The sequence below is a fragment of the Streptomyces cinnabarinus genome (genome assembly GCF_027270315.1).
Taxonomy (GTDB): Bacteria; Actinomycetota; Actinomycetes; order Streptomycetales; family Streptomycetaceae; genus Streptomyces; species Streptomyces cinnabarinus.
Genome location: NZ_CP114413.1, coordinates 2,900,607 through 3,015,949, shown reverse-complemented (window position 1 = coordinate 3,015,949; position 115,343 = coordinate 2,900,607). Strand labels below are relative to the sequence as shown.

Below are 115,343 nucleotides of genomic sequence, written 5' to 3'. Positions count from 1 at the left end.
CGCGAGCAGCCGCCGGATCCTGGACGTCGGCCCCGACGACACCATGGTCAACTGGCTCCCGGTCGACCACAGTGGGGCGTTCCTGCTCTACCACCTGCTCGCCGTCTTCACCGGCTGCACCAACGTCCACGCGCCGACCGAGCGGGTGCTGGCCGACCCGCTGCGCTGGCTGGACCTGATGCACGAGCACCGGGCGCGGCACGGCTGGGCGCCGACCTTCGCGTATCGGCTGGTCGCGGACGCGCTGAAGGGGGAATCGCCCGACCGGACATGGGACTTGGGCTGTCTGAAGTCCCTCGTCTGCGGCGGCGAGCAGATCACGCTGCCCGTCATGCGCGACTTCCTCGACGCGACCTCGGGCTACGGCGTCCGCGAGGGGCACATCGTCCCGGCCTGGGGCATGGCGGAGACCGTCACCGGCGTCACCTACGGCCGACTCGACCGGCCCGGGACCGTGCAGCGGCTGCTCAAGAGCAGCCTCGGCGGCGACCTCCTGCGCGCCGACGACTCGACCCCGGACGAGGAGACCGTCACCTTCGTCGCCGCCGGGGCGCCCGCGCACGGTGTCACCCTGCGCATCGTCGACGACCACGGCGACCTCGCCCCCGACGGCCGCGTCGGCCGCCTCCAGGTCCGCTCGCCCGCCCGCCTCACCCCGGGCTACGTCGACAACCCGGAGGCCGACGCCGCGGCCTTCCCCGCCGGACGGGACTGGCTGGACACCGGCGACCTGGCCTTCCTCGACGCCGGTCAGGTCATCGTCACCGGCCGCCGCAAGGACCTGATCATCCTCAACGGCCACAACGTCCACGCCCATGAGGTGGAGGAGGCCGCCGGAGCCGTCCCCGGGATCCGGCCGGGCGAGGTGGCCGCCTGCGGCATCCCGCACCCAGTGCGCGGGACCGAGGAACTGGCGGTGTTCTTCGTCAGCCGGGGTGGTGAGGAGGACGTCCGGATCGGGCGTGAGGTGCGGGCCGCCCTGTACACGCGGCTACGGCTCACCGCCGCCCATGTGGTGCCCGTCCCGGCGCGGGACTTCCCGAGGACGCCCGCGGGGAAGGTGCGGCGGGCGGAGCTGCGGGAACGGCTCATCGCGGGGGAGGCGACCGTCCCACGGGTCGATACGGGCGCCGTCGCGCGCGTCGTACGGGAGGAACTCGCCGCCCTCCTCGACCGCCCGGCCGACGCGCATACGCCGTTCTACGAACTCGGCCTGACCTCCGTCCTCGTCGTACGGCTGCGGGCGCGGCTGGAGGAGCGGCTCGGGGTGGAGATCCCGCAGACGGCCTTCTTCGAGCATCCGACGGCCGCCGCGCTGGCGGCACATCTCGGGGCGGCCCCCGGGACGGACGTACGCCCGGAGACGCCACGGGAGTCCGCTGCCGCTGACGACCGCCGTGTCGCCGTCATCGGGATGGCCCTGCGCTTTCCCGGCGCGGACACGGTCGACGGGTTCTGGGCGAACCTGCGCGACGGAGTCGACAGCGTCCGGGTCTTCGGGGAGGCCGGGCCCGAACGGGTGCCGGTCGCCGGGGTCCTGGACGGGGTCGAGGAGTTCGACGCCGAGTTCTTCGGGATGAGCCCCAAGGAGACCCGGCTCACCCATCCCGCGCACCGGCTGTTCCTGGAGTGCTGCCACCGGGCGCTGGAGGACGGCGGGCACGCGGCGGCCGAACCCGGGACCAGGATCGGCGTGTTCGCGGGTTCCGGCATGAACCTCTACGACCACCAGCAGGTCACCGAGGCGGCTTCGGCCGTGGACCCCGCGACCGGTATGCAGAGCGCCATCGGTACCCGGCCCGACTTCCTCGCCACCCGGGTCGCCTACCGGCTCGGGCTCACCGGACCGGCGATCGGCGTGCAGACCGCCTGCTCCACCTCACTGGTCGCCGTCCACCTCGCCGTCCAGGCCCTGCTGAACGGGGAGACCGAGCTGGCGCTCGCCGGGGCCGCGGCCGTGCATCTGCCGCAGCAAAGCGGCTACCGCACCCACCCCGGCTCCATCCTGTCGCCCAGCGGCCGCTGCCGGGCCTTCGACGCGGACGCCGACGGCACGGTCGGCGGCAACGGCGTCGCCGCCGTCCTGCTCAAACGCCTCGACCGGGCCCTCGCCGACGGCGACACCGTGCACGCGGTCATCCTCGGCTCGGCCGTCAACAACGACGGCGCGGGCAAGGTCGGCTTCACCGCCCCCGGCGTCACCGGGCAGGTGGAGGTCGTACGGCAGGCCCTCAGCAGGGCGGACGTCGCCGCGGAGACGATCTCCTACGTCGAGGCCCACGGCACCGGCACCCGGCTCGGCGACCCCGTGGAGTTCGCGGCGCTCGGCCGGGCCCTCGGCGAGGGCACCCGGCGCACCGGCTTCTGCGCCGTCGGCTCGGTCAAGCCGAACATCGGGCACCTGGACAGTTGCGCGGGCATGGCGGGGCTGATCAAGACGGTGCTCATGCTCCGGCACCGGACGCTGGTCCCCACACTGAACCTGACCCGGCCCAATCCTGAACTGCGTCTCGATAACGGTCCGTTGAGCCTCGCGACCGAGTTGCGGGCCTGGTCCGTCCCGGAAGGCGCTCCCCGCCGGGCGGGCGTCAGTGCCCTCGGGGTCGGTGGCACCAACGCGCATGTCGTCCTGGAGGAGGCACCAGCGCGGGCGCCGGGTCCCGCCCGTGAACTCCCGGTCCTGGTACCGGTGTCGGCGACCGACGAGAAGGCGCTCGCCGAGTTCACCGACTCGGTCGCCGACCACCTGCGTCGGCGGCCGGAGCTCGCGGCCACCGAAGTGGCGGCGACCCTGGCCCTCGGCCGCCCGCACCGCGCCTTCCGGGCGGCCGCAGTGGGCCGTACGGCGGCGGAGCTCGCGCGATCGCTGACCGAACGGGCGCCGGAGCGGGGCGCGTCGGGCTCTGTCGGCGGCCCGGTCGGCTTCACCTTCGCCTTCGCCGGGCAGGGCAGCGCGCGCCGGGGCATGGCGAGCGGGCTGTACGCCACCCACCCCGTCGCCCGGCGGGTCCTCGACCAGTGCCCGGACGACCTGCTGTCCCTCCTGCTGGAGGAGAAGCCCACCGACCAGGTCTGGCCCACCGACACGGCCCAGGCCGCCCTCTTCGCCCACCAGGTGGCGCTCGCCGAGGTGTGGCGGGCCGCCGGGGTCGAGCCCGCGCTGCTGTTCGGGCACAGCGTGGGCGAGTACGCGGCGCTGTGTGTGGCCGGGGCGCTCGACGTGGCGGACGGACTGCGGCTCACCGCTCTGCGCGGGCGGCTGATGCACACGCTCAGCCCGGTGGGCGGCATGCTCGCCGTGCGGGCGGAGCGCGCGGAGGCGGAGCGGGTGGCGCTGGCGGCCGGAGCGGAACTCGCCGCCGTCAACGGACCGCGCTCGCAGGTGATCTCGGGGTCGCCGCAGGCCCTGGAGGCGGTGGCCCGGCTGCTGGACGCGGAGGGGCTGCGCTGGCGGGCGCTGTCGGTGGACCGGGCCTTTCACTCCGCCGCCGTGGACGAGGCGCTGCGGGAGTTCCGGTCGGAGGCCGAGCGGGTGACGTACCGTCCGCTGCGCACCGCGCTGGTCACCACCGCCGACGGTGCGTGGCGGCCCGAGGGACGGACCGTCGGCGTCGACTATCTGCTCCGCCAGGCCCGGCGGCCGGTCCGGTTCGACCTCGCCATGGCCACGGCCGTCGAACGCGGTCACCTCGACTTCGTCGAGATCGGCGCCGGGGACACGCTCACCGGTCTGGGTCTGCACTGCGTTCCGAACAGCCGTTGGCTGAGCGGACAGGGCGGGGGAGCGGGCGCCGTGGAGCAGGCCGGCGGGGTGCTGGCGGGGCTGGGGGCGGCGTACGAGCGGGGTGCGGAGCTCGACTGGCGGGCGGTCACGGCGGACAGCGGGCGGATCCCGCTGCCGGGGCATCCGCTGCGGGCGAGCCGGGTCGTGGCGGAGCCCGTCGTTGCCGCCGCTGCCGAGGCTTCCGGTGAAGTGCTCAATGGCGTACGGGAGTTGGCCGCCGAAGCACTCGGCACTCCGGTCGCCGACGTCACTCCCGACCGCTCCTTCTTCGAACTGGGCGCGGACTCCCTCGCGTTGATGGGGATGACGACCCAGTTGGAGAAGCGGTACGGCGTGCGCGTGCCGGTGCGTGAGCTGTTCGACTCCGCCGATACGCCGAGGAAGCTGGCGGAGCGGATCGGAGGAGGGGAGGCTTCGGCACCGCAGCCGGAGCCGCAGCCCGAGCCGCAGCCCGTTCCCGAGGAGCCGCCTTCTGATCTGCGTGACCTCTTCGGCGAGCAGCTGGAGCTGGCCCGGAAACTGGCCGACCAGGTCACCGGAGTGATCAACCGTCAGCTGGACATACTGGCCGCCCCGCGGGCACCGGAACCGCAGCCCGTGAAAGCGGTGACCGGGCAAACGGTGACCGAGCAGACCCCGTTCACCCCCACCACCGGCCCCGACTTCAGCCTCTACTTCTTCGGCGACTACCCCGAGGACACCGCCCACGACAAGTACGGCCTCATCATGGACGCGGCCGAGTTCGCGGACCGTCAGGGCTTCCACGGGCTCTGGTTCCCCGAGCGGCACTTCAACTCCTTCGGCGCGCTGTTCCCCAACCCCTCCGTGCTGGCCGCCGCGCTCGCCGCGCGGACCAGCAGAATCCGGCTGAACGCCGGTTCGGTGGTGCTGCCGCTGCACCATCCCGTGCGGGTCGCCGAGGAGTGGTCGGTCGTCGACAACATCTCCGGCGGCCGGGCGGGCCTGTGCGTGGCGAGCGGCTGGCACGCCGCCGACTTCGCGCTCGCGCCGGAGAACTACGGTCGGCACCGCGAGGTGATGTACGAACGGCTGCAGACGGTACGGGAGTTGTGGTCGGGCCGGGCGGTCCCGGTGATCGCGGGCGACGGCGCCCAGGTCGACGTACGGCTGCACCCGCGCCCGATCCAGGCCGAACTGCCCCTGTACGCGGCTGTGGTGGGCAACCCGGACAGCTATCGCCGGGCCGCCGCCGAGGGGCTCGGGGTGGTCACCAACCTGATGACGCAGACCGTCGAGCGGCTCGCCGAGAACATCGCGCTGTACCGGCGTACCCGCCACGAGCACGGGCTCGATCCGGCGGCCGGGCGAGTCGTGGTGCTGGTGCACACCTACCTCGACGAGGACGGCGAGCGGGCCCGGGCGGAGGCGTACCGGCCGTTCGTGTCGTATCTGCGCTCCTCGCTCGCCCTGTTCGACCAGGTCACCAACAGCCTGGGCTTCGACGTCGACCTGGCGAACACCCCCGAGGAGGATGTGGAGTTCCTGCTCGGGCGGGCCTATGAGCGCTACTGCGACTCCCGCGCGCTGATCGGCGACGAGCGCACGGCCGCCGAGGCGGTGGGCCGGCTGGTGGCGGCCGGTGCCGATGAGATCGCCTGCTTCGTGGACTTCGGGGTGCCGAGGGAGAAGGTGCTGGCCGGGCTGCCGGTGCTGGACCGGGTCCGGCGGCACACGTACGCCTCGGAGGCGGCGGCCCCGGCGCGTCGTCGCCGTACGCCCCTGTCTCCCGCCCAGCGCCGCATCTGGTTCCTCGAACGGCTGCACCCGGGCACCACCATGTATTGCGAGCCGAAGGCGATCCGCCTCGACGGGCCGCTCGACCTGCCCGCCCTGCGCGAGGCGCTGCACCGGGTGGCCGACCGGCACCCCGCGCTGCGCACGGTGTTCGGGGAGGCGGACGGCGTGCCCTACCAGGAGATACGCCCCGACGTCCGGCTGGACTGCCCGGTCGACGACCACAGCGGGGCGAGCGAGGAGGAGGCGCTGCGGGCCGTTCTCGCCACCCATGCCCACGGCATGGATCTCGCCGAAGGCCCGCTCGTCACCGCCCGGCTGCTGCGGCTCTCGCCGGAGCGGCATCTGCTCTTCCTGCTGGCCCACCACATCGTCTTCGACTCCTCCTCCACCGCCGTCCTCGCCCGCGACCTCGCCGCCCACTACCGCGGTGAGGAGCCCCCGCCGCTGTCCGAGCCGCCCACCCCCGAGAGCCCTGATCCGGCCGAACTCGCCGCCTCCCTGGACTTCTGGCGCCGCGAACTGGCCGACGCCCCCGAGCTCACCCTGCCCACGGACCGCCCCCGCCCCTCCGTCCGGACCGGCGCGGGCGCGAGCCTGACCCACTCCCTGGACGCCCGACTCGTCGACGGACTGCGGACGTTCGCCGCCGGGCACCGGGCCACCCTCTTCATGGCGCTGACCGGTGCCATCGGCGCGGTCCTCGGCCGGTACGCCGGACAGCGCGAGGTGGTGCTCGGCACCGCGGTCGCCGCCCGGCCGCCGGGCGCCGAGGACCAGGTCGGGCTCTTCCTCGACACCGTCCCGCTCCGTGTCGACCTCGGCGGCGAACCGGACTTCCCGACGCTGCTGCGCCGGGTGCGCGACGGCAGCACGACGGCGTACGAGCACCGGCGCGTCCCCTTCGACGAACTGGTCGGCGCGCTCAACCCGCACCGCGACCCGGGCCGCAATCCACTCTTCCAGGTCATGGTCGAGTACGAGAACGAAGGCGGCGTCGACTTCGACCCGCCCCGGCTCACCGCCACCCTGCTCGACGTGCCCAGCGAGCGCGCCCCCTTCGACCTCAGCGTCTATCTGACCCACCACGCGGACGGACTGCGCTTCATGGTCGAGTACGACACGGCGCTCTTCGACGAGCCGACCGTGCGGCGCCTGGTGGACCACGTCGAGCGGGTGCTGCGCCGCGCCCTGGACACCCCCACCGCCCCGCTGACCGACCTCACGGACCCCGACCGGACCCTCCTCGCCCGGCTCGGGCACCTGGACGAGCCCGCCCCGGCCACCGGGGACACCCTGCACGGCCTGGTCGAGGGCCGGGCACCGGCTGCCGTGGCCCTCGTGACGGACGAACAACGTGTCACCTACGGCGAGTTGGCGGCGTCCGCCAACCGGCTCGCCCACCTCCTGCGCGGCCGGGGTGCCGGACGCGGGAAGCGGGTGGCGGTGCTGCTGCCGCGGGGACCGGAGCTGATCACGGCGCTGCTGGCGGTCCTGAAGAGCGGTGCCGCCTATCTCCCGCTCGACCCGTCCGCGCCCACCCCGCGACTGGCCGCCCTGCTGGCCGACGCGGACCCGGTCCTCCTGCTGACCTCGGGGGATCTGCGGGCCCGGCACCCCGGTCTCGGCACCGGGACGCACCTCGTCGAGGACACGGACCCCGCGCTGCCCACCGACCCGCCGGACGTAGAGGTCCGCCCCGAGGACCCGGCGTACTGCATCTACACCTCGGGCTCGACCGGCCGCCCCAAGGGAGTCGTCGTCCCGCACCGGGGCCCCGCCAACCTGGTCCGCGCCCACCTCGCCGCGCATCCGCCGCTGCGCACGCTCCAGTGGACCTCGCCCTCCTTCGACGTGAGCGTGCAGGAGATCTTCACGACGCTGGCCTCCGGGGCGGAACTGGTCCTGATCGACGACGAGTCGCGGTACGACCCGGCGGCCGTCGCGGAGTCGGCGCGGCGGCACGAGGTGCAGCGGATGTTCATGCCGTGCACCCCGCTCCGGTATCTGATGGAGACCGGGCCCCGGCTGCCCGCGCTGCGCGAGCTGTTCTCGGCGGGCGAGGCGCTCCAGCTCACCGACGCCTTCCGCCGCTTTCTCGCCGGGCACCCCGAGTGCGCGCTGTACAACCAGTACGGGCCGACGGAGACGTCCGTCATCGTCACCTCGCATCGCGTGGACCCCAGGGGCGAGACCCTGCCGCCCATCGGCAGGCCGGTCCCCGGCGCGCGCATACTGCTGCGGGATCCGGCCGGGCGGGCGGTGCCGGCGGGGGCCGTCGGCGAGATCCACGTAGGGGGAGTCCCGGTCGCCGCCGGCTATCTGAACCGGCCCGGGGAGACGGCCGCGGCCTTCGTGGACGGCGGCACGCTGTACCGGACCGGGGACCTGGCGCGCTGGCGGACCGACGGCGCCCTCCAGTACTGCGGGCGCGTCGACGACCAGGTCAAGATACGCGGGCATCGGGTCGAACCGGCCGAGGTGCAGGCGGCGTTGGCCGCACTGCCCGGGGTGCGGGACGCGGCGGTCGTACCGCGTCGGGACCGGCACGGGGAGAGCGAGCTGGTCGCCTATGTCGTCGGGGCGGATCCGGCGCCGCTGCGGGCCGCCCTCGCCGCCGAGGTGCCTGAGCATCTGGTGCCCGGGCGGTGGGTGGCCGTGGAGCGGCTGCCGGTGAACGCCGCCGGGAAGCTGGACCGGGCCCGGCTGCCCGAGCCCACCGGAGCGGCGACGGCCGAGGCGGAGCCCGGCACCCCGTTGGAGAAGGCGCTGCACGAGCTGTGGTGCGAGGAGCTGGGTGTGGCGCGGGTGCCGGTGACCCGCCCGTTCTTCGAGCTGGGCGGCCACTCGCTCGGCGCGATCCGGTTGCTGCACCGGATGGCGGCGGAGCTGGCCGTCGAGGTGACGATGGCCGACTTCTTCCGGGCGCCGACGATCAGGGGCGTCGCCTCCCGGGCCGCGGCCGGGCGCGTGACGGCGACCGTGCCGCTGACCTCGACCCTGCGCAGGCTCTGGCGCCGGCACCACGAGCGCACCGACCCTTCCGTCTACAACGTCGCCCACCGCATCGACCTGCACGGGGAGTTGGACGTAGAGCGGCTGCGCGGCGCGCTGACCGAGCTGGTGCGGCGGCACGACGCCTTGCGCGCCAGGTGCACCGAGCGGGTGCTGGAGGTGCTGGCGGAGGTTCCGGTCGAGGTTCCGGTGGCGGAGGTCGCCGACGCCGACCGGTGGTGCGAGGAACACGCCCGGGTGCCCTTCGCCCTGGACCGCGCCCCGCTGTTCCGCTTCCGCCTGGCCCGGCTCGCCGAGGGCCGCTGGATCCTGCTGACGGTGTTCCACCACGCGGTCTGCGACGGCTGGTCGCTGGGCGTCCTCAGGGAGGAGCTGGGCGCGCTGTACGCGGGTGCCGAACTCCCGCCCGTCGCGGACCAGTTCACCGACTTCGCCCGCGACGAGCAGGAGCTGTCCCCGGCACGCGGGGCCGAGCTGGAGCGCTACTGGCGGACCGAACTCACCGGCGTCCCCCTGCGGTTGCCGCTGCCCTGTGACCACCCCCGCCCGGCCGCCCTCTCCGGCCGGGGCGCGCTGCACACCTGGACCGTCGGCGGCGAGACCCCGGACCGGATCGCCGCCACGGCCGCCCGTCTCGGCGTGACGCCGTACGCCGTGCTGGCCTCGGCGTTCGCGCTGTGGGCGGGCCGGCTGTGCGGGAACACCCAGGACGTCGTACTCGCCGCGTCCAGCGCGAACCGCACCCGGCGCGAGCGGGCCGGCACCGTCGGGCTGCTCGGGGACGCGGTGCTGATACGAGCACGCCGGACCGAGAACTTCGAAGACCTGGTGACCCAGCTGGCCGAGAGCCTGTTCACCGCCCTCGACCACCAGGAGCTGCCGCTGACCGAGGTCGTGGAGCTGGTGGAGCCGGGCCCGGAGCTGTTCCCGACCGTCCTGTTCACGGTGGTCACGACCCCGCCCCCGGTCCTCGAACTGCCCCCGCTGCGGACGCGTGTGACGGGCCTGCCCATGCCGGGCGTGGCACGCAACGAGCTGTACGTGGTGCTGGTGCCCGGGAAGGAGGGGATCGAGGTCACCTTCGAGTACTCGACGGACCTGTTCACCGCGGCGACCGTCGAAGGCTGGGCGCGAAGCTTCACGGCCCTGCTGGAAGAGCTAGCGTGAGAAGGTGCGCGTGCTGGTCGTCGAGGACGAGGAGCGGTTCGCGGCCGGGCTCAGGGACGGGCTGGAGGCCGAGGGCTTCGCCGTCGATGTCGCGCTCGACGGCGTCGACGGGCTGTGGCTGGCCCGCGAGCACGCCTACGACGCCATCGTCCTCGACATCATGCTGCCGCGCCTCAACGGCTACCGCGTCTGCCGGGAGCTGCGCGGCGCCGGGGACTGGACCCCGATCCTCATGCTCACCGCCAAGGAGGGCGAGTGGGACGAGATCGAGGGCCTGGACACCGGCGCCGACGACTATCTGACCAAGCCGGTCTCCTACGGCGTGCTCCTGGCCCGGCTGCGCGCCCTGCTGCGCCGCGACGCCCACCAGCGGCCCGCCGTGCTCACCGCCGGTGACCTGCGGCTCGACCCGGCGACCCGGACGGTCAGCCGGGCCGGACGGGACATCGAGGTGACGGCGCGGGAGCTGGCGGTCCTGGAGTTCCTGCTGCGCCGGGCGGGCGAGGCGGTCGCCAAGCGGACCATCCTCGACCAGGTGTGGGGCGACGACTTCGAGGGCGACCCGAACATCGTCGAGGTGTATGTGCGGCGGCTGCGCAACAAGGTCGACCGGCCCTTCGGCCGGCGGTCGCTGGTGACGGTCCGGGGGCATGGCTACCGGCTGGTGCGAGATGACCCCGGGGACCGGTGAGCAGGCCCGGCGGCAGCTGCGGGCCGTGCGGGTGCGGGCCACGGTCATCGCCGTGCTGGCGGTGGCGCTCGCGCTGGTCGCCGGGGGTGTCGCCCTGGTCCTGGGGCTGCGCACCGAGCTGAGCAACGACGTCCGGGACGCGGCCCGGGACCGGGCCGGTGAGGTGGCCCGGGTGATCGAGGCGGGCCGCGGTGTGCCCACGCTGGCGGTGTCCGCCGACGACGAGGAGTTCCTCCAGGTCGTGGCCGCGGACGGGACGGTGGTGGCGTCCAGCGACAACATCGAGGGCCGCCCGCCGCTGGCCCGGCTGGCGCCCGGCGGCACCACGACGGTGGAGACCGGACTGGACGAGGACGCGTTCCTGGTCGTCGCGGTCGGCGCGCGGGACGGCGACCGCGCGCTGACGGTGCTGGACGGCCGGGCGCCCGCGGGGGTGGCCGAGGCGACGGGGACCGTGACCCGGCTGCTGCTGATCGGCGTTCCGGTGCTGCTGGTGCTCGCGGCCGCCGCGACCTGGGCGGCCGTAGGCCGGGCGCTCGGGCGGGTGGCCCGTGCCGAGGCCGCGCAGCGCCGGTTCGTCTCGGACGCCTCCCACGAGCTGCGCTCTCCGGTCGCGACGGTCCGCCAGCACGCCGAGGTGGCGCTCGCGCACCCCGCGCGGGCGGACGCGGCGGCGCTGGCCGGGACGGTGCGGGAGGAGGCCGTACGGATGCAGCGGCTGGTCGACGATCTGCTGCTCCTCGCCCGCGCCGACGAGAGCGCCCTCGCCACGACCCGGCGCCCCGTGGACCTCGACGACCTGGTCCTGGAGGAGGTACGGCGGCTGCGCGCGAAGGCCACGGACCTGACCGTCGACAGCACCGGCGTGGGCGCGGCCCGGGTCACCGGCGACTCCGACGCGCTGCGGCGCCTGGTCGGCAACCTCGGTGAGAACGCGGCCCGCCACGCCCGCACACGCGTGACGATCGCGCTGACGGACACCGGCGACGGGCAGGTGCGGCTGGCGGTGGAGGACGACGGCCCGGGTGTGCCGCCCGCCGACCGGAAGCGGATCTTCGAACGTTTCGTCCGGCTCGACGAGTCCCGGGTGCGCGCGGCGGGCGGCGCCGGTCTCGGCCTCGCGATCGTCGCGGAGGTGGCGGCGGCGCACCGGGGCCGCGCGGAGGCGGGGGAGAGCGCCTCGGGCGGGGCGAGATTCCTGGTGACGCTGCCGTCGGCGGGGGAGTGAGCGCCCGCCCGCCCGGTGATCTGCTCACCCACGGTTTCTGACAGCGCGTTCAGGGGCGTTCAGGGTTCGTTCAGCGGGTGTGCGGGAGGGTCTGTCGTACGGGGCCCGAGGTGAGGAGGCCGCCATGAACGATCGGCGGAGGCTGCTGTGGCCGGGGGCGGTGGCGGGGATCGCGGTGCTGCTGGCCGGGGCCTGTTCCGGGGACGCGGGGGCCGGGGAGTGCGTGCGGGTCGTCGACGAGGACACGGGGGAGACGGGCAAGGAGTGCCTGCCGCTGGCGCCTCGCGGCGACCGGGTGGATCTGGCCGAGCCGGTCTTCACCCACCCGACGCGGATCACCAACCCCCTGCACCCGACGGCGTTGGTGGACCAGGTGATCATGGGCGGCCAGACGGACGGGGAGGTGTTCCGGACGGAGGTGAGCGTGCTGCCGGGCAGCAAGACCATCACCTGGGACGGCACCTCGGTATCCGCCCTGACCTCGCAGTACGCCGCCTACTCCGACGGCCGGATCCACGAGGTCGCCCTCGACTGGTACGCCCAGGCGGACGACGGGTCGGTCTGGTACCTCGGGGAGGACGTCTTCAACTACGAGGACGGTGTCGTCGAGAACACGGACGGCACCTGGCAGGCGGGCCGGGACCGGGCCCCGGCGGCGATGATCATGCCGTCGGATCCGGCGGAGGGGGATGTGTACCGGCCGGAGAACCAGCCCGGGGTGGTGTTCGAGGAGGTCACGGTGAAGGCCGTGGACCGGACCGTCCAGGGGCCGTACGGAGAGGTGGACGGCGCGATCACCGTCACCGAGGTGCACATGGACGGCTCCACCGAGGAGAAGGTCTTCGCGCCTGGCTACGGGGAGTTCTCGACCGGCACGGAGGGCGGCGACCTGGAGGCGGTGTCGCTCGCGGTGCCCACCGACGCGGCGCCGGATCGTGCGGTGCCCGCCGAGCTGACCGCGCTGGACCGGGCGGCTCGGGCGGCGCAGGACGGCGCGGTGACGGACGGCGACGCGCGGGCGGTCCGGAGCGCCTGGCGGACCTACCTCGCCTCGGACGCGGTGCCGTCGCTGCTGTCGCGGCAGACGACCCGGGACGTCGAGGCGCTGACGGGGGAGGAGCCGGGTGAGGCGGCCCTGCGGGTCGCGCAGGACGTGGGGGATCTGCGACTGCGCTACGAGTCCCTACGGGCCGTGGATCTGGACCGGTTCGACCTGTGGGCACGGCAGTCGGGGATCGACGCGGAGGAGGGCGACGCGGGGGCGGTCGCGGGCGACGTCACCAGCATGGAACTGACCTGGCAACGCCTGCGGGACGACTCGGCGGCGGCGCGGCACGTCACGGCGACCCTGACGGAGGCCCGGGAGGCGGCGGACCGCAAGGACATGGGCACGGCCGAGCGCCTGGCCGCGGAGCTGAGCGCGGCGATCGCGGAGGTGAGGTAGGCCGCGGCGGGCTCAGGTGGCCAGCGGGTCCAGCTCCAGCGGCGCGATCTTGCCCTCCAGCATGGTGCCGAGACCCTGGACGGCGCACACGTCCGGCCGCTCGGCGATGTGCACGGGCATGCCCGTGGCCTGGCGCAGCATCTGGTCGAACCCGGGCAGCAGCGCGCTGCCGCCGACCATCATGATCCCCCGGTCCGCGAGGTCGGCGACCAGATCGGGCGGGCAGTCCCGCAGCACCTTGCCGATCCCGTCGAGCACGGCGGTGAGCGGGGTCTGGATGGCGTCCCGTACGGCGGCGGTGTCGACCTGGACCGAGCGGGCCAGGCCGGTGGCGACGTCCCGGCCGTGGATCTCCGTCGACGCCGGCCCGTGCGGGGTGAGCCCGTTGCCGGACAGGGCGAGCTGGAGCGGCCGTACCGACTGGCTCGGCAGCACCAACTCGTGCTGGTGGCGCAGGTGCTGGACGATCGCGTGGTCCACGGCCTCGCCGCCGACCGCGATCCGCTCGGCGGTCACGATCGAGCCGAGGGAGAGCACGGCGACCTGGGTCGCCGCCGCACCGCACACCATGACCATCGTGGCCTCTGGCTGCTCCACGGGCAGCCCGCAGCCCACGGCCGCCGCGATCAGCGTGTCCACCAGCTCCACCCGCCGTGCCCCGAGCCCGACCAGCGTCTCGATGGCCGCGCGCTGCGCCAGCGGATCGGCGTCGTGCGGGGTGCAGGCGGCGGCCCGCAGCCGCGGCTTGCGGCGCAGGGCGCGGCGGATCTTGTCGCCGAGAAGGTGCCGCAGCATGCGCTGCGCCATCTCGATGTCGACCACCGTGCCGCCGGAGACGGGACGGACGACCCGGATGTAGTCGGGCGTACGGCCGGTCATCTTCTCCGCGAACTCGCCGACCGCGATCAGCGCGCCGGTCCGGGTGTTCACGGCGGCGGCGGAGGGCTGGTCGACGACGAGCCCGGCCCCCTTCACGTACACCCGCGTCCTCGCCGCGCCCAGGTCGACGGCGAAGTGGCAGCGGCGCAGCTGCTCCAGACTGGCGGTCATGGCAGGCCTCCCGAGAGCGTGGGCCGCCGGGCGGCGGGCCTCACTGGAATCGTGCGGGGGCGTGGGGAGGGGGCGCGTGTTGTGGTGGGCCGGGTGGGGCGCCGCTGAATGGGGGGTTTTGTCGCTTATGTCCTTTGTGAATGTTCTGTCAGGTCAGCGGGAGCGGGCGGCTTCGAGGAGTCGGGTGAGGCTGGGTGTGAGCAGCACCTTGCTGTCCGCCGCGAGGAGTTGGCGCCGGGTCCTGCTGGTCGGCGCGTAGCCGATGAACGGCAGGCCGATGCTGCGAGCGGCCGCCTGTTCGGCGACGGTCGAGGCGATCAGGACACAGGCGGCGGCGGGCGCTGCGAGCGCCTCCAGCAGGACGTGCGGATGGGGCATCAGCCGGGTGAGGTCGGAGGAACGGCCGTACACACCCCCCGGCACATGGTCGATCAGGCGGCCTCGCCGCAGGTACCACGTGACCGCTTCCGTAGCTCGGTCGGTCACCACGGCCGGTCGGGCCCCGCTCGCCTCCAGCGCTGTGAGCAGGTCGTGCGAGAGAGGGGTGGGGCGTGCGGTACGAGCCGCCCGGCTGTCGTGCGAGTCCACCACCGCGCGAACCTCATGGGCCAGCTTGTGTCCGGCGAACGCCCGCAACAGGTTGAGGGTGTCGGGGTGGTCCGTCGGCCTGGTCGACGGCAGCGGCTGCCCGGACAGCGCATCCACGGGGTCGCGTTCCTGCACGAGCATATGTGCGACGTCCCGCAGCACCTCCCGCTCCTCGTCCGTCCTGTACAGCCGGGTCAGGACTTCGTCGAATCCGACCAGTACGCACTGCGCGTTGCGGATCAGCCTGTGCACCGTGCGCTGGGCGGTGCCCGACTGGATCACGGTGGGCCTGCCGAGTGTGCGGGGCAGGGTCCAGCGCAGCGCGTACCCGGGCACGCTCCATTGCGCCAGGGCTTCCTTGAGCGGGCTCTTGCCGGCTGTCGCGGTGGCCAGCACATCGGTCAGCATCCTGGCCAGGTCGAGTCCGGGGCTCCCGGCGGCCTTGAGCGGGTCCTCCACACGCCACGACACGGACGCCCCCGCCACCCCGAGGCGCGAGAGATGGCGCTCTCGTAGATCGACCTCGAAGTAGCGCCACCCGGCGCGGACGGCGGCGGACGCCTCCCGGACGGAGGGCGAGTCCGCGAAAGCGAGACCGCCGTCCGCGACGGAAAGGACGATGACGTGGTCCGAATCCACGGGTCGGGGGATCTCCCCGTCGTACGGCAGGGGGAAGGGCCCGCGCACCGCCCGCCCCTCCGGCGCCAGGCGCACGCCGACGGGCCGGTCCATCAGGCAGTACCACGCGCCGCCCCCGCTGAACTGGCGGAAGCCGTGCGGGTCGACGGCCGCGTTGTCGATGACCTCCACGTAGTGCCAGAACTCCGACACCGCGACGATCGCCTGCGCTTCGGAGGTGTCCAGCGCAGCCCTGACCATGCCGAAGTCCGGCCGGTCGCTGGAGATCTCGGTGCCGTCGGCAAACTCGTGCGCCTCCCAGAAGGTGACGCAGAGCCGCAGGCCGCCGAGGGCGGACAGATGCGTGGACAGCGCGTCCATCGTCGCCCGGAACAGCGGGGCCGCGTCCACGTACGGCGCCATGCGCACGGTGACGGCGGAGTTGCTCCGCATCAACAGATAGTCGGTCGTCGCGGCGAGACTGCCGGCCGTGACCAACTCCCCGACCAGTTGGAGCAGGGCCGTCATCGCCCTGGCGGGCGGCCGTCCGTCCGCGAATTCGAAGCGCGCGAAGTCACGCTGCTCGGTCTCAGGTTCGTCGTCGCCCGTGTCCTCCTCCACCAGCAGCCGGTCCGGCTCGTCCTCACCGAGCAGCGGGGGATCCTCCTCGTACGCGGGTTCCTCCGGCCGGGACTGGGGGTCGTCCGTGAGCGCCTCGCGCAACTCATGGCCCAGAGACAGCAGTTCGGGGTTGTCACCCCCCGAGGCCTCGTAGTCCTCGAAGGCGTCCAGCGCCTCCTCCATCCGGCCCTGGCGCTGGAGTGCGATCACATACAGGCGGCGGAAGTCCTCCCGGGACGGGTGGGCGTGGACCAAGTCGGCGAGGTCGGTGGTGACGCGTTCGAACTCGCCCAGTTCCAGGTCGAGTTCGGCGCGAGTGGTGTAGAGGGACAGGCGCAGCTGGTGGAAGCGGGAGCGGGCGGCCGAGGCGGCGGGGCCGGGCACGCCGGACAGCACCTCGCCCTGCCAGAGGCTCAGGGCCTCGTCCATCGTGCCGCGGGCGGCGGCGAGTTCGCCGGTCGCGCGTTGCTTCTCCGCCTGTTCCACCAGTTTCTGGCAGGAGACGACGTCCACGAAGTCGGCGCTCGTGTGCAGGGCGTACCCGTCGGGCAGGGTGGCCAGCACGCCGGGCCCGAGGGCGTTGCGCAGCCGGGAGGCGTAGGAGCGGAGCAGGGCACCGGGATCGCCCTCGGGCCTCTGTCGCCCCCAGATGCCCTCGGTGAGCTGGGTGTGGGTCATCGGCCGGCCGTGGTGCAGGAGCAGCATGGCCAGCATGGCCTGCTCCCGCGGGGAGCCGGTGGCCAGCGGGCGCCCGGAGCCCCGGCGGGCGGAGACCTTGCCGAGGAGGGAGTAGTAGACGGGATCGTGGGCTTTCCACGCACGGCGGACGAACGCGTCGCGATGGAGTGCGCGCAGGCCTTCCCGCTGGTCCGCCAGGACGTCCGACGACAGGAGCCGCAGGGCGCGGGCGTAGGACGGGCGCATGGGTTCCGGCAGCACGCCCAGCTGATCGGCCGAGACATTCACCCCGGTCCGGGCGAGCGTGCCCGACGCCAGGCGGAACACCAGGTTGCCGAAGTCACGCAGGTCCTCGGAGTACGGCTCGGGGCCCACGGACCCCAGGCTGAACAGGGTCAGCCGTACCGTGCCGTCCGGCAGGAGCATGACCCGGTTGGTGTCGAGGAACCCGTGCGGGACCCCGGCCTCGTGCATCCCGGCGACCGCGCGGGCCAGTTGGGACACCGTCGACACCAGAAGCGGCGCGGGCAGCCGGTGACCGCCGGCCGAGTCGAGGGAGTCCAGCGCGACGCCGTCCACGTACTCCGTGACGAGGTACTGGTGTTCGTCCTCGACCCCGTAGTCGTGGACGGACACCACCTGCGCCGGACGGCTCGTCTCCAGCGCCTCCGCCTCCCGCAGGAAGAGCCGCACGCGGGCCGGATCGTGGAGCACGGGGAACCGCGACACCGCCACCGGCGCCCCGGTCACCATGTCCTCGGCCCGCCACAGGAACCCGCCCCCGCCGACCTGCTCAAGCAGCCGGTACCGCTTGCGCAACGACCGCTCCCGCCGCCCCACCAGCCGGTCCCGCGTCTCCACCTCCACCGTCGCGATCGGCGCGCTCCGGGGCTGCGTCACCGTTCCCGACGCCATCGGTGTGGTCGCCCGGATCTCGCCCGCCGCCGTCCCGGCCCGTTCGTCGATGAGAGCGCCCAGCCGGGAGAGGAGGTCCGTCGTCCCTCGTCGGGCGGTGCGCGGCAGGCTCCGCAGCAGCAACTCCCGCACGCCGGACCGGAACACGTAGCTTCCCGGCGGCCCGGAAACGCCCGTCAGCATGCCGCTGAGGATCACCTCCGCGAGATGCTGCGGCCGCGGCTCCGGCTCCAGGGCGGCCTGCACCAGCCGCATCACCGCCAGATCCGGCCGCCCGAGCGCCAGATGCCCCGCCAGCCGGACGGCCTCCGGAGAGGCCGAGGCACGGAACCGCAGCACCAGGTCCTCCGCCGACAGCGCACCGAAGTCCGTCCGGTCCGCCGGGTCCCCGGTCCGCACGCTCAGCCGGCCCACCGCCCCCGGGAACCCCTGCCCGCCGGGCGCGGCGATCAGCGCCGCCCAGTTCGCCAGCCAGCGCGGCCCCGGTTCGAGGACGGGCAGGGGCATCCCGGTCCCGGCCGCGGCCTCGTCGTACGGCAGGAACGACAGCGCCGAGTTGGGCGCCGCCGGATGCGGGGCGCTCAGGAGGCCGGGGGTTGTGGGCAAGGCCGTGTCCCGCCACAGGTGTTCCGGCAGGGGCTGGACCACGGCCAGCGGCATGCGGCGCGCCCAGCGGCGCAGAGTGGCGTACCAGCGGGTGCCGGCCGGGCCCGGTCGCCATTGCGGGCCCATGCAGTCGCTGATCAGCAGGGTGACGGTGCGGCCGTCGGCGGGGGCGTGGGCGTCGGGGTGGCGGACGGTGCCGTCCGGCTCGGCGCGGTGCGCGGTCACCGTGCGGAAGATGCCCGACTGGGCGAGCGTGGTGTGCAGTTCGCGGATCAGCGGGCGCCAGACCGGCATCGTGGGGCCGGTGTCGTAGAGGAGGTTCAGGCGCAGCCAGCGCTCCTGCGCGGGGCGCAGCACCGGCAGCCACCACTCGGGTCCGGCGCCCAGGCGGGCGATGCGGTCGGCGGTGGCCCGCTCGTCGAGTTCGAGCCGGTCGGGGGCGGCCGTGCGGCGCTTGAGCGGGCGCAGCGAGCGTTGCAGGGCGAGCGGGTGGTGGAGCATCGGCGGGGCGGGGGCCAGCAGCGCGGCGTGCGGTTCGGGGGCGGCGGCCGCAGCGGGCTTCGGCACCCGTGGCGGGGGTACCGGCGTGGGGAGGTGCAGCGGGGCCCGCGGGGCTTCCGGAGGGTCCTCGTCGTGCGGCTGTTCCACCGGGCGCGGCGGCTCCGGCGGTCGTACGGCGTCGTCCGGTGCCGTCGGAGGCTCCGGTGCCGCCGTCTCCCGGGGATCCTCCATGTGGCGGGCCAGCCACAGCAGTTCGGCCAGTTCGAGCGCGGTCGGGCGCATGCCGCCGCCCGCCTCGGCCAGTACGTCGGCCAGGCGGACCAGGGGCGATCGGCGGCGCTCAGAAGGCATCGGTGTGCTGGGCCTCCCCGAGGTAGGGCATGAGCCGCTCGGCGAGTTCGTCGAGGGAGTCGGCGCCGAGCTCGGCGGAGCGGGCCAGGTAGATGGCGTTCAGGAGCTGGTCGGTGGCCAGGTCGCCGCCGCCGACCCTGGACAGGAACCGGCTGATCAGGCTCTGCGCGTAGGCGTCGGGCTCCTCGTCGAAGTGGGCGCGGACGATGTCGGCGAGCCGGGCGTCGTCGGGCTGGCGCAGCCGCAGCGTGACACAGCGGCGCAGGAAGGCGGGCGGGAACTCGCGCTCGCCGTTGCTGGTGAGCACGACGAACGGGAACGCCTGGCAGCGCACCCGGCCGCGCTCCACCGGGACCCGCTGGTCGGTGCCGTGGACCAGCACCTCGGCGACGGGCGTGTCCCGGGCGCCGCGGATCAGCTCGGGGACCTCGTACTGGCCCTCCTCCAGCACGTTCAGCAGGTCGTTGGGCAGGTCCAGGTCGCTCTTGTCGATCTCGTCGATGAGCAGGGCGCGGGGACGTTCGTAGGGCAGCAGGGCGGTCCCGAGGGGGCCGAGGCGCAGATGGTCCTCGATGCCGGAGTCGGCGGGGGCGGTGGTGTGCCGGGCCGCGTAGAGGCGGGAGAGCGGGTCGTACTGATAGAGGCCGTCGTGCAGGGTGGAACGGCTGGTGATGTTCCAGCGCAGGACCGGGCCGAGGCGCAGTTCGCGGGCGACGGCGTAGACCAGGGAGGACTTGCCGGTGCCGGGCGGGCCGGTGACGAGCAGCGGGCGGCGCAGGTAGAGGGCGGCGTTGACGAGCTGGACCGTCTCCTCGGTGGCCCGGTAGGTCGCGGCGCGGTGCGTGCGGTCCGGGGAGACGGCGGCGGCGTCGGTGGTCGTGTCCGGCGAGGGGAGCGGCGGCCCGCCGTCGAAGGCCCGCCAGGGCGGGGGCGGCGGCAGCTCGGCGATGCCGTCGTGCGGCTCGTTGGTGCCGGTGTAGACGGGCCACAGGGGCATGGATCTTCTCTCCTGGATCCTGGAGTCGTCAGGCGCGTTCAGTGGACGGGGGAGTGCAGGCTGGCGGCGGGCTGGGGGAAGCAGCGCGGATCGTCCCAGAGCAGCTGGACATCCTTCGCCCAGTGCCCGTCGGGGTCGTCGTCCGCGTCCGCCGTCTCCCGCAACTCCATGACCCGGCGCGGCAGTTCGGCGGGCGGTACGCCGGTGACGGAGGCGGCGAGTTCGTCGAGGAACGCGGTGCCGACGCAGGGGCCCTCGTGGCCGGGCTCGGCGCAGCCCGTGCGCGGCCACAGCAGCACCGGGACCGGGGTGTTGAGCCCGGCCTCGAAGTGCGGACGGGCCACGCCGGGCGGGTAGGAGAACCCGGCCAGGTCGGCGTCGTCGTCGCGCAGCCGCTTGCGCAGCCCCGGCGGCCGCTCCCGCCCGCCGCAGTCCACCCGGTGCAGCCGGGCCGCCGTACCGGCGTCCAGCTTCTGCCACTTCTTCGCGAGCTGATGCCGCAGGCGTCCGCTGCGGTACCGGGAGCGGTCCACCACGACCAGTGGATGCGCGCAGCCCAGCGGGGTGGAGTCCTCGGGGCCGCACTCCCAGTGCGCCACCGGCTCGTTCAGCCACTCGCGCGGCAGCACGAACGTCACCAGCTGCTCCGCGTCCGGCGCGAGCTGCTCGAAGGCCTCGTCGACCCGCCGCTGGACGTACTCCCGTACGGCCGAGCGCGGCAGCCGCCGGGAGTCCACACGCCGCCGGTGGCCGTCCCGGTAGGCGGAGACCTCCACGGTGACCTGGTCGGCACCGGCGCCGCTGTGCTCGATCTCGACCAGGATCGGCGACCAGGCGGGCGCCACGGCGGGCGGCGCGGGCGGGGCACTGGCGGCCTCCAGCAGCTCCCGCAGCCGGCCGCCGAACGCGGTCACGGCGTCGGGCACCTCCCACTGCACATACCCGGCCGCCGCGCTCAGCGAGGCGAAGCCGCCCTTGGGCAGCGGCGGCCCGAACCGGCCCACGGCATCCAGGTACAGCCCGTCCGGGGAACAGTCGAGCCCCTCGGCGACCGCCCGCTCCACCAGCGCGTACAGCCGCCGCAGCGCCTCGGGGCGGTGGTCGGAGTCGGGGATCCGCTCGCACAGCTCGGGCCAGTAGCGCACCAGCACCCGCGTCGGCAGCATCCGGCCGACCCGGGTGTCGGGTCCCCCCGCGACGGCCGACACCATCCCGACCACCCGGCCGTCCGCCAGGGTCACCGCCGCCCCGCTGAACCCCCCCGCCAGCGGCTGCCCGTGCGCGGTGAGCGCCTCCAGCTGGGCCCACTCGTCGGAGATCAGCGGCCCCGGCAGCGCCCGGTAGGAGGCGAGCATGCCCTCGTCGTACCCCTTGGGGAAGCCGTAGGCGATCAGCTCCGCGTGCTCCCGCTCATCGCCGGGCGAGGCGAAATCGGCCGGGGCGAGGGGCACTTCGCGGTCGAGTTCCAGTACGGCGAGATCGCCCGGGTCGGTGGCCCGGCCCTGCCAGCCGCCGTGCACGGCGACGGTGGCCGGTATCCCGGTCAGCTCCCGGTGGCCCGGGAAGCTGACGACGACCGGCGCCAGCTCCCACCGGCGCACCACATGGGCGCAGGTGAGCACATGGCGGCCGGAGACCAGGAAACCCGCGCCCACCTCGGTGCCGCACTCGACGCGGGCGTGCCAGGCAGTGCCGCTCATGACCGCGCGGCGGCCTCCGGAGCCGGGCCGCCGGACTGCCCCGGCGACCAGCTCAGCTTGACCACCAGATGCCCCTCCACGGCACCCTTGGCGATGACCGCGCCGGACTCCGCGGTGAGCTTCACCCCGAACTCCAGCTCCACCGAGTCGGGTCGCAGCGAGCCGTCCTTGAAGACCCTGAGCGCCGACTCGGCCGCCGCCCGCACGCCTTCCAGGGCGCCCTCGAAGGTCCGGGCCGCCCGCACCGGGCCGTCCTCCCGGGAGACAAGCCGGGCCCCCGACTCGTCCTCGACCCCCTCCACGACCACGACGGCGCCGTCAGCGGTCTTGAACTCCATCAGCCCGTCCATGGCGCGCCCTGCTCCCCCGTGTGATCTGTGCGGTCCCGATGAACTCCATTGTTACGGACGGTGCTCGGAATGTCGCCCGATCCCGGGTGTTCAGGCCGACGCGATGCCCCGGACCACCCCCAGCTCCACCAAATCCTGCGGCCGGATGCGGAGTTGGTCCGCCGTCGGCTCCACCTCCGTGGCCGGGCGCTTCAGGATGGCCGCCGCCAGCTCCGGCGCGATCACCGAGAAGTAACTGTCCGGTGTGGCCCAGGTGTTGCCCGGCGCGGCGAGCGCGAGGGCGCCGCCGGAGCCGCCCTCGCCGATGACCAGCGTGGTGACCGGGGTGCGGGCCGCGGCCACCGCCGTGAACAGGTCCGCGATGGCCCCTCCCGCGGCCTGCCGCTCCGCCTCCGCGTCATTGGCGGCGCCCGGGGTGTCCACCAGGGTCAGCACCGGGATGCCCAGCCGGTCCGCTAGCCGGATCAGCCGGGCGGCCGTGCGGTAACCGGCGGGCCGGGTCGCCGTCCCGGTCTGCGCGGCGTAGGCGACCGTACGGCCCTCGTGGGTGCCGAAGCCGCACAGCATGCCGTCCGGGTCGGTGCCGCCCACCCGGTCGCCGCTGATGGCGACGCGATCGGTGAAGTAGGCGTCCAAGTAGCTTGCGGCGTGCGGGCGTTCCGGCGAGCGGGCGCGCCGTACCGCGTCCCAGCCCGTCGCCGGGAGTCCGGGGGCGCCGAGGGCCGCCGGTACCGGTGCCGGGGCCTCGCTGGTCGCCGTCAGCAGGCGCAGCCAGCGGCCCAGGGCCGTCCGCAGCTCCTGAGGCGGGACGAGCGCGTCGGCCGCCCCCGCCGCCACCTGTGCCTCGGCCGTGTAGGCCGCCGGGTCCGCGTCCGCGGGCCGGACCCGGGACCCGGCGAAACCGACCTGCGCTCCGGGCAGCGCCAGCACCACATCGGCGCCCGCGCCCAGCGTGGCCCAGCCGCCGCCGGTCGTCGGGTCCCGCACCACCGCGATCTGCGCCAGACCCGCCTCCCGGGTCAGCACCGACTGCCGGGCCACGCGCTGGAGTTGGGTCAGCGCCAGCATGCCCTCCTGCATCCGGCTGCCGCCGGTGGCGACCAGCGGCACGACCGGCAGCCGGTAGGCGCGGGCGTGGGCGTAGGCCGCCTCAAGGCGGTCGCCGGTGCGTTCGCCGAGCGAGCCGCCGAGGTAGCCGAACTCGAACGCGACGAGCACCGCCCGGGTCCCGCCGACGAGGGCGGTGCCGCAGACCACGGACTCCTCCTCGCCGGTGCGCTCCGAGGCGCGCAGCCGGGAGCCGTCGTAGCCCCGCCAGCCGAGCGGTCCGTCGGGCGCGGAGTCCCGTTCCGTGTGCGGGAGTTCGGCGAACGACGAGTCGTCGGCGACCAGCGCGACGACGTCCCGCGCGTGCAGCCGGTCAGCCACGGCTCAGCGCTCTCTTCATGATCTTCCCCATGTCGTTGCGGGGCAGCGCGTCCAGGTGGTGCACGACCCGGGGCCGCTTGTGCGGGGCGAGCCGCCGGGCCACGTGATCGGCCAACTCCTCGACCGTGGGCGGCTTCTCCGGGTCCGCCGGGACCACCCACGCCACGATCCGCTCGCCCAGATCCGCGTCCGGCTCCCCGGTCACCGCGGCCTCCCGCACCCCCGGATGTTCCAGCAGCGCGTTCTCGATCTCCCCGGCGCCGATCTTGTAACCGCCGCTCTTGATCAGGTCGGTGGCCTTGCGGCCCACGATCCGGACGTACCCGTCGGGATCGCGCACCGCCATGTCCCCGGTGCGGAACCAGCCGTCCGCGGTGAACGCCGCCGCGGTGGCGTCGGGCCGGTTGAGGTACTCGGTGAACAGGTTCGGCCCGCGCACCTGGATCTCGCCCACCGTCTCCCCGTCGTACGCGGTGATCGGCGTCCCGTCCTCCTCCACCAGCCGCAGCTCCACGCCCGGCAGCGGCACTCCGACAGTGCCGGGGCGGGCCTCGCCGTCCGCGCGGATGCTGGTGTTCATCAGCGTCTCGGTCATGCCGTACCGCTCGATCACCCGCCGCCCGGTGGCCTCGGCGATCCGCTCGTGGTCGTGCACGGGCAGCGCGGCCGAACCGGAGACCAGCAGCCGCGCCGAGCCCATCGCGCGGGCGAGCCCCGGGTCGTCGGGGAGGGCCTGGGCGAGGCGGTGGTACATCGTCGGCACGCCGAACAGCATGGTCGCGCCGCCGCTCAGCTCCCGTGCCACGCCCTCCGGGCCGAACCGGCCGAGGTGGCGCACGGATCCGCCGCGCCGGAGCGGCCCGAGGATGCCGAGGACCAGTCCGTGCACATGGAACAGGGGCAGCCCGTGCACCAGCACGTCGTCGCCGGTCCACTGCCAGGCGTCGGCGAGCGCGTCGAGGGTGCGGGCGACGGCCCGGCGGGGGAGGACGGCGCCCTTGGGCGGGCCGGTGGTGCCGGAGGTGTACACGACGAGGGCGGGGTCCTCGTCGGAGACCCGCGTCGGCCGGCGCTCTCCGGTGGCCTCGACGTCGACGTCGACGTCGACGCGCGCCAAGTCGGAGAGCGCGTCGGGGAGTTCGTCACCCGGCGCGGTCAGCACGAGCGCGGGCGCGCTGTCGGCCAGGATGTGCCCGAGCTCCTTCTCCCCGGACTTCGGGTTGAGCGGTACGGCGGCGATCCCCGCCTCCAGCGCCGCCACCACCGCCACGGCGGTCTCCAGCGCCGGAGTCGCCCAGACGGCGACCCGCCGGTGCCCGCCGATCCGGTCCGCGAGGGCGCCGGTCGCGGCGGCCAGCCGCGCGTACGTCAGGGACCGCTCGCCGAACCGCAGCGCGACGCGCTCGGGCGGACCGTCGGCCAGGGCCGGGAAGAGAGAGGACACGCGTCGTATCTCCTTAGCAGTCGGCGAGCGTCACCAGCACGCTTCCACGATGCCCCGGTCAGCGGCCTCGGGGCGGGAGATCCGGAGTGCCGGGGCCGTGCTGTGCCCCTTCTCACCCAGGCCCTGTCCCCCACCTCACCCCGCCTCATCCCTCCCCGGCCCGTGCCGTGAACCAGGCCGCGAGCTGGCTGCGCTTGCTGAACCCCAGCTTCACCAGGATCCGCTCGACATGTCCCTCCGCCGTCCGCTGGGCGATGACCAGCGACTCGGCGATCTGCCGGTTGGTCAGACCGCGCGCGACCAGCGCCGCCACCTCGGCCTCCCGCCGGGTCAGTGGCCGGGTGTCCGGCGCGTCGGCCGAGCCGGACGTCGGGCGCCGCAGCTCGCCCAGCGCGTAGGCGATGACGTCGTTGCGGGGCAGCGCGCCGCCCCGCCGGTAGGCCCGGGCGTAGGCGGGATCGCCCAGCGCGCTCCGAGTGTGCCGCTCGGCCGCGCCCTGGACCCGCGTCTCCGTCGGGTCGCCGCCGATGTCGTGCCAGATCCGGTCCACCGCGCCCCGCAGCACCGCCGCCTGCTCGGCCCGCCCGGCGAGCGCCTCCGCCGCGGCGAGCAGGTCCAGGGTGCGGGCCAGGCTCTGCCGCTGCCGTCCGGTGTACGGCAGCCGCAGACAGGCGCGCGCGTGTTCGGCGGCCCGGTCGTACTCGCCCAGCGACCAGTGCGCGAGGCCCAGGGTGCGCAACGCCCAGGCGCGCGCCCACTGTTCGCCGTGCGCCTCGCAGACGGCCACGGCCTCGGCGCACAGCGGGATCGCCTCGCCCGCCCGGCCCCGGCTGACCAGCGTGCAGGCCAGCTCGACCCGGGTGAGGACGACGAAGCCGACGGTGGTGGTGGCCGCGCGGCCGGTCCCGAAGACCTCGGTCGGGATCGGGGGCGGGGCGGGGACCGGCAGTTCGGCGTCGGCGGGCGGGGTGCTGTGCGGTGGGTCGGCGCCGGCCAGGACGGCGGCGGAGCGGGTGTGCACCAGCGACATCAGCGCGCCCGCCCACATCGCGCGGGTCAGCGCCGGGTCGGGGCGCGCCCCCGCCCGCAGCGCCCGGTCCAGCCAGTGCCGGCCCTCGCCCCAGATGCCGCTCGCCACCCAGTGGAACCACAGGGTCGCGGCCAGCCGCAGCCCGGCCTGTGCCTCGCCCGGGGTGGTCAGACAGAAGTCCAGCGCGGCCCGGAAGTCGTCCTGGTCCAGGCGGAGCCGGTCGGTCACGGTGACCTGGTCGGGGCCGAACCAGGCCGACTCGTACCCGGCGGCGAGCCGGGCGAAGTAGTCCCGGTGCCGCCGCCGGGTCACGGTCACCTCGCCGATGTCCTCCAGCTTCTCCAGGCCGTAGTCGCGCAGCGAGACCAGCAGCCGGTAGCGGACCTGCCCGCCGCGCTCCTCCCGCACCAGCACCGACTTGTCGACCAGCCCGGCGACCGCGTCCAGTACGTCCGTCGCGCCGAGGCCCTCCCCGCCGCACACCGCCTCCGCCGCGGCCAGGTCGAAGCCGCCGACGAACACCGACAGCCACGCCCACACCAACTGCTCCTGCGGGGTGCACAGTTCATGGCTCCAGTCGACGGCCGAGCGCAGGGTGCGATGCCGGGGAGCGGAGGCCGGGCTGCCCCCGGTGAGCAGCTGATAGCGGTCGTCGAGCCGGGCCACGAGCTGGTCCACGCCGAGCGCCCGCACCCGCACCGCCGCCAGTTCGATGGCGAGCGGCAGCCCGTCGAGGCGACGGCACAGCCGGGCCACCGCGTGCTGGTTGCCCTCGCCGACGGTGAACCCGGGCACCACGGCCGCCGCCCGGTCCGCGAACAGCCGCAGCGCCGGGAAGTGCTCGGCGGCCGAGGGGCCCAGCTCCTCCGGGGTGGGCGCGGGCAGCGGCGGCACCTCGTAGAGCTGCTCACCGGCGAGCCCCAGCCGGTGCCGGCTGGTCGCCAGGACCCGTACGCCCTCGGTCGCGGCCAGCAGGGTCTGCGCGAGCAGGGCGCAACTGCGCAGCACATGCTCGCAGTTGTCGAGGACGAGCAGCAGGCCGCGGCCGCGCAGGTGCTCCACGAGGACGTCCAGCGGCGGCCGCCCGGTCTCGTTGCGCACATCGAGGGCGTCGGCCACGGCGTGCGGCACGAACGCCTCGTCGCTCAGCGCGGCCAGCGACACCAGCCACACGCCGTCCGGGAACGTCCGCGCGGTCTGTTTGGCCACATGAGAGGCCAGCCGGGTCTTCCCGACCCCGCCCGGACCGGTCAAGGTCACCAGCCGGGCCTCGGTCAACAGCCTTCTGACGTCCGCCGACTCGTCCCGTCGCCCCACGAAACTCGTCAGCTCCGCCGGAAAGCCGGAGGCGCGCCGCGCATGGGATTCGCCCACGAACCCAGGGTAAGCACATGATCCCGACGGAACGTCAGGTTCCCGGATTTCCCGCCTCGACGAGTGACCGGAGCGCCGCCTTCGCTACGAGTGACCGCGTCCGGCCTCCGCCAGTACGGCCTCGACCACCCGCTCGACCGACCCGGGATGCAGGAACAGGAACAGATTCGGCTCGACCAGCTCCAGCTCCATCACCCGCGGCTCCCCGTCCTCCCCGTCGACGAGGTCCACGCGCGCGTACAGCAGCCCGTCCGCTTCCGGCACGGCGGCCAGCGCGCGCTCGGCGACGGCGCGTTCGGCCTCGGTCGCCGTCCACGGCTCCAGACCGGGATGGGCCACCTTGTGCGCGTCGAAGGCCGCGCCGGGCGCCAGCACGGCCTGCTTGCGGCTGGCGTGCAGCAGCCGCCCGCCGAAGAACTGCAGCGCCCGCTCGCCCCGGGTGTCGATACTGCGCACATAGGGCTGCACCATCGCGGTGAACCCCTCCTCGTGCATCCGCGCCAGATGCCGTACGGCCGCCTCGTGCCGGTCGGGCGTGTAGCGGGCGGCGTAGCGGGCGCCCGCGCCGGAGGTGGGCTTGACCACGTACTCGTGATCGCCGGGGAGGTCCGGGGCGGCGCCCGGCGCGAGATAGCGCGTGGGCACGACGGGCACGCCCGCCCGCGCGAGGTCCCCGAGATACCGCTTGTCGGTGTTCCACCGCACGATCGCGGCCGGATTCGCCAGCCGGGTGGCCTTGCCGCACCGCTCGGCCCACGCCACGAACTCGGCGGTGCGCCAGCTGTAGTCCCAGGTCGACCGGATCAGCGCGAGGTCGTAGGCGGCCCAGTCGACGGCGTCGTCCCAGTGCACGACGTCCGCCCCGGCCCCGGCCGCCGTCAGCGCCTCCCGCAGCACCGGCAGATCGCGGTCATGGCTGGGCTCGGGCCGGGGATCGTAGGTGACCAGCGCAATTCGGGGCACGGGAAGCTCCAGAGTCGGGGAACGGGCCGCCCGCAGGCTAAACACCCCACCCGCGGCCGCGGCAACCGAATTGCCCTCCCCGGCGGCGGACCGGGCCTCAGCCGACCGCCTCTTCCTCCGCCGACACGTCCAGCACCAGCTGGAGGGCGCTGTCCGCCCCCAACTGCCGCAGCACCAGTGCCAGCAGTTCTCCGCAGTGCACGGTGACCTCGCTGCCCGGTGGCAGGGCACCGGCGAGGCTGATGAGCTGCCAGGCGCAGTGGGCCTCCATGAAGCACAGGTCGCGCAGGTCGAGGGTGATGCGGGTGGGGCGGGAGGTGTCCTGGCGGGCGGCGACCGCCTCGCGCAGGGTCTCGACGGGGTCGGCGCGGGTGCCTGTGGTCTCGGCGACGCGGAGGGGATGGATCCGGGCCATGCCGTCCAGCAGGCCGGGGCCGAAGCGCTGGCGGTCGTACCAGCAGATCGCGGTGAACAGCGGGTCCGCGAAGAGGGGGGCCACCGACGCCTCGTAGTCCAGCAGCACCTCCTCGGCGAGGCCCACCCGTGGGGCCCAGCCCATGTCCGCGGCGACCTGCAGCCCCGCCCAGCCCTCCTCGTGGGCGCGCTCCACCTCGGCCCGGTACAGCTCGATCGTGCGCTCCTTGTGGAAGCGGCCGTCCGGCAGGTACATCTGCGGGGAGCGCTTCAGCGCCAGCTGCCCGCCCGCCCGTGCCGCCGAGGCCCCGGTGCCGGCCTGGTCGAGGAGGGCGAGGATCTCGTCGTCCTGGAGGTCGTCCGGGTCCATGACCAGCAGGACCTTCTCCCGGCGGGCGAGGCTGGTGCGGGTGTAGGCGGTGAACACCGCCCACGACGACTCACCGTCGCCCACCTCCAGACAGGCGTGATCGCCCAGTCGCAGCCGCTCGACGGGAACAGTCCGCTCGACGGGAACAGTCCGTTCGACGGGGACAGCCCGCTCGGTCCGCTCGGGAAGCTCCATACGGCGACATTAGGCACAGGTGGCGCACGCTCTCCCGGATGATCGGCGATGTTCGCGCCGGGGACGGGTTCTGGGAGAGGGGCGGTGTCGGGGGATCGGAAGTGTCCGTGTCGGTATGGCTATTGATCGGGGGTTTTGATCGGTGGCTTTGATCGGGGGGTCAGGAGGCCGGTTCCGCATCCACCGCCGTGCGCTGCAGCAGCCCCCAGGAGAACTCCGCCACGCACGCGTGCCGTGCGCCCCGGGCGTCCGGAGCCGTGAAGGCCAGGCCCCACCGGGTCGGCGCCGAGCCCTCCAGCGGGCGGACCGGGGCGAAGGCGCGGGCCGCCTCGTCGACCGTGCAGGACCAGGGGGTCAGATCGTCCAGGGTGCGCAGGGGCGGCGGTGCGGCGCCCGGGGCCCGGACCAGCCATTCGTTCCAGACGGCGCCGGTCGGGGCCAGCAGCACCTCGAAGCGCAGGGTGGGCCACAGCGCCAGCGGCCACAGCCACGCCTCGCACTCCAGGTCACCGACCTTCCGCGCCACCACCGACTCGGGCGCGCCGAGGACCGAGCGGTACCGGGAGGCCGCGGCGCGGGCGCGCGGGGAGCGGATCATCGCCTGCCACTTCTTGTTCGCCTCCCGCATCTCGGCCACCGAGACGCCCAGTTCACGCCGGGCGTCCTCGACCAGATCCGGGTTGTGGTCGGCCATCCGGCGCAGCAGGACGAGCTGGAAGTGGAGCGGGCCGAAGGGGGTGGTGGCTGGCATGGGATCCATGGTCGCGTACCGGGCCGCCCGGCCGGCGGCCGTCCGGCAGGAACAGCACCGAGTTGACGTAGCGCGGGCCGCCGCCCGGCAGGACCCGGCGCAGCAGGCCCCGGGTGACGACATGTTCGGCCCGCGCCTGGTGGTCCTTGAGCGGGAACCCGGTGAGCGGCACCCAGCTGTCGCCGGGCAGCACCCAGCCCTCGTAGCGCAGCAGGGACAGATAGGTGATCACCGGGTTGATCGGCTGGATACGGGACTCCAGTTCGACGAAGAGCGCCGGGCGGTCGCGGGCCAGGATGCCGGTCGCGCCGCGCAGCACCGCCAGTTCACTGCCGTCCACGTCGATCTTGATGAAGTCGACGTCCCGCAGCCCGAGTTCGTCCAGGGTCACGCAGCCCACGTCCAGGGCACGGCCGTGGATGTCCCGCCGGACCAGCGAGGACACCCCGCGGTCGCCGCCGTCGCCGGACGGCAGCCAGAGCCGGGCCGGGCCGGGGCGGTCGGAGGCGGCCGCCTGGACCACCCGGACGTTCGGCGGGGACCAGGAGGCGAGCAGCCGGGCCAGCCGCGGAACCGGCTCCACCGTCACCACCTGACGGGCGCGCCCCGACAGCCGGCGCGTCCACGGGCCGTACCAGCCGCCGACGTCCACGGCCGTGCCGCAGGACGGCGGGCACAGCTCGCCGAGCCGGGCCAGCTCGGGCTCGAACCGCGGGTACACCGCCCGTGCGGTCGCGGCGACCAGTCGCACGGGCAGGACGGAGGCCACCCGGGCCGCCAGGGTCGTCGTCATGGCACCATCCGTTTGACGAGGGCCTCGTGCTCGTCGTCGTCGACCTGCTCCCCGGAGGACGGCAGCAGTTGCGGGATGCCGTCGACGATCGGGTAGCGGCGGCGCAGTCTCGGGTTGTACAGCGACTCGCCCGGATCGGCGGGACCGTCCGGCGGCAGCAGGTGCAGCGGGCCCTTGTCGAGGGGACAGGCCAGGATCCGCAGCATGGGGTCGTCGGGGTTCACGGTGGGGTCAACTCCTTGGCGCCGATGGGTCGTCGGGTGCGCGCCGGCTGGTCGTGCCGGGGCATGGACAGCAGGACGGCGATGGCGAGCGCGATGCCCGCGACGCGCAGCGTGAGCCGCACCGGGTCCTCCGGCAGCGCCTCGCCGAACGAGAGCGTGCCGAGCACCGCCGTGTACAGACAGGTCACCGTCGTGCACACCGGCACGATCAGCGAGGCCCGGCAGCGCTGGAGCGCGGCCTGCGACATCACCAGGCCGAACGCGCCGGTGAACAGCAGGAGATAGGGGTACGGCGAGCGCAGCAGCCCGAGCAGGGCGCCGCCCCAGCCGTCGGCGGTCAGCCGGCTCGACACCCCCTTGATGGCCAGCGAGCTGACGCCGTACAGCAGGCCCACCGCCACGCCGTACTCCACGCCCGTGGTCGGCAGCCGGTGCCGGTGCCGGGTGCGCCGCTCGGCGGAGTTGTACAGCCACACCCCGGCCGCCAGCGACGGCACGCACACCAGCAGGATCAGCGGGTACGGCGCGTCCTGGCTGACGTTCTCCGAACCCTCCCGCAGCGACAGCACCACCATCAGCAGCGCGGCGAGGATCGCGGCCAGCGCGTACCGCTCCCGGCCGCTGGTCTCCTCGCCCAGCAGCCGGGCGGAGAGCAGCACGAGCAGGACCAGACCGGAGACGAACAGGCCCTGGGCAGCGGCGATCGGCAGGGTGCGGTAGACGGCGAGCTGGGCGGCGAACCCGGCGGCCAGCGCCAGGGAGCCGCCGATCCACAGCGGGCTGCCCAGCACCAGCCGCAGCAGCCGGGCGGGCCGCCGGATCGACACCTCCGGCAGGGTGGCCAGCGCCCGTTTCTCCAGGACGAATCCGGTGCTGTACAGGACGTTCGCCAACAGGGCCGCGGCCACTCCCCACCACATGGTCTGCGTCCCCTTCCTAGGTCTTGGGCGCGGGCGTCTTCAGGGCGTGCACGAGGAGGATCGAGGCGAGTGGGGGTCTGGAGCAGGCCAGCCGGTCGAGCGGGCGCAGCGGGCGCGGCACGCCGTGGAAGGGGGCGCCCGCCACGCGTACCACCTCGAAGCCGGAGGCGGCGACGAACTCCCGCAGCGCGCGGGCGGTGTAGAGCCGCAGATGTCCCACGACCTCCGTCCCCGGGCGGCCGTGGATCGCCCGCAGGCTGACCTCGGAGAACACCGGCTGGACGCCCGCGAGGAGAAGGGCGCGGTTGTACCAGGCGGCGAGGTTCGGGGTGGACAGCATCAGATGGCCGCCGGGACGGAGTACCCGGCGGATCTCGTCGAGTGCCGCGTCCGGGTCCACCAGGTGCTCGATCACCTCGCTGAACAGCACCGCGTCGACCGACTCGGACCTGAACGGAAGCCCGCCGTCGGTGAGTTCACCGCGCACCGGTTGGCAGGCGAGGCGGGTGCGGGCGCGGCGCAGGGCGTCCTGGGACCAGTCGACGCCGATGATGCGGTGGCCCTTGAGGAGGGGCGCGGCCACGGCCGCCGCGGTGCCGTCGCCGCAGCCGATGTCCAGGATCGTGGCCCGGTCCGCGGTGCCGAGGGCGGCCGCGAGCATCCTGGCCTGGCGGAGGCTGCGGGGGGTGCCGGAGGCGACGGGGACGGCGGGGTTCTCGTAGAAGTCCCGCAGGTTCTTGGGCGGGGCGGTGGTGGTCACCGGGGGACCTCCGTCGTGTGCAGGTAGTGCTCGAACAGGTCCCGCAGATGGGCGCCGTCGCCGTGGCTGAGCAGGGTCCGGGACCAGCGCAGGGCCAGGTGCAGCCGGCCCGCGGTGGAGGCCGTGGTCACCGTCAGCCCGCGGGGCATCCGGGCCGGGGCCGAGAACCACACCGCGTGCGCGCGGCCCGCCTCCTCGCCGAAGTCCAGGGCGTACGGGATCCGGCCGATGTTGCTGAGCAGCGTGGTCGATGTCCAGGGGGCGGCGGCCCGGCGCAGGCCCCTGGTGAGCGCGGCCCGCCAGGCGACGGGGGTGACGGGCGCGGTGAGCAGGGCGGCTCCTCTGCCGAGCTGGGGGCGGGGGAGGGACTTCAGGGCGCGGGTTCTGGTGGCCGTACGGGTGAGCAGGCCGGGCATGTCGTGCGTGCTCAACTCGGCTGGTGCAAACGGGACTTCGACCAGACGGGTGCCGTTGCCTATGGGCATCGTGAGGTCTCTGGGGCGGTCGTCCACGGGCATGGTGATGCGAAGGGGGCGTTGTGGTGCGCCGTGTTCGCGGTTCCAGTGGGCGATGGTGAGCGCGGTGGTGACCATGAGCTGGTCGTTGACCGTGTACGGCGAGCCCTTGGGGCGGTGCGGGAGGGGGAGTTCGGTCACGAGCATGCCGTTGCCGGGGGAGGGCTCGGGGGCACCCGGGGCGACGCGGGCGGGGCGGGACCAGTTGGAGGGCGTGTCGGTGGGGGGTGCGGTCGTCTCGGCGGTCTGGGTGCGGATCGGGGGTGAGGCAGGGGAGTTGTCCCGCCCGCCGTACAGCTCCGCGGCGGTGGCGAGGATGCGGAGGCAGGCGGGGCCGTCCAGGGCGGTGTGGTTGATGGTGAGGAACAGAACCGTGTGATGGGGGGTGCGGCCGGGAGGGGTGCTGTCGGGGACGGGATTCGCTTGCCCGCTCCTGCGGGGTGCCGCCGCGCCCACCCGTGCCGCCCCGGCGGTACGACTGCCCGCAGCCAGGTGGGCCGGGCCGCCCGCGGCTACGGCGGACACGGCGTCCGATGCCTCGCTGCCCTCCACCGGGCCCGCCGTACCCTCCACCACCTCCAGCCGGATCGGTGGCGACGCGGTCAGCGGGGGGACCGCCGTCAGGGCCCGGGTCCGGGCGTCACGCAGCGAGTCGCGTCCCGGCTCCGGGAAAGCGACCACCTCCACGTCCGGCTCGGCCGTCAGCTCCCACTCGTAGCGGCGGCGGTACCAGCGGCCCGGAGCCTCTCGCATCAGGATGCGCGGGTGGCGGCGCAGCGCCTCGGCGAAGGCGGTGCGGAGGCGGTCCGGGTCCAGACGGCCGGGCAGGTGGACCTCGATGTGCACCGTCTCCGGTTCCTCCTCCTGGAGGCAGTGGCGGGCCACTTCGTCCACCACGGGAAACGGTATGCGGTCCGGTGCTGTCATCCCCGCTCGCCCTCTTCCGTCGCATCGCCCGCCGGCTCCCGCACGCTCACCAGCGCCGCGAACAGTCCGATCAGCGCGAGCAGTTGGGCCGTGTGCCCGAAGGCGCCGGACGATTCGCCGACCGGCTCCCCGGCGCCCACCGCCGCCACGGCGCCGGCTGCCGCCAGGGCCAGCAGGGCGAGCGGGACCAGGAGTTCGTGGCGGCGGCGGGCCAGCAGCGCCAGGGCCGGGACCAGGAGGGCGAACCAGCCCGCGATCACGGCCGCGACCAGCGTCAGCGCCACCGTGCCGAGCCACAGACCGGGCAGCGGCGGCACCGGCTGCGGCTCGTCCGGGTTCGGTTCGCGACGGCGCCACAGCGCGAGGCCCGCCAGGGCCGCGAGCGCGACCGCACTGCCGATCAGCCCGGCCTCGTACGTCACCGAGGGCTCGTACGACAGCTTCACCGTGCCGCCCTCGCCCGCCGGGATCCGCCACCCCTGCTGCCAGCCGTCCAGCCGGACCGGGGTCAGCTCCTTGCCGTCCAGCTCGGCCCGCCAGCCGTCGTTGAAGTTCTCGTAGGTGGTGAGGTAGGACGCCGCGCCCGAGGAGACGGTCAGCTCGCGGCGGTCGCCCAGCCAGTCCTCCACGCCCAGCTCCCGTCCCGCGGCCGGGGATCCGGAGACCGTGCCGCGGGTCAGCGTCACCGCCGTCACGGTGAGCGGACCGGCGTCCCCGGCCTCGACGCGGTGCGCTCCGGACGGCAGGTCGAGACCGGCCTCCGGGCACAGGGCCACGTCCACCGGACGGCGTTCCATCAGGTCCCGTACGGTCCCCGTCACGCTGGTCTCGTACAGCCGGCCGTCGACCGCCAGCACCGGCCCCTTGCCGCACGGCAGCGAGAAGGACCGGGTGCCCTCCGGCTTCGGGGTGCGGTAGCTGTCCAGGGCCGGGACGTAGGCCTCGGTGAGGCCCACCGGGAGCTGCATGTCCTCGTCGGCGAACGGGTTGTACAGGGTCAGCGGGGCCGTCTCGGTGATGGTGATGTCGAGGCGGTCCGTGGTGATCGGCGGGAAGCGCACATTGCCGTTCTCGTCGACGCCCGCGATGACCGCGCCGTCCGGGGAGCCGATGTGCACCTCGGAGGGGCGGGACGACAGGCCGCCCGCCGGGGGCAGCACGATCTCCCCCACCGCCTGCTTGCCCTCCCAGCTCAGGTGGATGGTGGGCCGGTCGCCCGCGATCCACGCCGTGGTCAGATCACCGTCGGTGAGGTTGCGGGCCGCCAGGCCCGCGCCCAGCCGCGCCGTGGAGTCCGCGGTGGCCACGATCCGGTCCTGCTGCTCCGGCGCCACCTCGTACAGCAGCCGGTCCAGCGCCTCACCCGGCACCGGCACCGCGCTCGCCGCGATCTCGTACGTCCCGGAGGCGGACGTGGTGAAGCTGCGGTGCAGCCCCGCCTCGGTGCCCGTCGCGGACAGACCGGTGGGGTCGGCCGGGCGGGACAGGGAGATGATCTCGGCGGCGGCCGAGGAGTCCTCGGCGTCCGTGGGCAGCCGCAGCAGCCGGGTCACCTGGACGTCGGGCAGGGCGATCTCGGAGAAGCCCGCGCCGGTCAGCCCCGTGCGCCGCTCCGCCGAGTCGACGATGGTCAGCTTCATCCAGTCCGTCGCGCCGGCCGGCGCCCGGACGCTCTGCGTCCTGCCGTTGGGCTCCAGCCAGCTGGTCCTGGTCCCCTGCTCGGTCTCCACCCGCACCCGTGTCGGCGCCGACCGCACACCCTCCTGCGGCAGCGGCGTCACCTTGAAGGAGCCGGGCATGTCGTAGGAGTCGGTGAACCCGATCCGCAGCCACTCCCCGTCCGGCGTGCCCTGGGACCCTTCGGTCCAGGCGGTGTCCGGGTTGCCGTCGAAGGCGTTCACCGGGTCGTACTGCGGCAGATGGAACAGCCAGCTGCCGTAGGAGGAGGCCGACACCGAGCGGGCGCCGCGCAGTTGGGCCACCGTCTGATGGTCCAGGCCCTCGGTCGGCAGGATCTGGTGCGGTTTCTCGCCCGCGTCCTGGGTCGCGTCCGGCGCGTTGCGCTCGTCCCGGGTGTACGTGTACGAGGTGTTGGCGTTGACCAGCCCGAACCGGGTGTCCGCGCGGCGCAGTCCGTCGCCGACCACCTGGACCGGCGGGGAGCCGAGCCCCGGGTGGTTGTCACCGGTCAGCACGCTCGCCCGGCCGCGCAGCTGCTCCGCGACCGGCAGCAGCGACTCGGGGCCGCCGGAGACGACGGCGGTGTCGGCGACCGGGCTCAGCCCCGCCTGCCTCGGCCGTGGCACGTCCTGGGGCGGCTGGTAGATCTCCACCGCCCGCTGCCTCGGGTACAGGCCCTCCACCTGGAGCGGGGTTCCTTCGGCGATCTTCCCGCCGGTCATGACGGGCCCGTAGCCCTTCACCCGCTCATAGCCGGACTGTTCGAGCGTCCGCTTGACGATGGTGGTGGGCACATTGCCGACCTGGTCGGGGTCGAGGTCGTTGCGGACGACGACGTAGTAGACGCCCGCGCGGCTCAAGTAGTCACCGAGCCCCGGAACTTCGGCGCCGCTGGTCAGCGCCTGCTGCACGGCGTCCATGGCGCGCCGGTTGCCGGGGGTGCCGAAGGGCACGTAGTCGCGCTGGGCCCAGCGGGAGTCGGCGGCCACGTCGAGCGGCTGGTCGATGGGGGAGCCCCAGGTGTAGATGCCGTGCGCGGTCGCCGGGACGACCAGGGCACGGGCGTCGGGGGAGAACTCCTCCATCCAGTCCGCCGTGGCCTCCCAGTAGGTGGGGATCTTCTGGAACGAACCCGGGTTCAGGATCGAGCCGTTGAGGTACGGCCACATCAGGCCCGGCAGCACCAGGACGGCCGCGATCAGCGGCGCGTACCGGCGCCCCGGCACCGGACGGGCGCCGCGGGCCTGGGACGCCACGCCGACCAGATGGGCCAGGCCCAGGACGAGTGCGAGGGCGAGTCCGGTCTGGAACTTGTAGATGTTGCGGAAGGGGACGAGCCCGCCGTCCAGCCAGTCCTGCACCACCCCGTGGAAGGGGGCGCCGAACGCGCCGCCGTACCCGGCGAGCAGGACCAGGGCCGTGGTGAGCACGGTCAGCACCAGCCACCGTCGCTCGGGCATGTCGCGTCGCGCCAGGCCCGCGAGGCCGAGGCCGGCGGCGAGCGCCGAGCAGACGATCACCACGACCGAGGAGGCGACCGCCCAGCCGGCGGGCAGCCAGGCCTCCCCGAAGTGCAGATAGGCCACCCAGTTCCCGCCGCCGCGCAGTGCCTCGGTCGCCGACATGGTCTCGGTGGTGGTCTGCGAACTCTCCACGTAGGGAAGGAAGTTCTCGCCGTAGACGCCGAGCAGCAGCAGCGGGATCCACCACCACGCGGTCGCCAGGATCACTCCGGGCACCCACCAGGCGATCAGCTTGCGCTGCCGCGGACCCGGCGGACGGGAGAGCAGGTACAGGCCGACCGGGAGCAGCGAGGCCAGCGTCGAGGCCGCGTTGACGCCGCCCATGAACGGGATGATCAGCGCCGAGCGCACGGCGGCGACCCGGGCGCTGTAGCGCTCATCGACCAGCGGCAGCAGCACCCACGGCAGGACGGCGCCGGGCAGCGCGGCCGCCGAGGTGGAGCCGACGACGATGGTGAACACCGGCCACAGCGCGTACACCACGGCGGCGAGCAGCCGGGAGGTGCCACTGCCCACCCGCAGCCGTTCGGCCAGCCGGAGCGCGCCCCAGAAGGCGACGGACACGATCAGCGACAGCCACAGCCGCTCCGCCAGCCACACCGGCAGCTGGACGACATCGGCCAGCCAGTAGAACGGCAGCATCGGCCAGAGATAGCCGGCGTACTGGTCGGAGATACCGCCGAAGCTGCCCTGGTCCTGCCAGAGCTGGCCCAGGTCGGCCAGGAACCGTCCGGGGTCGACGGTCACTCCGAGCTTGGTGTCGAAGGTCTGCCGCCCCGGGTGCACCGCGAGGAGGAGCACGAACACCACGGCCCAGAACCCCAGCAGCCAGCGCCGCGATCGCGGCCCCTCCGGGGGGCCCGACATGGTCGCGGTGGTGGGAACGGCTGCCGGGGGAGGAGCCTGGATCGTGCTCGTCATGGGGGACACCGCCGGAGAATGAGGAGGAGGTTCCAGGTGGCGACCTCACGGATGCCGGGCGCCTTGACGACCGTCTCCGCGAGGAAGGGCCAGTAGCGGGAGCGCGCCGAGACGACCGTGACGTCGTCGCGGGCGCGGACCTGCCGCAGGGTGGGCCCGATGTGCACGGCGAACAGGTTCTCGCCGAGGGTGTGCTTGGCGGGCCTTCCGGTACGGCGCCGGTAGCGGGCCCGCGCCCGCTCGGCACCCAGGTAGTGCCAGGGGGCCCATTCGTGCCCGCCCCAAGGCGACAGCCAGTTGGTGAACGACACATAGATCAGCCCGCCGGGCCGGGTCACCCGGACCAGTTCGCTGAGAAAGGTCTGCGGATCAGCCACGTGCTCCAGCACATTGGAGGAGAACGTGACGTCGGCGACCCCGTCGTACAGCGGCAGCAGATACCCGTCGGCGACCACACTGCCGTCGGGCGGCTTGACCCCGAGCTCACCGAGATCGGGCTCGAACAGATACGCCTGCGCACCGCGCCGCCGGAACTCCTCGGTGAAGTAGCCACTACCACCACCGACGTCGACGACGGTACGTCCGGAGACTTTCCCGTCGTAGGCCTCGACTTGATCGACAGCGTCACGGGCGAGCAGGGAATAACAGGACTCAGGGTCGTCCTGCTCCTTCATAAAGGCCCGGAAAAGCGCCAGCGACCGCCCGAACGAAGGGTCGCTTCCATAGGGGCGCGGGGCTGCATCTGATATGCGGCTATCGCCGCGTGTGCGCGAAGAACCACGACGGCGCCGCACCCGACTCACGAAGACCAACCTCGCACCGCCTCCGCCGCAACCGCCCGAAACTGCCGGACAGTCCGATCCCAGCGATACCCCGCCGCATGATCCCGCGCCGCTTTCCCCATCAGCTCCCGCCGATGCCCGGAAAGCGCGAGCGTGCACCACGCCGCGGCGAAGGAGGACTCACCGGAGGCAAGCACCCCGGTCTCACCGTCGATCACGGAATCCCTGAGCCCCGGCACATCGAAGGCGATCGCCGGAGTCTCCCGGGCCGCCGCCTCCGTCACCACGAGCCCCCACCCCTCGACAGCGGAGGGATGGAGCAGCATCCAGGCCGCGCACAGCAGCCGGTGCTTCTCCGCCTCGGTGACATGCCCGGTGAACTCGACACCAGGACCGGCGAGTTGTTCGAGGCGGGCCCGCTCCGGACCGTCTCCCACGATGACGAGCCGGCCGCCGGTGACCGGCCGCACCCGCTCCCACAGCCGTAGCAACAGATCGATCCGTTTGTATTCGACGAGCCGGCCCACCGCCAGGAACAGCGGCTCGGCGGAGCGGTCCGCGCGCGGACCGGGCTCCTCCACACCGTTGTGGACGACGCGGATCCGTTCCCGCTCGACGCCGAGCCCCCGCAGCGCGTGCGCCGTGGACGGGGAGACGGCGACCAACAGGCTCCGCTGTTGCACTCCGGTCAGCGCCCAGTGCTCCAGTCTTCGCCCGAGGCGGGCGGCCGGGGCCAGGGCACCCCCGAACCGCATCTTCCACAGGTCGGTGTGCACATGGTTCACCAGGCACAGCGTGGGACCGCGGTGCCACAGGGGCGCCAGATACGGCATCCCGTTGCAGACCTCGACCAGCAGATCGGTCTCCCCGACCTGACGGGCGAAGGCGGACCGGGCGCGCAGGTAGTGGCCGTAGGCACCGCCCGCGGACACGACCCGGTAGTCGCGGTAGGCCGCGGGCCCGCCGCAGAGCAGGGTGACCTGGTGGCCGAGGTGGGTCAGTCCGTCGGCCAGACGGTCCACGAGCAGTTCGGAGCCTCCGGCGGCCTGGTTGCCCAGGTCGCGGTGGGCGAGGAAAACGATTCGGCGCGGTTGTGGGGGAGGCGCCGGGGGCTGCTGCGACACCGTGGGGAACGGGGCGCGCAGCGAGGACGGCACGTGCTGGGGCATGTGCGCTCCAACATGTCTCGGGGTGCGGAACTCAGCGTGGGGGAAGAGTCGCCGATTGATTACGGCTGGGTCGGGACGGGTGTCTCCGTGGGGGAACCGGGAGCTTCCTGGGTGCGGACTGTGGACGGGTTGTGCTCGGGTGGGGTGGACAGTTTTCGCCCAGCCGTTCGCTACGGCTACTCACCTGGATGACAATTTCGGGCTTTGTTAGAGCTGACGTAATGTCACATCGTGAGAGAAGGCTGGGGCAACTCGGAAGAACCGGGACGCTGCCTCCCGCGTACCACCAAAAGGATCCCGGCCACTACCAGGACGAAACCGATCACACCCGCCCCGATGGGCAACGTCCGTCCCACCAGTCGCAGCTGTCCGCTGTCCTGCTCCGCCTGATCCACGGCCTGCTTCTGCGTTGCGGTGGTGAACGCGATCTTCCGGCTGTCCAGCAGGACCGCCGCGTCCTTCTCGGCGCCGGGCGCGCGCAGGGTGCGGCGCGGCCCCGTCTGTGCGTACAGCACCCGGCCCGTGGCCTGGTCGACCACCAGCTCCAGGCCGTGGTTGGCGTACCACTCCTCGGCCAGCACCTGCGGGGTGTCCGGCAGGTCGACGAGCCGCCCCGGCACCAGCCGGGTCCCGGTCTTCGTGGCCGGCACCGAGGCGGTGAACCGGTAGCCGGTGTAGCCCTGGATCTTCTTGGTGCCCTGGTAACTCATCGTGACGGTTCCGCGGAGGGTGTTGTCCCACCACCGGTAGTCCCGCTTCTGCACGTCGAAGGGGAACTTCAGATAGGCCTCGCCCTCGATGTACGGCTTCTCCTCGCAGCAGTGCACCGGCCTGGTGGTCTCCCGGTCCATCACCCAGCGGTGCGGGGCGTAGTCCAGCGCGTCGTGCGGATCCTCGGCGGGCAGCGACTTGTCGGTGTCGACCGTGGTGATCACATCCCAGACGGCGTTCCCGCTGTCCTCGCTCTCCGCGACATTTCCGCGGACACGTTGAGTGACGGTGATGGTCTGATCGGGCACGGTCGCGATTTTGTCGGTGTCGAAGACGCTGCCCGTGCCCTTGTAGACGGCGGTGGTGTCGATGTCGATCGGGTTCACGGCGGCCCGTGGCTCCACATACCAGGCGAGCATGGGCGCCAGGACCAGCAGGAACGTGCCGAAACCCAGCACGATCAGCGAAAACGGTGAGGCTGTACGGCGCATCCGGGCACTCCAGAGGCTCGGGACGACGCGACGTGGGGGGCGGCCGCGCCGAGGGGAAAGGTGCGCGTGCGAGAGGGGGTGCGGCACGGTTCGGCGCACGGCACCCGTATGGGCCGGGAACCGTAGGCGCCCCTTGACGTGCTGTCAATGTCATGTTGACACTGGGGCTGCGACAGGCAGGGACGGAGAGCCCGGGTGGGGCGACCGAACAGCAGTTGTACCGATGTGTACAGAGAGGCTGACCCTGCGATGTCCAGACTGCTCGCCGCCGCGCTGACCGTCGCGCTCGCCGCCGCCTTGGCGGTCGGTGCCGCGCTCGGCGTGGTCGCCCTGCTGGAGGCCACTCCCGACCAGCCGAACAACCCCCTGATCACCTACGAACAAGCCGGCCAGGGGAGCTGACCCGTGTCGCCCGCCGCCCGCACCGAAGCCGTCACGGCCCGCTCGGCCTGGCACGACGTCCCGCGTCTTCAGGTGCGCCGGTTCGCGGCCATCGCCATGGCCGAGGCACCGGCGCTCGCCGAAGAGATCATGACCGAGATCCGCCGCGAGTACCCGCACCTGCCGGTCGTCCTCGACGAGTCGGGCGAGCCCATGGCCCTGGTCGGCATCCGCCGTGCGATCGAGGTCTTCGTCCAGCACCTGGAGACCGCCGAGGGCCGCCCGAGGGTGCCTCCCGGGGTCTTCCAGGACTTCGGCCGCGGCGAGGGCCTCAACGGCCGCAGCCTGGACTCCCTCCAGGCGATCTACCGCATGGGCGTACGGCTGGCCTGGCGCCGTTTCGCCGACATAGGCCAGCGCGTGGAGATCCCGCCACCGGCGATGTACGAACTGGTGGACGCGGGCTACGAGTACCTGGACGGCCTGGTCGACCAGTCGGTGCGCGGCTACGCCGAAGCGGCGGCCCGCCAGGCCGGGGAACGCCTCCGCCTGCAGAGCCGCCTGATGGAACTCCTCCTGGTCGAGCAGCACCGCGGCGACCCGTCCGAGGCCCTCACCGAACGAGCCGCCCGCATCGGCTGGCCGCTCCCCGCCAAGGTCGCCATCGGCGTCCTGCTGCGCCCGGCCCGGGAGGCGGTGGCACCGGCCGTGGGCCAGGGCGTACTCCTGGACCTCGAGTACGAACAGCCCCGCATGGTCGTTCCCGAACCCGACGCGGCCGGCCGCTCGGAACTCCTGCACCGGGCCCTGACCGGCTGGTCCGGCGCGATCGGCCCCCCGGTCCCGCTGGCCGAGGCGGCGAAGTCACTGCGCTGGGCGGAGGCGGCGGTACGCCTGATGAACCGCGGCCTGCTGCCGACGGGCGAGGTCCTGTACTGCACCGAGCACACCGAGGCGCTGGTCCTCCTCCAGCCGGAGGAACTGATCGACGACCTGGCCGTGCGCTGCCTCGCCCCCCTGGCCCACTGCGGCCCCACTCACGGCCGCCGCCTCGCCGAGACCCTGCTGGCCTGGCTGGAGACCAGAGGCGGCGCGCCGGAGGTGGCGGCCCGGCTCGGCGTCCACCCCCAGACGGTCCGCTACCGGCTGCGCCAGATCCGCGAACTGTGGGGCGACGAGATCGACGACCCCGACCGCCGCTTCGAGCTGGAACTGGTGCTCAGGGCACAGCGGTTGCGGGGCCGTCTGGGGATCTCGGGGCGCGGTCAGTAGCCGTACCGGCTCTTCAGGTGGCGCCAGAAGTCGTGGTGCTACTGCGGCAGATCCCAGACGGTCAGCTTGAAGCGGACGGTCCCCTCGCCCTCCACCGGCGCGCTCAGCACCCGCAGGGACGCGGTGCGGCCCTCGCCGGTCTGGAGGCAGAAGCGGGTGCCGGGTGTGAGGTCGACCTCGGTCACGCTGTTCTTCTGGATCGTCTCCCTGCACTCCGCCTCGGTGGCCTCGCCGGTCCCCGCGGGCAGCGGCCCGACGGTGCCCTCGGCGTCGACCGGTTCGGTGGCGGTGGCGTCGAGGAGGAGGTCGGTGCCATCGGTGTCCTGGCCGAACTCCTGCGGCGGAACGGTGTCGAGCTCCAGGAATCCGGCGTCCCCGTAGGCGGCGCGTGCGGAGAAGTCGGCGGGTCCGAAGACGGGCTTGGCCGGGGCCGCCTCCTCCTCGCCGCCGCTGTCGGCCGGAGTACCCGAAGCCTGCGCGGAGTTGTCCCCGCCCTGCGCCCCCGTCGTGGCCGCGGGACTGTCCGTGCTCGAATCGTCGGAGTCCCGGTCGTTGACGCTGAAGAGGGTGACCGCGATACCGATCGCCGGAATGACGATGCCGATCACCCACCAGGCCCAGGCGGGCTGCCCGCCGGACCCGGGAGGAGTGGGCGGGTTCGGCGGTGGCGGGGGCGCGGTGCGGTGGTTGGGGTCGCCATAAGAGCTCAACGGATGTCCCTGAGGCCGATCTACGACTGACGAGCGCACACACTACCGACGCCATGTGCACGGCAGGTGGTGACTCGGTCTCAGTCCCACACCAGGATGTCCGCACTCACGGCGGCGACGGGCGAGCCGGGCCGGGTACCGATGACATCGACGGAATACGCCCCGGGCGGCAGCCCGTCGAAGACGGCGTCGACGGGCTCGGGCCCGGCGAGGACGACTCGGGCGTCTTCGAGGCCGCCGGTTTCGTCGGTGACGGTGATGCGTACGGCGATGGCGGCCCCGCCTGCCGCGCAGAGCCGGACGGCCAAGTCCTCTCCGGCCGTGATCAGTTCGGGCACGTCGAGACGCAGATGCGTCTCCCGTGGCGCCCTGACGACGATGTCGCGCGCGGTGAGGATGCCTTCGAGCTCGTCGAGGGCGGCGGTGTTGCGCTGCAGGTTGCCGTGCTGGTCGGGGACCCGGCGGAGGGTGTTGCTGTCCATGGGGACGTCGGCACGGCAGGCGGCGACGAGGGGGACGGTGCCGTCGCCGTACAGGGTCTCGTCGGCGTAGTCCGGCAGCAGGGTGAGGGAGTTGTTCCGGATCCGGGCAGTGGTGGGGGTGTTCTGCTGGATGCCGACGATGGCGTGGGTGGCGGCGAGGGAGGCGGGGCGGGCGGACTCGGCGGCGCGGAGGTCGCTGTGGAAGCGCATGGCGTCGAGGGTGAGGTCGCGCTTCAACTCCGGGATTGCGTCGCCGAGTTCAGTGGTCGTGGCGAGGGCTCCGGTTCTCGGGTCCTCGATGCAGGCGTATTCGGGGAGGAGTTGGTGGAGGGAGGGGAGGGTGCGGGCGAAGGTGGTGAGGTCGAAGGAGAGGGGGCCGAGGCGCTGGTGGGCGCCGTTGACGAGCTGATCGAGGGCTTTGGCGGCGCCGCGGTAGGGGGTGCCGAGGGTGATGAGCTTGCGGGTGTGGTCCGCCCCGCCGCACTTCTCGACGTACCAGCGGGCGATGAGGCCGCCCATGGAGTGGCAGACGAAGGTGAGCCGGGCGGTGGCGTTGCTCGGGTGGTGCGCGCGCCAGCGTTCGAGTGCGGGCTCGACGATCGTCTTGAGGCGGCGGGCGTTGTAGCGGTTGGAGAGGCGCCAGTCGTAGGGGACGGGGAGGAGGTTGCCGAGCGCCTCGGTGTGGCCGAGTTCGCGGATCCGGTCGAGGAGCAGGTCGTAGCCCTTGACCGGGGTCCAGATGCCCGGGATGAGATGGCGGTCGGTCATCAGGGCGACGGGTTCGACGCCGTCGCCGGGGTGCTCGTCGCCGATGCCCTCGGGAAGGGCGAGCGCGTTCACCGAGCCGCCGAAGGTCTTGATGGCCTTGAGGATGGCGCCGGGGGTGGGGGCCCAGACGAGGTCGTCCTTGACACGGAGGGTGCTGCCGGTGATGCCGGGGAGGACGACTACGAGGTCAGTGGTCATCTGGGGTGTCCGTGGTCCGGAGGCGGGCTGTGAGGTGGGGGATGAGGGTGGGGGCGGTGGGGTGGTGGGGGGTGATTTCGGCGAGGGTGTTGATCCAGGTGGGGATATGGGTGGGGGTGAGGTCGCAGGCGCGGCTGATGAGCCGGGCTGCCGACTCGGCGTCGCCGCGGGTGGCGTCGACGACGGCCAGGTGGAGTGCGGCCTGGGCTTCGACGGCTTCGTCGGGGTCGGTGGTGACCGCGAGGAGCGCGGTCGCCTGCAGCATGTCCACGTCGGGCTGGCGAGCCGAGTGGTGAAGCAGGGCGGGCAGCCGAGTCGGGTCGTCCAAGGCGTCGAAAGCGGCGGATTCGGCATGGAGCCGGGCGAGCGTGAGCAGGGCTCCGGCCCGAAGGCACCGTAGATCCCCTGGATCGGACAGCCCGGCCAGCACGAAGTCGTCCAGCAGGTCGTCGCGGCGCCGTTCCAGCAGGGATCGCTGGTCCGCTGGCTCGGCGAGGGCGAATTCGTGGGCAAGGAGGGAGCTCAGGAGCGGGCGATACGCGACGTCCACGCCTTCCGTCCGAGCCGTGCGGAGCAGGTCGCGGTAGCGCTCGGCCGCCTCGCCCGGCACGCAGAGCAGTGCCTCGGCCACGCAGATGTCCGCACCCGGGGCAAGCAGCTCCGGGTGTGCCGCGAGGTGGTCCCGTTCGGCGCTGTACGTCTTGGTGGCGATCCAGACTTCGGCCTGCTCAAGCAGTTCGGGATCGAGGGTGAGCCATGCGGGCACCGGTGCGCCGGTGAGGTGCTGCCAGTCGCGGTCGAATGCGGCGGCGTCGGCGGTGCGGTGCCGACGGCCCTCCAGGTGCAGGAGCCAGAGGATCTCGTCATCCTCGACAGCGGCCGACTGCTCGACCCGCACGAGCCACGGCGTCGCCCGAGGGTCGCCCGGGGACACGTACGTGGACCGGTACAACAACAGGCGGGTGGCGGAATCCGGAGTCAGCTCGTTGAGCGTGTCCGTCCAGAGCCGGTCATCCGAACTTCCGCACTCGCCCAGGTGGTTGCCGTGAGTGGTGAGGGCTCCGGCGAGTTCGGGGAGTTGGGCCGGGTTCCGCTTGGCCAGGAGGCGATAGAGGCCTACCGACTCCTCGGCCGGGGGCAGCGCCTCGGTGTGGCGTCCGAGCGCGCCGTAGAGGACGCCCAGGTTATTGAGGGCCATCGCGAGGGAGGCCAGATGGGCGGGGGTGGTGGCCTCGGCCGCGGTGCGCCACAGACGGATTGCTTCCGTGGTGAGGTTCAGGGCGTCGGCGTGGCGGCCGAGGTCGCTGTAGTGGGTGCCGAGGTTGGTGAGGGCGCTGGCGAGAGCGGGGTAGTGGACCAGGTGTTCTTCGGCCAGGGTGCGCCACAGGCCTACCGCTTCCTCGGCGGGCGGCAGTGCCTCGGTGTGGTGGTCGAGGGCGCCGTGGCGGGCCCCGAGGTTGGTGAGGGCTCGGGCGAGGTCGGGGAGGTGGACCGGGTGTTCTTCGGCCAGGGCGCGCAACAGGCGTACCGCTTCCTCGGTGGGCGGCAGCGCGTCGGCATGGTTGCCGAAGTCGCCGTAGTGGCTGCCCAGGTTGGTGAGGGCTGCGGCGAGAGCGGCGAGGTAGGCGGCGTTCTCCTCGGCCAGTCGGCGGTAGAGGTCGACGCACTGCTCGGCGAAGCCCAATGCGTCGATGCCGCCCAGGCTGCTGTAGTGGGTACCGAGGTTGCCCAGGGACATGGCGAGGTCGGGGAGGTAGGCGGGGTTCTCCTCGGCAAGTCTGCCGTAGAGGTCGGCGGACTCCTTGGCGAGTTCCAGTGCGGTGGTGTAATCGCCCAGGTCGCTGTGGTGGTTGCCGAGGTTGTTGAGCCCCGTGGCGAGGTCCGGAAGGTGGGCGGAGTTCTCCTCGGCCAGAGCGCGGCGCAGGTGAACCGCTTCCTGGGTGGGCGGCAGCGCGTCGGCGTACCGGCCGAGATTGCTGTAGTGGTTGCCGAGGTTGGTGAGGGCCCCGGCGAGGTCCGGGAGATGGGCACGATTCTCCTCGGCCAGGGTGCGCCACAGGCGAACCGCCTCCTGGGTGCCGGGCAGCGCGTCGGTATGGCGGCCGAGGGAGCCGTAGTGGTTGCCGAGGTTGTTCAGGGACATGGCGAGGTCGGGGAGGTGGGCGGGGTTCTCCTCGGCCAGCTCGGCGTAGAGGCCGTGGGCTTCCTTGGCGGGCGGCAGCGCTTCGGTGTAGCGGCCGAGCCTGCCGTAGCGGATGCCGAGGTTGTTGAGGGCTCCGGCGAGATTGGGGAGCTGGAGGGGGTCCTCCTCGGCCAGCTCGCGGTAGAGGGCGATGGCCTGCCGGGTCGGGGCCAGGGCGTCGGTCAGCCGGCCGAGACTGCCGTAGCGGATGCCGAGGCTGTTGAGGGCTCTGGCGAGGTCGGAGCGGCGGACCGGATGTTCTTCGGCCATGGTGTGCCACAGGCGTACCGCCTCCTGGGTGGGCGGCAGCGCGTCAGCATGGCGGCCGAGCCTCCCGTAGAGGATGCCGAGGTTGTTCAGGGCTCCGGTGAGGTCGGGGAGGTGGGCGGGGTTCTCCTCGGCCAGCTCGGCGTAGAGGTCGAGGGACTCCTGGGTGGGCGGCAGCGCGTCGGCGTGGCGACCGAGATTGCTGTATTGGTTGCCGAGGTTGCTGAGGGCCATGGCGAGGCTGGGACGGTGGCCGGAGTCTGCCGCGGCGAGCCGGCGACATAGGTCAGCGGCTTCCTCGGTCGGGGCCAGACTCTCGGCATCCCGCCCCCATCGCTGAAACCGATGGGCGACGATCGTCGCGGCGAGGCTGACGTCATGCAGCAGAGCGGTGTGGTCCTCCGCCAGCGAACGCAGCAGAGCGAGTCCCTCCGGCCCGGCGTCCGCGGCATGCCGCCAGAAGTACAACCACAGGTACACCGGCCCCTCGGCCGGAATCTCCGCCGCGAGACTCTCCCGGTATCGAGTGAGTAGCGCCTCTGTCACGCCCAACGCCTTCGGGTTGAAGGGCTGCTGAGCCGACCCCCGGAACACCGGCCGCAAATGATCCGCAAGACTCTGATGCGCCATCCGATAAACAGCGACACCCCCCTCCCCGTCCTGCACCACATGCCGTCCCAACTGCTCAAGCACCCAGCTGATGTCCCCCCGGGAGACCGTTGCCCCTTCCGGAGCCTCCGCCGTCGCCACGGCCAGCCACTCCTCCTCCGGGAAGCCGGCCCCGTACGCCCAAGTCAAGGCTCGGAGAAGGGACTTGGCCACCTCGACCCGATCCGCCGGCACCGCCGCCAGATCCGCGTCGAGTGCCTCCTCCACCGAGTGGCTGACCTTCGCCTCCCACCCGTCCACCGACGTGTCGACCGGTGCCGCGGACAACTGGTCCGCCACCAACCGGGCCAGCAGGAAGGTGTGTTGAGCCTCTGTCGAGCTGCCCTTCCCAGCCCCGAACAGATGCCCGGCCACCACCCCTGCGTCCATTCGCTCGTCCACGCCGCTCAACCGCAGCCGCACGTACTTCCGGAGATCGTCCAGCCCCTGCCGCTCCACCTCGGGATCGCTGAGATCGATCCCCGCCCCCTTCGGCGCCAGCGTCTCCACCAGCCCCGGGCCTTCCTCCCCGCGCGGCATGTCACGCGTCGACACCACGACCACGGCATGCGCCGCCAACCGTGTCAGCAGATCGTCCGCGATCTTGAACGCCTCGCTCCGCGCCTCGTCCAGGCCGTCCACCACCAGTACCGGCGGCGCAGCCCCGTCCTCGACCGCCCGCTGCACCTCGCCCACCAGCTCACTGGCGTTACGGCGGGCCTCCCGGGCGGTCAGTAGGCCGGTCCGGACGAGATCTCCGGCGAGCTGGTCGGCCGCCAGGTCCGCTGTCAGGCCACGCGCGTGCACATGTGCCGACACCGACCGTTCGGCAGGGAGCACATGACTCCACCCGTGCCCGTCCGTCAGGAGGCGATGACGCTCATCAGGGTTCGAGAGGCTGACCACCCGCCCCAGAATCGCCGACTTCCCCGTCCCCGCCGCCCCCGTCACCACACGCAGACCCGGCCGCCCCTCCTGTACCCACTCCACCACCTGGTTCACTTCCGCCGTGCGCCCCGTGAACCAGGACTGTTCCTCGAAGCGGTCACCACTGCGCGCCGCCCGCAGCAGGTGCTCGACCACCGCCTCGGGCGCCCCGGCGTCGTGCAGCGGGTTGGGGAACATCCACCCGGCGCTTCCCCGGGACCGGAAGTCCGGCGTCTGCGCCCCGCTGCCCCACTCCTTCAGTACGGCGTCGCACACGTCGTCGCCCCGGACGTACTTGTTGTGCACGGACCACCGCATCCGCAGCACCTGCGAGTCGGGGCCGTCGGTCAGTACCTTGCGCAACCGTTGCCCGAAGAGGCCGTCCCGCGCCTTCTCCGGCGGCAGGCACGATGTGACGACGCCGACCCACACCCGCCCTGCCGCCTGCGTCTCTCGCATGATCAGCGTCGCCAGGTCGTCCGCCGAGATCCCGTCGCCCGAGAAGCAGGTGTCGAAGACGAACAGGAGCTGGTTGGCGCCCGACTCCGCGCAGGGGAGTACGACATCGACGAGGGGGACGCCGTCGCTCGCGTACGGGCCGCTGTCCGAGCCCAGAAGCCGTAGACCCCCTGCCGCCGGCAGGCTCCCGTGGCCGCTCCAGGCCACCACCAGCGCACTGTCGGCGGGCAGGGTGCCGCGTAAGGACCTCAGGTGGTCCCGCGCCTCGGACTCCGTCGGATTCCGCAGTGGCTCCCCGTCGAAGGCCGCCCCGAGCAGCCGGGACAACGCCTCCACATCCCCCACCGCGTGATCCAGCCGCCGATGCGCGTCCGATGTGTACTCCCCGACGCCGATACCGGCCAGACGCCCCTTGAACACCCTCGCACCCCCGACGTACCCGAGCGGCTTGCGCAGGGCGCCAGTATCCGCCGCCCTCCACCCCGGTGCACCGCAAACCACCCAGTTTCCGTACGAGTCGCGCTGCCGTCAGCTGCGTGGGGATCCCACCGGCAGCCTGGCGAGGTCGGTGCCGACGAGCACGCGGCCCGAGTAGCCCTTGCTCGCCTTGGTGTGCCAGGTCGAGTCGGCGACGATGTTCGTGGCGCCGGGGACCAGGTGGCTCAGCACCAGCGTGCCCACGCCGGCGCGTTCGGCGAGCGGGCCCACCCGGGTCGCGTCCGTGTGGCTGATCTCCATGTGCCGTAGTTGTGCCGGGCGCAGTCCGCCCAGGGCCAGTGTGTCCAGGTCCATCACCTCGTGCACCAGCACGTCCGCGCCGCGCGCCAGCCGGGCCACGTTCCCGCACGGAGCGGTGTCGCCGCTGAACACGACCGAGCCGTCGGCGGTGTCGAAGCGGAAGGCGAAGGAGGGGAACACCGGCGGGTGTTCGACGAGCACCGCGGTTACCCGGACCCGGTCGTCCCGCATCACCTCGAACGGTTCCATGGGCGGCGCCATCAGCTTGCGCGGGCCCGCGCCCTTCGGCATCGGGAAGCGAATGTCGTGCGGACGGATGAGCGTGCGGATGTCGGGCCAGCCCTCGCTGCGCATCCGTACGTTGATGTCGTACGCGGTGGCGGCGATGTGCCCGGCGATCAGGTCCTCCGTGCCGGGTGCCGGCTCCGACGGGGCGACCGTCCGCACCGTGCGGCCCTTCGGCCAGACGGCGGGGAGATTCCCCGCGGAGCCCGGGCCGTAGACGTGCACCGGGTTCTCCAGCGGCTGGAACCCGCCGAACCGCAGCCACAACAGGGCGTACAGGTCCGACAGATGGTCGGAGTGCAGGTGCGTGACGAAGATCGCCTCAAGCTGCTCCGCCGTCAGCCAGGCCTGTGCGTACCGGCCGAACGTGCCGGGGCCGCAGTCGATGAGGTACGCGCGGCCGTCGACGACCAGCGCGGACGCGATTCCGGCGCGGCCGTGCATGGGGACGGGGCCGCCGCTGGTGCCGAGCAGGATCAGCTCGGTGCCGCGGCCCGCCCGGGGCGCGGCGTGCGCGGGGGTGGGGAGCAGGGGCAGGGCGGAGGCGGCAGCGGCGGTGCAGAGCAGGGTGCGGCGGGAGGGGGAGGCAGGAGTGGCGGGGGATGAGGGCATGGCGGATCCCGGGGAGGTGAGGGGGTACGGCTGCGGGTACGTACGCGATGGGGGCGCGTGTCAGATGCTGTTGGTCTTCCGTTGCAGTGAACGGCGCCGACGCTTTCCGGGCTTTGGGCCGACAGCCCAAACTCCGGCCGCCGTTTGGGATGTCGGACCCATCCCGTGCCGTCGGCTCCGGGCTCCCGGTCCCCGGCGCCTACCCCAACAGCCGGGCGATCTCCAGCGCCATCCGCAGCTCCAGCGCATCCTGCTCCAGCGGCCGCCCCAGCAGCTCAAGGGCCCGCCGTACCCGGTACGTCACCGTGTTGCGCGCCACGAACAGCAGCTCGGCCGCTCCCTGCGGACTGCGCCCCTCGGCGAGATACACCCGCAGCGTCTCGCGCAGCTCCCGCACCCGTGGATCGTCGGCCCCCAGCGCTCCCAGCACCCGCGCCGCGAACCACCGCGCGTGCTCCGTGTCGGCGGTGAGCAGTGCCGCCGTGCTGACGTCGGTGTAGTCGCACAGCCAGCCCGTACGGCCCAGGCGGGCCACCCGCTCGGCCTCCCGGGCGCCGCGGTGGCTGCGCCGGAAGCCCTCCACGCCGTAGCCCACCGGCCCGATCGCCGCCCGCAGCGGTCTTCGTTCGGGGACCAGCGCGGGCAGGGCGGCCAGCGCGTCGCGGCTCGGCTCGGCCGGCCAGCAGGCCCACGCCCACAGCTCGGTGGCGCCCGCTGTCACGGTCAGCAGGCTCTCCCCGCCGGCCGCACGGCACAACTCGGCGGCCAGTTGCCGCAGTTCGTCGGCCGAGGTGTCCTGGGAGCGGGAGGTGACGATGAACGCCGTGTGGTGCCGGGCCAGTTCGTAGCCCAGGGTGCGGGCGGCGACCGCCGCGCCGATCGACCGTCCGGTCAGCAGGTCGTCCACCGTGCGGCGGCGGGCGGCCTCGGTGCTGCGCCGCCAGCGGTCCCGTTCGGCGACGTACTCCTCGGCGAGCCGGCTGGACTGTACGTCGGCGTAGACGAAGAGCAACTCGCTGATCCGGTGGACCTCCTGGGCGCGGATGTCCTCGGGTTCCTTGTCGAGCGCCTCCATCAGCCGTGCGTGCAGATAGGCGTGGCCGAGCCGCACACCGCGCAGCACCCGGTCCAACGGGACGTTGCGGCGGGCCAGTTCGGCGATACCGGCCACCGCGTGCGACGCCACCAGCGAAGCGTTCGGCTCCGGTTCGGTGGCGAGCCCCCGCACGGCCGTCAGGACGGTGGCCTCCACCGCCCGCTGGAACAGCGGGTACGCGCCGGGGGTGCCGTGCTCGGGCACCTGCCGCACGATGTGCGCCGCCATGTCCCGGGCCACCTCGACGGCCCAGCCGACCGGTCCGGGGCCCAGCGGCAGTTCGGCCATGGCCAGCGTCTCCGGTGGACACGCCGGTTCCGGTGGCACCGCGGACGGCGCCAGCCGGAGCAGCCATGAGGATTCCGGACCGGCGCGCTCGCTCATCAGGTCAGTACAGCAGCCCGCGTCCCCCTCGTCACGACCGCGCCCCCGCCAGCCCCCGCGACCGCAGCACCCGCCGCTCCAGCGGCGCGAACAGCATCAGGTCCACCGCGATGCCGACCACCAGGATCTCCGTGATGGTCGCGAGGACCAGGGCCATGTCCTGATAGGTGCGGGCGTTCTCCAGCAGCTGGCCGAGGCCCAGGCCCAACTCGGGTGAGCTGGCGATGAGTTCGGCCGCCATGAGAGATCGCCAGGAGAACGCCCAGCCCTGTTTGAGCCCGGCCAGATAGCCGGGCAGGGCCGCGGGCAGCAGGATGTGCCGGACCCGGGCGGGCCCGGTGGCGCCCAGCACCCGTCCGGCCCGCAGATACAGCGGTGGCACCTGGTCCACGCCCGCCAGCAGCCCGTTCGCGATGGACGGTACGGCGCCCAGCAGGACGACCGCGTAGATGGTGGCGTCGGTGAGCCCGAACCACACGACCGCCGCCGGTACCCACGCCACCGACGGCAAGGACTGGAGCCCCGACAGCACCGGACCGATCCCGACCCGCAGCGACCGCACCGCGCCGAGCAGCAGGCCCAGCGCGGTGCCGATCACGACGGCCGCCGCGAACCCGAGGGCGCCGCGCTGCATGCTCGTCCACACCGTGGAGAACAGCGTGCCCTCGTACCACTGGTCCGACAGCGCCCGCCACACGTCGGCCGGTGACGGCAGCAGATAGTGCGGCTTGACCTCGGCCTCGTAGGCGAGCTGCCAGGCAAGCAGGACGAGCGCGGCGGCGGCCACGGGCGGCAGCACCCGTTCCCGCAGGATCTGCCGCAACGGTGTCCGGGCGGAGCCGACGGGTGCGCTGTCCAGCGCGTCGAGACCGGCCTCGACGGCCGCGGTCTCGGTCACCTTGCGGGGCGCGACCGTCTCACCGGCGGCCATGGCGGCGTATCTCCTCCCGCAGCGCGTCGGTGACCTGGGACGTCAGTGCGGCTTCCGGGGTGTCGGTGGCGGCCCACTCGCGGGCGACCCGGCCCGGCCGGGAGGACAGCAGCACGACCCGCTGCCCGAGCCGCACCGCCTCGCGGACGTTGTGGGTGACGAAGACGACGGAGAGCTTGTTCTCCGACCAGATGCGGGTGAGTTCCTCGTGCAGCACGTCCCGGGTGATGGCGTCGAGCGCGGCGAACGGCTCGTCCATCAGCAGCACATCGCTCTCCTGGGCGAGCGCGCGGGCCAGGGCGACGCGCTGCCGCATCCCGCCGGACAGCTCGTGCACGCGCTTGCCGTACGCGTCCTTCAGCCGGACCAGTTCGAGGAGCCGGCGGGCCTCCTCGGGGCGGTCGCGACGGGGCACCCCGCGCAGCCGCAGGGCGAGTTCGACGTTCCGTCCGGCGGTGAGCCAGGGGAACAGGGCGTGGTCCTGGAACATCAGAGCCGGCCGCCGCCCGCCGGGCACGTCGATGGTGCCCGTGGACGGCCGGTCCAGGCCCGCGACCAGGTTGAGCAGGGTGGACTTGCCACAGCCGGAGGCGCCCAGCACACAGACGAACTCGCCGCTTGCGACGGTCAGTCCGATGTCGTCGAGGACCGTCTGGCGGCGCCCCGCGGTGTCGAACCACTTGGAGACATGGGTGAGGCGTACGGCGGGATGCTCCGCCTCGGCCTCGAGGACGGTGCGGGCCGGTGCGCCGGCTCGCAGCACCGTTTCTGACATGCGATCAAATCCTTAGGGTTCAGGTGGTCGGAGTGGCCACGACACCGAGTCCGGCGTCATCCACGGCCGGTTCGCCCTGTCGGGCGAGGACCCGGTTGAGGGGGCGCAGATCGAAGATTCCGTCCAGGGCCGCGGGGCTCCCGCCGAGCAGACCGAGCCGGTCCGCCCGCTCCGCCCCCTCGGCGAGCGTCGCGGCGAGGGGATCCTCGGTGAGGCTGACGTGCCGCCAGGCCGCGTCGAGGACAGCGCGGTCCAGTGGCCGGCCGGTCACGGATTCGATGGCGTCGTTGACGGCCGCCTTCCCTTCGGCGGGGCGGCTCTTCAGCCAGGCGTTGACGCGTACCGAACCGCGCAGCACGGCCTCGACGACGTCCGGATGGTCGGCCAGGAACGAGGGGGACACCACCACCAGGGCGGTGACGAACGCGCCGTCGTCCCACAGGTCCGCCTCGTCGAGGAGCACCCGGCCGCCGGCCGCGACGAGCTGCGCGGCCACCGGCTCCGGCACCCACGCCCCGTCGATCGTGCCCCGCCGGAAGCTGGTCGGGATCTCCTTGGACGACTGCCGTACCACCGTGACGTCACCGCGCCCGGTGTGCGGGTCGACCTCCCAGCCCTGCTCGCGGATCCAGTGCAGCAGCGCCACGTCCTGGGTGTTGCCCGCCTCCGGCGTCGCGATCCGGAGCCCCCGGACGTCGGTGCCGCGCACCTTCGCGTCGGCGTCGACGACCAGCGCGACCCCGCCCGAGGCGGCACCGGAGACGATCCGCAGACCGCGCCCCTCGGACCGCAGATAGCCGTTGACCGCCGGCGACGGTCCCATCCACGCGATGTCCACGGCGCCCGCGTTGAGCGCCTCCAACGCCGACGGGCCGCCGTTGAAGACCTGCGTGCGCAGCCGGGTGCCGCCCAGCTCGCGGGTGAAGTAGCCCTTCTGCACACCGGCCAGCGCGGTGGCATGGGTGACGTTGGCGAAGTAGCCGACGGAGACCTCCTCCGCCGACAGCGGTGGTCCGGTGCCCACGGCCGGTGCCGCCGCCACCGGCGCCCGGGACCCGTAGCCGCAGCCCGCCGCCAGAACCAGCAGCAGGAGCAGCGCGAGGGCCGCGCGGAGCGGACGCCGGGAGCGGGGGAACGCCGGGCCGTGCTCAGGCAGCCGCATCGGGGGGTCCCGGAGCGGTCGCGCCGACCATGCCCGCGGTCAGCGTGGCGCCGTCGGCCGGGTCGATCAGGACGAAGGAACCGGTGCGCCGGCTGTCCTCGTACCGGTCGAACGCCAGGTGTTCGGCGGTGCGCAGGGAGACCTGGCCGATCTCGTTCAGGTCGAGCCGGCCAGGACCGGGAATCCGGCGGACCACCGCGCGCACGGTGCGCGTGGTGTGCTTCAGCAGCACGTGGTCGCCGGGCCTGAGCGGCCGTTCGTGCAGATGGCACACGGCCGCCTCGACATCCCGGGACACCGTCGGCAGCGCCGCCGCCGGGACGATCAGGTCGCCCCGGGAGACGTCGAGGTCGTCGGCGAGCCGCAGCGCGCCGGACTGCGGCGAGCGGACCTGCTCGGCCGGTTCGCCCAGCACGTCGATACCGGTGACGGTGGTGGTGCGCCCGGACGGCAGCACGGTGACCCGGTCGCCGACCCGCAGGGCGCCGGCGGCGAGCTGACCGGCGTAGAGCCGGACGTCGCCGGAGCGGATGACGTACTGGACCGGGAACCGGGCGGGTCCGTCGGTCACCTCGTCCGCGACGGGGACGTCCTCCAGGTGCGCGAGGACGGTCGGGCCCGCGTACCAGTCCATGCGCGTGGACTTCTCGACGACGTTGTCACCCGCGAGCGCGGAGATCGGGATCGCGGTGACCTCGGGAATGCCGAGCTCCATGGCGATGCGGGCGAACTCCTCGACGATGCCCCGGAACACGGACCGCTCGTAGCCGACGAGGTCCATCTTGTTGACGGCGAGGACCACGTGCGGCACCCGCAGCAGCGCCGCGACGGCCGCGTGCCGCCGGGTCTGCTCGACCACGCCCTTGCGGGCGTCGACCAGGATCACGGTCAGCGTGGCCGTCGAGGCGCCGGTGACCATGTTGCGGGTGTACTGCACATGGCCCGGGGTGTCGGCGAGGATGAACCGGCGCCGGGGCGTGGCGAAGTAGCGGTAGGCGACATCGATGGTGATGCCCTGCTCGCGCTCGGCGCGCAGCCCGTCGGTGAGCAGGGCCAGGTCGGGGCCCTCGCCGGAGGACGCGCGGGCGACGGCCTCCAACTGGTCGGCGAGGACGGACTTGGAGTCGTGCAGCAGCCGTCCCACGAGGGTCGACTTGCCGTCGTCCACCGAGCCGGCGGTGGCCCAGCGGAGCAGGTCCGCCTCGGCCGCGGTCGCCTCGGAGGGCCGGTCGGTGGCCATCGTGTTCACGCGTCCTTTCTGCGCGCCGGACCCGGCGGTCAGCCGGGACCTGGCTTCCTGGAAGATGCCGCGCACCATCAGGGCGGCGGTGGAGTGGGCAGTGGAGTGCGGGGGCCGGCCGAGGGCCGTCGGTTCGGCGGTCACGTCAGAAGTACCCCTCGCGTTTGCGGTCCTCCATCGCGGCCTCCGACAGCCGGTCGTCGGCGCGGGTGGCGCCGCGCTCGGTGAGCCGGGAGGCGGTGATCTCGACGATCACCTCGTCGACCGCGGACGCCTCGGACAGCACGGCGCCGGTGCAGGACATGTCGCCGACGGTGCGGTAGCGCACCCGGCGCTTCTCCACCGGCTCGCCGTCCCGCGGGCCGCCCCAGTCGCCCGGCGCCAGCCACATCCCGGACCGCAGGAACACCTCACGCTCGTGCGCGAAGTAGATGGACGGCAGCTCGATGCCCTCGCGGGCGATGTACTGCCACACGTCCAGCTCGGTCCAGTTGGACAGCGGGAAGATGCGCACATGCTCGCCGGGCAGATGACGGCCGTTGTACAGCTGCCACAGCTCCGGCCGCTGGCGGCGCGGGTCCCAGGTACCGAACTCGTCCCGCAGGGAGAAGACCCGCTCCTTGGCCCGCGCCTTCTCCTCGTCGCGCCGCCCGCCGCCGAACACCGCGTCGAACCCGCCGCCGCTGATGGCCTCCAGCAGCGGCAGCGTCTGAAGCGGATTACGGGTGCCGTCGGGACGTTCGCGCAGCACACCCCGGTCGATGTAGTCCTGTACGGACGCCACATGGAGGGTGAGCCCATGTTCGGCCACCACCCGGTCCCGGTAGGCGAGCACCTCGGGGAAGTTGTGCCCGGTGTCCACATGCAGCAGCGCGAACGGCGGCGGCGCCGGCGCGAACGCCTTCAGCGCCAGATGCAGCATCACCACGGAGTCCTTGCCGCCGGAGAACAGCAGCACCGGCTTCTCGAACTCCCCGGCCACCTCCCGGAAGATGTAGGCCGCCTCCGCCTCCAGTACGTCGGTGTGCCCGAGCCGGGCGGCAACCGTCGTCATAACAGCCCCCGTTGGGTCATCAGCGCGTGGACGGCGGTCACCGACTCCTCCACGGACTGGAGTTGGGTCTCGACCTTCGCGTCCGGCGTCTGCGGCGGCTCATAGGGGTCGTCGATCCCGGTGAGACCGGACAGCCGTCCGGCCCGGGCCTGCGCGTACAGGCCCTTCACATCGCGTACGGCGCACACCTGGAGGGGCGTGGCGACATGCACCTCCAGATACGGGGTGGCGCTCGCCTCGTGCCGCTTGCGGACCGCCTCCCGGCTGTCGGCGTACGGCGCGATGACCGGGACCAGCACCAGGATGCCGTTGCGGGCCAGCACCTCGGCGACCAGGCCGATGCGCTGCACGTTGGTGTCCCGGTCCTCACGGGTGAAGCCGAGACCGGCGCTGAGGAAGGTGCGTATCTCGTCGCCGTCGAGGACCTCGACCCGCCTTCCCTCCCGGGTGAGGCGGCTCGCCAGCGCCTGGGCCAGCGTGGTCTTGCCGGAGCTGGGCAGCCCGGTCAGCCACACCGTGGCGCCCTGGGTGGGTGGGGTCCTCATGCGCCGCTCCTTGCCGTCGTGCCGGCCATGGGGACGACACCGTGCGCGGCGAGTACGGCGAACCCGGCGGCGCACGCCTGGTCCAGCTCCTCGCGCTCGGCGTCGGGCAGGTCCCGCCAGGACGACGAGGGCGCGCCCACCTTGGCGGCGCTGCGGCGCTCCCAGTCGCTGTCCACGAAGTCCGCGCCGAGGAACTCGCCGATGCGGTGCAGGGACTCCTCGGGCGCGGCGAGCAGGTCCTCGTACCAGACGTGCAGCACGTTCTCCTGCGGCAGCAGGGACATCGCCTCCATGCCGCGCTGCATCTCGTCGGCCCAGTACGTGCCGAACAGCGAGACCGGCAGCCGGTAGTCGCGCACGGCGTCCGCGTCGAACCGGTCCGGCAGGAACGGCAGCAGCTCCTCCGGTACGAAGCCCAGGTTCCGTTCGACGTCCGGCGCGGGAGTGTCGGCGTACGGGTCGTGGCCGAGGGTGAGATGCAGGGCCATCACCACCGCCGCCATCCGGAAACCGGTGTGCCGGCTCATCGAGAGCGCGGTGTCCCGGCCGTCGCGCACGATGTGCAGATAGCGGGCGTCGGGGAAGTGCTCGCGGAACTGCCCCGCGAGGATCAGCGAGCCGCCGCTGCGCTCGGCCCACAGGGTCTTGCCGAAGCGGGTGCACAGCCAGGCGAACATGCGCCGGTAGTGCTCGCCGGCCCGGGCGTCCGGGAACTCGGCGACGGCGACGCGGAGTTCGTCGTACAGCTCGTCCGGGGTGTCGGTGAGGTGGGGGAGCGTGGTCATCAGGACGGCCGGGATACCGGTGTCGGCCTGGAACCGGGTCGTCGCCGAGGGGCGGTAGAGGACCTCCCTGGGGGCGAGTCCGTTGGCGCCCAGGAGTCGGTTGACGGTGTTGCGGGAGGACAGGACGGACCAGAACTCCGCCGCCGTGAGGGGGCCTTCGGGGAAGACCCGGGCGGTGATCCGGTACATGTCCGTGAGGTGGTTGAAGAGCTCCGACAGGCTGAGGGCCTGCGGGTGCTCGCGCAGTAACTCGGAGACCAGGGTCGAGCCACAGCGTCCGGTGCCGGTGACGAAGACCTGGCCCGGTGAGGTCGGGGTGGGCATGGCGCAGCTGTTCCTTCCGTGCGTCCTTGGTGCGGTGTCCGTGGGTCGTGCGGGAAGGTGCTCAGGGCGAGGCCCTGTTGTTTGGATCAGCCTGGCTGTGAGATGCGGTGCATGGTGACTGAGCCGAGCGGGGTCTGGTGCGTGCAACTGCAAGGCGGAGGAGGGCGGCGACGCGGAGCGTCGGCAACCGACGACAACGCCGCTGGGGGTCCCCCCTCTGGGGGAGTGCGTGCCAGACCCCGCGACGCCGGGATGATCCAAACGGCAGGGCCTGACGACGGAGTGCGGTCCGTCGGCTGCCCCGGCCGGTGTCAGGACCGGCGCAGCAGGGCCGCGTAGAGCGTGAGGCCGGGGCCGAAGGCCAAGGCGACCACCGGGCCGTCGGTGCGGGGCAGGCGCTCCAGGACCATCAGGACTGTGGGCGAGGAGCAGTTGCCGCACTCGTCGAGGACGCCGTAGGAGGCGTCGAGCGCGCCGGCGGGCAGTTCGAGCCGCTCGCCGACGACCTCAAGGATGCGCTTGCCGCCCGGGTGCACGGCCCAGCCGGTGACCTCCTCGGGCGTGAGCCCGTGCGGGGCGAGCAGCTGGTCGCGGACCACCTCGCCGACGTGCTGGGCGAGGACGTCGGGCACCCTGGGCGAGAGGCCCATCTTGAAGCCGAGGTCGGTGATCTGCCAGCTCATCAAGTCGGCGGTGCTGTGGTCGGTGACCGCGACGACGTCGACCACCTCGTAGCCGGAGCCGGCGTCGGGCTGCAGGACGACGGCCGCGGCGGCGTCGGCGAACAGCGCGTGCGCCACGATCTGTTCGATGTCCTTGGTGGGCGGCTGGACGTGCAGCGAGGTCAGCTCCAGGCAGAGCAGCACCGCGGGACGGCCGCGCGAGGCGACGTAGTCGGAGACGGCGCCGAGCGAGGGGACGGCGGCGTAACAGCCCATGTGGCCGATGAACAGCCGCTGGACCCTGCTGCTCATGCCCAGCTCGTCCGCGAGCCTTAAGTCCAGGCCGGGCGTGGTGTAGCCGGTACAGGAGGCGACGGCCAGCATGCCGACGTCCGACGGGTCCAGGCCCGCGGACTCCAGGGCCGTGGAGACGGTGCGCTTGCCCAGCGGCACGGCCTCCTCGATGTAGCGCTCCATGCGCTGTCCGGTGCTCCAGCCGGACACTTCCCGCTCGGCGCGCGGGTCCACGGCCGTGGAACGGGAGCTGATTCCGGAATTCTCGAATATCCGACGCGCCAGCGGGAAACCGTCGTAGTGCTCCAGGAAGAATTCCTTCCACAGGTCGTCCTGGCTGGTGCGGGTCTCCGGGAATGAATGCGAGAAACCGGTGATGACGGGGCGCGCCGCGGCGCGCAGCCCGGGGCGGGCAGGGGCAATTTTCTCTTCGAGATGCATGCGTGTTCCCTTGGCTTTCAGGCAGCGGAAATTGGCCGCTCGGGGCCTACGGCGGGAGAGGGAATCGTGCGTGCCGATGACATCCGACCTGGCCTCTTTGCGCAGGTCAAGATGTTCGAGTGAACGCGCGCCAAAAGGGCGCACGGAAGATGGAAAGAAGAGTTGGTCTGGCTCTCCCCCGTTCGATCCGGATGGCTATCCGGTGATCTCAGTCAAACACAAGGGCTCCAGCGGAATCAAATGTTCCAGTGTAAATTTCCTGGCCGGTAACATTGAGTGAATGTGAAAACGCCGGTTTGCCTCCTGGTATAACCGGGAGGCAAACCGGCGCGCTGTTATTCGGTGCTGGTTAATTCAGCCAGAACTGGCGTTGATTTCGGTCAGTGGCCGCGTCGGCGCGGCGCGGGCCGGCTCGTGCAGCCGGGCGCCCTCGATGTCCAGGTCGGGCAGGAGCCGGTCCAGGCCGCGTGGCAGCCACCAGGCACCGCGTCCCACCATCGCCAGGACCGCCGGTACGAGGGTCATCCGTACGACGAAGGCGTCCACCAGCACGCCGAACGCCAGGGCGAACGCGATCGGTTTGACGATGGCGTCCTCCGTCGTCACGAAACTGGCGAAGACGAAGAACATGATGAGCGCCGCCGCCGTCACCACCCGCGAGGCATGTCCGGCCCCGTCGACCACCGCGTCCCTGGCCCTGCCGGTGCGCACCCACTCCTCGCGCATGCTGGACACCAGGAAGACCTCGTAGTCCATGGCGAGGCCGAAGAGCACCGCCATGAGCACGATGGGCAGGAAGCTGACGACGGGTCCGGTCCTGGCCACGTCCAGCGCGTCGGCGAGCCAGCCCCACTGGAACACGGCCACGACCGCGCCGAAGGACGCCCCGACCGACAGCAGGAAGCCGACGGTCGCCTTGACCGGCACGATCAGTGAGCGGAACACCAGCAGCAGCAGGACGAGGCAGAGCCCGACGACCACGGCCGCGAACGGCAGCAGTGAGGCGCTCAGCCGGTCGGAGACGTCGATCCCGATCGCCGTGGTGCCGGTGACGGACACGGCGGCGCCGGTCTCCCGCTCGATGACGGCGGCGTCGTCGCGGATGGCGTCCACGAGGTCCTGCGTGGACTCGTCCTGCGGTCCGCCCTCGGGCACGACCTGGATCACCGCCCGTCCGGACTCGGGCGCGTACTGCGGCCGGCTGATCTTCGCCACGCCGGGCAGCTTCTGCAACCGCCCCGCGACCGCGGCGGCCTGCTTCTGTCCGGTCTCCCCCGGGGTGTCCGCCTCGGCGAGCACGAGCAGCGGCCCGTTGAAGCCCGGCCCGAAGCTCTGCTCGACGGTGTCGTACGTCTCGCGCTGCGAAGTCCCGTGTGCCGCGGTGCCGTTGTCGGGCAGCGCGAGCCGCAGGTCGGCGGCGGGCAGTGCGAGGGTCACCAGGGCGGCGACGGCGCCGATGACGACGAGCAGGGGGCGCCGGGTGACGAGACCTGCCCAGCGGCGGCCCATGACGGGCGCCTTGATGGACGTGTCGGTCGCGGGACTCGCGGCGGCCTCCTCCGTGTCCTTCGCGTCCTCCGCGTCTTGCGCGGGTACGTCGTCCCCCGTACCGCTGTCGCCCACCGCCCGCCGTGCCGCCCGTGACCCCGGACGCGGCGCGAGCCGTGTCCCCGCGAGGCCGAACAGGGCCGGCAGCAGCGACACCGCCACCAGCACGGCGATCAGCACGGTCGCCGCCGCGCTCAGACCCATGACCGTCAGGAACGGGATCCGCACCACGACCAGCCCCACCAGCGCGATGACGACCGTCGCCCCGGCGAAGACCACCGCGCTGCCCGCCGTGCCGACCGCGCGACCCGCCGACTCGTGCGGCTCCATCCCCTGGGCGAGCTGGGTCCGGTGCCGGGAGAGCACGAACAGCGCGTAGTCGATGCCGACGGCGAGCCCGAGCATGAGCGCGAGGCTCAGCGCGGTCGACGACACCGTCACCCCCGAGGACAGCGCCAGCAGTCCGGCCAGCCCGGTGCCGATGCCGACGAAGGCGGTCAGCAGCGGCATCCCGGCGGCGAGCAGCGAGCCGAAGGTGAGGGCGAGCACCGCCAACGCGACCACGACACCGAGCAGTTCGAGGACGCTTGGGGTGAGCACGCCATTGCCGTACGCCTGACCGCCGACGGAGACCTCAAGGCCCGCCTCCTCGGCGGCCTTGGTGGTCTCCTCCAGCGAGTCGAGCGTGCCGTCGTCGAGGTCGGAGCGGCTGACGTCGTAGTTGACCTGGGCGAGTGCGGTGCGCCCGTCGGGTGTCACGGTGCCGGCCTTGTCGGGCGGGATCACCGCGGCGACCTGCGGGGCGTCCTGCGCGCCGGCCAGGGTCCGCTGGATGCCCTGCGCGGCCCGTGGGTCGGTGACCGTGGTGCCCTCGGGCGCGGTGAACGCGATCTGGGCGCTGGTGCCCGCGGCGGCCGGGAAGTCCTTGGCCATCGTGTCCTGGGCCGTCTGGGATTCGGAGCCGGGAATCGTGAACTCGTTGTCGAGCTTGCCGCCCACGACGAGCAGCGCGCAGACGGCGCCGGTCAGTACGGCGAGCCAGGCCGCCAGGACGAGCCGCCGACGGCGGTAGGCGCCGAGACCGAGCCGATAGAGCCAAGTCGCCACGGGGATGCTCCTTGTCGTGCGGTAGTTGCAAAAGTGGTGCGGTTCAGGCCTTCACGGTCGTTCTGCCGCCCGCCAGCTCCAGGCGCAGCCCGTCGGCGGTGACGTCGAGTCGTTCCGGTTCCAGGTCGAGGGGGAGCCCGGACAGGTCGACCTCCTGCGGGGTGTCCCCGAGCAGCTGGCCGGCCAGGGCGTCGGGGACGACGCGTTCGCCGATGCGCACGGCGGTGCGTTCGAACCGGATGCCCTCCTGTTCGAGGACCGGCTTGAAACCGATGGAGATCCGTCCGGCGGGACCGGCGTGCACGACCAGCTCGCCCGTGTCGTGATCCGTGGTGACCGCCGAGATGTTCAGCGCGCCCCCGGTCATCGTGGCGACGGCACTCGCCAGTGCGGTGTCCGTCAGTTCGGCGCTGACCTGGGTGTCGGCCACCGAGAGGCCGTCGCCGGTGCGGACCACGTCGGCGAGCTCGGCGTGCAGGTCCACCCCGGAGAACCGGCGGAACGTCGCGTCCTCGCCGGAGACCTCCACGCGGGAGAAGGACCCACGGGCCAGTTGCAGCATCACCGGTGTCGGTCCGAAGCCCACGTCGAGGCCGGTGTGCAGGCGCTCCTCCATCCGGTCCGCGAGCCGGTCGGCCGCCCGATGGCGGGCCATCGCCTCGACGGCACCCCCGGTGACCAGCACGGCGCCGACCACGCCCAGGGTGATCAGGCGGGCCCTGCGGGAGGTCCGCCCGCGGAGCACACGCCCCCTCCGAAAAAGTGTCATGACTGACAGCATACAGAAACTGTCATGACTGACAGATTCTGTACCGTCGGTTTTCCGCCTGCGATACTCCGCACATGGCAACCCTCGACACTCCCCAAGCGGAGCCGCACGGGCGTCGTGAGGCGCACAAGGCGGCGACCCGCAAGGCCCTCCAGGAGGCCGCTCACCGCCTGTTCGAGGAGCGTGGCTACGCGCAGACCACGGTGCGCGACATCGCGGCGGCCGCCGGAGTCACCGAGCGGACCTTCTTTCGCTACTTCCCCTCCAAGGAGGACCTGGTCCTCGACGAGGTGCTGGACCTCATTCCGGTCATGCGGGCCCAGGTTCTGGCCCGCCCGGCCGACGAGGACCCCTACGCCTCCGTTCTCGGCGCCTGTCTCGAACTCATCACCGACGGCGCCCCCAGCCTGCTGCTCAGCGGGCCGCCGCAGCGCTTTCCCGGCCGGCCGGTGCGCCAGTTCCTGCCGGTGCTGAGCCAGTTCGAGGACGGTCTCACCGAGGCCCTGCGCGAGCGGCTCGCCGAGCACGATCCGGAGGCGGCCACGCCGCTGCGCGCGGCCGTACTGGCCAGGGCCTCCGTCGGGGCTATGCGCTCGGCGCTGTTCGCGTACGCCGCTCTGCCGGAGGAGGAGCGCACGACCCCGACGGCGCACGAACTGCTGACGTCCGCGTTCGAGTACCTCCGCAAGCCCTGACGCCGCTCCGCCCGGAAGCGGGGTCGCCGCAGGGCCATTGCCCAGGCGAACTCACCTTGAGTAGCCTATGTTCGTCATTCCGATCGGCTGTTGAAATTTCGAACACAGCCATATAGACATCAAAGGGAGGGGGCCGGACGTGGGACGCCTCGTACCTGCCGTGACCCGGGCTCTCGACATCCTCGAGCTCTTCCTCGACGGGGACGGCACTCTCTCCGCCCCCGACATCGTGCGCAAGCTACAGCTCCCGCGCACCACCGTCCACGAACTCGTCACGACGCTCGCCGCCCGGTCCTACATCGTCCCGGTGCCGGGGCAGCCGGGCCGCTACCGGCTGGGCGTACGGCCGTACCAGCTCGGCAGCCGGTACGCCGAGCAGCTCGACCTCGCCGCCGAGGGCCAGCAGGTGGCCCGCTCGGTCGCGGAGACCTGCGACGAGACCGTACACGTGGCGATCCTCGAAGGCACCGATGTCATCTACATCGCCAAGGTCGACTCCACGCACGCCGTGCGCATGGTCTCCGCGGCCGGCCGCCGGCTGCCCGCCCACTGCACCTCCGTCGGAAAGATGCTGCTCGCGTCCCTGCCGGAGCCGGAACTGACCTCACGCATCCCGGACGACGCCGAACTGGTCGCGATGACCCCCAACAGCATCACCGACCCGGCCCTGCTGCGCGAGGCCCTTGCCGAGATCCGCGAGCACGGGATCGCCGTGGAGAGCCGCGAGTCCAACCCGGACGTCTCCTGCGTGGCCGCCCCGGTGCGCGACCGCACGGGCCGGGTCGTTGCCGCGCTCTCCATCTCCGTACCGATGATCCGCTGGAGCGAGGAGCGCCGCGTCGAGCTGGAGCAGCTCGCCGCCAAGGGCGCCGTCGAACTCTCCGAGCGCCTCGGCCACCGGAGCGCCGCATGACCTACGAGGTGGCGGTGCGGGCGGAGGCGGCGCTGGGGGAGGGGCCCACCTGGGATCCGGCCGGCGGCCGGCTGCTGTGGATCGACATCCTCGGGAGCCGGGTCCACTCCTACGACCCGGCGACCGGCCGGCGCACGGTCCGGACGACCGACCAGCACGTCGGGGCCGTGAAGCCACGGGCCGGCGGCGGGCTCGTGCTCAATCTGCGGGACGGCGTCGGTGTCCTCGACCCCGACGGCTCCTTCCGCTGGCTGCACCGCGACGTCGTCCCGGGGCGCCGGGGCAACGACGCCGCCGTGGCGCCCGACGGGTCCCTGTGGGCCGGGACCATGCGCTACGACGAGGCCCCGGGCGGCGGCACGCTGTCCCGGATAGGCGGGGACGGGACCGCGACGGCCGTCCTCGACGAGGTCACGGTGAGCAACGGCACGGGGTGGAGCCCGGACGGGCGCCGCATGTACTACATCGACTCGCCCACCCGGCGCGTCGACGTCTTCGACCACGAGGACGGCGAGATCACCAACCGCCGTCCCCTCGTGCGGATCGAGGACGGCGCCGGGTTCCCCGACGGCCTCACCGTCGACGCCGACGGCTGTGTGTGGGTGGCCCTCTGGGACGGCGCGGCGGTACGCCGCTACACACCCGCCGGTGCGCTGGACCGGGAGATCCTCCTGCCCACGCCCCGGATCACGGCCTGCGCCTTCGGGGGCGCCGACCTGACCGATCTCTACATCACCACGGCACGGGTGGGACTCGACGCCCCTCACCCGGTCGCCGGTTCGCTGCTGGTGGTGCCGGGAGCCGGGAAGGGGCTGCCGCAACCGGCCTTCGAGGGATGACTACTGCAGCCCCGCCCGCTTCAGCTCGTCCCCCGTCAACGGCGGTCCGCCCAGCGCCGGTTTGAGCGGGCCGACCGCCGCCGCCAGCAGCATGCTCGGCGTCAGCAGCACCCCCGCGCCCCTCTCCAGGGACATCACATCGGTCACGGCCCGCGCCACCCGGCCGTTCCCCGTGGCCGTGTACGTCAGACGGTCGACGTACGCGGCCACCAGGCGCTCCGCCCGCGTCGGCCCCTTCTCCGTCGCCCCGGGGTAGAACACGTCCATCCCGATGGCCAGGTCCCAGGCCGCCCGCGCCGGCCGGGCCACCGCCTTCTGGAGCCGCCGGGCCAGACCGGGCGTGCCCCAGCCGAACTCCTCGACCGACTCCCGCAGGGCCACCGCCGCCTGCGCGGCCACCGACATGCCGTGCCCGTAGATGGGGTTGAACGCGGCCAGCGCGTCCCCGAGGACCACGAAGTTCTCCGGCCAGGCGGACATCCGCTCGTACAGGTGCCGCCGGTTCGCCGTCGTACGGGTGAAGGCCACCTCGGTGAGCGGCTCGGCCTGTCCGATCAGGTCGGCCAGGATGGGGTGGCGCAGCTGTTCGCGGGCGTAGGAGTCGAAGTCGGCCGTCGTGGCGGCCGGTTCACCGCCCCGGGTGCCGAACAGGGTGACCAGCCAGCGGCCGTCCTCGATCGGCAGCAGGACACCACCGCGGCCGGGGCCGCCGGTGCGGGGCGCCGGCTGGATGTTGACCACGGGGAAGCCGTCCCGGGCCGCCTCGGGTGCCCGGTAGATCCGGCTGGCGTAGGCCACGCCCGAGTCGACCTCCCGCACCTCCGGCCCCGGCAGGCCGAGTTCGGCCAGCCAGTGCGGGGTGCGCGAGCCGCGTCCGGTCGCGTCGACGACCAGCTCGGCGCGCAGGGTGCGCCGGGTGTCGTCGTGGGCGCGCAGGAGCACACCGGTCACCGCGGAGCCGGTGCCGTCGAGGCCGAGCACCTCCGCCCGCTCCACCAGCTCGATCCGCGGGTCGGCGAGCACCTGGGCCCGGATCGTCGCGTCGAGCAGGTCGCGGCTGCACAGCAGCATGAAGTGGGACTCGGTCCAACGGCGGTACCAGCCGCGCGGGGAGAGGCCGACCATGTCCGTGGTGATCGGCAGCCGGTGCGCGCCCGCCTCCCGCAGCCGCGTGGTGACGCCGGGCAGCAGCTCCTCCATGGCCTGAGCGCCGCCGGACCACAGCTGGTGGACATGGCGGGCCTGGGGCAGGCCCTTGCGCGGCTCGGGGCCCTCCGGCAGGGCGTCGCGCTCGACGAGCGTGACCCGGACACCGACGGACGCCAGCGCGCGGGCGGTGAGCATCCCGGCGACGGAGCCGCCGAGCACGACGGCGGTGGCACTGCGATCACTCATGGACGGCTTGCTCCTGAACGGTCACACTCATGGACGGGCACTGGTGGACGGCCTGTTCTCGCCAGATCGGCGTGAATGCGGCATCTACAGCACGAACTACAGCACGGAACTAGCGGGACGTCGACGCCATGGACGTCGGCTCCGGAGCTCCGCCCCGCACCGCCTCCAGCAACTCCGGACGGCGCAGCGCCCGGGACACCGCGCCGATCTCACGCAGGAGTTCGGTGGTGTCCGGGTCGCCGGTGCCCTCGCTCTCCGGTGCCCGCCGCTTGATCTCCACGGCGTCCTGGATCGCCACCGCGGCGGCCAGCGCCCGGGCCCGGTCGGGGTTGAAGCCGAGCGAGAGAGCCCGGTCGTAGGCGCGGGCGCGGGTGGTCTCGTCGAGGTGACGGGCGAGCGGGAGCAGGATGTCGCGGATGAACGTCTCCCGCCGGATCAGGCGCAGTTCGGGCGTGGCGCGCAGCACGAAGGGGAGGCGGTTGCCGCTGACCGTGCGCATCAGCTGGTACAGCGGCCGCAGTTCGCGGTGGGCGAGGCGGACCCGCCAGCGGTCGTGCAGGAACTGTCCGGCGTGCGGGAGGATGAAGCCGACCGCGATCAGGATGGCGGAGACGGCGGCGACCGGCGGGGCCAGGTCGGTGGAGAGCCAGTCCAGGTCGTTGCCGGTCCACCGGGCCACCACCGCGGTGATCTTGGCGCCGTCGAAGACCAGGTTCACCACGTAGCCGGCGCCGAGCAGCTTCAGCCCCCAGCGCAGCCAGGCGTCGAGCCCGTCGGTGCGCACCCAGTTCCAGATCAGCCGTGAGGTGATGAGCACCGCGACGGTGTGCGCGAGGAGGTAGAGGACGATCTCCTCGCGCATGAACGGGGTGTTGGCGTAGTAGGTGTCCAGGTCCCGCAGCCGTTCCACGGGCGCGTCGGCGAGGCCGAACAGCACCCACAGGGCGATGATCACCCCGCTGTAGACGGAGATCAGCCAGCGCATCGCGCGGCGGGTGGCGGCGCTGCGGTCGGACAGACCGTTGCGCCAGGCGATGATCAGCAGCAGACAGGAGCCGCAGAACGCGGTCAGCAGCGAATAGCACCAGGGCGCCGAGATGTTGGGCACTCCGGCCAGCCGGTTCACCTGGGCGATGGTCGAGGGCGTGCAGAAGACGAACACCGCGCAGGCGAGCAGCAGCAGTCCGCCGACCGCGCGCAGCAGCGGGTCGCGCCAGAGCCGGATGATGGACGGCAGCTTGATCGCCAGGGCGGCGGCGAGCACCGCGGTGGGGATCCAGAAGGAGATGTAGAAGTCGCTCAGCAGAGCGGAGGGATCCAGGGCGTACGTCATGGGCTCCAGGGCGTACGTCATCGGCTCCGGGGCGTACGTCATCGCGTGGACCCCCCTCGTCCGCGGTAGCCGAGGGAGCGCTGGAGCGGGTCGAGCGGTGCCGGGGGCTCGGCGGAGTCCGTCAGATACGGCCGGAAGGTCGCCGCGAGCCGGTGGCCGAAGTCGTCGGCGTCGGCCTCGTCGCGCTCCCGGGAGCCGTTGCGGGCGGCGACGCCGAGCGCGACGTCCTGCCAGTCGGGCCGCTCGGCCAGGGCGTCCACGGCCGCGGCACCGGCCAGGTGGGGGTGCCGGTGCCCGGCGTGCAGATGCCACAACTCATGGCCCAGGATGACCAGTTGCTGCATCGCCTCGGCCCGCTCCTCGACGATCACCAGATCGAAGTCCTGGAACTCCACCCACAGTCCGGTCACTTCGATCTCATCGGGGAACCGCTCGAAGCGCAGCTCGACGGGGCGCCCACCGCGGCGCACGCTCATCGCCGCGCACAGGGCGGCGCACAGCTCGCGCACATCGGCCGGGCGGCGGCCGCTCGCGTCGAGGGTGGTGGCGAGTTCGGCCGCGAGTCCGCGCATCGTGGGGCCGCCGCGTGGGCGCCGCCGCAGCGCTGCCGCGATCCGGGCCGCCCTCCTGCGCGCGCCCGCGATATCCATCCATCCCCCTTTGTGTCACCGCCGTCCCGGTGCCGTACGGCAGGCCGTTCGAGACTACGCGGACGGAACTGCCCGCGTCATGCGGTCCGGCGGCCGTTGTTCAAACGGGGACGACCGTTCGTGAACGTCCGCGGCCTGAAAGGCCCTTGAAAATCCTGCGCAAGCCATTGACGCGCAAGCGCTTCGACTTTACGGTCCCGTTCGAAGTTACGAGCGATATTCGATATCTCGAACAGATAGGGCAGGGCATGGGACGACCTGGCCTGAGTCGCAGGCAACTACTGGCCGGAATAGCCGGGTTGACGGTCGCCGGAAGCTTCGGCTTCGCGGCGCTCGGGACCGGGGCCGACGCACTCGCCTCCGGCGCCGACACCCGGGTGCGCTACTGGAACCTCTTCAGTGGCGGCGACGGCTACAACATGATCGCGATGCTGGACGCCTTCCGCGAGGCGAACCCCGCCATCGACGTCAAGGACTCCACCCTCCAGTGGGGCAACCCCTTCTACACCAAGCTCGCCATGGCGGCCGCGGGCAACCGCGCGCCCGACCTCGGCGTGATGCACATGGGCCGGGTCACCGGCTTCTCACCCGGCCGCCTCCTCGACCCCTGGGACGTCGAGCTGCTCGCCAAGTACGGCGTACGGGAGGCCGACTTCAACCCCGCCCTGTGGAAACGCGGAGTCATCGACGGCAAGCTCTACGCCCTGCCCCTCGACATCCACGTCCAGCTCTGCTTCTACCGCAGGGACATCCTCAAGCCCGCGGGCCTGATCGGCGACGACGGCAGACTCACCCCCGTCACCTCCACCACCGAGTGGTTCGACGTACTGAAGGAAGCCAAGAAGGCCACCAAGAAGGGCCTGCAGACCATCGGCCTGTGGACCAACGACCAGAACTTCCAGTGGTGGTTCTTCGTCGCCTTCTACACCCAGCTCGGCGGCACCTGGTTCAACGACGCCAACACCGAGGTCACCTTCGACCCCGACAAGGCCACCCAGGTCCTGGAGTTCCTCCGGCAGCACGTCACCGACGGCTACACCATCCCCGGCGCGCCCACCGGCGAGCAGTTCATCAACGGCGCCCCCTTCACCTGGGAGGGCAACTGGTCGGTGCCGGTCTTCTCCGGCGCGAAACTCGACTACGGCGCCACCCCGCTGCCGCCCGTCTTCGGCGAGCAGGCCACCCACGCCGAGTCGCACGCCTTCGTCCTGCCCCACCAGGCCGACCGCGGCGGCGCCGCCGACGACGGCGCCCACCGGCTCGCCGCCTACATCGTGCAGAACGCCCAGGCCTGGGCCGGCGGCGGCCACATCCCCGCCTACACCCCGACCCTGTCCACCCCCGAGTACCAGGAGCTCGTGCCGCAGAACGAGTACGTCAGCGCCATGGACCACCAGGCCACCGAGCCGAAGGTGTGGTTCGCGGGCTCCACGGGTGTGCTCGCCCAGGACCTCGGCCCGGTCGTCGTCTCCTCGACGATGGGCTCCGCCCAGCCCGCGGCCGTCGCGCAGCGGATGAAGTCCCGGCTCACCGCGCTCCTCGCCGCCAAGAACCCGATGGACGGCAGAACTGCCGCCGAGGGAGGTGCCGCCGCATGACCACCAGTGCCGAGACCGTCGCAGCACCGGCCCGGACCAGGACCGCCACGGCCACCGCGACCGTCCGCCGCAACCAGGGCTTCCAGCACGGGGGCTGGTTCATCGCCCCGTTCCTGGCGCTTTTCGTCCTCTTCGTGATCTGGCCCCTGCTGCGCGGCCTCTACCTCAGCTTCACGGACGCCAACATCTCCGGCGACGGCACCGGCTTCGTCGGCCTCGACAACTACCGCGAGGCGCTGGACGACACGGCGATGTGGGACGCGCTCGGCCACAGCGCGTACTTCACGCTCCTGGTAGTCCCCTGCATCACCGTCCTCGCCTTCCTCCTGGCGATGCTGGCCCACCACATCGAGCACGGCAAATGGCTCTGGCGGCTGTGCTTCTTCGCCCCCTTCCTCCTGCCCTCCACGGTCGCCGCCAACATGTGGCAGTGGCTGTTCACCCAGGGCATCGGCCTGTTCAACGAGACCTTCGGCCTCGACACCCCCTGGCTCACGGACAAGTCGTACGCGATGCTCGCCATCGTCATCGCCACCCTGTGGTGGACGGTCGGCTTCAGCTTCCTGCTCTACCTCGCCGCCCTCCAGGGCATCCCCGCCCACCTCTACGAGGCCGCCAAGCTGGACGGCGCCAACGCCTGGCACCGCATCGTCCACATCACCCTGCCGATGCTGCGCAACATCACCGGCCTGGTGATCGCGCTCCAGATCCTCGCCTCGCTGCAACTCTTCGACCAGGCCGTCGTGATGATGGACTTCGGCCCCGGACCGGAGCTCGCCACCCGCTCCTTCGTCCAGTACACCCTCGAACAGGGCTTCACCAGCTACCGCGTGGGCTACGCCTCCGCGATGTCCATCATCTTCTTCGTGATCATCGCAGTCGTCGCCCTGGCGCGGATGTGGCTGCTGCGCACCCGTGAGGAGACCACCCGATGAGCAGCGGCACGCACATCCGGAACAGGCCCCGCAGCACCTGGCCGCCCAGCCAGATAGCACTCACCGTCCTCGGCGTAGCCGTCTCCGCCGTCTTCATGGCCCCCATCGCCGCGGCCCTGCTCACCTCGTTCAAGTCCGAGGCCGAGGCCGCCGAGATCCCGCCGCACTGGCTGCCGGAGGTCTGGACGGGCCAGGCGTGGAAGGCCCTCTTCGAGACCGGCAACATCACCAACTGGTTCGTGAACTCCCTGGTGGTGTCGGTCTGCGTCACCACGATCGTGCTGGTGGTCAGCGCCCTCGCCGGATACGGCTTCGCCCGCACCGAGTTCCGCGGCAAGAGCGTCCTGCTGGGCATCGTGATGACCGGCTTGATGATCTCCCCGGCCGTCCTCGGCGTCCCCCTCTTCACCACGGTCCAGCAGATGGGGATGGTCGACACGTACTGGGGCATGATCCTCCCGCAGTGCGCGCCGGCCGCGATGGTCTACATCCTCTACAAGTTCTTCCAGGGCATCCCGAGGGAGCTGGAGGAGGCGGCGTTCATAGACGGCGCGGGCCGCTGGAGGGTCTTCTTCACGATCGTCGTCCCGCTGGCCCGCCCTTCGCTGGCGGCGGTAGGCATCTTCACCTTCATCGCGAGCTGGAACAACTTCCTCTGGCCCTACATGGTCACGAACAACCCGGACTTGATGACCATGCCGAACGGCATAGCAACGGTCATGAACTCCTACGGCATCCAGTGGGCCCAGCTCATGGCCGGCGGCCTGATGGCGGGCCTGCCCCTCATCGTCGTCTTCGTCTTCTTCCAGCGGCAGATCGTGGCGGGCGTCGCCCACACGGGATTGGCGGGACAGTGACCCTGCGCAGAACCCTCACGGCCGTGACGACGGCAGCGCTGATGGCCTTGCTGCCCCACACGGCCCAGGCAGCGTCGTCTTACCCCGTCCCACGCCCCATCACAGGCCAACAGATCATCCACGACCCGACGGTCATCCATCTCAAGTCCGGTGGCTACGCGGCCTATTCGACCGGCGGCATCATCGGTGCCCGCCTCTCGAAGGACGGCAAGCAGTGGGACGACGCGGGCAACGCCTTCGCGGAGCCGCCGAGTTGGTGGTACGAGTACAACAACACGGGCGACCCCTGGGCCCCGGACATCTCGTACCGAGCGGGCAAGTACTGGCTCTACTACGCCGTCTCGTCCTGGGGCACGAACCACTCCGCGATAGGCGTCGCCACCTCCCGTTCCGGCCTCCCCGGCACCTGGACCGACCACGGCAAGGTCTTCACCTCCGAGACCACCGACCACTGGAACGCCATCGACCCCGCCCTGATCAAGGCGGACGGCAAGCTGTGGATGTCCTTCGGCTCGTACTGGACGGGCATCCGCATGGTCGAACTGAACGAGAGGACCGGCAAGGCGGTGCCCGGAGCCCCGGTCCACCACCTGGCCACCCGCCCGGACCTCCCCTACGCGGTGGAGGGCCCGTACATCGTCAAACACGGCCGCTACTACTACCTCTTCGCCTCCTACGACGCCTGCTGCTCCGGAGTGAACTCCACCTACAAGATCAAGGCGGGCCGCTCGACGGACATCAAGGGCCCGTACGTCGACAGCGAGGGCAAGCCCCTGCTGGAGGGCGGCGGCGACCTGGTCCTGGAGGGCCACGGCCGCTTCATCGGCACGGGCGGCCAGTCGGTGTTCCAGGACAAGGGGGAGGACTGGCTGGCGTACCACTACTACGACGCAGAGGACAGCGGCACACCCAAGCTGGGCTTGAACAAGCTGAGCTGGCAAGCAAACGGCTGGCCAATCGTCCTTTAGGGGCGCGGGGCTGTATCGATTTGCGGCTCCGCCGCGTGGGCGCGACAAGCCCCCACCGGCCCGCACACGAAAGGAAACCATGCGTACCGCCCGCTTCACCCTGGACCCCGCTTTCACGATCGGCGAGGTAAACCCCCGCCTCTTCGGCAGCTTCGTGGAACACCTGGGCCGCTGCGTATACACAGGCATCTTCGAACCGGACCACCCCACCGCGGACGAGTCCGGAATCCGCCAGGACGTCCTGGACCTCGTCAAGGAACTCGGCGTGACAGCCATCCGCTACCCCGGAGGCAACTTCGTCTCGGGCTACAAGTGGGAGGACTCGGTAGGCCCCGCCGAAGACCGCCCCCGCCGCCTCGACCTCGCGTGGCACTCCACCGAGACCAATCGCTTCGGGCTCTCCGAGTACATCGGCTTCCTCAAGAAGATCGGCCCCCAGGCCGAACCCATGATGGCCGTGAACCTCGGCACAAGAGGCGTGGCCGAAGCCCTCGAACTCCAGGAATACGCCAACCACCCCTCCGGCACGGAACTCTCCGACCGACGCCGGAGCCACGGCGACAAGGACCCCTTCGGCATCAGACTCTGGTGCCTGGGCAACGAGATGGACGGCCCCTGGCAGACCGGCCACAAGACAGCCGAGGAGTACGGCCGTATCGCCGCGGAGACGGCCCGCGCCATGCGCCAGCTTGACCCCACCGTCGAACTCGTCGCGTGCGGCAGCTCCGGCCAGTCCATGGAGACCTTCGCCGAGTGGGAGGCGACGGTCCTGAAGGAGACGTACGACCTGGTCGACTACATCTCCCTGCACGCGTACTACGAGCCCGTCGACGGAGACATCGACTCCTTCCTAGCCTCCGCCGTGGACATGGAGTCGTTCATCGAGAACGTGGTGGCGACCTGCGACCACATCGGCGCCCGGCTGAAGTCCAAGAAGCGGATCAACCTCTCCTTCGACGAGTGGAACGTCTGGTACCTCTCCCGCTGGCAGGAGCAGGCGACGACGTTCGAGCAGGACGACTGGCCCGAGGCCCCGCCACTGCTGGAGGACAACTACTCCGTCACCGACGCGGTCGTCTTCGGCTCACTCCTCATCGCCCTGCTCCGGCACGCGGACCGCGTCACGGTGGCCTGTCTCGCACAGCTGGTGAACGTCATCGCGCCGATCATGACCGAGCCCGGCGGCCCGGCCTGGCGGCAGACCACGTTCTTCCCGTTCGCGCAGGCGGCGCGGTACGGCCAGGGCCAGGTCCTGGACGTACGGGTGGACTCGCCGACGTACGAGACGAAGAAGTACGGCGAGGCGGACCTCCTGCACGCCACTGCCGTACGCGCCGAGGACGGCACGGTCACGGTGTTCGCGGTGAACCGTAGCCGCACGCAACCGCTGCCGCTCGAAGTCGCCCTGAACGGACTGGACTTGACCCGAGTCATCGAGCACAGCGCGCTCGCCGACGCCGACCCCGACGCCCGCAACACCCTCGCCGAACCCGAGCGGGTCACCCCGCACGACGGTGCGGGCACGGAGCTGACGGACGGCCGTCTGACCGCCGTACTGGAGCCTCTGTCCTGGAACGTGTTCCGGCTGGGGTGACAATGGGCGTATGAGGATCTCGGCACGGGCGGACTACGCGGTACGGGCTGCGCTGGAGCTCGCCGTACGCCACGACGACGGCCCGGTGAAGGCGGAGGCCATCGCCACCGTGCAGGACATTCCGCACAAGTTTCTGGAGGGCATCCTGGGCGACCTCCGCCGCGCCGGTCTGGTCGACAGCCGGCGCGGCGGCAACGGCGGGTACCGGCTGGCCCGGGACGCGTCGGAGATCACGGTCGCCGATGTGATCCGGGCCGTCGACGGACCCATCGTCTCGGTGCGCGGGGTCCGGCCGACCGGCCTGTCCTACGCCGGGTCCGCCGAGCCGCTGCTGCCGCTGTGGATCGCGCTGCGGGCCAATGTCCGCCGGATCCTGGAGGGCGTGACCCTCGCGGACATCGCGGCGGACAAGCTGCCGAAGACCGTGCAGTCGCTGGCGGCGGAACCGGCGGCGTGGGAGAACCCATAGGGCCTCCAGGGTCTCTCTCAGCTCGCACTCAGTTTGATCGCTTAGCGTCCCGTCCCGTCCATTCCTACTCACCCGGTAGGAATTCGAGCGACAGGACGGGACCGACCCATGCGCACGCTGATACTGCTCGCCCTCGCGGGCCTGGGCGCCCAGCTGGTGGACGGCAGCCTCGGCATGGCCTACGGCGTCACCTCCACCACACTGCTGCTGGCCATGGGCACCAACCCGGCCGCCGCCTCGGCCACCGTCCATCTCGCCGAGATCGGCACCACCCTGATGTCGGGCGCCGCGCACTGGCGGTTCGGGAACGTGGACTGGAAGGTCGTAGCCAAGATCGGCGTGCCGGGCGCGGTCGGCTCCTTCCTCGGCGCGACCGTGCTGTCCCGGCTGTCGACCGGGGTCGCCGCACCGCTGATGTCCGTGATCCTGCTGGGCCTCGGCCTCTACGTCATGTCCCGCTTCACCTTCCGCGGACTGCCCGAGGGACAGCTCGGCAAGCCGCTGCGCAAACGGTTCCTGTCGCCGCTCGGCCTGGTCGCCGGGTTCCTGGACGCGACCGGCGGGGGCGGCTGGGGGCCGGTCGGCACGCCCGCGCTGCTGGCCAGCGGACGGATGGAGCCGCGCAAGGTGATCGGCTCGATCGACACCAGCGAGTTCCTGGTGGCCGTGGCCGCCAGCCTGGGCTTCCTGCTGTCCCTCGGCTCGCAGGGCATCGACTTCGTCTGGGTGCTGGCCTTCCTGATCGGCGGGCTGATCGCCGCCCCGATCGCGGCCTGGCTGGTCCGCCTGGTCCCGCCGAGGGTCCTCGGCTCGGCGGTCGGCGGCGTCATCATCGTCACCAACGTCCGCACCCTCCTGAGGAGCGACTGGATCGCCGCCCCGGCCGCCCTGTCCACGCCCGTGTACGTCCTGCTGTACGCGGTCTGGGCCGGAGCCCTGGCCTGGTCGATCCGCGCCTACCGGGCCGAGCGCGCCCTTGAGGACCCCGCCGACGTGCCTCAGGAGACGTCGACCGCCAGCGTGTAAAGGCGGGTGATCTGCTCGGGGTTGTCGTTGTCGTCGGTGACCAGGTACAGCACCCGCCGCCCCCGGTGCGGCTCTTCGGCCAGCGGGCGGCCCAGCGCCATCCCCTCGGCGTTGTCCAGCAGCGGATTGACCTGGGGCTGCTCGGCGCGGGCGCCGGAGGGCGGACAGTCACCGAGGTCAACCAGCTCCCGCTTGACGACGAACGCGGAGGCGGTCGTCTTTTCCAGCGACCGCACCTCGCTGACGTCCGGCAGCCCGGTCAGCGACACCTCGTAGACGCGGATGCTGTTGCCCTGGCCCTCGGTGTAGCCGCGCTCCAGCGCCAGGAAGCGGCCGTCGCCGACCGGGGCCAGTTCGGCGAGACGCAGTCCGGAGTCGGTCTCGTAGGCGATCTGGCCGTCCACGCGGTAGGCGCCGCCGGGCTCGCCGGTGTAGCGCAGGACGCGGATGCGGTTGCCGCCGCGCCAGGTCCCGTCACGGCCGAGGGGGTCCTCCAGGCCGACGTAGAGCCGCTTGCCGTCGGGGGAGAGGGCGAGGGACTCGAAGATCGCGCCGCGCTGGGCGTCCCCGGCGGGTATGTCGGCGCGGAAGGCTTCCGGGACCGGCAGTTCGTCCAGCAACTTCCCGGTGGCCAGGCTGTAGCGGCCGATGGAGGGCCGGTACTCGGAGGCCACGAGGACGGTCCGGCCGCCCTCCTCCACGGCGATGGCCTCCCCGTCGAAGCCCTGCTCGCCGTACGGCCGTCCGTCGCTGCGCACGAGCCCCGTCAGCCCGGTGATCTCGGGCTCGGGAGGCTTCCCCGGCGCGCCCAGGGCCAGCCGGAAGAGTGCCGGTGAGGAGTTGTCGGCCAGCGAGAGGGCGGTGGCGCCGGTGGGGTTCTCGGCGGTGACGGCGAGCGAGGAGAGCCCGGCGAGGCGGCGGCCCTGGAAGGTGACCTTGTCCAGCCGGTCGGAGAAGCCGATCAGGGAGGCGCGCGGCGAGCAGACGTCGGAGGGGAGGATGCCGCTGTCGGCGGCGAGCACGGCGACCGGAGCGAGCGCGGCGAGCGCGAAGGCGGTACGGCGTTGCCATGGCGGCCGGGGTGCGGGGGGCAGGAACCGGTCGGGCGGGAGCGGGTGGGCGAGGTTGCGGACGAAGGGGAGCCGGCCGACCTGGTTGTTGTCCTGCTGGCGGGGGGTGGGTCTGCCGTGGTGGTGCAGGGAGCCGCGGACCTCGCGGTAGATGGCGTCCAGGGTCAGGAAGGGCGGCGTCCGCTGCCCGTCCCGCCCCGGTATCCCCTCCCGCAGCACCCGCACGAACTCACCGGTGAACGCGGTGCACTCCTCACCCCGGGGTGCCAGCGCCCGCACATTGGAGGCGGCGGAGGTCAGCAGATAACTCCCCGCCATGCCCTCGACGTCCGCGACGGTTCGCAGCGGGGTACGCGTCTGGGCGTCCATGTCGCCGAGGGCGCGTCCGCTGTAGCAGCAGTCCAGGATGATGACCCGGCGCCGGGCGCGGTTGTGCCGACGTAAGGCCTCGCGCAACTCGCTGTACAGCACGGCCTTGTGCGGGAGTTCCTCCATCGACCCGATCATGGTGAGCCGCAGGGCGCCGAGCGGATCGACGAAGCCGTGCCCCGCGTAGTAGACGATGAGGGTGTCCCGAGCGGACCTGGCCGCCTGGACGACCGGGTCGATCAGTTCGTCGGAGGACTTCGGGTCGAGTACGACCACACACCTGTCCGGCGGCAGTCCCCAGACCGCCCGGTCGGTGAGCGCCTCCTTCACCCGGGTGAGATTGCGCGCCACCGTGGGCAGCTTCGGCATGCTCCTGTACGCGGCGACACCGATCAGTACGGCGGCGGAGGCGCCGGGATCCGGCAGCGCCTCGCTCACGGCGTGCCGCCTCCGGGTGGTTCGTCGTCCGGCGGTTCGTTCATGGCATCGAGCTCGCGCAGAAACTCCTCGACCTCATCGGGGCTCGCGTCGGGCCGCAGGGTGGCCCGACGCCCGCCCCGCTCGACGACGACATGCGACCGGGGCCGCCGGGCCCGCCGGAACTCAAGGATGATGAACCCGAGCGAGGCGAGCTGGAAGCTCGACTCGACGACGAGCTGCACGATGTCGAGGACATCACCCATGACATCGAAGTCGTCACCGAGGAGGGACTCGCTCGGGGGGTCACCGCGGAGGGAGATCTCCGCATCGAGGTCGACCGCACGCTCCGCAAGCAACCAGTCGTACAGCTGCTTGACTTCGCCACCGTCGGAATCGTCGGGCAGTCTGAGACAGACGTCCATGCCCTTCCTTCGCCCCCTGCCGGGTCGGGCCGCACTGCATCGTGAGAGGGTCCAACTCCCCAGCTGGCACGGGAGATTGACCCCAGAACAAGCATACGGTCGCCGGGCGCACCGACGCACCGGGATCCCGCCCGTCCGCCCCCACGCTGGAGGGGGTCAGCCAGACCTTTGGGGTCACGGACCGCCATCGAGGGTTCGTTCACCTTGAGTTCCCCTGCGTTTCTCACTCCATGCCTTCGGCCGGAGATAGCTTGATCGTTTCGTCGATGGAAGAGTCCGGGGGAGGGCTGAGGGGTCGTGACGTCTCCGATCGCCGGTTCGGCGCGCCGTCGTGTGTCGGGGCTCATCGCTGTCGTGATGGGGATCGCCGTGCTGGTGGTCTTCGTCCGACCCTGGGCGGAGCGGGCCGACAGTGCGGATGCCGGGTCGGGGGGAGGGTGTGTCTCTTCGGTGCCGTATGTCTCGGGGGCGGGGGGGTTATGGGAGTTACCGGATACCTGCCGCTGTGCGGACTCGGGGTGGGGACCTGCTTGCCTTTGCTGAAGGGCGGGTTGGGGGGAAGGCGGATCACGGGGACATTGATGTCGTGGTCAGGCGGTCGAGAGACGGCGGGTGTACGTGGGGGCGGCTGCAAGTTGTCGCGGAGGGGGAGGGGAGCACTCGGGGGAATCCGGCGCCCGTTGTTGATCCTCGGACCGGGAACGTCGTGCTGGTCACCTCGTACCACAGCGGTGGTGTCACCGAGGCGGGGATTCTGCGCGGTGAAGCCACGGGTGGGGCTGGTCGGCGGGTCTTCGTACAGGTGAGTGAGGATGACGGGCGTTCGTTCTCCGCCCCGCGCGAGATCACGTCGATGCTGAAGAAGGAGGACTGGCGTTGGTATGCCACGGGGCCGGGGCATGCCGTTGCGTTGATTCGGGGGGAGCATGCGGGGCGGTTGGTCGTTCCGGCCAATCACTCCTCCTCGCCGCCGGTGGGGTCGGCGGACAGCGGGCAGGAGCCCAAGTACTACGGGGCGCATGCGATGTACAGCGACGACGGGGGGCGGTCCTGGCGGCTCGGGTTTGTCGAGGATTCCTATGACGGGGTCCACAACGCCAATGAGTCGACCGCTGCCCAACTGCCCGACGGGCGGCTGTATTTCAGCGCACGGAGTCAGAAGGGTTCCAGCCCGGGCCATCGCCTCGACGCCTACTCCGTTGACGGGGGCGCGAGTCTGGAGGGGCGGGGCTATGTGGAGCAGCCTTCGCTGAACGACGTTCCCCTGGTCGAGGGCAGTGTGCTGCAAGTGGGTGGAGAGGGTGGGGAGTTGTTGTTCTCCGGGCCCTCCGTGCCGGACGACCGTGCCGCCATGGCCCTGTGGAGCAGTGCGGACGAGGGGCGGACCTTCCGTAAGGCGCTGACCTTGTCCCCTCGCAAGGCCGGGTACTCGGACCTCGTGCAGGTCGATGGCGAGGGGGTGGGGGTCCTGTACGAGACGGGCGACAGGACTGCCTACGAGACGATCACGTTCCGGCGTGTGCCCTTGGGGGCCCTGTGAATGGCCGGAGTTCGACCTGCCCATGTCAAGCCAGGCTCCCTACGATGCGGAACGCCTCCCGCCTTCACAGAAACATCACCAATTCTTCAAAGGTGAACCAAGGGTCGGAGGCATAGCCACCCCCCAACCCAAGGAGAAGCCATGGCGCGTGGACTTCTGCTGAGCGGCGCCGCGCTCGCCGCTCTGCTTGCCACCGCAATGCCCGCGGAGGCGGACCCGTTCGACGACCCGCCCCCGGACAAGATCATCATCAAGGTCGCCACGGTGAACGGCTCCGGCTGCCCCCAGGGCACGACCGCCGTCGCCGTGTCCGAGGACAACACCGCCTTCACCGTGACCTACAGCGAATACCTCGCCCAGGTCGGCGGCAACTCCGACCCGACCGCCTTCCGCAAGAACTGCCAGCTCAACCTGGTCGTGCACGTCCCGCAGGGCTTCACGTACGCCATCGCCAGCGCGGACTACAGAGGGTTCGCCTCGCTCCAGTCCGGCGCCAGCGCCATGCAGAGAGCCTCGTACTACTTCCAGGGCTCACCGCAGACGGCGTACCGCAACCACCCCTTCAGTGGCCCCCTCAACGACAACTGGCAGGCCACCGACAGCACCGACTGGGCCCAACTCGTCTGGGCGCCCTGCGGAGTTCAGCGCAACTTCAACATCAACACCGAGCTTCGGGTCAACGCCGGCTCCTCCTCGCCGGACAAGGTCAGCTTCATGACGATGGACTCGACCGACGGTGACATCAGCACGATCTACCACATCGCGTGGAAGGAGTGCCCGGCGAAGTCCTAGCGCCAGTGTGAGGCCGGGGGCCGCGTCAGCTCGGCGGCTCCCGGCCTCTCCGTGTCCGTGCCGTTGAGGGCTCAGCTCCGCTCGACGCCGAGGGTGAGGCGGCCGGCGTATCCGGCGGAGGGGGAACTGCCCAGCGCCGTCAGGGTCAGGAGGCCGGACGCGGCGCCGCCCTCGTCGTAGATGGAGTCCTGGGCGAGGGTCGTGCGCGGGACCGTGTTCGTCGAGTACGGCGGGAGCGCGGCGACCCGGGTGGTGATCGACTCGGCGAAGAAGAGCTGGCCGGTGTGGAGTTCCTGGCCGCCGGTGAACGAGCCGTCCGAGGTGAGCGTGACGTTCGTGTGCACCTTGACGTGGATGTGGATGCAGCGCCCGCGGTACCAGCCGGGGTAGACCGAGGTGACGTTGGCGACGCCGCTGGAGTCGGTCAGTGCCCCGCCGCGCAGGAAGGTGCCGTTGTCGGGCTCGTCGTGGCCGTTGTTGCCGACGAATCCGGAGTACTCGCCGAGCGCGTCGGCGTGCCACAGCTCCACCAGGGCGTTGCTGATCGGCACGCAGGTGTCGTCGTCGACGACGGTGAGCGCGAGCTTCAGCGGGATGCCGGTCTTGTCCTCGGCGATGTCGGAGCGGACGAGCTGTCCGTCGAGGTAGTAGGGGCCTTCGGTCATCTCCTTCGTGAGCGTGCACACGGCCGCCGCGGCGACCGGCTCGGCGTGCGCGGGGGAGGCGGCGGGGGACTCGGGCGCGGCGCCCGCGGTCACGGCGAGCGTGGCGGCGGTGGCACCCGTGGCGATGAGGACGGTACGCCGTCCGATCGAAGTGTCTGTCATGAACACGGCACCGTAGGGAGCCCGGCTGTCGATGAGCTGTTGGCTCAGCAAAGTGACACTTCGTCAAGTTCCCTGCAGGTCAGGGTTCCTGTGAATGCGGCCGGGGCGGGATCGGCGGCTTGTTGCTGCGCGGACCATTGACGCGCAAGGGGTTCGATTCTACGGTCCCGTCCGAAGTGACGATCGACGTTCGATATACAGAACAGGAGCGTTCATGTGAGCCGCACCAGAACCGCTCTCCTCACCCTCCCCGCAGCCCTCCTGCTGGCCCTGATCCCGTCCAGCGCGTCGGCCTACCCCAACCCCGGCACCGTCACCGGCTCCACCGTCGTCCACGACCCGACGATGATCCGCACCCCCTCCGGCCAGTACCTGCTCTACGCCACCGGCGGCGGCATGGCCAGCAAGACCTCCGGCAACCGCATCGCCTTCAGTGCGGGCGCCGACGCCTTCTCGTCCCGCCCGGGCTGGTGGTCGACGTACTCCTCCGTACCCGAGGCGTGGGCGCCGGACATCTCGTACCAGGGCGGCAAGTACCTGATGTACTACTCCGTCTCGAAGTTCGGCTCCAACACCTCGGCCATCGGGCTCGCGGGTTCGAGCACGGGCCTCCCCGGCAGCTGGACGGACTACGGGACCGTCTACACCTCCAGCTCGTCCAGCGACTACAACGCCATCGACCCGAACCTCTTCGTCGACAGCGACGGCAAGTGGTGGCTGTCCTTCGGCAGTTGGTGGACCGGGATCAAGATGATCCAGATCAACCCGTCCACCGGTAAGCAGCTCTCCTCCAACACCACCCGCTACTCCCTCGCCTCCCGCCCGACCGGCACCAAGGCGGTGGAGGCGCCCTACATCGTCAAGCGCAACGGCTACTACTACCTCTTCGCCTCGTACGACACCTGCTGTGCTGGCACCAGCTCGACGTACAAGGTCAAGGTCGGCCGCGCCACCAGCGTCACCGGGCCGTACTACGACAAGAACGGCGTCTCGATGATGAACAACGGCGGGACGCCCGTACTGGAGTCGCACGGCCGCTACATCGGCCCCGGCGGGCAGTCGATCATGAACGACGTCGACGGCGACCTGATCGTCTACCACTACTACGACGGCCAGGACAACGGCACGCCCAAGCTCGGTATCAACCTCCTGAACTGGAGCAGCGGATGGCCCGTCGCCTACTGACCCTGCTGGCCGCGCTGGCCTTCCTGCTCGCCCTGGGGCAGACCCCCGCCAGTGCCGCCTCGTTCAGCAACCCCGTGAAGTCGGTCAAGGGCGCCGACCCCTGGATCTCGTACCACAACGGCAACTACTACCTGGTGACGACCAGTTGGACCGACCGCATCACCCTCCGCAAGGCCCCCACGCTCGCCGGTCTCGCCACCGCGCCCAGCGTGCAGGTCTGGCAGGGCGACGCGGCCTCCCGCTGCTGCAACATCTGGGCGCCGGAGCTGCACTACCTCAACGGCCGCTGGTATCTGTACTACGTCGCCGGGCAGAGCGTCTCCGACTACATCCCGACCCAGCGCACCCATGTCCTGGAGAGCGCGGGCTCCGACCCGATGGGCCCGTACACCTACCGCAGCCAGCTCAACTCGTCCTGGATGCTGGACCCGACGGTCGGCACGATCAACGGCCGGCTCTACCTGTTCGGCAGCGCCAGCGGCGGCACCCAGAACCTGGTCGCGGCCCGGATGTCCAACCCGTACACCCTGGCCACGGGCTTCTCCACCATCTCGACACCGACGTACGACTGGGAACGCTCGGGCGGCACGGTCAACGAGGGACCGGAGATCCTCCAACGGAACGGCCAGACCTACCTGATCTACTCGGCGAGCGGCTGCTGGACCCCCGACTACAAACTCGGCCAGCTCAAACTCACCGGCTCGGACCCTCTGGCGTCCTCGTCCTGGACGAAGAAGTCCACCCCCGTCTTCCAGCGCAACGACTCCGCGGGCGTCTACGGCCCCGGCCACAACGGCTTCTTCACCTCACCCGACGGCACGGAGAGCTGGATCGTCTACCACGCCAACGACTCCGCCTCCGAGGGCTGCGACAACGGCCGCACGACCAGGGCCCAGAAGTTCACCTGGAACTCGGACGGCTCCCCGAACCTGGGCACTCCGGTGGCCCTGGGCGGCAGCCTGGCGGGCCCGTCCGGCGAACCGTCCGCGACCTCCACGACATACACCGTCACGAACCGCAGCAGCGGCAAGTGCCTCGATGTGGCCGGCAGTTCGACGGCGGACGGTGCCAATGTCCAGCAGTGGACCTGCAACGGCGGCAACAACCAGAAGTGGCGCCTTGAGGACCTGGGCGACGACACCCACCGCTTGGTGAACGTGGCCACCGGCAAGGTCCTGGACACCGCCGACTGCTCATCGGCCGACGGCGCGGACCTGCGCCAGTGGTCCTGGCTCAACAACACCTGCCAGCGCTTCCGCTTCATCACCACGACCGACAGCTACGTCCGCATCGTCAACCAGGCGACGGGCAAGGTGGCGGACGTGACGAACTGCGGCACGGCGGACGGAACGGACGTGCGCCAGTGGAGCTGGCTGAACAACACCTGCCAACAGTGGCGCCTGAACCCGGCGTAGACGAGTACCGCCAGGTCACCCCATGCCGGCCGCGTTGGGCCAAGCCCCCGCGTTGGGCCACCCCGTGGCCGGCGCCGGTGCCAACCCCGGCCCCGTCGTCCCCCGGACCTGCGCCGCCGTAAGCCCCCCTCGGGCCGGAACACCGGGCGGCGTAGGCCCGAACGCCGCCGCGGGCACGGGCGCGGGCATGGGCATGGGCATGGGCGCGGGTATGGGTGCCGGAGCAGGCATGGGCGCAGGCGCCGGAGCGGGAGCCGCTACAGCCGCCGCGGGCATAGGCGCGGCAACAGGCATCGCCATGGGAACGCCCGCCCCATTGGTCGACCCGACCAGCCGATCCACGGCCGCCGTACCCGAGCTGTAGCTGGTCCCTGTAGCCAGCTCGGGCACGGCGGCCGCTCCCCTCCTGGTCCCGTAGAGCACCTGTTCCAGGCCGGACACCAGGCGACGCACGTCGACCTGGGGGCGCACTACGAGCCTCAGGAAGCGGCTGGACGAACCGATCTTGTTGCCGCATTCACGCACCAGGATCCGATGCTCGGTGAGCAGCCGGTCACGGACCACAGTGCCCTCGGCGCCCACGGGCAGGCGCACGAAGAGGAAGTTGCCCTGGGACGGATACACCGTGAGCCCGGGCAGCGCGGCAAGCTGCTGGGCCATGTCGAGCCGGTCCCGGCGTACCTGATGCAGGCTCTCCATGTACTCCGCCCCATGGTTCTTGAGCATGAACACCACATGCTCGGCGAAGGCGTTGAGGTTCCACTTGGGGAGCATCGAGCGGACGCGCCCCGCGAGCGAGGGGTTGGCGACGAGATAGCCGAACCGTATGCCGTGCAGGCCGAAGTTCTTGCCAAGGCTGCGCAGCACGATGACGTTGGGCCGCAGCATCGCCTCCTGCACCACCGACGGCTCCGCCTCCGCGTCGGCGAACTCCAGGAACGACTCGTCGATGACGACCAGGTCGAGATCGGCCATGGCGTCCATGAACTGCACGATGGCGTGCCGGTGCAGGAACCCGCCGTCGGGGTTGTTGGGGTTGCAGATCACGGCGGCACGGGTGCCGCGGGCCCGGATGAACTCGGCGTACTGCGCGAGGTCGAGGGCGAAGCCGCTGGACTCCTGGAGCGGGAACATGTCGACCCGCTTGCCGGTCTCCATGGGCTGGTCGGTCCAGCGGCCGAAGGTGGGGACGGGGATGGCGAGGGATTCACGGACCAGCAGGTGGTCGATCCAGGTGATCAGCTCGGTCGAGCCGTTGCCCATCGCGACGGCCTGCGGGGGGAGTTGGAGGAGGTTGCACAGCTCGGCCGTGATGGTGTCGGCGCTGCTGGGGTAGTACGTGATGATGTCGCGCAACCGGCCCGCCATGTCGTCGAACATGGCGGGCGTGGGGAAGTACGGGTTGCAGGGGATGCAGAAGTCGATCGGCCCTACCCCGTCACCGCCTTCGCGGGTCAGCGCGGCCATCGAAGGGCTGTGCGCCGCCGTGCTGCGGAACAGCGAGGTGACGTTCTCAGCCAAGGCAACCTCCGGGTCTGGGTGGCCCGTGCGGGGGAGCACGGGCCGCCCTTAGATACGGATGCCTGTGAGGCGCTGTTCAACCCCTGTGAAAATGTTGGGACGTTGTGAAGATGCTATGACTCAGGGTCACGCGCTGAACGAGTGCACCGTCGTCGTCCGGTACGTCTGCCCAGGTCGCAGCGTTGTGGACGGGAACGACGGCTGGTTCGGCGAGTCCGGGAAGTGCTGCGTCTCCAGGCAGAGCGCGTCGCCCTGGCGGTAGATCGAACCGCCGGTGCCGACCAGGGTTCCGTCGAGGAAGTTACCCGAGTAGAACTGCAGGCCCGGCTCGGTCGTGGCGATCTTCAGGGTGCGGCCGGAGGAGGGGTCGCGCAGGGTCGCCGCCCACTCAGGACGGGACGTGATCCCCTTGTCCAGGACCCAGTTGTGGTCGATGCCCTTGCCGTAGAGCAGTTGCTGGTGGGCGACGCGGATGTCCTCGCCGACGGTCTTGGTGCGGCGGAAGTCGAAGGGCGTGCCGACGACCTTGGCCAGTTCGCCCGTGGGGATCAGCCCCGAGTCGACCGGTGTGTAGCGGGAGGCGGCTATGGACAGCTCGTGGTCGTAGATCGTGCCGCTGGACTCGCCGGCCAGGTTCCAGTAGACGTGGCTGGTGAGGTTGACGACGGTGGCCTTGTCGGTGGTGGCCTCGTAGTCCACGCGCCAGTCGCCGGAGCGGGTCAGGGTGTACGTGACCTTCGTGCGCAGCGTGCCGGGGTAGCCCATCTCGCCGTCGACGGAGGTGTAGTAGAGGTACAGGCCGACGTCGGAGCCCTTGGTGAACGGCTCGATGTCCCAGACGACCTTGTCGAAGCCCTTGGACCCGCCGTGCAGGCTGTTCGCGCCGTCGTTGACGGAGAGCTGGTAGGCCTTGCCGTCGAGCGTGAACCGACCCTTGCCGATGCGGTTGCCGTACCGGCCGATCAGGGCGCCGAAGTAGGGGCTGGAGGAGACGTAGTCCTCGATGGTGTCGAAGCCCAGCGAGACGTTCGTGTAGCGGCCGCGCCGGTCGGGGATCTCCAGGGACTGGACGATTCCGCCGTAGGAGAGGACCTTCAGCCGGGTGCCGCCGTTCTCCAGCGACCAGCTGTAGATCTTGGTGCCGTCGGCGAGCTTGCCGAAGAGCGACTTCACCGGCCTGTGGCCCCCTGTGGCATGTGCGGTGCCGCTCATGGCGGCGGTGACACCGGCGGCTGCCGCCCCGGCGATGAGCGTGCGTCTGTTCAGTTCCATGCAGCGGCTCCTGCAAAAGGAAGGGCCCCGCTCGCTGAGCGGGGCCCGGTGACTTTACGAACCGACCTTGCGCTTGTTCCACACGTCGAAGCCGACCGCCGCCAGCAGGACCAGGCCCTTGATGACCTGCTGCCAGTCGGTGCCGATGCCGACGAGGTTCATGCCGTTGTTCAGCACGCCCAGGACGAGGCCGCCGATGATCGCGCCGAGCACCGTGCCGACACCACCGCTCATCGACGCGCCGCCGATGAACGAGGCGGCGATGGCCTCCAGCTCGAAGTTGAGGCCGGCCTTGGGCGAGGCCGCGTTGAAGCGGGCGGCGAAGACCAGACCCGCCAGGGCCGCGAGCATGCCCATGTTCAGGAAGACCAGGAAGGTGACCTTCTTGTCCTTCACACCCGACAGCTTGGCCGCCGGGAGGTTGCCGCCGATGGCGTAGATGTGGCGGCCGATGATCGCGTTGCGCATGACGTAGCCGAAGCCGACCAGCAGCACCCCGAGGACCAGCAGGACGTACGGGGCGCCCTTGTAGCTGGCGAGCAGCATCGTCAGGGTGAGGATGGCGGCGCCGAGCGCGACCAGCTTGAGCAGGAAGAGGTTGAGCGGCGGGACGTCGAGGGAGAACTCCTGCTGGCGGCGCCGGTCGCGGAACTCCTGGAAGACCACGAACGCGATCAGTCCGAGCCCCAGCAGCAGGGTGAGGTTGTGGTAGTTGGTGTCCGGGCCGACTTCGGGCATGAAGCCGTTGGAGACCTTCTGCAGGCCCTCCGGGAACGGGCCGAGGGTCTGGCCCTCCAGGAAGATCTCGGTCAGACCGCGGAAGATCAGCATGCCCGCGAGGGTGACGATGAAGGAGGGTATGCCGCCGTAGGCGATGAAGAACCCTTGTGCCGCGCCGGCGACCGCGCCCATGGCGAGGCAGAGGATGACCGCGACCGGCCAGGGAAGATCGTTCTTGACCATGAAGACCGCGGCCATGGACCCGATGAACGCTGTCAACGAGCCGACCGAGAGGTCGATATGGCCCGCGATGATGACGAGCATCATGCCGATCGCGAGGATCAGGATGTAGCTGTTCTGGAGCACCAGGTTGGAGACGTTGCGCGGCAGCAGCAGGTCGCCGTCGGTCCACACCGCGAACAGCACCACGATCAGGCCGAGCGCGATCAGCATGCCGTACTGCCGCATGTTGCGGCGCATGCCGTCCAGCACCAGCTGGAGCAGGCCGTCGCCCGCGGCCCCTCCGCTCTTGCCCGGCGGCGCGGGGGCCGGGCTCTTGGCGGTCACATCAGTGCTCATCGCGTTACCTCTTTGTCCTTGGTCATCTGACGCATCAGCGATTCCTGCGAGGCCTCGGCCCGCGAGAACTCGCCGGTCAGCCGCCCGGCGGCCATCGTGTAGATGCGGTCACACATACCGAGCAGCTCCGGCAGCTCGGAGGAGATGAAGACGACCGCCTTGCCCTGGGCGGCCAGCTGGTCGATGACCGTGTAGATCTCGTACTTGGCGCCGACGTCGATACCGCGCGTCGGCTCGTCCAGGATCAGCACATCGGGACCCGCGAAGATCCACTTGCTGAGGACGACCTTCTGCTGGTTGCCGCCGGAGAGCTTGCCCACCGGTTCGAAGACCGTGGGCGCCTTGATGTTCATGGACTTGCGGAACTCTTCGGCGACCTGCCGCTCCTCGTGCTCGTCGACCACGCCCCGCTTGGAGACCTTGCCCAGCGCGCTGAGCGAGATGTTGCGGTTGATGGTGTCGATGAGGTTCAGGCCGTAGTGCTTGCGGTCCTCGGTGACGTAGGCGATGCCGTTGCGGACCGCCTCGGGGACGGTCTTGGTGCGGATCTCCTTGCCGTCCTTGAGGACCGTGCCGTCCGCGTACCGGCCGTAGGTCCGCCCGAAGACGCTCATCGCGAGTTCGGTGCGGCCGGCGCCCATCAGGCCCGCGATCCCGACGATCTCACCGCGCCGCACCTCGATCGACACATCGTCGACGACCTTGCGCTGCTGGTCGATCGGGTGGTGCACGGTCCAGTTGCGGATCTCCAGCGCCGGGGCGGCGCCGTCCTCCGGCTGGTGCGGGGTGCGGTCCGGGAAGCGGTGCTCCAGGTCGCGGCCGACCATCCCGCTGATGATCCGGTCCTCGGTGGTCGCCTCGGCCTTCACATCCAGGGTCTCGATGGTCTGGCCGTCGCGCAGGATCGTCACCGAGTCGGCGACCTTGCGGATCTCGTTGAGCTTGTGGCTGATGATGATCGAGGTGATGCCCTGCTTCTTCAGCTCCAGGATCAGATCGAGGAGCTTGCCGCTGTCCTCGTCGTTCAGCGCCGCGGTCGGCTCATCCAGGATGAGCAGCTTCACCTTCTTCGAGAGCGCCTTGGCGATCTCCACCAGCTGCTGCTTGCCCACGCCGATGTCGGCGACGCGGGTGTCGGGGTGGTCACCGAGACCGACCCGGCGCAGCAGTTCGGTGGCGTGCCGCAGGGTCTCGGTCCAGCTGATGATCCCGCGGGTGGCGTGCTCGTTGCCGAGGAAGATGTTCTCCGCGATGGAGAGGTAGGGGATCAGCGCCAGTTCCTGGTGGATGATCACGATGCCGTGATGCTCACTGGCCCTGATGTCCTTGAAGGAGCAGACCTCTCCCTCGAAGAGGATCTCGCCCTCGTACGTGCCGTGCGGGTGGACGCCGGAGAGGACCTTCATCAGCGTCGACTTGCCGGCGCCGTTCTCCCCGCAGATGGCATGGACCTCGCCCTGGCGGACGGTCAGAGTGACGTCCGACAGCGCCTTGACGCCGGGAAAGGTCTTGACGATCGAGCGCATTTCCAGGACGGGTCCCGCCATGGTCGTGCCTTCCAATCAGTGGGTGCCGTCGGTTACTTGAGGTCGCTTTCCTTGATGTAGCCGGAATCGACCACGACCTTCTGGTAGTTGGCCTTGTCCACGCTCACCGGCACCAGCAGGTAGGACGGGACGACCTTGGCACCGTTGTCGTAGGTCTTCTCGTCGTTGACCTCGGGCTTCTTGTCGTTGAGCACCGCGTCGACCATGTTCGAGGCCACCTTGGCGAGTTCGCGGGTGTCCTTGTAGACGGTCATCGACTGCTCGTCGGCGATGATCGACTTCACCGAGGCGACCTCGGCGTCCTGGCCGGTGACGATCGGCAGCGGCTTGGACTTGGAGCCGTAGTCGTCCGACTTCAGCGCCGACAGGATGCCGATGGAGATGCCGTCGTACGGCGAGAGCACCGCGTCGACCCGCTCGGACTTGTACGCCGAGGTGAGGATGTCGTCCATGCGCTTCTGGGCGGTGCCGCCGTCCCAGCGCAGGGTGGTGACCTGGGTGAGCTCGGTCTGGCCGGAGCCGACGACGAGCTGCTTCTTGTCGATGTAGGGCTGCAGGACGTTCATCGCGCCCTGGAAGAAGTAGCGCGTGTTGTTGTCGTCGTTGGAGCCGGCGAACAGCTCGATGTTGAACGGGCCCTTCTTGGAGCCGTCCTTCAGGCCGAGCTTCTCGACGATGTAGGTGGCCTGGAGCTCGCCGACCTTCTCGTTGTCGAAGGAGGCGTAGTAGTCGACGTTCTCGGTGCCGAGGATCAGGCGGTCGTAGGAGATCACCGGGATGTCGGCTTCCTCGGCCTGCTGGAGCACGTTGTTCATCGACTTGTTGTCGATGGCGGCGACGATCAGCGCCTTGACGCCCTGGGTGATCAGGTTCTCGATCTGCGAGACCTGCTGGTCGGGGTCGTCCTCGCCGTAGACCAGCTTGGTCTTGTAGCCCTTGGACTCCAGGTCCGCCTTGACGTTGTTGCCGTCGGCGATCCAGCGCTCGGAGGACTTGGTGGGCATCGCGATGCCGATGGTGGCGCCCTCGGTGCTCCCCTTCCCCTCCTCGCTGCCGCCCTCGCTGTCCTGGCCGCAGGCGGTCAGGGTCAGGGCCAGGGAGGCGGCGGTGGCTATCGCGGCGAGAGCGGCTCTGCGGTTGCGCATGGTCATCTTCCTTGATGTCTCAGCACGGCTGGGTGTGTGGGATTCTGTTTGACTGCGTCGCCTTGTGTGAAGAGGTGACGCCGAAACCTTTATGAATATGTTTCGAAACGTCGGAGTTCGCCGGGCAGCCGCGAACCCAGTGGAGCCATGTCCCCCGCGGCCCCGTGCCGGGCGAGCAGGTCCAGAGCCAGCCGTCCACGACGCACGCGCTCCTTGGCGGTGGCCAGCGTGAGCTCGCGCATGTGGTGGCCGTAGGGGTAGATCCCGGGGGCCTTGGACAGGCCGAACTTCAGATACAGCGGAGCGCCGCGCCGGATCAGCTCGGCGACCTCGTACATCCGGACGTAACCGCCGAGGTCGTCGGGGGCCTCGATGTACATGTCCATGGGGGCGGCGGAGGCCCGCCGGATCTCGGTGAGATGGGTCGGCGTCAGATCGCTGGGCACATTGACCGAGTCGGCGCCGAGCCGCTCGTAGACCGCGTACGCGGCCGGGTTGACCGGGCCTATCAGCGCGCTCACCTTGAGCGTGGTGTCGGCGGGGATGATCCCGGCGACGCGCGCCCGGTGCAGCGTCCACAGCACGCCCTCGTCGGCCACGAGCAGGCATTTCACGCCCAGCTCGGTGGCGCGTACGGCGTCCTCGACGCAGCCGGCGACCGCGTCGTGGCCGCGGGCGCGCAGTCCCGCGCCCCGGGAGTCGGTGCGGGTGGAGCCGCCGATGTCCCAGGTGCCGCGCGGGCCGGTGAACAGGCAGAGTTCGATGTCGCGCTCGGCGGTGGCCTCGACCATCTCGGTGATCTCGGAGTCGGTCAGCATCCACACGCCGCTGCCCTGGCTGATCCGGTGGATCGGCACGTCGAGGCGCGAGGCTTCCTTGAGGACAACGGCCAGCGCTTCGGGGCCCTCGCACGAGGGGATCTCGGTGCGCCAGCGGCCGCCGCCCGGGAAGGTGTGGGGCGAGGCGTCGGTGGGGGAGGGATCGGGCGCGCCCAGGCCGAGCGCGGCGAGCACCTGCTCGCCGGGTCGACGGGCTGCCGGGGCGGAAGCGTCGGTCACAAGCTGTCCTTCTTGTTCGGTATTTCGGACGAGGTTCGCGGCTCAAGGCGCGCAGGGCTCTGGGTGTACGCCGGTACGGGGACCGTCAGGTTGCCCCCGTACCGGCGTACGACTAGGGGCGGAGCAGGACCTTGCCCACCTTCGGATCGCCGGACCCGACCAACTCGATCGCCTGCGGAAACTCCTCCAGCGGCAACTCGTGCGAGACCAGCGGCAGCGGATCGAGCAGCCCCGCCCCGAACACCCGCACTGTGTGCGCCCAGGCGTCCGGCGGCGCCCCGAACACGGTGTGCACCTCCAGCTGCCGTACGACGAGCTCGGTCGGGTCGAGACCCTGCGCACCCGGCGCCGGGATCCCGGTGAGGACCAGCCGCCCGCCCCGCCTGAGCAGCGCGGCGGAGACCCGCGCGGCATCGGCGGACCCGGCGGTCTCGATGACGACGTCGAAGTCGTCCGGCAGCTCCTGGTCCTTGGTGCGGAAGTCCGTGGCGCCGTACTGCCGCGAGAGCGCCTCACGGTCGCCCCGGGTGCCCACCACGAGCAGTTCGGCCGGTGAGCCCGCCGTCAGGAACTGCACGGCGAACATGCCGAGCGTCCCGGTGCCGACCACCGCCACCCGCTCGCCCGGCAGCGCGTTCGCCTTGATCGCCGCGGCGGCGATACAGGCGGCGGGCTCCAGGAGGGCGGCGGCGGTGAGGTCGCAGTCGTCCGGCAGTACGTGCAGCAGCCGCGCCGGCAGCGTCAGCGTGGCCGCCATCGCGCCGGGCTGGGTGAACCCGGTCTCCTCGTACCCGGCGCCGCACAGCGTGGTCTCGCCCGCGTGGCAGCGGTCGCAGACCTGGCAGTTGCGGAAGCCCTCCCCGACGACCTTGCGGCCGACGAGGGAGCCGGGCACCCCGGCGCCGACCCGGTCCACTGTCCCGGACCACTCATGGCCGGGCGTGAGCGGGTAACGGACGTACCCCTCGGGCCGGTTGCCCTGATACACCTCACGGTCGCTCCCGCAGATCCCGACCGCGTGGACGCGCACCAGCGCCTCCCCGGGACCGGGCTCACGGGGCGTGTGCTCGGTGAGCCGGTACGCGCCGGGCGCCTCGATGACGACGGCGCTGCTCATTCCGCGCTGCCCTTCGGCTTGCGCTGCTCCCAGCCCTCGGCCCACAGGTCGAACCGGGCCTGCTGCTGCGGGAACTCGGCGGCGGCGTCGGCGTCGAACTCGACCCCGAGGCCGGGGGCGTCGGAGAGGTGGAAGTACCCGTCCACCACCTGCGGGGCGCCCTTGACGACCTTCTTGATGTCCGCGTCCGCGAAGTCGTTGAAGTGTTCGAGGATCTTGAAGTTGGGGGAGGTGAAGCCGACCTGGAGCGAGGCGGCGGTCAGCACGGACCCGCCCACGTTGTGCGGCGCGACCAGCACGTAGTGGGTCTCGGCGGTGGCGGCCAGCTTCCGCGTCTCCCAGATGCCGCCGATGTGGCCGACATCGGGCTGGATGATGTCGACGGCCTGGCTCTCGAACAGCTCCCGGAACTCGATCCGGTCGTGGATCCGCTCACCGGTGGCGACCGGCATGTCCACCTTGGCGGCGACCTTCTCCAGCGCCTTGAGGTTCTCCGGCGGCACCGGCTCCTCCAGCCAGGCCGGCTTGAACGGGGCGAGCTCACGCGCCAGCCGGACCGCGGTGGCGGGCGAGAAGCGCCCGTGCATCTCCAGCATCAGCTCCGCGTCCGGCCCGATGGCGTCGCGCACGGCCTCGATGAGGGAGACGGCGTAGAGGGTCTGCTGGTGGTCCAGCTCGAAGTGCCCGGTGCCGAAGGGGTCGATCTTGAGCGCCTGGTACCCGCGCTCCATCACGCCCTGGGCGGCCTTGTGGTACGCCTCCGGAGTCCGCTCCGTGGTGTACCAACCGTTGGCGTACGCCTTGACCTTGTCGGTGACCTTGCCGCCGAGGAGCTGCCAGACCGGCACCCCGAGCGCCTTGCCCTTGATGTCCCAGCAGGCCATCTCGATGACGGCGATACCGGACATCACGATCTCACCCGCGCGGCCGTAGTCGCCGTACTTCATCCGGCGCACGAGGTCTTCCGTGGCGAACGGGTCGGAACCGAGAATGTGGTTGGCCTCGGCCTCTCGCAGATAGCCGATCAGCGCGTCGGTGTGGCCCAGCATCCGGGTCTCGCCGACTCCCGTGATCCCCTCGTCGGTGTGCACCTGTACGTAGGTCAGGTTGCGCCAGGGCGTTCCGACCACGTGTGTGCTGATTCCGGTGATGCGCACGGCAGTTGTCCCTTGCTGCGTCGTCGGCTCATTGCGTGTGTTCGAAATTTCGTCACACGTTCGAAATGCTGACGTGACAGTAGGGAGGCGGTGGTAGGAGTGTCAATGGGTCGCACGGATAACGGTTTCGACACCGCTTTCGACACGGCTTTCGGTACGGCGGCGGCGTGGCGCCGGTGCGGCATCGGTGACGGAACGGGCGTATACCTCAACCGGCCAGCCGGAGGGGGTAGTTCCGCACACAACTTTCACAGGCTGCCCTATGAACGTTCTCTGTGCGGAACTTAGTCTTCCCGCGTCATGGACTACTGCCACCCGTGCCGACGGCACCTGAATGGCGCCCTCGCCTGCCCGGGCTGCGGCGCGCCGGTCGAACAACTCCGCGTGTACGCGAGCGAAGAGGCATCGCGCACGGACCCGTACGACACGTACGACGAGCCCGAGGGCGCACCGGAGCCGGTCGCGGTGGGCGCGACCGCGGAAGCGGCACGACCGGAAGGCAGGGCGGCGGCACGCCGGGCGGCCCGGGGCCGCCGAGGGCGCGTGGAGCAGGCGTACGAGCCCGAGGGCGACGAGGACGGGTACGAGGACGAGGCGCCCGAGGTCACCGGCGCGAGCCGCCGCGACCGCAAGGCGGCGGCCCACCGCCGCCGTCGCCGCCGCACCATCCTCATAGCGGCGGGCTTCGTACTCGCCGCCGGCGGCCTGAGCCTGGCCGAACTGGGCCTGGACGCCCCCGGCTCCACCCCCACCCCGGCCGCGGCGGGCGACGCCTCGCCGGACGGCGGCGCGGAGTCGGAGGCGGGGGAGTCGGCGGAGCCGATCGGCGATACGCCGGGCACCCCTGTATCCGCGTCCCCGACCGCATCGGCGTCCCCTTCCCCGTCGAAGTCGGAGAAGGACAAGGAGTCGGAGAAGCCGGAGGACAAGCCGACGAAGGACGCGCAGTCGGCGACGGGCGGCGCGCTGCCGGTGACTCCGGATGCTCCGGAGCCGACCGAGGCGGACCCGAAGCCGACTCCGACGGCAGAGCCGACGGAGGAGGAGCCGAAGCCGGAACCGTCGGAGACGTGCACGCGCTTCCTCTGGTGGTGCAGCTAGCCGGTTTTTGCTTCAGGGGCGCGGGGAACTGCGCGAGAACCCCACCGGCCCGCAGCTCAAGACTCAAGCAAGCTCACGACTCAAGCATCCGCCGCAGAAGATCCCGCAGAGCCAGCCGCTCGTCCTCGGACAGTCCGACGAGCGGCTCACGCGCGAATCGCAACGACTCCCGCAGATCACGAGCCACCTGCCGCCCCTCATTCGTAGCGGCAGCAACCTTCACGCGCCGATCCGCAGGGTCGGCCCGCCGCTCCACGAGCCCCCGCGACTCCAGCCGGTCCACGATCCCGGTCACATTGGACGGCTCGCACTTCAACCGCTGAGCCAGCTTCCGCATGGGCAGAGGTTCCAGAGTCAGCAACCCCAGCAACCGAGCCTGCGCCCCGGTCAGCGCATGCTCAGCGGCAGCGCTCTCGTACTCCTCGTGGTACCGCGCCACAACCGACCCGATGAGGTCGACGACCTCCATGGTCAGCGGGTCGGGACGATGGGTCTGCTGCGGTGTCGCCATGGGATCCAGCGTATCCCTTTACTTGACATCCTGAAATATTGAGGCGCATGATTGTTTCAGGTACTGAAGTATTCAGGAAGGTCACCCGTCATGTCCGAGACCCCCGCCCTCCCCGCCGTCAGCCGTGAGTGGCACCTGCTCAGCCGCCCGGTCGGCTGGCCGAAGCCCGAGGACTTCGCCCTGGTCGAGGCGGAGATCCGGCAGCCCGGCCCGGACGAGGTGCTGGTGCGGAACCAGTACCTGTCGGTGGACCCGTACATGAGGGGCAGGATGTCGGCCGCCAAGTCCTACGTCGCCCCCTTCGAGCTGGGCAAGGTCATGCAGGGCGGCGCTGTCGGCGAGGTCGTCGCCTCCCGCGTCGACGGCATAGCCCCCGGCGACCACGTCCTGCACTTCGGCGGCTGGCGCGAGTACGCCACGGTCGGCGCGGCCCAGACCGTCAAGGTCGACGCAAACGCCGCGCCCCTGTCGACCTACCTCGGCGTCCTCGGCATGACCGGCCTCACCGCCTACGCGGGCCTGCTGCGCACCGCGTCCTTCAAGGAGGGCGACTCCGTCTTCGTCTCGGGCGCCGCGGGTGCCGTGGGCAGCCAGGTCGGCCAGATCGCCAAGCTCAAGGGCGCCTCCCGGGTGATCGGCTCGGCCGGATCCGACGAGAAGGTCAAGCTGCTGGTGGAGGAGTACGGCTTCGACGCCGCCTTCAACTACAAGAACGGCAGCGTCAGCGAGCAGCTGCGGGAGGCCGCCCCGGACGGGGTCGACGTCTACTTCGACAACGTCGGCGGTGACCACCTGGAGGCCGCGATCGGGCTGCTCAACCAGGGCGGCCGGATCGCCGTCTGCGGAATGATCTCGGTCTACAACAGCACCGAGCCCGTCCCCGGCCCGCGCAACCTCGCCCGGCTGATCCAGACCCGCGGCCGGATCGAGGGGCTCCTGGTGGGCGACCACTACGACCTCCAGCCGCAGTTCGTCCAGGAGGTCGGCCCCTGGGTCGCCTCGGGCGCGCTGAAGTACCGCGAGACGGTCGTCGAGGGCATCGAGAACAACCTGGAGGCGTTCCTCGGTGTGCTGCGCGGCGACAACACCGGAAAGATGATCGTCAAGCTCTAGGGCCTCTCGTTTGGATCAGTCCGGCGTCGCGGGGTCTGGCACGCACTCCCCCAGAGGGGGGGACCCCCAGCGGCGTTGTCGTCGGTTGCCATGCACCGCGTCTTGCGGCCGGCCTGATCCAAACGACAGGCCCTAGCCCTGTGCTGGATTTCCGGCATGCGGTAACTTCTTTCCGAAACCGTCGTCGATCGTGGGCGCGAGTCGCGGCGGACCGAGGAGGAGAAGACACCGCATGTCCATCCAGCAGACGGACGTCCTGTACACCGCCGTCGCCACCGCCGAGAACGGTCGCGACGGCCGGGTCGCCACCGACGACGGACGGCTCGACGTCGTGGTGAACCCGCCGAAGGAGATGGGCGGCAGCGGCACGGGCACCAACCCGGAGCAGCTGTTCGCCGCCGGTTACAGCGCCTGCTTCCAGGGCGCGCTCGGCGTGGTCGCCCGCCAGGAGAAGGCCGACATCTCGGGCTCGACGGTGACCGCGAAGGTCGGCATCGGCAAGAACGACGACGGCTTCGGCCTGATCGTGGAGATCTCGGCGAGCATCCCGAACGTGGACGAGGAGACGGCCCGGAGCCTCCTGAAGAAGGCCCACGAAGTGTGCCCGTACTCGAAGGCGACGCGGGGCAACATCACCGTGACGCTGGTCTGACCCACCTCGTCGCCACGGCGAAGGCCGCACCTTTGGACGTAGGGTGCGGCCTTCGCCGTCTTACGCACTCGCCAGCGCAGCCTGATGCACCGCCCGGACCAGCCGTACGTTCTCGGGTGCCGCGCCCCCCGGGAAGGCGCAGCGGCGCCTCGTGTAGCCGTAGGCCAGGCCACTGCGGGGGTCGGCGAAGCCCTGGGAGCCGCCCGCGCCGCTGTGGCCGAAGGCGCCGGCGCCGAGGAACGGGTACCAGACCTCCGCGGTGGCCTGGAAGCCCACGCCGAACGCCTTGTGGGCGCGGGCGACCAGGTCGTAGCCGACGGAGTGGATCTGGCCCACCTCGGCGACCGTGTCCGGCTTCAGCAGCGGAGGCCGTCCCGCCACCTCGCTGATCGCCGCCGCGTACATCCCGGCGAGCCCGCGAGCGGCGGCCACCCCGCCCGCCGAGGCCGGGCCCTTGGCGCGCACGGTACGGGAGTTGGCGTGGTCCACCAGCTCGCCGGGATCCGGCACATGGGTGTTGAAGGCGATCGAGGAGAGCGTGTGCGGACCGGTCAGCGCCGCGTCGAGCACCGCCTGCTGCTTCGGCGTCGGCGCCATCGGCTGGACCGAGCGGAAGCGGGGTTCGTGGGCCTCGGGCAGGCCCAGGTAGAAGTCGAGGCCGTACGGTGCGCGGACCCGGTCCTCGTAGATCTCCTGGAGCGTACGGCCCGTTGCCCTGCGCACGACCTCGCCGCTCAGCGCCCCGATGACCAGGGCGTGATAGCCGAACGCGGTGCCGGGGCGCCAGAACGGGCGCTGGTCGGCGAGGCGTTCCGCGATGACCCGGTCGTCCGCCAGTTCGTCCGCGGTGAACCCGGCGTCCAGGCCCACCAGGCCCGCCCGGTGGGCGAGCAGGTCCCGCAGGGTGAGGCTGCCCTTGCCCTCGGCGGCGAACTCGGGCCAGTAGTAGGTGACCTTGCGGTCCAGTTCGAGGGTGCCGTCCTGCACGAGGAGAGCGGCCACCATGTGGGCAGCCCCCTTGGTCGAGGAGAACACGCCGTACAGCGACTCCCCGTCGGCGCCGTCCCCGGTCCACAGGTCGACGACCCTGCGGCCGTGCACGTACGCGCACAACTGCCCCTCGTAATCGGGTCGTTCCTCCGCGACGAACGCGGCGAACTCCGTACGCACCGCCTCGAATCCGTCCGCGACGGTGCCGTGGATCTCCAGCGTCATCCGCTCTCCTCGTTCTCGACTAACCGTTGTGCGGGTGGGCCATGGTGAACAGTGCCCTTCCCAGCTGGGCGAATTCCCCCTTGGGATGATCCCGGAAGAGCGGCTCGGTGCCGAACAGCACCGCCTGCGGGCCGCTCACGACCGCTGCCTCGCCGGCGGCGTCCGCGGGGCCGCCCGCGCCGTTCCCGTCCGGCCGCCAGTGGCCGGAGAGCAGGGGGTTCCCGGTCGCGTACGACTCCTCGACCCGGACCCCGGGCCCGAGGTCGGTGAACCACATCGGCGCGTACACGAACCCATGGTCCGGGCCACCGTTCGAATTCACCAGCCGGACCACGCCGTTGGCGTCACCGTTGCCCTCCACCGGCTTCGCCGGCAGCAGCCCCGCCGCCGAGTTGAGCGCCGCGCCCACCGCGCCCCGGCCGACCAGCCCGTGACCGGTGAGGAAGGCGGCCAGCCCGGTACGGGCGGCCGGGGTGAGGCCGTCGTGGTCCAGCCCCGCCGACACGAACAGGACATCCGCCGCCGACCAGTCGAAGCCCGCGTTCAGGACCGCGGTGGAGACCGGGGTGACGTCGAAGTTCATCTCCCGCAGCGCGAACAGCTCACCGGCCGTCACCGCCGCGGCCACCCGCACCCGGCGCAGCTCGGTCCCGCCGGTCTGCCGCGTCCCCTCGAAGACGACGTCGTACGTCCGGGCCGCCTGTGCCGCCTGCGCCCGCGCCGAACCCGGCACGAGCGCGCTGCCGTCGGCGGCTTGTCGCACCGGAACGCCCTGCCGGAGGAGGTGGTTGAGGGCGGCGATCTCGTTCGGGTCGGTCAGGCGCAGGCGCAGGTCGCTGCGGAGGGCGACGCGTCCGACGGGGGTGGCCGCGGTGACCGGTCGCAGGGGGAGGGCGCCCAGGTTTCCGGAGGTCACCGGGGTGACCTCCGCGCCCCACAGCTTCCCCAGGCTCCAGCCCGAGATGTCGTACATCACCGAGACCTTGTCACTGATGTCCCGGCCGTCCGCGAGCAGGACGTTCGCCATTCCGCGCTTGGGCTGGCGCAGGTCCACGACGTAGGAGCCCTGGGGGTAGGTGTGTCCGCCGAGTTGGAAGGCGCGGGTGGCCCGGGTGACGCGGACGTCGTTGGCGATCAGGTGGTCCACGAGGCGGGAGGCGGCAGTGGTGCCGCCCGGGATGACGTAGGCGCGGGGGAAGGTCGTCGTGTAGACGTCCTCCGGGCCGATGCCGGGCACTCCGGGCACCGCCTCGGGCGACACCGGCACCTGTGTCGCGCCGGTGGCTCCGCGGCGGAACGCCTCGATCTGGTCGGCGATGAGCGCGGTGCCGCGCCGCTGGACGAAGTCGAGGGCGGCGCTCAGGGCGGCGCCCGCGACGTCGGTGTTGATCGCCGAGCGGCGGCGCAGCTCGCTCTCCGGCAGGGTGTCGTAGGCGGTGTTGTTCACGCGCAGCGGGATCTCGATCGTGTGCGCGGCGACCGTGCCGTGGTAGGCGGCGTACTGCGGGGTGAAGATCGGTGGCCAGTCGTCCCAGCCCTCCTCCTGGTCGCGGAAGGGGATCTGGGCGGGTTGCACGCCGTCCTTCTGCGGGGTGTGGCCGAGGCCGTTGACGGCGGCTTCCATGCCGAGGGCGTTGGCGTAGCTGTTCTTCAGGAACAGGTCGTACTCGTAGTTCTCGCCGTGCGGGGGAGTGGTGGGCTCGATGAGGGTGCCGTTGACGTACCCGTGCAGGTCGAGCATGACCGCGGGCTGCTTGTCGAGCATGATCTGCCGCATCGCGTGGGCCTCGGGCTGCGAGGCAGTCACGAAGTCCCGGTTCAGGTCGAAGCCGTTGGCGTTGGCGCGGGTGCCCGCGATCCGGCCGTCCGGGTTGGCGGTGATGTTGAAGTAGAGGCGGGAGCGGGCGAGGAGGTCCCTGGTGCCCGGGTCCTCGGCGGTCGCGAGCCGCTCGATCAGCTTCAGGGAGGCGTCGGTGCCCTCCCACTCGTTGCCGTGGATGTTGTTGTTGAAGAAGACGGGGGTCTTGTAACCCGCCTTGATCTCCCGGGACTTGGCGGCTGCCGCGGGCGCGTTCTCGATGAGCTCGCGCATCCGCTCCTGGGCGCGGGCTCGGCGGGCGGACTCCGGGGCGGTGACGGTGACGAGATAGAGCCGGTGCCCGCCCGCCGAGCGGCCCGCGACCTCCACGCTCACCCGGTCCCCGAGGCGCTGGAGGTCGTTCAGCTTCGGGGCGATGGCGTGGTACGGGGTCAGGCCCAGCTTCAGGGATTTGTCGGCGGGGTTCTCGGGGTCGGGGGAGAGGACCTGTTCGCGGGGGTAGCCGCGGACCTCGCCTTTGGCGGGGGTGTCCGCGGCGAGGGCCCGCTGTGCCGCGCTCTCGGGGGCGCGGGCGGCCCGGTCGTCGGGGGCGGCGGGTTCCCGGGTGGGCGCGGGACGGTCGGCGACGGCGCTGTGCGGGGTGAGGAACAGGGATCCGACGGTCACTAGGGCGAGGACGGGGACGGTTCTGGTGGTGCGCACACGTACCTCCTCCGGGTCTTCCTGAGATCGGTACGGCGAGGTGTACCTGTTCGACTCAACTACAACAAGAGGGAGTTGGTGTCACCGATGCCCCGGATGGCCCATGGGGCCGGGTCCGGGAGGGCATCCTGAGTGCGACGGTGCCGAGCCGCGAGGAGAGCATATGGCGACGATCCCGCCGCTGCCCAGCAGGGACGACGTACTGCGCATGGCACGCAACACCACCGACATGACCGGCCAGTTGCTGGACACGGCCGGGAACATCACCAGGATCGCCCTCAACACCTTCGACCCCAGGGACGGTTCGGGCGCGGAGATGCTGCGCGTGCTGCGCCGCACCACCGCCGAGCTCGCCGAGGCCAGCGCCTCCCCGCAGGCCCAGGAGGCCTTCTACCGCATCGTCGACACCCTCACCCGCCTCGGCACGAGTGGCGCCCCGCTCGCCGTGCACCCGGTGAGCGAGCCCGCGCAGGCGCTGCTCGCCGCCCTCGGCGACAGCCTGCTGCCGGTGCTGGACGCTGTGGAACCGGCGGTCGAGGAGTTCGCCACGGCGCTGGGCGAACTGGTGGAGGCCGCCTCACCGCTCCTCCCGGCGGGTGCGGGGCTGGCGGCGGGTGTGCTGCTGGCGCTCACCCCGGTACTGCGCTCGGCGGCGGAGGTGCTGCGCGACGGCACCCCCGAACTGCGCCGCATAGCCGACGCGTTGACCTCCGCCGTGGCCCCGCTGATCCCGCTCCAGGTGTCCCTCGCCGAACGCGCGGCCACCGCGGGCGCCGGTGTCGTACGCGCGGCCCTGCCCCCGCTGGCCGACCTCACGGAAGCGGCGGCGGCCACCGGCAAGGCGGCCCGGCCGGCCCTCGTCGCCGGGGAGGAGCTGCTGGTGTCGGGCCTGGAACAGCTCCAGCCGCTGCTGCTGTCCGGCGCGGGCAGGGCGGGGCGGGTGGTCCGGGCGGCGGCGGTGCGGGTGTCCGCGGCGGTGTCCCCGTCGGCGGAGCCGGGGGTGGTGGTGACGGTGGCGGCGGGGTGATCGGGCCGTTCGAGGGCGACCGATAGAGTTCGGCCATGCGCGATCTTGGGGTGGGTTTCCGCTATCTGCTGAAGGGGCAGCGGTGGGTAGCCCGGCACGGCAAGCAGTACGGGTTCGGACTGGTCCCCGGGCTGATCACTCTCGTCCTCTACGTGGCGGCGCTCGTCGGCCTCGCGGTGTGGGGCGGCGATCTGGTGGCCTGGTCCACGCCGTTCGCCGACGACTGGTCGAGCCCCTGGCTCGGACTCTTCCGCGGTTTCCTGACCGTCCTGCTGTTCGCCCTCGCCCTGCTGCTGACCACCGTCACCTTCACCGCGGTCACGCTGCTGATCGGCCAGCCCTTCTACGAGAGCCTCTCCGAGAAGGTCGACCGGGACGTCTCCCCGGACGGCACCGCCCCCGAGTCGGGGCTGCCGCTCTGGCGCGAGCTGTGGATCTCGGGCCGCGACAGCCTCCGCATCGTCCTGCGGGCCGCGTGCTGGGGCGTGCTGCTCTTCGCGCTGGGCTTCGTCCCGGTCGTCGGGCAGACCGTCGTCCCGGTGGTCGGCTTCATGGTCACCGGGTTCTTCCTCACCGAGGAGCTGACCGCCGTCGCCATGCAGCGCCGGGGCGTGGAGGCCCGGGACCGGCTGCGCCTGCTGCGCTCCCGCAGGACCCTGGTGTGGGGCTTCGGCACGCCCCTCGGCGTGGCCTTCGTGGTGCCGTTCGTGGCGATCTTCCTGATGCCGGGCGCGGTGGCGGGCGCCACCCTCATGGCCCGTGACCTCCTCGGCGAGGAGATCCTGGAGGAGGAGAACGGCGACGCCGAGAGCCAGGACGTCAGCGCTTGAGCGGCGCCTCCATCGCCGCCCTCAGGATGCTCCGCACCTGGGCGATGATGTCCAGCCGGTTGCGCACGAACTCCGGATCGATCACCTCGGAGGTGTTGCCGGTCCCGAACTGCAGCACGGGCGTGTGCACATGCCCGGCGGGCAGCGCGTCGTGCAGCCCGAGCCGGTCCCGGAGCAGCGTCGCGCGGTAGGCGACCTCGTTGGACAGGTAGTTGCCGCCGCCCCCGGCCCGCGCGGTCGATCCGGCGGTCGGCCCGTCCGGCCGTACGACGGGTTCGGTGCCCCCGGCGGGGATCTCGGTCACGCCGGTGTTGTCGTAGACGGGGAACCGGCCCGTGGTCGCGGCCACGATGTCCCGGTACGGCAGGGTCGTGGCCGTCCACTGCGGCTGCGAGGCCGGGTCGGTGACCGGGACGGTCTCGGTGCGGCCGATGTTGTCGTTGTCCGGGAAGCCGCCCCGCCAGGCCCCGTTGGTCCGCTCGATGTCGAACCGCCCGACCCGGCCCTGGCTCACGGTGGTGAGCAGATCGACGCCCTTGAGGTACGGCCGCAGCGCCCGCTCCACGGTGCCCTCCGCGAAGTCCGCCCAGCGCACCGGGAACACCACCGTCTCGATCCGCGCCGGGCCCCCGGCGGTCTCGATCACCGTGCCGTCGAGGGCGAGCGCGGTCGCCCCCGAGGGGTTGGAGATCCGGATGTCCCGGTCCAGGGTGAACGGGTCGAACCCGGTGAGCAGGATCCGCTTCAGACCCTTGCCGTGCGGATAGCGGATCGCGGTCTGCCCGCGCGAGGTCCGCTCCAACTGCCCGATCAGCGCCGCCCGCTGCTCCGCCGAGAGCCCGAACTCCGGCTCCCAGGCCCGCACCTCCCGGGTCATCCCCAGCCGCGCCCAGTACAGCGGCCGGTCGTCGTCCCGGCTCAGCTCCCCGCCGTCCGGCCCCCGCCCCTGCGCCCGCTCGACGGCCCGCCGCCACAGCGCGCTGCCCTCGCGTATGACGACGGCGCGGGCCTGCGCATAGGACCGGGCGCCGCGCAGCGCCGCCGCGAACTCAGGTGCCACGGCGTCGAATCCGGACCGCCGGAGGATCTCCTGGGGCACCGCCAGGTCGAGCCGGCGCTCCTCGACCGTGGGCTGCTCGGCGGCGGTCGCGGCCGTGGGGGCCGTCAGGGTCGTGGCCAGCGCCAGTCCCAGGGCGAGGATCCCAACACGTATGAAATTCAAGGGGGTTGCGTTCCTTCCGGTGTGGTGGAGGAGCGTGGTGTCAGTCCGCTTCCCCGCTCAGAGGCGCCGGAACCCCCTGTGCCGCCTCCCGCAGCGCCGTCAGGAACGCCTCGCCCGCCGGAGTGAGCGAGCGCCCGCGTGCCGTCGCCGCGTACACCGCCCGTGCGGGCGCCTCCTCGTCCAGTACCGCAAGGAGCGCGATGTCCGGGCGCACGGACGCCGCGGCCAGCGCGGGGACCAGGGTCACCCCGAGGCCCGCGGCCACGTACCCCTGCTTGGCGGTCCACTCGCCGACGACATGCGCCACGCGCGGCCGGAACCCCTGGCGCAGGGCGGCGTCCAGCAGGGTGCCCTCGGGGCGCGGGCTGCCGGAGATCCAGTCGGCGTCGGCGAGCCGGGCGAGCCGTACCGAGCCCTGTCCCGCCAGCCCGTGGCCGGCCGGGACCGCCACGTACAGCGATTCGTCGAGGAGATGGTGGAGTTCGTACGCCTCCAGCGGGGTGCCGCCGGTCGTGGAGACCACCGCCAGATCGAGATGGCCCGCGGTCAGCCGGTCCAGCAGGGCGGGGGTCAGGCCCTCCTCGCGGGAGACGCGGACGCGCGGATGACGGGCCCGGAAGGCGGCCAGCGCCTGTGGCACCAGGGCCGCGTCGGCGGTGGCGAAGGCGCCGAACCGCAGCCGTCCCCCGGCCGCCTCGCGCAGCTCCGCCAGCTCCCGCCCGGCCCCGCGCAGCGCCTCGGCGACGGACTCGGCGTACGGCACGAGGATCCGCCCGGCCTCGGTCAGCCGTACGCCCCTGGGCAGCCGGTCGAAGAGCGGGGCGCCGCCGAGGGCGCCCTCCAGCGAGGAGATCTGCCGGGACACCGCGGACTGGGTCCAGCCGAGGGTGCGGGCGGCGACGGTGAAGGAGCCGTGCCGGGCGACCTCCAGGAAGGCGCGCAGCCAGACGGTGGAGAGGTCGGGGCCGCTGGGATGCGTGTTCGGCATGGCTGCGATGCTAGACATTCGCTTGTCGCATCAATGGCGGCGGCCTAGCTTCGACTGCATGCAGAAGATCGCCTCTCTGGGGCCGGCGGCCCCGCGTCCGGGCAGCGGCTTCGAGCGGGTCCTCGTTCGCCCAGGCGCCATGGCCAACGACGCGGGCGTCCTCGACGCCGACATCTCCGAAGCCGCCGCCCGTATCCGTGCCACGAGCACCGGGATCACCAGGAGCACCGTATGAAGGTCACCCTCGACAACCCCGCCACCGCCCCCCAGCCCTACAGCCCCGCCTACTCCCAGGTCGCCCGGGTCGAACACGCCGACGGCGGCGTGATGTTGTTCGTCTCCGGCCAGATCGCGGAGGGGGAGACGCTGGAGGAGCAGAGCAGGGGCGTGTTCGGGATTCTCGACGCCCTGCTCGCCGCGCACGGCGCGAGCCTCGCCGACATCATCAACATCCGCACCTACCTGACGGACATCTCCCGGCTCGCCGAATACGCGGCCGTGCGCCGGGAGTTGATCACCGGTACCCCGCCCACCAGCATGACCTTCGAGGTGCCGAAGCTGTTCCGGCCGGAGGCGATGATCGAGATCGAGGTCGTCGCCGCGCTCACTCCTCGCCCAGCAGCCTGAGGAAGTCCCGGAACGCGCCCGGCATGTCCACCGACTCCGGGTCCAGCAGCCACTGGTACTGGAGTCCGTCCATCACCGCCACCAGCAGCGGCGCGGTGCGTTCCGGGGTGAGGCCGTTCGGCAGCCGGTCGCCGTACTCGGTGCGCAGCACCTCCGCCATGCTGGCCCGGACCCGGGTGTAGCGCTCCGTGAAGTACTCGCGCGCTGGATGTCCCTCGGTCACGCTCTCGCCGAGCAGCGCCGAGAAGGTCTGGATGATGCCGGGCCGCATCGCGTTGTACTCCACCAGCGAGGCGAGCAGATCCACCCGCCAGCGGGTGTCCGCGGGTACCGCGTCCCACTGGTCGCGCTCCTTCAGTACGGCGACCAGCAGCGCGTCCTTCGTCGGGAAGTAGTGCAGCAGCCCCTGCTGGGTGAGCCCGACCCGCTCCGCCACCGAGGCGAGGCTGGCCCCGCGGTACCCGCGCTCGGCGATCACCTCAAGGGCCGCCCGCACGATCTCGGCGCGGCGTTCCTCGCTCCTGACCCTCGCGTTCATGGCGTCACCGTACGGCATCGACCTACGGCTGATATTACAGCAAGATAACGAAACCTACCGGTCTACAGGGTAGCGGATGCAGGATGGAGGCACAGCGAGGAACAGCACGGACTCACCGAGGAGGCACCGCCATGGCGGGAACCCGCACCCAGGCCGACGAAGCGCGCGAGACGGCCGTCGAGGCAGCCCTGGCCCGGCTCGACCTCGACGCGAAGGCACGGCTGCTCTCCGGCCAGGACATGTGGACCCTGCCCGCCCTGCCCGAGATCGGCCTGGCCTCCCTCGTCATGTCCGACGGACCGATCGGCGTCCGGGGCGTGCGCTGGACCGCCGACGACTCCTCCGTCGCCCTGCCCTCCCCGACCGCGCTGGCCGCCACCTGGGACCCCGAACTCGCCCGCCGCGCAGGCGTGCTGCTCGCCCAGGAGGCCCGCCGCAAGGGCGTCCACGTCCTGCTCGCCCCCACTGTCAACCTGCACCGCTCCCCGCTCGGCGGACGGCACTTCGAGGCGTACAGCGAGGACCCGTACCTCACCGGCCTGATCGGCGCGGGCTATGTCAGCGGCGTCCAGTCCGGCGGCATCGGCACCACCGTCAAGCACTTCGTCGCCAACGACGCCGAGACCGACCGCTTCACCGTGAACAACACCGTCGGCGAACGCGCCCTGCGCGAGCTGTACCTGGCGCCCTTCGAGACCATCGTCGAGAACGCCCACCCCTGGGGCATCATGACCGCCTACAACTCGGTCAACGGCACGACGATGTCCGAGCACCGCTACCTCGTGAACGAGATCCTGCGCGGCGAATGGGGCTTCGACGGCTTCAACGTCTCCGACTGGATGGCCGCCCGCTCCACCACCGACGCCATCGAGGGCGGCCTCGACGCCGCCATGCCGGGACCCGGCACGGTCTACGGCGCGCCCCTCGCGGCGGCGGTACGCGCGGGCGAGGTCGCCGAGGTCACGGTCGACGAGGCCGTGCGCAACGTACTGCGGCTGGCCGCCCGAGTCGGCGCCCTGGACGGCGCCGAGCCGGCGGTGACCGAGCCGCCCGCCGAGGTCGACGGCGAGGCCCTCGCCCGCGAGATCGCCCACCGCTCCTTCGTCCTGGTCCGCAACGCGGGAGCGCTCCCGCTCCAGCCGGGCACGGTCGCGCTGACCGGCGCCGCCGCCCGCGACGCCCGCGTCCTCGGCGGCGGCTCCGCCACCGTGTTCCCGGCCCGGATCGTCTCCCCGCTCGACGGCCTCATCGCCGCCCTCCCCGAGGGCAGCCTGACCTACACGATCGGCGCCGACCCCAATACCGAACTCGCCGTAGCCGACAAGGGATTCACGCTGCGGGCCGTCTGCCGCGACGCCGAGGGCGAGGTCATCGGCAGCTCGAACGCCCCCAACGGCCAGATCCAGTGGATGGGTTCCGACCTCCCCGACGGCGTCACCCATGACACCCTGCACACCGTCGAGCTGACCGGCACCTTCACCCCGCGCGAGACCGGCCCGCACACCCTCGGCATCAAGGGCCGGGGCCCCTTCGTCCTCACCGTCGCGGGCACGACGTACTTCGACGGGGTCCAGGGCGGCGACGACGCCTCCGACCCCTTCGCCACCTTCTTCGGCGCCCCCGAACCGCGCGCCGTGGCCGAACTGACCGCGGGGGAGACGGTCGAGATCTCCCTCACCCACACCGTGAGCATCCCCGAGGACGCGCCCATCAAGGGCGTCGGCTTCACCCTCGTCGGCCAGGAGCCCCGGCGCGACGCCGACGAGCTCATCGCCGAGGCCGTCGAGGCCGCCCGCGCCGCCGACACCGCCGTCGTCGTGGTCGCCACCACCGACCTCGTGGAGTCGGAGGGCTTCGACCGCACCGACCTGTACCTCCCCGGCCGCCAGGACGACCTGGTGCGCGCCGTCGCCGCTGCCAACCCCAACACCGTCGTGGTCGTCAACTCCGGTTCCCCGGTGGAACTGCCCTGGCGCGACGAGGTCGCCGCGGTCCTGCTGAGCTGGTTCCCCGGCCAGGAGGGCGGCGCGGCCCTCGCCGACGTGCTCACCGGCGACCGTGAGCCCGGCGGCCGGCTCCCCACCACCTGGGGCTCCCTCACCGACGCCCCGGTCACCCGGGTCGTCCCCACCGACGGCGAACTGCCGTACACCGAGGGCGTCTTCATCGGCTACCGAGCCTGGGAGAAGCTGGGCCGCACCCCCGCGTACCCCTTCGGCCACGGCCTCGGCTACACCGGGTGGGCCTACCAGTCACTGGAACTCGACGGTACGACCGCCAAGGTCCGCGTCCGCAACACCGGCGAGCGGAGCGGGCGCGAGGTCGTGCAGATCTACCTGGCCCCGGACGAGCCCGACGCCGAGCGCCCGGCACGCGTACTGGCCGGCTTCGCACAGGTGGAGGCGGCACCGGGGGAGACCGTCGAGGCCGTGGTGGAGCTCCCGCGCCGGGCCTTCCAGATCTGGGACGAGAAGACCAGCTCATGGTCATTTGTGAAGGGTTCGTACGAGATCCAGGCCGGGCGCTCGATCGCGGACCGCAGGCTCACCGCGACGATTAACGTCTGATCCGGGACACGTTCCCCATGGACAGCCCCGGTCCGGGACCTGACGCCCGGACCGGGGCTCATCTGCGCCTACCGCGATGAGAAGGCGTACACCGTCTCCGAGCGGAACACCTCGCCCGGCCGCAGCACCGTGCTCGGGAAGTCCGGACGGTTGGGGGAGTCGGGGAAGTGCTGGGTCTCCAGGGCGATGCCGTCGCCCGGTGCGAAGGGATCGGCGAGATGGTCGGCGGTGTACAGCTGGAGTCCGGGCTCGGTCGTCGACACCGTCAGCACCCGCCCGGACGCCGGGTCGTGCAGCTCGGCGACCGCCACCGGGCTGTCCGTCACGCCCTTGTCCAGCACGAAGTTGTGGTCGTAGCCGGAGCCCACCTTGCGCGGGGCACGGAAGTCGAACCGGGTGCCCTCGACGGGCTCCTCCTCGCCGGTCGGGATCAGATCCGCGTCCACCGGCGTGAACCGGGAGGCGGCGATCCGCAGTTCATGGCCGCCCGCGTTCCCCGAACCGGCCAGGTTGAAGTAGCTGTGGTTCGTCAGGTTCACGACCGTCGGCGCGTCCGTCACCGCCTCATAGGCGATCCGCAGCGCGCCGTCCGCGTCCAGCGAGTACGTCGCCGCCAGCTCCAGCCGGCCCGGGAAGCCCTCCTCGCCGTGCGCCGAGACCCGGCTCAGCCGCACCCCGTGCGCGACCGGCTCCGCGTCCCACACCCGCTGGTCGAAACCGCGCTCACCGCCGTGCAGACAGTTCGGCCCGCTGTTGACCGGCAGCGCGTACGTCAGCCCGTCCAGGGTGAAACGGCCCCGCGCGATCCGGTTGGCGTACCGCCCGACCAGCGCGCCGAAATACGGCCCGGAGTGCGCGGGATAGTCCCCCGGCTCGGCGAACCCCAGCACCACGTCCGCGGCGAGCCCGTCCCGGTCCGGGACCTCCACCGACTGCACGATCCCGCCGTACGTCAGCACCCGCACCCGGACACCGGCCCGCTCAAGCGTCCAGCGGTGCACGGCCGTGCCGTCGGAAAGTGTGCCGAAGAGTTCGTTCATGTGCGAAACCCTAAGTCACGGGGACTTCGCCGTGACCGTCCGGTAGGCGATCTCGGCCAGCCGCGCCTGGCCGTTCACACTGGGATGGAACCAGTCCCAGCGGCTCAGCTGATCCGTCCCGAAGCGGTACGCGTACACCGCGCCGCCGTCGAACCGGCACCGCCGGTCCTTGGCGCACACCTCCTTCAGCGCCTTGTTGTACTCCTCCACCCGCTTCTGCACGGTCTCCCGCCGCAGCGCGTCGGCCGCGTCCAGCGAGTCCGCGTCCTCCAGCATCGACGGGCAGATGCCCAGCTTCCACACCTGCTTGCCCAGTTCGTTGGTCCGCCCCTGCGACCACAGCCGCTTCAGATCCGGCACGCTCGCCACATACACCTGCGCCTTCGGCAGCGCACCCCGCAGCGTCCGCAGCGCCTCCTCGAACTGCGCGCGGAAGTCGGCCACCGGCGTCATCGCCTCGGTGCTGTCCCGGCAGGCGTCATTGGCCCCCGCCATCACCGTCACCAGCTCCGGCTTCCGGGTCGCCGCCTGCGCCATCTGCCCGGCCAGATCCGTCATCCGCGCCCCGGTGACCGCGTAGTTCCAGCTCCGCTCGGCGGCCTTGGTCTCACCGAGCAGCCGCACCGCGAGACTGTCCACTTCCTGGCTGCTGCCGGTCGCCCACGACACCTCCGGACAGTCCGCGAGCACCGAGCAGGCGTCGAAGCCACGGGTGATGGAGTCGCCCACGGCCGCGACCGACTCCGGGCTGCGGTCCCACAGCGGGGTCGGCTTCGGCCGGGGCTGCTTCTCCCGCTGCGCGTCCGTCCCGGAGGGCCCCGGTGAGTTCCCCCCGACGGCGTCACAGCCGGCCAGACCCAGGACGGCCGCGGACAGCACGGCGAGCACGGCTCGTGAGCGGTGACCGGTCTTCCGCATCCGCTGCTGATCCCCTCGCTCGTCGACTACAGGTCCCCCTCCATACAACGCGTGGGAGTTCCCGAGCGCGCGCGATGCAACGGTTCCACCCCCTACAGGCGTCCTGCCGGGTGAATGGCGGGCGTTTCACGGCACCGGGACCGACGGTACGTCACACTCCTTGCGCCGCCGCACGGTAGCCTCGCCATCAACGTGGCTGCCCCGCCACGGCCGTCCGCCAGTTCGCAAGATGTCCCGCTCTGCCCGGAGGTCCCGGTGACGACACGTGGAGTTCTGTACGTGCACTCCGCGCCGCGCGCGCTGTGCCCGCACGTCGAGTGGGCCGTCGCCGGGGTGCTCGGCACACGCGTCAATCTCGACTGGATCCGGCAGCCCGCCGCGCCCGGCACCTGGCGCTCGGAGTTCTCCTGGCAGGGCCAGGCGGGCACCGCCTCCAAGCTGGCGTCGGCCCTGCGCGGCTGGCACCTCCTGCGCTTCGAGGTGACCGCGGAACCCTGCCCCACCGCCGAGGGCGAGCGCTACAGCTGCACCCCCGACCTCGGCATCTTCCACGCCGTCACCGGCATCCACGGCGACATCCTGATCCCCGAGGACCGCCTCCGCGCCGCCCTGCTCCGCAGCCAGCGAGGCGAGACGGACCTGGAGGCCGAACTCTCCAAACTCCTCGGCAAGCCCTGGGACGACGAACTGGAACCGTTCAGGTACGCGGGCGAGGGAGCCCCGGTGCGCTGGCTGCACCAGGTGGTCTGAGTTTCCCGGAACGCGTGAAGGGCCCCCACCTCGCAAGGTGGGGGCCCTTCAGTTACGTACGGAAGTCGCTCAGACGGTCCTGAACGCCAGCACCACGTTGTGGCCGCCGAAGCCGAACGAGTCGTTCAGCGCGGCGATCCGGCCCTCGACGGGAAGCTTGCGGGCCTCGCCGCGGACCACGTCCGCGTTGGCCTCGGCCTCGGGGTCGAGGTTGTCGACGTTGATGGTCGGCGGAGCCACCCGGTGGTACAGGGCGAGCACGGTCGCGACCGTCTCCACTCCACCGGCACCACCCAGCAGGTGACCGGTCATCGACTTGGTCGCCGAAACCGCCATGTGGTCGGCGTCGTCACCGAACACCTTCCGCAGCGCCTTCAGTTCCGCGATGTCACCGGCCGGTGTCGAGGTCGCGTGCGCGTTGACGTGCACGATCTCCGACGGCTGCAGGTCGGTCCGGTCCAGCAGGTTCTGGAGCGCGTGCGCGATACCGCGGCCCTCCGGCTCCGGCTGCACGATGTCGTGGCCGTCGGCGGAGATGCCCTGGCCGACCGCCTCGGCGTACACCCGCGCACCGCGCTTGGCGGCGTGCTCGGCGGACTCCAGGACGACCACACCGGCACCCTCGCCGAGGACGAAACCGTCCCGGGCGACGTCGTAGGGGCGCGAGGCGCCCTCGGGGTCCTCGTTGTTCTTGGACATCGCCATCATGTTGCCGAACGCGGCGATGGGCAGCGGGTGGATCGCCGCCTCGGTGCCGCCGGCGACGACCACGTCGGCACGGCCGGAACGGATCATCTCGATGGCGTAGCCGATGGCCTCGGCGCCGGAGGCGCAGGCGGAGACCGGCGTGTGCACGCCCGCACGGGCGCCCACGGCCAGACCCACGTTCGCGGAGGGGCCGTTCGGCATCAGCATGGGGACGGTGTGCGGGGAGACGCGGCGGACGCCCTTCTCCTTGAGCACGTCGTACTGGTCGAGCAGGGTCGTCACGCCACCGATGCCGGAGGCGATGACCGCACCGAGCCGGTCCGGGTCGACGTTGGAGTCCTCACCGGCGCGGTCGGTGAAACCGGCGTCGGCCCAGGCCTCCTTGGCCGCGATCAGCGCGAACTGGGCCGAACGGTCGAGCCGTCGGGCCTGCGGACGGGCGATCACCTCGGTCGGCTCAACGGCGACCGGCGCGGCGATACGGACCGCCTGGTCGGCGGCCCACTCCTGCTCCAGGGGCTTGACACCGGAACGTCCGGCGACCAGGCCCTCCCAGGTCGAGGCTGCGTCGCCACCCAGCGGTGTGGTTGCGCCGATACCGGTGACGACCACGGTGCGATTGGTCGAGCTCACGGGAATTCTTTCTCCAACGGGATACGAGGATTCAGCGGCGCCACCGCCGGGTGGCGGGGCCGGGCACATCCGGCCTAAGCGAAGACTCAGGCCTGGTGCTTGAGGATGTAGTCGGTCGCGTCGCCGACCGTCTTGAGGTTCTTGACGTCCTCGTCCGGGATCTTGACGTCGAAGCGCTCTTCGGCGGCGACGACGACCTCGACCATGGACAGGGAGTCGACGTCCAGGTCGTCGGTGAAGGACTTGTCCAGCTGGACGTCCTCGACCGGGATGCCGGCGATCTCGTTCACGATGTCGGCGAGACCGGCGACGATCTCTTCCTGAGTGGCGGCCATGTCAGGCGCTCCTTCGTAGTAATCCAGAGGGTTTGGCAGTGCTTTCCGCAGCGGATCAAAACGATGATCCGGCACGGAGTGCCTAGGGGAGAGTAACGACAGTGGCGGCGTACACGAGACCCGCCCCGA

At 71.7% G+C, this 115,343-nt stretch carries 88 protein-coding genes and 1 pseudogene (2 of these 89 cut by a window edge); 29 read left to right on the top strand and 60 right to left on the bottom strand.

Annotated elements, in window-relative coordinates; translation table 11 throughout:
* From STRCI_RS13590 to STRCI_RS13575, 4 genes are all read left to right on the top strand, one after another.
* Positions 1 to 9,721: the 3' portion of a non-ribosomal peptide synthetase/type I polyketide synthase gene (locus STRCI_RS13590; RefSeq protein ID WP_269659185.1), read on the top strand. Its footprint begins 551 nt before the window's first position; 9,721 of the gene's 10,272 nt are visible here — the last part of the coding sequence; the start codon falls outside the window, past its left edge; the stop codon is at positions 9,719 to 9,721.
* Between the two features lie 4 nt (positions 9,722 to 9,725).
* Positions 9,726 to 10,412 carry a response regulator transcription factor gene (locus STRCI_RS13585; RefSeq protein WP_041819985.1) on the top strand — a complete coding sequence of 229 codons (687 nt, stop codon included), beginning with the start codon at positions 9,726 to 9,728 and terminating at the stop codon, positions 10,410 to 10,412.
* Positions 10,372 to 11,640, top strand: coding sequence for a sensor histidine kinase (locus STRCI_RS13580; protein WP_269659184.1), 1,269 nt, complete (start codon positions 10,372 to 10,374; stop codon positions 11,638 to 11,640). Before STRCI_RS13585 ends, STRCI_RS13580 begins: the two co-directional genes overlap by 41 nt.
* A 124-nt stretch (positions 11,641 to 11,764) precedes the next feature.
* The gene (locus STRCI_RS13575; protein ID WP_269659183.1) at positions 11,765 to 13,084 is read left to right on the top strand and encodes a hypothetical protein; all 1,320 of its coding nucleotides are present in this window, start codon (positions 11,765 to 11,767) and stop codon (positions 13,082 to 13,084) included.
* 12 nt (positions 13,085 to 13,096) lie between these two features.
* On the opposite strand, the gene STRCI_RS13570 is transcribed toward STRCI_RS13575, so the two are convergent.
* The 20 genes from STRCI_RS13570 to pgfA form a co-directional block, all read right to left on the bottom strand.
* On the bottom strand, positions 13,097 to 14,134 hold the full coding sequence (locus STRCI_RS13570; RefSeq protein WP_269659182.1) for a rod shape-determining protein: 1,038 nt from the start codon (positions 14,132 to 14,134) through the stop codon (positions 13,097 to 13,099).
* Positions 14,135 to 14,287: 153 nt separating this feature from the next.
* Complete coding sequence (locus tag STRCI_RS13565; RefSeq protein WP_269659181.1) at positions 14,288 to 19,012, bottom strand: SAV_2336 N-terminal domain-related protein; 4,725 nt, start codon at positions 19,010 to 19,012, stop codon at positions 14,288 to 14,290.
* Positions 19,002 to 20,009: an AAA family ATPase gene (locus STRCI_RS13560; protein WP_269659180.1), complete on the bottom strand. Its 1,008-nt coding sequence runs from the start codon at positions 20,007 to 20,009 to the stop codon at positions 19,002 to 19,004. The genes STRCI_RS13565 and STRCI_RS13560 overlap by 11 nt, the downstream gene beginning before the upstream one ends.
* 38 nt (positions 20,010 to 20,047) lie before the next feature.
* A complete protein-coding gene (locus tag STRCI_RS13555) occupies positions 20,048 to 21,709 on the bottom strand; it encodes a VMAP-C domain-containing protein (RefSeq protein ID WP_269659179.1) in 1,662 nt (553 codons plus the stop codon).
* Positions 21,706 to 22,059 carry a CU044_2847 family protein gene (locus STRCI_RS13550; protein ID WP_269659178.1) on the bottom strand — a complete coding sequence of 118 codons (354 nt, stop codon included), beginning with the start codon at positions 22,057 to 22,059 and terminating at the stop codon, positions 21,706 to 21,708. The genes STRCI_RS13555 and STRCI_RS13550 overlap by 4 nt, the downstream gene beginning before the upstream one ends.
* A gap of 90 nt (positions 22,060 to 22,149) precedes the next feature.
* Positions 22,150 to 23,487, bottom strand: a complete 1,338-nt coding sequence (locus tag STRCI_RS13545; protein WP_269659177.1) for a carboxyl transferase domain-containing protein — start codon at positions 23,485 to 23,487, stop codon at positions 22,150 to 22,152.
* A complete protein-coding gene (locus STRCI_RS13540; RefSeq protein ID WP_269659176.1) occupies positions 23,480 to 24,931 on the bottom strand; it encodes an acyl-CoA synthetase in 1,452 nt (483 codons plus the stop codon). The genes STRCI_RS13545 and STRCI_RS13540 overlap by 8 nt, the downstream gene beginning before the upstream one ends.
* 145 nt (positions 24,932 to 25,076) lie before the next feature.
* Complete coding sequence (locus STRCI_RS13535) at positions 25,077 to 27,335, bottom strand: ATP-binding protein (protein WP_269659175.1); 2,259 nt, start codon at positions 27,333 to 27,335, stop codon at positions 25,077 to 25,079.
* Positions 27,336 to 27,419: 84 nt separating this feature from the next.
* A complete protein-coding gene (locus STRCI_RS13530) occupies positions 27,420 to 28,298 on the bottom strand; it encodes an ATP-grasp domain-containing protein (protein ID WP_269659174.1) in 879 nt (292 codons plus the stop codon).
* A gap of 97 nt (positions 28,299 to 28,395) precedes the next feature.
* Positions 28,396 to 29,277, bottom strand: a complete 882-nt coding sequence (locus tag STRCI_RS13525; RefSeq protein WP_269659173.1) for an MEDS domain-containing protein — start codon at positions 29,275 to 29,277, stop codon at positions 28,396 to 28,398.
* Positions 29,278 to 29,437: 160 nt separating this feature from the next.
* Positions 29,438 to 30,028 carry a hypothetical protein gene (locus STRCI_RS13520; RefSeq protein ID WP_269659172.1) on the bottom strand — a complete coding sequence of 197 codons (591 nt, stop codon included), beginning with the start codon at positions 30,026 to 30,028 and terminating at the stop codon, positions 29,438 to 29,440.
* A complete protein-coding gene (locus STRCI_RS13515) occupies positions 29,928 to 30,821 on the bottom strand; it encodes an FkbM family methyltransferase (RefSeq protein ID WP_269659171.1) in 894 nt (297 codons plus the stop codon). Before STRCI_RS13515 ends, STRCI_RS13520 begins: the two co-directional genes overlap by 101 nt.
* Positions 30,818 to 31,045, bottom strand: a complete 228-nt coding sequence (locus STRCI_RS13510) for a Trm112 family protein (RefSeq protein WP_269659170.1) — start codon at positions 31,043 to 31,045, stop codon at positions 30,818 to 30,820. Before STRCI_RS13510 ends, STRCI_RS13515 begins: the two co-directional genes overlap by 4 nt.
* A complete protein-coding gene (locus tag STRCI_RS13505) occupies positions 31,042 to 31,953 on the bottom strand; it encodes a hypothetical protein (protein WP_269664544.1) in 912 nt (303 codons plus the stop codon). Before STRCI_RS13505 ends, STRCI_RS13510 begins: the two co-directional genes overlap by 4 nt.
* A gap of 28 nt (positions 31,954 to 31,981) precedes the next feature.
* On the bottom strand, positions 31,982 to 32,725 hold the full coding sequence (locus tag STRCI_RS13500; RefSeq protein WP_269659169.1) for a class I SAM-dependent methyltransferase: 744 nt from the start codon (positions 32,723 to 32,725) through the stop codon (positions 31,982 to 31,984).
* Complete coding sequence (locus STRCI_RS13495; protein WP_269659168.1) at positions 32,722 to 34,167, bottom strand: condensation protein; 1,446 nt, start codon at positions 34,165 to 34,167, stop codon at positions 32,722 to 32,724. The genes STRCI_RS13500 and STRCI_RS13495 overlap by 4 nt, the downstream gene beginning before the upstream one ends.
* Positions 34,164 to 38,291, bottom strand: coding sequence for a DUF3367 domain-containing protein (locus STRCI_RS13490; RefSeq protein WP_269659167.1), 4,128 nt, complete (start codon positions 38,289 to 38,291; stop codon positions 34,164 to 34,166). Before STRCI_RS13490 ends, STRCI_RS13495 begins: the two co-directional genes overlap by 4 nt.
* A complete protein-coding gene (locus STRCI_RS13485; RefSeq protein WP_269659166.1) occupies positions 38,288 to 38,965 on the bottom strand; it encodes a class I SAM-dependent methyltransferase in 678 nt (225 codons plus the stop codon). Before STRCI_RS13485 ends, STRCI_RS13490 begins: the two co-directional genes overlap by 4 nt.
* A gap of 125 nt (positions 38,966 to 39,090) precedes the next feature.
* Positions 39,091 to 40,242 (bottom strand): glycosyltransferase family 4 protein, encoded by a 1,152-nt coding sequence (locus STRCI_RS13480; protein WP_269659165.1) that lies wholly within the window; start codon positions 40,240 to 40,242, stop codon positions 39,091 to 39,093.
* A 224-nt stretch (positions 40,243 to 40,466) separates the two neighbouring features.
* Positions 40,467 to 41,444, bottom strand: a complete 978-nt coding sequence (gene pgfA / locus STRCI_RS13475; protein WP_269659164.1) for a cell envelope lipid trafficking protein PgfA — start codon at positions 41,442 to 41,444, stop codon at positions 40,467 to 40,469.
* 249 nt (positions 41,445 to 41,693) lie between these two features.
* Between pgfA and STRCI_RS13470 the strand changes: the two genes are divergently transcribed.
* Entirely contained in the window at positions 41,694 to 41,846 is a 153-nt protein-coding gene (locus tag STRCI_RS13470) for a hypothetical protein (RefSeq protein ID WP_015660618.1), read from the top strand.
* Positions 41,847 to 41,849: 3 nt separating this feature from the next.
* Complete coding sequence (locus STRCI_RS13465) at positions 41,850 to 43,097, top strand: PucR-like N-terminal domain-containing protein (RefSeq protein ID WP_269659163.1); 1,248 nt, start codon at positions 41,850 to 41,852, stop codon at positions 43,095 to 43,097.
* A 38-nt stretch (positions 43,098 to 43,135) separates the two neighbouring features.
* Here the strand turns inward: STRCI_RS13465 and STRCI_RS13460 are convergent, their stop codons facing one another.
* The 15 genes from STRCI_RS13460 to STRCI_RS13390 form a co-directional block, all read right to left on the bottom strand.
* Positions 43,136 to 43,807, bottom strand: a complete 672-nt coding sequence (locus STRCI_RS13460) for a hypothetical protein (protein WP_269659162.1) — start codon at positions 43,805 to 43,807, stop codon at positions 43,136 to 43,138.
* 80 nt (positions 43,808 to 43,887) lie between these two features.
* A complete protein-coding gene (locus STRCI_RS13455) occupies positions 43,888 to 45,255 on the bottom strand; it encodes an esterase/lipase family protein (protein ID WP_269659161.1) in 1,368 nt (455 codons plus the stop codon).
* Positions 45,245 to 50,158 (bottom strand): tetratricopeptide repeat protein, encoded by a 4,914-nt coding sequence (locus tag STRCI_RS13450; protein WP_269659160.1) that lies wholly within the window; start codon positions 50,156 to 50,158, stop codon positions 45,245 to 45,247. The genes STRCI_RS13455 and STRCI_RS13450 overlap by 11 nt, the downstream gene beginning before the upstream one ends.
* Positions 50,159 to 50,266: 108 nt before the next feature.
* A complete protein-coding gene (locus STRCI_RS13445; protein ID WP_269659159.1) occupies positions 50,267 to 51,373 on the bottom strand; it encodes an MBL fold metallo-hydrolase in 1,107 nt (368 codons plus the stop codon).
* 199 nt (positions 51,374 to 51,572) lie between these two features.
* Positions 51,573 to 52,853, bottom strand: coding sequence for a PucR family transcriptional regulator (locus STRCI_RS13440; protein WP_269659158.1), 1,281 nt, complete (start codon positions 52,851 to 52,853; stop codon positions 51,573 to 51,575).
* Positions 52,854 to 52,884: 31 nt separating this feature from the next.
* The gene (locus STRCI_RS13435) at positions 52,885 to 53,784 is read right to left on the bottom strand and encodes an ABC transporter permease (protein ID WP_269659157.1); all 900 of its coding nucleotides are present in this window, start codon (positions 53,782 to 53,784) and stop codon (positions 52,885 to 52,887) included.
* Positions 53,771 to 54,559 carry an ABC transporter ATP-binding protein gene (locus STRCI_RS13430; protein ID WP_269659156.1) on the bottom strand — a complete coding sequence of 263 codons (789 nt, stop codon included), beginning with the start codon at positions 54,557 to 54,559 and terminating at the stop codon, positions 53,771 to 53,773. Before STRCI_RS13430 ends, STRCI_RS13435 begins: the two co-directional genes overlap by 14 nt.
* Before the next feature lie 19 nt (positions 54,560 to 54,578).
* Positions 54,579 to 55,721, bottom strand: coding sequence for an ABC transporter substrate-binding protein (locus tag STRCI_RS13425; protein ID WP_269659155.1), 1,143 nt, complete (start codon positions 55,719 to 55,721; stop codon positions 54,579 to 54,581).
* Positions 55,708 to 56,970, bottom strand: coding sequence for a sulfate adenylyltransferase subunit 1 (locus STRCI_RS13420; protein WP_418953460.1), 1,263 nt, complete (start codon positions 56,968 to 56,970; stop codon positions 55,708 to 55,710). The genes STRCI_RS13425 and STRCI_RS13420 overlap by 14 nt, the downstream gene beginning before the upstream one ends.
* A 136-nt stretch (positions 56,971 to 57,106) precedes the next feature.
* On the bottom strand, positions 57,107 to 58,015 hold the full coding sequence (gene cysD, locus STRCI_RS13415; RefSeq protein ID WP_269659154.1) for a sulfate adenylyltransferase subunit CysD: 909 nt from the start codon (positions 58,013 to 58,015) through the stop codon (positions 57,107 to 57,109).
* Positions 58,012 to 58,560 carry an adenylyl-sulfate kinase gene (gene cysC / locus STRCI_RS13410; RefSeq protein ID WP_269659153.1) on the bottom strand — a complete coding sequence of 183 codons (549 nt, stop codon included), beginning with the start codon at positions 58,558 to 58,560 and terminating at the stop codon, positions 58,012 to 58,014. The genes cysD and cysC overlap by 4 nt, the downstream gene beginning before the upstream one ends.
* Entirely contained in the window at positions 58,557 to 59,669 is a 1,113-nt protein-coding gene (locus tag STRCI_RS13405) for a sulfotransferase (RefSeq protein WP_269659152.1), read from the bottom strand. The genes cysC and STRCI_RS13405 overlap by 4 nt, the downstream gene beginning before the upstream one ends.
* Positions 59,670 to 59,980: 311 nt before the next feature.
* Positions 59,981 to 61,066 carry a type III polyketide synthase gene (locus tag STRCI_RS13400; protein ID WP_269659151.1) on the bottom strand — a complete coding sequence of 362 codons (1,086 nt, stop codon included), beginning with the start codon at positions 61,064 to 61,066 and terminating at the stop codon, positions 59,981 to 59,983.
* A gap of 354 nt (positions 61,067 to 61,420) precedes the next feature.
* On the bottom strand, positions 61,421 to 63,721 hold the full coding sequence (locus tag STRCI_RS13395) for an MMPL family transporter (RefSeq protein ID WP_269659150.1): 2,301 nt from the start codon (positions 63,719 to 63,721) through the stop codon (positions 61,421 to 61,423).
* A 43-nt stretch (positions 63,722 to 63,764) separates the two neighbouring features.
* Entirely contained in the window at positions 63,765 to 64,490 is a 726-nt protein-coding gene (locus STRCI_RS13390) for an LmeA family phospholipid-binding protein (protein WP_269659149.1), read from the bottom strand.
* Positions 64,491 to 64,564: 74 nt separating this feature from the next.
* Between STRCI_RS13390 and STRCI_RS13385 the strand changes: the two genes are divergently transcribed.
* The 3 genes from STRCI_RS13385 to STRCI_RS13375 all read left to right on the top strand — a co-directional run bounded on the left by STRCI_RS13385 (position 64,565) and on the right by STRCI_RS13375 (position 66,937).
* Complete coding sequence (locus STRCI_RS13385) at positions 64,565 to 65,185, top strand: TetR/AcrR family transcriptional regulator (RefSeq protein WP_269659148.1); 621 nt, start codon at positions 64,565 to 64,567, stop codon at positions 65,183 to 65,185.
* Between the two features lie 139 nt (positions 65,186 to 65,324).
* Positions 65,325 to 66,098 carry an IclR family transcriptional regulator gene (locus STRCI_RS13380; protein ID WP_269659147.1) on the top strand — a complete coding sequence of 258 codons (774 nt, stop codon included), beginning with the start codon at positions 65,325 to 65,327 and terminating at the stop codon, positions 66,096 to 66,098.
* Positions 66,095 to 66,937: an SMP-30/gluconolactonase/LRE family protein gene (locus tag STRCI_RS13375; protein WP_269659146.1), complete on the top strand. Its 843-nt coding sequence runs from the start codon at positions 66,095 to 66,097 to the stop codon at positions 66,935 to 66,937. The genes STRCI_RS13380 and STRCI_RS13375 overlap by 4 nt, the downstream gene beginning before the upstream one ends.
* Here STRCI_RS13375 and STRCI_RS13370 read toward each other — a convergent pair whose 3' ends face one another.
* The 3 genes from STRCI_RS13370 to STRCI_RS13360 all read right to left on the bottom strand — a co-directional run bounded on the left by STRCI_RS13370 (position 66,938) and on the right by STRCI_RS13360 (position 70,315).
* The gene (locus tag STRCI_RS13370) at positions 66,938 to 68,332 is read right to left on the bottom strand and encodes an FAD-dependent oxidoreductase (protein WP_269659145.1); all 1,395 of its coding nucleotides are present in this window, start codon (positions 68,330 to 68,332) and stop codon (positions 66,938 to 66,940) included.
* 109 nt (positions 68,333 to 68,441) lie between these two features.
* A complete protein-coding gene (locus STRCI_RS13365; protein WP_269664542.1) occupies positions 68,442 to 69,665 on the bottom strand; it encodes an MAB_1171c family putative transporter in 1,224 nt (407 codons plus the stop codon).
* 38 nt (positions 69,666 to 69,703) lie between these two features.
* Positions 69,704 to 70,315, bottom strand: coding sequence for a toxin-antitoxin system, toxin component family protein (locus tag STRCI_RS13360; RefSeq protein ID WP_269659144.1), 612 nt, complete (start codon positions 70,313 to 70,315; stop codon positions 69,704 to 69,706).
* A 248-nt stretch (positions 70,316 to 70,563) separates the two neighbouring features.
* Between STRCI_RS13360 and STRCI_RS13355 the strand changes: the two genes are divergently transcribed.
* The 7 genes from STRCI_RS13355 (at position 70,564) to STRCI_RS13325 (ending at position 77,762) form a co-directional block, all read left to right on the top strand.
* Complete coding sequence (locus STRCI_RS13355) at positions 70,564 to 71,913, top strand: extracellular solute-binding protein (RefSeq protein WP_269659143.1); 1,350 nt, start codon at positions 70,564 to 70,566, stop codon at positions 71,911 to 71,913.
* Positions 71,910 to 72,848 carry a carbohydrate ABC transporter permease gene (locus STRCI_RS13350; RefSeq protein ID WP_269659142.1) on the top strand — a complete coding sequence of 313 codons (939 nt, stop codon included), beginning with the start codon at positions 71,910 to 71,912 and terminating at the stop codon, positions 72,846 to 72,848. The genes STRCI_RS13355 and STRCI_RS13350 overlap by 4 nt, the downstream gene beginning before the upstream one ends.
* Positions 72,845 to 73,705, top strand: coding sequence for a carbohydrate ABC transporter permease (locus STRCI_RS13345; protein ID WP_269659141.1), 861 nt, complete (start codon positions 72,845 to 72,847; stop codon positions 73,703 to 73,705). The genes STRCI_RS13350 and STRCI_RS13345 overlap by 4 nt, the downstream gene beginning before the upstream one ends.
* Before the next feature lie 41 nt (positions 73,706 to 73,746).
* Positions 73,747 to 74,673, top strand: coding sequence for an arabinan endo-1,5-alpha-L-arabinosidase (locus STRCI_RS13340; RefSeq protein ID WP_269664541.1), 927 nt, complete (start codon positions 73,747 to 73,749; stop codon positions 74,671 to 74,673).
* A 79-nt stretch (positions 74,674 to 74,752) separates the two neighbouring features.
* Positions 74,753 to 76,267, top strand: a complete 1,515-nt coding sequence (gene arfA, locus STRCI_RS13335) for an arabinosylfuranosidase ArfA (RefSeq protein WP_269659140.1) — start codon at positions 74,753 to 74,755, stop codon at positions 76,265 to 76,267.
* Positions 76,268 to 76,277: 10 nt separating this feature from the next.
* Complete coding sequence (locus tag STRCI_RS13330; protein ID WP_015660643.1) at positions 76,278 to 76,736, top strand: RrF2 family transcriptional regulator; 459 nt, start codon at positions 76,278 to 76,280, stop codon at positions 76,734 to 76,736.
* A gap of 108 nt (positions 76,737 to 76,844) precedes the next feature.
* Complete coding sequence (locus STRCI_RS13325) at positions 76,845 to 77,762, top strand: sulfite exporter TauE/SafE family protein (protein WP_269659139.1); 918 nt, start codon at positions 76,845 to 76,847, stop codon at positions 77,760 to 77,762.
* Here the strand turns inward: STRCI_RS13325 and STRCI_RS13320 are convergent.
* Entirely contained in the window at positions 77,735 to 79,639 is a 1,905-nt protein-coding gene (locus tag STRCI_RS13320; protein WP_269659138.1) for a caspase, EACC1-associated type, read from the bottom strand. The two genes, STRCI_RS13325 and STRCI_RS13320, sit on opposite strands and share 28 nt — an antisense overlap.
* The gene (locus STRCI_RS13315) at positions 79,636 to 80,043 is read right to left on the bottom strand and encodes an effector-associated constant component EACC1 (RefSeq protein ID WP_269659137.1); all 408 of its coding nucleotides are present in this window, start codon (positions 80,041 to 80,043) and stop codon (positions 79,636 to 79,638) included. Before STRCI_RS13315 ends, STRCI_RS13320 begins: the two co-directional genes overlap by 4 nt.
* 357 nt (positions 80,044 to 80,400) lie before the next feature.
* Here STRCI_RS13315 and STRCI_RS13310 point away from each other — a divergent pair.
* Positions 80,401 to 81,583, top strand: a pseudogene (locus tag STRCI_RS13310) (sialidase family protein).
* A gap of 141 nt (positions 81,584 to 81,724) precedes the next feature.
* Positions 81,725 to 82,375 carry a DUF4360 domain-containing protein gene (locus tag STRCI_RS13305; protein WP_269659136.1) on the top strand — a complete coding sequence of 217 codons (651 nt, stop codon included), beginning with the start codon at positions 81,725 to 81,727 and terminating at the stop codon, positions 82,373 to 82,375.
* Between the two features lie 71 nt (positions 82,376 to 82,446).
* Here STRCI_RS13305 and STRCI_RS13300 read toward each other — a convergent pair whose 3' ends face one another.
* On the bottom strand, positions 82,447 to 83,202 hold the full coding sequence (locus STRCI_RS13300) for an intradiol ring-cleavage dioxygenase (protein ID WP_269659135.1): 756 nt from the start codon (positions 83,200 to 83,202) through the stop codon (positions 82,447 to 82,449).
* A gap of 216 nt (positions 83,203 to 83,418) precedes the next feature.
* Here STRCI_RS13300 and STRCI_RS13295 point away from each other — a divergent pair, with 216 nt between their 5' ends.
* Both STRCI_RS13295 and STRCI_RS13290 read left to right on the top strand, forming a co-directional pair.
* Positions 83,419 to 84,387, top strand: coding sequence for an arabinan endo-1,5-alpha-L-arabinosidase (locus STRCI_RS13295; RefSeq protein ID WP_269659134.1), 969 nt, complete (start codon positions 83,419 to 83,421; stop codon positions 84,385 to 84,387).
* On the top strand, positions 84,369 to 85,802 hold the full coding sequence (locus STRCI_RS13290; RefSeq protein WP_269659133.1) for a family 43 glycosylhydrolase: 1,434 nt from the start codon (positions 84,369 to 84,371) through the stop codon (positions 85,800 to 85,802). The genes STRCI_RS13295 and STRCI_RS13290 overlap by 19 nt, the downstream gene beginning before the upstream one ends.
* Before the next feature lie 15 nt (positions 85,803 to 85,817).
* On the opposite strand, the gene STRCI_RS13285 is transcribed toward STRCI_RS13290, so the two are convergent.
* From STRCI_RS13285 to STRCI_RS13250, 8 genes are all read right to left on the bottom strand, one after another.
* The gene (locus STRCI_RS13285) at positions 85,818 to 87,323 is read right to left on the bottom strand and encodes a pyridoxal phosphate-dependent aminotransferase (protein WP_269659132.1); all 1,506 of its coding nucleotides are present in this window, start codon (positions 87,321 to 87,323) and stop codon (positions 85,818 to 85,820) included.
* A gap of 126 nt (positions 87,324 to 87,449) precedes the next feature.
* Positions 87,450 to 88,595: an aldose epimerase family protein gene (locus STRCI_RS13280; protein ID WP_269659131.1), complete on the bottom strand. Its 1,146-nt coding sequence runs from the start codon at positions 88,593 to 88,595 to the stop codon at positions 87,450 to 87,452.
* Positions 88,596 to 88,649: 54 nt separating this feature from the next.
* Positions 88,650 to 89,894, bottom strand: a complete 1,245-nt coding sequence (gene mmsB / locus STRCI_RS13275; protein WP_269659130.1) for a multiple monosaccharide ABC transporter permease — start codon at positions 89,892 to 89,894, stop codon at positions 88,650 to 88,652.
* On the bottom strand, positions 89,891 to 91,441 hold the full coding sequence (gene mmsA, locus STRCI_RS13270; RefSeq protein WP_269659129.1) for a multiple monosaccharide ABC transporter ATP-binding protein: 1,551 nt from the start codon (positions 91,439 to 91,441) through the stop codon (positions 89,891 to 89,893). The genes mmsB and mmsA overlap by 4 nt, the downstream gene beginning before the upstream one ends.
* 32 nt (positions 91,442 to 91,473) lie before the next feature.
* Positions 91,474 to 92,586 (bottom strand): multiple monosaccharide ABC transporter substrate-binding protein, encoded by a 1,113-nt coding sequence (chvE, locus tag STRCI_RS13265; RefSeq protein WP_269659128.1) that lies wholly within the window; start codon positions 92,584 to 92,586, stop codon positions 91,474 to 91,476.
* Positions 92,587 to 92,675: 89 nt separating this feature from the next.
* Positions 92,676 to 93,644, bottom strand: coding sequence for a glycosyltransferase family protein (locus STRCI_RS13260; protein ID WP_269659127.1), 969 nt, complete (start codon positions 93,642 to 93,644; stop codon positions 92,676 to 92,678).
* A 112-nt stretch (positions 93,645 to 93,756) separates the two neighbouring features.
* Entirely contained in the window at positions 93,757 to 94,761 is a 1,005-nt protein-coding gene (locus STRCI_RS13255; RefSeq protein WP_269659126.1) for a zinc-dependent alcohol dehydrogenase, read from the bottom strand.
* Positions 94,758 to 95,918, bottom strand: a complete 1,161-nt coding sequence (locus STRCI_RS13250) for a mandelate racemase/muconate lactonizing enzyme family protein (RefSeq protein ID WP_269659125.1) — start codon at positions 95,916 to 95,918, stop codon at positions 94,758 to 94,760. The genes STRCI_RS13255 and STRCI_RS13250 overlap by 4 nt, the downstream gene beginning before the upstream one ends.
* Before the next feature lie 300 nt (positions 95,919 to 96,218).
* Here STRCI_RS13250 and STRCI_RS13245 point away from each other — a divergent pair, with 300 nt between their 5' ends.
* Positions 96,219 to 97,019 carry an SCO2400 family protein gene (locus STRCI_RS13245; RefSeq protein ID WP_269659124.1) on the top strand — a complete coding sequence of 267 codons (801 nt, stop codon included), beginning with the start codon at positions 96,219 to 96,221 and terminating at the stop codon, positions 97,017 to 97,019.
* Between the two features lie 73 nt (positions 97,020 to 97,092).
* On the opposite strand, the gene STRCI_RS13240 is transcribed toward STRCI_RS13245, so the two are convergent.
* A complete protein-coding gene (locus STRCI_RS13240) occupies positions 97,093 to 97,530 on the bottom strand; it encodes a MarR family winged helix-turn-helix transcriptional regulator (protein ID WP_269659123.1) in 438 nt (145 codons plus the stop codon).
* A gap of 90 nt (positions 97,531 to 97,620) precedes the next feature.
* Between STRCI_RS13240 and STRCI_RS13235 the strand changes: the two genes are divergently transcribed.
* Both STRCI_RS13235 and STRCI_RS13230 read left to right on the top strand, forming a co-directional pair.
* On the top strand, positions 97,621 to 98,643 hold the full coding sequence (locus tag STRCI_RS13235) for an NADP-dependent oxidoreductase (RefSeq protein WP_269659122.1): 1,023 nt from the start codon (positions 97,621 to 97,623) through the stop codon (positions 98,641 to 98,643).
* A gap of 232 nt (positions 98,644 to 98,875) precedes the next feature.
* A complete protein-coding gene (locus tag STRCI_RS13230) occupies positions 98,876 to 99,295 on the top strand; it encodes an organic hydroperoxide resistance protein (protein ID WP_269659121.1) in 420 nt (139 codons plus the stop codon).
* Positions 99,296 to 99,355: 60 nt separating this feature from the next.
* Here the strand turns inward: STRCI_RS13230 and STRCI_RS13225 are convergent, their stop codons facing one another.
* Both STRCI_RS13225 and STRCI_RS13220 read right to left on the bottom strand, forming a co-directional pair.
* Positions 99,356 to 100,510, bottom strand: a complete 1,155-nt coding sequence (locus tag STRCI_RS13225) for a serine hydrolase domain-containing protein (RefSeq protein ID WP_269659120.1) — start codon at positions 100,508 to 100,510, stop codon at positions 99,356 to 99,358.
* A gap of 19 nt (positions 100,511 to 100,529) precedes the next feature.
* Positions 100,530 to 103,031 carry a M14 family zinc carboxypeptidase gene (locus STRCI_RS13220; protein ID WP_269659119.1) on the bottom strand — a complete coding sequence of 834 codons (2,502 nt, stop codon included), beginning with the start codon at positions 103,029 to 103,031 and terminating at the stop codon, positions 100,530 to 100,532.
* A 163-nt stretch (positions 103,032 to 103,194) separates the two neighbouring features.
* Between STRCI_RS13220 and STRCI_RS13215 the strand changes: the two genes are divergently transcribed.
* On the top strand, positions 103,195 to 104,058 hold the full coding sequence (locus tag STRCI_RS13215) for a serine/threonine-protein kinase (protein WP_269659118.1): 864 nt from the start codon (positions 103,195 to 103,197) through the stop codon (positions 104,056 to 104,058).
* Between the two features lie 35 nt (positions 104,059 to 104,093).
* Positions 104,094 to 104,888: an EI24 domain-containing protein gene (locus STRCI_RS13210; protein ID WP_269659116.1), complete on the top strand. Its 795-nt coding sequence runs from the start codon at positions 104,094 to 104,096 to the stop codon at positions 104,886 to 104,888.
* On the opposite strand, the gene STRCI_RS13205 is transcribed toward STRCI_RS13210, so the two are convergent.
* A complete protein-coding gene (locus tag STRCI_RS13205; RefSeq protein ID WP_269659115.1) occupies positions 104,878 to 106,110 on the bottom strand; it encodes a pyroglutamyl-peptidase I in 1,233 nt (410 codons plus the stop codon). The two genes, STRCI_RS13210 and STRCI_RS13205, sit on opposite strands and share 11 nt — an antisense overlap.
* Positions 106,111 to 106,150: 40 nt before the next feature.
* Positions 106,151 to 107,098: a LysR family transcriptional regulator gene (locus STRCI_RS13200; protein WP_269659114.1), complete on the bottom strand. Its 948-nt coding sequence runs from the start codon at positions 107,096 to 107,098 to the stop codon at positions 106,151 to 106,153.
* Positions 107,099 to 107,156: 58 nt separating this feature from the next.
* Between STRCI_RS13200 and STRCI_RS13195 the strand changes: the two genes are divergently transcribed.
* Positions 107,157 to 107,333, top strand: a complete 177-nt coding sequence (locus tag STRCI_RS13195; protein WP_269659113.1) for a hypothetical protein — start codon at positions 107,157 to 107,159, stop codon at positions 107,331 to 107,333.
* Positions 107,330 to 107,725: a RidA family protein gene (locus STRCI_RS13190; RefSeq protein ID WP_269659112.1), complete on the top strand. Its 396-nt coding sequence runs from the start codon at positions 107,330 to 107,332 to the stop codon at positions 107,723 to 107,725. Before STRCI_RS13195 ends, STRCI_RS13190 begins: the two co-directional genes overlap by 4 nt.
* Here STRCI_RS13190 and STRCI_RS13185 read toward each other — a convergent pair.
* Positions 107,703 to 108,281 (bottom strand): TetR/AcrR family transcriptional regulator, encoded by a 579-nt coding sequence (locus STRCI_RS13185; RefSeq protein ID WP_269659111.1) that lies wholly within the window; start codon positions 108,279 to 108,281, stop codon positions 107,703 to 107,705. The two genes, STRCI_RS13190 and STRCI_RS13185, sit on opposite strands and share 23 nt — an antisense overlap.
* Before the next feature lie 113 nt (positions 108,282 to 108,394).
* Between STRCI_RS13185 and STRCI_RS13180 the strand changes: the two genes are divergently transcribed.
* On the top strand, positions 108,395 to 110,830 hold the full coding sequence (locus tag STRCI_RS13180) for a beta-glucosidase family protein (RefSeq protein ID WP_269659110.1): 2,436 nt from the start codon (positions 108,395 to 108,397) through the stop codon (positions 110,828 to 110,830).
* 68 nt (positions 110,831 to 110,898) lie between these two features.
* On the opposite strand, the gene STRCI_RS13175 is transcribed toward STRCI_RS13180, so the two are convergent.
* Positions 110,899 to 111,870 (bottom strand): aldose epimerase family protein, encoded by a 972-nt coding sequence (locus tag STRCI_RS13175; protein ID WP_269659109.1) that lies wholly within the window; start codon positions 111,868 to 111,870, stop codon positions 110,899 to 110,901.
* 15 nt (positions 111,871 to 111,885) lie between these two features.
* The gene (locus STRCI_RS13170) at positions 111,886 to 112,788 is read right to left on the bottom strand and encodes an SGNH/GDSL hydrolase family protein (protein WP_269659108.1); all 903 of its coding nucleotides are present in this window, start codon (positions 112,786 to 112,788) and stop codon (positions 111,886 to 111,888) included.
* A gap of 255 nt (positions 112,789 to 113,043) precedes the next feature.
* Between STRCI_RS13170 and STRCI_RS13165 the strand changes: the two genes are divergently transcribed.
* Complete coding sequence (locus tag STRCI_RS13165; RefSeq protein WP_269659107.1) at positions 113,044 to 113,538, top strand: DUF3145 domain-containing protein; 495 nt, start codon at positions 113,044 to 113,046, stop codon at positions 113,536 to 113,538.
* A gap of 69 nt (positions 113,539 to 113,607) precedes the next feature.
* Here the strand turns inward: STRCI_RS13165 and fabF are convergent, their stop codons facing one another.
* The 3 genes from fabF to STRCI_RS13150 form a co-directional block, all read right to left on the bottom strand.
* Complete coding sequence (fabF, locus tag STRCI_RS13160) at positions 113,608 to 114,879, bottom strand: beta-ketoacyl-ACP synthase II (protein WP_269659106.1); 1,272 nt, start codon at positions 114,877 to 114,879, stop codon at positions 113,608 to 113,610.
* A gap of 86 nt (positions 114,880 to 114,965) precedes the next feature.
* Positions 114,966 to 115,214, bottom strand: a complete 249-nt coding sequence (locus STRCI_RS13155) for an acyl carrier protein (RefSeq protein ID WP_015660680.1) — start codon at positions 115,212 to 115,214, stop codon at positions 114,966 to 114,968.
* 82 nt (positions 115,215 to 115,296) lie between these two features.
* Positions 115,297 to 115,343: the 3' portion of a ketoacyl-ACP synthase III gene (locus tag STRCI_RS13150; protein ID WP_269659105.1), read on the bottom strand. It continues 955 nt past the right edge of the window; 47 of the gene's 1,002 nt are visible here — the last part of the coding sequence; the start codon falls outside the window, past its right edge; it ends in the stop codon at positions 115,297 to 115,299.

Coding starts and splice junctions, on each gene's coding strand:
- STRCI_RS13185 (WP_269659111.1), bottom strand. CDS start 108,281: ATGCCGTACGGTGACGCCATGAACGCGAGGGTCAGGAGCGAGGAACGC.
- STRCI_RS13180 (WP_269659110.1), top strand. CDS start 108,395: ATGGCGGGAACCCGCACCCAGGCCGACGAAGCGCGCGAGACGGCCGTC.
- STRCI_RS13195 (WP_269659113.1), top strand. CDS start 107,157: ATGCAGAAGATCGCCTCTCTGGGGCCGGCGGCCCCGCGTCCGGGCAGC.
- STRCI_RS13435 (WP_269659157.1), bottom strand. CDS start 53,784: ATGGCCGCCGGTGAGACGGTCGCGCCCCGCAAGGTGACCGAGACCGCG.
- STRCI_RS13230 (WP_269659121.1), top strand. CDS start 98,876: ATGTCCATCCAGCAGACGGACGTCCTGTACACCGCCGTCGCCACCGCC.
- STRCI_RS13215 (WP_269659118.1), top strand. CDS start 103,195: ATGGCGACGATCCCGCCGCTGCCCAGCAGGGACGACGTACTGCGCATG.
- STRCI_RS13190 (WP_269659112.1), top strand. CDS start 107,330: ATGAAGGTCACCCTCGACAACCCCGCCACCGCCCCCCAGCCCTACAGC.
- STRCI_RS13360 (WP_269659144.1), bottom strand. CDS start 70,315: ATGGATATCGCGGGCGCGCGCAGGAGGGCGGCCCGGATCGCGGCAGCG.
- STRCI_RS13580 (WP_269659184.1), top strand. CDS start 10,372: ATGGCTACCGGCTGGTGCGAGATGACCCCGGGGACCGGTGAGCAGGCC.
- STRCI_RS13565 (WP_269659181.1), bottom strand. CDS start 19,012: ATGCCTTCTGAGCGCCGCCGATCGCCCCTGGTCCGCCTGGCCGACGTA.
- mmsA (WP_269659129.1), bottom strand. CDS start 91,441: ATGGCGGGACCCGTCCTGGAAATGCGCTCGATCGTCAAGACCTTTCCC.
- STRCI_RS13255 (WP_269659126.1), bottom strand. CDS start 94,761: ATGAGCAGCGCCGTCGTCATCGAGGCGCCCGGCGCGTACCGGCTCACC.
- STRCI_RS13325 (WP_269659139.1), top strand. CDS start 76,845: ATGCGCACGCTGATACTGCTCGCCCTCGCGGGCCTGGGCGCCCAGCTG.
- STRCI_RS13575 (WP_269659183.1), top strand. CDS start 11,765: ATGAACGATCGGCGGAGGCTGCTGTGGCCGGGGGCGGTGGCGGGGATC.
- STRCI_RS13365 (WP_269664542.1), bottom strand. CDS start 69,665: ATGACGTACGCCCTGGATCCCTCCGCTCTGCTGAGCGACTTCTACATC.
- STRCI_RS13400 (WP_269659151.1), bottom strand. CDS start 61,066: ATGCATCTCGAAGAGAAAATTGCCCCTGCCCGCCCCGGGCTGCGCGCC.
- STRCI_RS13170 (WP_269659108.1), bottom strand. CDS start 112,788: ATGCGGAAGACCGGTCACCGCTCACGAGCCGTGCTCGCCGTGCTGTCC.
- STRCI_RS13385 (WP_269659148.1), top strand. CDS start 64,565: ATGGCAACCCTCGACACTCCCCAAGCGGAGCCGCACGGGCGTCGTGAG.
- STRCI_RS13555 (WP_269659179.1), bottom strand. CDS start 21,709: ATGAGCGGCACTGCCTGGCACGCCCGCGTCGAGTGCGGCACCGAGGTG.
- cysD (WP_269659154.1), bottom strand. CDS start 58,015: ATGACGACGGTTGCCGCCCGGCTCGGGCACACCGACGTACTGGAGGCG.
- STRCI_RS13345 (WP_269659141.1), top strand. CDS start 72,845: ATGAGCAGCGGCACGCACATCCGGAACAGGCCCCGCAGCACCTGGCCG.
- STRCI_RS13495 (WP_269659168.1), bottom strand. CDS start 34,167: ATGACAGCACCGGACCGCATACCGTTTCCCGTGGTGGACGAAGTGGCC.
- STRCI_RS13300 (WP_269659135.1), bottom strand. CDS start 83,202: ATGACAGACACTTCGATCGGACGGCGTACCGTCCTCATCGCCACGGGT.
- STRCI_RS13405 (WP_269659152.1), bottom strand. CDS start 59,669: ATGCCCACCCCGACCTCACCGGGCCAGGTCTTCGTCACCGGCACCGGA.
- STRCI_RS13155 (WP_015660680.1), bottom strand. CDS start 115,214: ATGGCCGCCACTCAGGAAGAGATCGTCGCCGGTCTCGCCGACATCGTG.
- STRCI_RS13520 (WP_269659172.1), bottom strand. CDS start 30,028: ATGCCAGCCACCACCCCCTTCGGCCCGCTCCACTTCCAGCTCGTCCTG.
- STRCI_RS13515 (WP_269659171.1), bottom strand. CDS start 30,821: ATGACGACGACCCTGGCGGCCCGGGTGGCCTCCGTCCTGCCCGTGCGA.
- STRCI_RS13480 (WP_269659165.1), bottom strand. CDS start 40,242: ATGCCCCAGCACGTGCCGTCCTCGCTGCGCGCCCCGTTCCCCACGGTG.
- cysC (WP_269659153.1), bottom strand. CDS start 58,560: ATGAGGACCCCACCCACCCAGGGCGCCACGGTGTGGCTGACCGGGCTG.
- arfA (WP_269659140.1), top strand. CDS start 74,753: ATGCGTACCGCCCGCTTCACCCTGGACCCCGCTTTCACGATCGGCGAG.
- STRCI_RS13390 (WP_269659149.1), bottom strand. CDS start 64,490: ATGACACTTTTTCGGAGGGGGCGTGTGCTCCGCGGGCGGACCTCCCGC.
- STRCI_RS13305 (WP_269659136.1), top strand. CDS start 81,725: ATGGCGCGTGGACTTCTGCTGAGCGGCGCCGCGCTCGCCGCTCTGCTT.
- mmsB (WP_269659130.1), bottom strand. CDS start 89,894: ATGAGCACTGATGTGACCGCCAAGAGCCCGGCCCCCGCGCCGCCGGGC.
- STRCI_RS13550 (WP_269659178.1), bottom strand. CDS start 22,059: ATGGACGGGCTGATGGAGTTCAAGACCGCTGACGGCGCCGTCGTGGTC.
- STRCI_RS13235 (WP_269659122.1), top strand. CDS start 97,621: ATGTCCGAGACCCCCGCCCTCCCCGCCGTCAGCCGTGAGTGGCACCTG.
- STRCI_RS13330 (WP_015660643.1), top strand. CDS start 76,278: ATGAGGATCTCGGCACGGGCGGACTACGCGGTACGGGCTGCGCTGGAG.
- STRCI_RS13425 (WP_269659155.1), bottom strand. CDS start 55,721: ATGCGGCTGCCTGAGCACGGCCCGGCGTTCCCCCGCTCCCGGCGTCCG.
- STRCI_RS13225 (WP_269659120.1), bottom strand. CDS start 100,510: ATGACGCTGGAGATCCACGGCACCGTCGCGGACGGATTCGAGGCGGTG.
- STRCI_RS13490 (WP_269659167.1), bottom strand. CDS start 38,291: ATGACGAGCACGATCCAGGCTCCTCCCCCGGCAGCCGTTCCCACCACC.
- STRCI_RS13370 (WP_269659145.1), bottom strand. CDS start 68,332: ATGAGTGATCGCAGTGCCACCGCCGTCGTGCTCGGCGGCTCCGTCGCC.
- STRCI_RS13355 (WP_269659143.1), top strand. CDS start 70,564: ATGGGACGACCTGGCCTGAGTCGCAGGCAACTACTGGCCGGAATAGCC.
- STRCI_RS13470 (WP_015660618.1), top strand. CDS start 41,694: ATGTCCAGACTGCTCGCCGCCGCGCTGACCGTCGCGCTCGCCGCCGCC.
- STRCI_RS13570 (WP_269659182.1), bottom strand. CDS start 14,134: ATGACCGCCAGTCTGGAGCAGCTGCGCCGCTGCCACTTCGCCGTCGAC.
- STRCI_RS13455 (WP_269659161.1), bottom strand. CDS start 45,255: ATGACCACTGACCTCGTAGTCGTCCTCCCCGGCATCACCGGCAGCACC.
- STRCI_RS13350 (WP_269659142.1), top strand. CDS start 71,910: ATGACCACCAGTGCCGAGACCGTCGCAGCACCGGCCCGGACCAGGACC.
- STRCI_RS13315 (WP_269659137.1), bottom strand. CDS start 80,043: ATGGACGTCTGTCTCAGACTGCCCGACGATTCCGACGGTGGCGAAGTC.
- STRCI_RS13485 (WP_269659166.1), bottom strand. CDS start 38,965: ATGAAGGAGCAGGACGACCCTGAGTCCTGTTATTCCCTGCTCGCCCGT.
- STRCI_RS13440 (WP_269659158.1), bottom strand. CDS start 52,853: ATGAGCGAGCGCGCCGGTCCGGAATCCTCATGGCTGCTCCGGCTGGCG.
- STRCI_RS13290 (WP_269659133.1), top strand. CDS start 84,369: ATGGCCCGTCGCCTACTGACCCTGCTGGCCGCGCTGGCCTTCCTGCTC.
- STRCI_RS13445 (WP_269659159.1), bottom strand. CDS start 51,373: ATGCCCTCATCCCCCGCCACTCCTGCCTCCCCCTCCCGCCGCACCCTG.
- STRCI_RS13340 (WP_269664541.1), top strand. CDS start 73,747: ATGGCCTTGCTGCCCCACACGGCCCAGGCAGCGTCGTCTTACCCCGTC.
- STRCI_RS13375 (WP_269659146.1), top strand. CDS start 66,095: ATGACCTACGAGGTGGCGGTGCGGGCGGAGGCGGCGCTGGGGGAGGGG.
- pgfA (WP_269659164.1), bottom strand. CDS start 41,444: ATGCGCCGTACAGCCTCACCGTTTTCGCTGATCGTGCTGGGTTTCGGC.
- STRCI_RS13245 (WP_269659124.1), top strand. CDS start 96,219: ATGGACTACTGCCACCCGTGCCGACGGCACCTGAATGGCGCCCTCGCC.
- STRCI_RS13200 (WP_269659114.1), bottom strand. CDS start 107,098: ATGCCGAACACGCATCCCAGCGGCCCCGACCTCTCCACCGTCTGGCTG.
- STRCI_RS13175 (WP_269659109.1), bottom strand. CDS start 111,870: ATGAACGAACTCTTCGGCACACTTTCCGACGGCACGGCCGTGCACCGC.
- STRCI_RS13560 (WP_269659180.1), bottom strand. CDS start 20,009: ATGCCCCTGTGGCCCGTCTACACCGGCACCAACGAGCCGCACGACGGC.
- STRCI_RS13210 (WP_269659116.1), top strand. CDS start 104,094: ATGCGCGATCTTGGGGTGGGTTTCCGCTATCTGCTGAAGGGGCAGCGG.
- STRCI_RS13525 (WP_269659173.1), bottom strand. CDS start 29,277: ATGGAGCTTCCCGAGCGGACCGAGCGGGCTGTCCCCGTCGAACGGACT.
- STRCI_RS13430 (WP_269659156.1), bottom strand. CDS start 54,559: ATGTCAGAAACGGTGCTGCGAGCCGGCGCACCGGCCCGCACCGTCCTC.
- STRCI_RS13240 (WP_269659123.1), bottom strand. CDS start 97,530: ATGGCGACACCGCAGCAGACCCATCGTCCCGACCCGCTGACCATGGAG.
- chvE (WP_269659128.1), bottom strand. CDS start 92,586: ATGCGCAACCGCAGAGCCGCTCTCGCCGCGATAGCCACCGCCGCCTCC.
- STRCI_RS13280 (WP_269659131.1), bottom strand. CDS start 88,595: ATGGAACTGAACAGACGCACGCTCATCGCCGGGGCGGCAGCCGCCGGT.